Origin of the sequence: Shewanella sp. GD03713, assembly GCF_029843705.1 — a bacterium.
Classification (GTDB): Bacteria; Pseudomonadota; Gammaproteobacteria; order Enterobacterales; family Shewanellaceae; genus Shewanella.
This window is the reverse complement of record NZ_JAOCIW010000001.1, coordinates 3,169,255-3,284,597: the sequence shown is the minus strand read 5'-3', so window position 1 is coordinate 3,284,597 and position 115,343 is coordinate 3,169,255. Positions and strand designations below refer to the sequence as shown.

Annotated in this window: 90 protein-coding genes and 3 pseudogenes (2 of these 93 only partly in view); 61 read left to right on the top strand and 32 right to left on the bottom strand. The window is 49.2% G+C overall.

All coding sequences use genetic code 11. From position 1 onward, the window contains the following. The 4 genes in view from N5E87_RS14495 to N5E87_RS14480 are tightly spaced (at most 8 nt apart) and all read right to left on the bottom strand, a layout consistent with a single transcriptional unit that may run on beyond the window. A protein-coding gene (locus tag N5E87_RS14495; RefSeq protein ID WP_279775852.1) for a beta-ketoacyl synthase N-terminal-like domain-containing protein crosses the window boundary here: on the bottom strand, window positions 1–2,019 show its beginning. The gene continues 3,900 nt to the left of window position 1, outside the view; only the first 2,019 of its 5,919 coding nucleotides appear in the window; the start codon lies at window positions 2,017–2,019; its stop codon lies beyond the left edge, outside the window. 8 nt (window positions 2,020–2,027) lie between these two features. After that, the gene (locus tag N5E87_RS14490) at window positions 2,028–4,454 is read right to left on the bottom strand and encodes a PfaB family protein (protein WP_086902353.1); all 2,427 of its coding nucleotides are present in this window, start codon (window positions 4,452–4,454) and stop codon (window positions 2,028–2,030) included. Next, a complete protein-coding gene (locus N5E87_RS14485) occupies window positions 4,451–12,346 on the bottom strand; it encodes a type I polyketide synthase (RefSeq protein ID WP_086902354.1) in 7,896 nt (2,631 codons plus the stop codon). The genes N5E87_RS14490 and N5E87_RS14485 overlap by 4 nt, the downstream gene beginning before the upstream one ends. Then, entirely contained in the window at window positions 12,343–13,212 is an 870-nt protein-coding gene (locus tag N5E87_RS14480) for a transcriptional regulator (RefSeq protein ID WP_086902355.1), read from the bottom strand. Before N5E87_RS14480 ends, N5E87_RS14485 begins: the two co-directional genes overlap by 4 nt. A gap of 380 nt (window positions 13,213–13,592) precedes the next feature. Here N5E87_RS14480 and N5E87_RS14475 point away from each other — a divergent pair, with 380 nt between their 5' ends. The 3 genes from N5E87_RS14475 to N5E87_RS14465 all read left to right on the top strand — a co-directional run bounded on the left by N5E87_RS14475 (window position 13,593) and on the right by N5E87_RS14465 (window position 16,089). Then, window positions 13,593–14,597 (top strand): 4'-phosphopantetheinyl transferase superfamily protein, encoded by a 1,005-nt coding sequence (locus N5E87_RS14475; protein WP_086902356.1) that lies wholly within the window; start codon window positions 13,593–13,595, stop codon window positions 14,595–14,597. A gap of 168 nt (window positions 14,598–14,765) precedes the next feature. Beyond that, the gene (locus N5E87_RS14470) at window positions 14,766–15,287 is read left to right on the top strand and encodes a hypothetical protein (RefSeq protein ID WP_086902357.1); all 522 of its coding nucleotides are present in this window, start codon (window positions 14,766–14,768) and stop codon (window positions 15,285–15,287) included. Window positions 15,288–15,348: 61 nt separating this feature from the next. Beyond that, window positions 15,349–16,089 carry a sporulation protein gene (locus tag N5E87_RS14465; RefSeq protein ID WP_086902358.1) on the top strand — a complete coding sequence of 247 codons (741 nt, stop codon included), beginning with the start codon at window positions 15,349–15,351 and terminating at the stop codon, window positions 16,087–16,089. Between the two features lie 94 nt (window positions 16,090–16,183). Here the strand turns inward: N5E87_RS14465 and queF are convergent, their stop codons facing one another. Further along, complete coding sequence (queF, locus tag N5E87_RS14460; protein ID WP_086902359.1) at window positions 16,184–17,044, bottom strand: NADPH-dependent 7-cyano-7-deazaguanine reductase QueF; 861 nt, start codon at window positions 17,042–17,044, stop codon at window positions 16,184–16,186. Window positions 17,045–17,103: 59 nt separating this feature from the next. On the opposite strand from queF, the gene syd reads away from it, so the two are divergent. Beyond that, window positions 17,104–17,754: a SecY-interacting protein gene (gene syd, locus N5E87_RS14455; protein WP_086902360.1), complete on the top strand. Its 651-nt coding sequence runs from the start codon at window positions 17,104–17,106 to the stop codon at window positions 17,752–17,754. Window positions 17,755–17,856: 102 nt separating this feature from the next. On the opposite strand, the gene N5E87_RS14450 is transcribed toward syd, so the two are convergent. Beyond that, window positions 17,857–18,630, bottom strand: a complete 774-nt coding sequence (locus N5E87_RS14450; protein ID WP_086902361.1) for a Zn-ribbon-containing protein — start codon at window positions 18,628–18,630, stop codon at window positions 17,857–17,859. Continuing rightward, complete coding sequence (locus N5E87_RS14445) at window positions 18,630–19,013, bottom strand: hypothetical protein (protein WP_086902362.1); 384 nt, start codon at window positions 19,011–19,013, stop codon at window positions 18,630–18,632. The genes N5E87_RS14450 and N5E87_RS14445 overlap by 1 nt, the downstream gene beginning before the upstream one ends. Window positions 19,014–19,160: 147 nt before the next feature. On the opposite strand from N5E87_RS14445, the gene N5E87_RS14440 reads away from it, so the two are divergent. Continuing rightward, window positions 19,161–19,559, top strand: coding sequence for a DUF3192 domain-containing protein (locus N5E87_RS14440; RefSeq protein ID WP_011623408.1), 399 nt, complete (start codon window positions 19,161–19,163; stop codon window positions 19,557–19,559). Window positions 19,560–19,608: 49 nt separating this feature from the next. Here the strand turns inward: N5E87_RS14440 and N5E87_RS14435 are convergent, their stop codons facing one another. Then, the gene (locus N5E87_RS14435) at window positions 19,609–19,842 is read right to left on the bottom strand and encodes a DUF2789 domain-containing protein (RefSeq protein ID WP_011623407.1); all 234 of its coding nucleotides are present in this window, start codon (window positions 19,840–19,842) and stop codon (window positions 19,609–19,611) included. A gap of 144 nt (window positions 19,843–19,986) precedes the next feature. Here N5E87_RS14435 and N5E87_RS14430 point away from each other — a divergent pair. From N5E87_RS14430 to N5E87_RS14415, 4 genes and pseudogenes are all read left to right on the top strand, one after another. Then, a pseudogene (locus N5E87_RS14430) lies at window positions 19,987–20,199 on the top strand (GNAT family N-acetyltransferase); the annotation flags it as partial. A 92-nt stretch (window positions 20,200–20,291) separates the two neighbouring features. Next, window positions 20,292–21,623, top strand: a complete 1,332-nt coding sequence (locus N5E87_RS14425) for an IS4 family transposase (protein WP_043015601.1) — start codon at window positions 20,292–20,294, stop codon at window positions 21,621–21,623. Window positions 21,624–21,633: 10 nt separating this feature from the next. Beyond that, a pseudogene (locus tag N5E87_RS14420) lies at window positions 21,634–22,068 on the top strand (GNAT family N-acetyltransferase); the annotation flags it as partial. Beyond that, window positions 22,061–22,366 (top strand): DUF962 domain-containing protein, encoded by a 306-nt coding sequence (locus N5E87_RS14415; RefSeq protein ID WP_086902364.1) that lies wholly within the window; start codon window positions 22,061–22,063, stop codon window positions 22,364–22,366. The pseudogene N5E87_RS14420 and the gene N5E87_RS14415, both read left to right, overlap by 8 nt. A gap of 1,653 nt (window positions 22,367–24,019) precedes the next feature. On the opposite strand, the gene N5E87_RS14410 is transcribed toward N5E87_RS14415, so the two are convergent. Together N5E87_RS14410 and N5E87_RS14405 are read right to left on the bottom strand one after the other, a co-directional pair. Further along, a complete protein-coding gene (locus N5E87_RS14410) occupies window positions 24,020–24,406 on the bottom strand; it encodes a DUF3301 domain-containing protein (RefSeq protein ID WP_011623404.1) in 387 nt (128 codons plus the stop codon). Beyond that, window positions 24,403–25,416 (bottom strand): DUF3549 family protein, encoded by a 1,014-nt coding sequence (locus tag N5E87_RS14405; protein WP_086902366.1) that lies wholly within the window; start codon window positions 25,414–25,416, stop codon window positions 24,403–24,405. Before N5E87_RS14405 ends, N5E87_RS14410 begins: the two co-directional genes overlap by 4 nt. 146 nt (window positions 25,417–25,562) lie before the next feature. On the opposite strand from N5E87_RS14405, the gene N5E87_RS14400 reads away from it, so the two are divergent. Further along, window positions 25,563–25,883, top strand: coding sequence for a YqcC family protein (locus tag N5E87_RS14400; protein WP_086902367.1), 321 nt, complete (start codon window positions 25,563–25,565; stop codon window positions 25,881–25,883). Further along, window positions 25,870–26,724 (top strand): tRNA pseudouridine(65) synthase TruC, encoded by an 855-nt coding sequence (gene truC / locus N5E87_RS14395; protein ID WP_086902368.1) that lies wholly within the window; start codon window positions 25,870–25,872, stop codon window positions 26,722–26,724. The genes N5E87_RS14400 and truC overlap by 14 nt, the downstream gene beginning before the upstream one ends. Window positions 26,725–26,822: 98 nt before the next feature. Here the strand turns inward: truC and N5E87_RS14390 are convergent, their stop codons facing one another. Continuing rightward, entirely contained in the window at window positions 26,823–26,996 is a 174-nt protein-coding gene (locus tag N5E87_RS14390; protein ID WP_086902369.1) for a hypothetical protein, read from the bottom strand. A gap of 123 nt (window positions 26,997–27,119) precedes the next feature. Between N5E87_RS14390 and N5E87_RS14385 the strand changes: the two genes are divergently transcribed. From N5E87_RS14385 to N5E87_RS14370, 4 genes are all read left to right on the top strand, one after another. After that, the gene (locus N5E87_RS14385; RefSeq protein WP_011623400.1) at window positions 27,120–27,584 is read left to right on the top strand and encodes a flavodoxin; all 465 of its coding nucleotides are present in this window, start codon (window positions 27,120–27,122) and stop codon (window positions 27,582–27,584) included. Next, window positions 27,536–29,017, top strand: coding sequence for a PTS transporter subunit EIIC (locus N5E87_RS14380; RefSeq protein ID WP_086902370.1), 1,482 nt, complete (start codon window positions 27,536–27,538; stop codon window positions 29,015–29,017). The genes N5E87_RS14385 and N5E87_RS14380 overlap by 49 nt, the downstream gene beginning before the upstream one ends. A gap of 216 nt (window positions 29,018–29,233) precedes the next feature. Continuing rightward, the gene (purU, locus tag N5E87_RS14375; RefSeq protein WP_023267379.1) at window positions 29,234–30,049 is read left to right on the top strand and encodes a formyltetrahydrofolate deformylase; all 816 of its coding nucleotides are present in this window, start codon (window positions 29,234–29,236) and stop codon (window positions 30,047–30,049) included. 209 nt (window positions 30,050–30,258) lie between these two features. After that, entirely contained in the window at window positions 30,259–32,187 is a 1,929-nt protein-coding gene (locus N5E87_RS14370) for an HD domain-containing phosphohydrolase (protein ID WP_347881475.1), read from the top strand. Window positions 32,188–32,339: 152 nt separating this feature from the next. Here the strand turns inward: N5E87_RS14370 and N5E87_RS14365 are convergent, their stop codons facing one another. From N5E87_RS14365 to map, 4 genes are all read right to left on the bottom strand, one after another. Continuing rightward, window positions 32,340–32,693 (bottom strand): DUF3718 domain-containing protein, encoded by a 354-nt coding sequence (locus tag N5E87_RS14365; protein WP_011626710.1) that lies wholly within the window; start codon window positions 32,691–32,693, stop codon window positions 32,340–32,342. A gap of 222 nt (window positions 32,694–32,915) precedes the next feature. Next, a complete protein-coding gene (dapD, locus tag N5E87_RS14360; RefSeq protein WP_011623395.1) occupies window positions 32,916–33,740 on the bottom strand; it encodes a 2,3,4,5-tetrahydropyridine-2,6-dicarboxylate N-succinyltransferase in 825 nt (274 codons plus the stop codon). An 18-nt stretch (window positions 33,741–33,758) separates the two neighbouring features. Further along, entirely contained in the window at window positions 33,759–36,344 is a 2,586-nt protein-coding gene (gene glnD, locus N5E87_RS14355; protein ID WP_011626709.1) for a bifunctional uridylyltransferase/uridylyl-removing protein GlnD, read from the bottom strand. A gap of 68 nt (window positions 36,345–36,412) precedes the next feature. Further along, the gene (gene map, locus N5E87_RS14350; protein WP_041408815.1) at window positions 36,413–37,210 is read right to left on the bottom strand and encodes a type I methionyl aminopeptidase; all 798 of its coding nucleotides are present in this window, start codon (window positions 37,208–37,210) and stop codon (window positions 36,413–36,415) included. Between the two features lie 308 nt (window positions 37,211–37,518). Here map and rpsB point away from each other — a divergent pair, with 308 nt between their 5' ends. The 17 genes from rpsB to tilS all read left to right on the top strand — a co-directional run bounded on the left by rpsB (window position 37,519) and on the right by tilS (window position 57,348). Next, complete coding sequence (gene rpsB, locus N5E87_RS14345; protein WP_011071784.1) at window positions 37,519–38,247, top strand: 30S ribosomal protein S2; 729 nt, start codon at window positions 37,519–37,521, stop codon at window positions 38,245–38,247. A gap of 119 nt (window positions 38,248–38,366) precedes the next feature. Beyond that, complete coding sequence (tsf, locus tag N5E87_RS14340; RefSeq protein ID WP_011623392.1) at window positions 38,367–39,218, top strand: translation elongation factor Ts; 852 nt, start codon at window positions 38,367–38,369, stop codon at window positions 39,216–39,218. A gap of 69 nt (window positions 39,219–39,287) precedes the next feature. Beyond that, complete coding sequence (gene pyrH, locus N5E87_RS14335; RefSeq protein WP_011717690.1) at window positions 39,288–40,016, top strand: UMP kinase; 729 nt, start codon at window positions 39,288–39,290, stop codon at window positions 40,014–40,016. Between the two features lie 29 nt (window positions 40,017–40,045). Beyond that, complete coding sequence (frr, locus tag N5E87_RS14330) at window positions 40,046–40,603, top strand: ribosome recycling factor (RefSeq protein WP_011717689.1); 558 nt, start codon at window positions 40,046–40,048, stop codon at window positions 40,601–40,603. 82 nt (window positions 40,604–40,685) lie between these two features. Next, window positions 40,686–41,513 (top strand): polyprenyl diphosphate synthase, encoded by an 828-nt coding sequence (gene uppS, locus N5E87_RS14325; RefSeq protein ID WP_011623389.1) that lies wholly within the window; start codon window positions 40,686–40,688, stop codon window positions 41,511–41,513. A 20-nt stretch (window positions 41,514–41,533) separates the two neighbouring features. Next, window positions 41,534–42,391, top strand: coding sequence for a phosphatidate cytidylyltransferase (locus N5E87_RS14320; protein ID WP_011623388.1), 858 nt, complete (start codon window positions 41,534–41,536; stop codon window positions 42,389–42,391). Window positions 42,392–42,395: 4 nt separating this feature from the next. Then, window positions 42,396–43,586, top strand: a complete 1,191-nt coding sequence (gene ispC / locus N5E87_RS14315) for a 1-deoxy-D-xylulose-5-phosphate reductoisomerase (RefSeq protein ID WP_086902373.1) — start codon at window positions 42,396–42,398, stop codon at window positions 43,584–43,586. Window positions 43,587–43,635: 49 nt separating this feature from the next. Further along, window positions 43,636–45,006, top strand: coding sequence for a sigma E protease regulator RseP (rseP, locus tag N5E87_RS14310; protein ID WP_086902374.1), 1,371 nt, complete (start codon window positions 43,636–43,638; stop codon window positions 45,004–45,006). A 31-nt stretch (window positions 45,007–45,037) separates the two neighbouring features. Beyond that, window positions 45,038–47,518 (top strand): outer membrane protein assembly factor BamA, encoded by a 2,481-nt coding sequence (bamA, locus tag N5E87_RS14305; protein WP_086902375.1) that lies wholly within the window; start codon window positions 45,038–45,040, stop codon window positions 47,516–47,518. 65 nt (window positions 47,519–47,583) lie between these two features. Beyond that, window positions 47,584–48,081 (top strand): OmpH family outer membrane protein, encoded by a 498-nt coding sequence (locus tag N5E87_RS14300; protein ID WP_011623384.1) that lies wholly within the window; start codon window positions 47,584–47,586, stop codon window positions 48,079–48,081. A gap of 3 nt (window positions 48,082–48,084) precedes the next feature. Continuing rightward, entirely contained in the window at window positions 48,085–49,110 is a 1,026-nt protein-coding gene (gene lpxD / locus N5E87_RS14295; protein WP_086902376.1) for a UDP-3-O-(3-hydroxymyristoyl)glucosamine N-acyltransferase, read from the top strand. A 32-nt stretch (window positions 49,111–49,142) separates the two neighbouring features. Beyond that, on the top strand, window positions 49,143–49,607 hold the full coding sequence (gene fabZ, locus N5E87_RS14290; RefSeq protein WP_041412686.1) for a 3-hydroxyacyl-ACP dehydratase FabZ: 465 nt from the start codon (window positions 49,143–49,145) through the stop codon (window positions 49,605–49,607). Then, complete coding sequence (lpxA, locus tag N5E87_RS14285; RefSeq protein WP_011623381.1) at window positions 49,604–50,374, top strand: acyl-ACP--UDP-N-acetylglucosamine O-acyltransferase; 771 nt, start codon at window positions 49,604–49,606, stop codon at window positions 50,372–50,374. The genes fabZ and lpxA overlap by 4 nt, the downstream gene beginning before the upstream one ends. A gap of 116 nt (window positions 50,375–50,490) precedes the next feature. Next, entirely contained in the window at window positions 50,491–51,648 is a 1,158-nt protein-coding gene (gene lpxB / locus N5E87_RS14280) for a lipid-A-disaccharide synthase (RefSeq protein ID WP_086902377.1), read from the top strand. Further along, window positions 51,648–52,277: a ribonuclease HII gene (rnhB, locus tag N5E87_RS14275; RefSeq protein WP_086902378.1), complete on the top strand. Its 630-nt coding sequence runs from the start codon at window positions 51,648–51,650 to the stop codon at window positions 52,275–52,277. Before lpxB ends, rnhB begins: the two co-directional genes overlap by 1 nt. Before the next feature lie 117 nt (window positions 52,278–52,394). Continuing rightward, window positions 52,395–55,871, top strand: coding sequence for a DNA polymerase III subunit alpha (gene dnaE, locus N5E87_RS14270; RefSeq protein ID WP_086902379.1), 3,477 nt, complete (start codon window positions 52,395–52,397; stop codon window positions 55,869–55,871). A 79-nt stretch (window positions 55,872–55,950) separates the two neighbouring features. Beyond that, the gene (gene tilS / locus N5E87_RS14265) at window positions 55,951–57,348 is read left to right on the top strand and encodes a tRNA lysidine(34) synthetase TilS (protein ID WP_126511620.1); all 1,398 of its coding nucleotides are present in this window, start codon (window positions 55,951–55,953) and stop codon (window positions 57,346–57,348) included. A 50-nt stretch (window positions 57,349–57,398) separates the two neighbouring features. Here tilS and N5E87_RS14260 read toward each other — a convergent pair whose 3' ends face one another. Next, window positions 57,399–58,289, bottom strand: a complete 891-nt coding sequence (locus N5E87_RS14260; RefSeq protein ID WP_086902381.1) for a GGDEF domain-containing protein — start codon at window positions 58,287–58,289, stop codon at window positions 57,399–57,401. Window positions 58,290–58,459: 170 nt separating this feature from the next. Here N5E87_RS14260 and N5E87_RS14255 point away from each other — a divergent pair, with 170 nt between their 5' ends. The 9 genes from N5E87_RS14255 (at window position 58,460) to N5E87_RS14215 (ending at window position 71,608) form a co-directional block, all read left to right on the top strand. Beyond that, window positions 58,460–60,406, top strand: coding sequence for a monovalent cation:proton antiporter-2 (CPA2) family protein (locus N5E87_RS14255; RefSeq protein ID WP_279775367.1), 1,947 nt, complete (start codon window positions 58,460–58,462; stop codon window positions 60,404–60,406). 268 nt (window positions 60,407–60,674) lie between these two features. Beyond that, window positions 60,675–62,498, top strand: a complete 1,824-nt coding sequence (locus N5E87_RS14250; protein ID WP_086902382.1) for a DUF885 domain-containing protein — start codon at window positions 60,675–60,677, stop codon at window positions 62,496–62,498. 184 nt (window positions 62,499–62,682) lie between these two features. Continuing rightward, window positions 62,683–65,922 (top strand): DEAD/DEAH box helicase, encoded by a 3,240-nt coding sequence (locus tag N5E87_RS14245; RefSeq protein ID WP_086902383.1) that lies wholly within the window; start codon window positions 62,683–62,685, stop codon window positions 65,920–65,922. 87 nt (window positions 65,923–66,009) lie between these two features. Then, complete coding sequence (locus N5E87_RS14240) at window positions 66,010–66,768, top strand: phosphatase (RefSeq protein WP_011623371.1); 759 nt, start codon at window positions 66,010–66,012, stop codon at window positions 66,766–66,768. Between the two features lie 37 nt (window positions 66,769–66,805). Continuing rightward, entirely contained in the window at window positions 66,806–67,930 is a 1,125-nt protein-coding gene (locus tag N5E87_RS14235; protein ID WP_086902384.1) for a sugar nucleotide-binding protein, read from the top strand. Between the two features lie 346 nt (window positions 67,931–68,276). Continuing rightward, window positions 68,277–69,083 carry a 3'(2'),5'-bisphosphate nucleotidase CysQ gene (gene cysQ / locus N5E87_RS14230; protein ID WP_086902385.1) on the top strand — a complete coding sequence of 269 codons (807 nt, stop codon included), beginning with the start codon at window positions 68,277–68,279 and terminating at the stop codon, window positions 69,081–69,083. A gap of 62 nt (window positions 69,084–69,145) precedes the next feature. Then, entirely contained in the window at window positions 69,146–70,066 is a 921-nt protein-coding gene (gene mak / locus N5E87_RS14225; protein WP_086902386.1) for a fructokinase, read from the top strand. Between the two features lie 143 nt (window positions 70,067–70,209). Further along, window positions 70,210–70,908, top strand: coding sequence for a YdcF family protein (locus N5E87_RS14220; protein ID WP_164717872.1), 699 nt, complete (start codon window positions 70,210–70,212; stop codon window positions 70,906–70,908). A 4-nt stretch (window positions 70,909–70,912) separates the two neighbouring features. Further along, entirely contained in the window at window positions 70,913–71,608 is a 696-nt protein-coding gene (locus N5E87_RS14215) for a DUF2982 domain-containing protein (protein WP_086902388.1), read from the top strand. A 92-nt stretch (window positions 71,609–71,700) separates the two neighbouring features. On the opposite strand, the gene N5E87_RS14210 is transcribed toward N5E87_RS14215, so the two are convergent. The 6 genes from N5E87_RS14210 to galU form a co-directional block, all read right to left on the bottom strand. Continuing rightward, entirely contained in the window at window positions 71,701–73,962 is a 2,262-nt protein-coding gene (locus N5E87_RS14210; RefSeq protein WP_086902389.1) for an OmcA/MtrC family decaheme c-type cytochrome, read from the bottom strand. Between the two features lie 490 nt (window positions 73,963–74,452). Beyond that, a complete protein-coding gene (locus N5E87_RS14205; protein ID WP_086902390.1) occupies window positions 74,453–75,457 on the bottom strand; it encodes a LysR family transcriptional regulator in 1,005 nt (334 codons plus the stop codon). A 304-nt stretch (window positions 75,458–75,761) separates the two neighbouring features. Continuing rightward, on the bottom strand, window positions 75,762–76,202 hold the full coding sequence (locus N5E87_RS14200) for a polymer-forming cytoskeletal protein (RefSeq protein WP_086902391.1): 441 nt from the start codon (window positions 76,200–76,202) through the stop codon (window positions 75,762–75,764). Between the two features lie 93 nt (window positions 76,203–76,295). Continuing rightward, window positions 76,296–76,781, bottom strand: a complete 486-nt coding sequence (napF, locus tag N5E87_RS14195; protein WP_086902392.1) for a ferredoxin-type protein NapF — start codon at window positions 76,779–76,781, stop codon at window positions 76,296–76,298. Between the two features lie 73 nt (window positions 76,782–76,854). Further along, window positions 76,855–77,868, bottom strand: a complete 1,014-nt coding sequence (galE, locus tag N5E87_RS14190; RefSeq protein ID WP_086902393.1) for a UDP-glucose 4-epimerase GalE — start codon at window positions 77,866–77,868, stop codon at window positions 76,855–76,857. Beyond that, a complete protein-coding gene (gene galU / locus N5E87_RS14185; protein ID WP_011717661.1) occupies window positions 77,868–78,776 on the bottom strand; it encodes a UTP--glucose-1-phosphate uridylyltransferase GalU in 909 nt (302 codons plus the stop codon). The genes galE and galU overlap by 1 nt, the downstream gene beginning before the upstream one ends. A 322-nt stretch (window positions 78,777–79,098) precedes the next feature. Between galU and phhA the strand changes: the two genes are divergently transcribed. The 7 genes from phhA (at window position 79,099) to ompW (ending at window position 86,210) form a co-directional block, all read left to right on the top strand. Beyond that, a complete protein-coding gene (phhA, locus tag N5E87_RS14180) occupies window positions 79,099–79,914 on the top strand; it encodes a phenylalanine 4-monooxygenase (protein WP_126511617.1) in 816 nt (271 codons plus the stop codon). Between the two features lie 81 nt (window positions 79,915–79,995). Then, a complete protein-coding gene (locus N5E87_RS14175) occupies window positions 79,996–80,334 on the top strand; it encodes a 4a-hydroxytetrahydrobiopterin dehydratase (protein ID WP_069454624.1) in 339 nt (112 codons plus the stop codon). Window positions 80,335–80,609: 275 nt separating this feature from the next. Then, entirely contained in the window at window positions 80,610–82,148 is a 1,539-nt protein-coding gene (gene tyrR / locus N5E87_RS14170) for a transcriptional regulator TyrR (protein ID WP_011717658.1), read from the top strand. Between the two features lie 337 nt (window positions 82,149–82,485). Next, window positions 82,486–83,472 (top strand): fumarylacetoacetate hydrolase family protein, encoded by a 987-nt coding sequence (locus N5E87_RS14165; protein ID WP_126511615.1) that lies wholly within the window; start codon window positions 82,486–82,488, stop codon window positions 83,470–83,472. 84 nt (window positions 83,473–83,556) lie between these two features. Continuing rightward, complete coding sequence (maiA, locus tag N5E87_RS14160) at window positions 83,557–84,207, top strand: maleylacetoacetate isomerase (protein ID WP_086902396.1); 651 nt, start codon at window positions 83,557–83,559, stop codon at window positions 84,205–84,207. A 300-nt stretch (window positions 84,208–84,507) separates the two neighbouring features. Beyond that, entirely contained in the window at window positions 84,508–85,095 is a 588-nt protein-coding gene (locus N5E87_RS14155; RefSeq protein WP_126511614.1) for a nucleotidyltransferase family protein, read from the top strand. A gap of 458 nt (window positions 85,096–85,553) precedes the next feature. After that, window positions 85,554–86,210, top strand: a complete 657-nt coding sequence (gene ompW, locus N5E87_RS14150; RefSeq protein WP_164717871.1) for an outer membrane protein OmpW — start codon at window positions 85,554–85,556, stop codon at window positions 86,208–86,210. 84 nt (window positions 86,211–86,294) lie between these two features. On the opposite strand, the gene N5E87_RS14145 is transcribed toward ompW, so the two are convergent. Beyond that, the gene (locus N5E87_RS14145) at window positions 86,295–87,038 is read right to left on the bottom strand and encodes an SDR family NAD(P)-dependent oxidoreductase (protein ID WP_086902424.1); all 744 of its coding nucleotides are present in this window, start codon (window positions 87,036–87,038) and stop codon (window positions 86,295–86,297) included. Window positions 87,039–87,155: 117 nt separating this feature from the next. On the opposite strand from N5E87_RS14145, the gene N5E87_RS14140 reads away from it, so the two are divergent. The 11 genes from N5E87_RS14140 to N5E87_RS14090 all read left to right on the top strand — a co-directional run bounded on the left by N5E87_RS14140 (window position 87,156) and on the right by N5E87_RS14090 (window position 99,399). After that, window positions 87,156–87,590, top strand: a complete 435-nt coding sequence (locus tag N5E87_RS14140; protein WP_086902399.1) for a YbaY family lipoprotein — start codon at window positions 87,156–87,158, stop codon at window positions 87,588–87,590. Between the two features lie 69 nt (window positions 87,591–87,659). Further along, a complete protein-coding gene (gene metA / locus N5E87_RS14135; protein ID WP_086902400.1) occupies window positions 87,660–88,601 on the top strand; it encodes a homoserine O-succinyltransferase in 942 nt (313 codons plus the stop codon). 391 nt (window positions 88,602–88,992) lie between these two features. After that, window positions 88,993–90,183: an acetyl-CoA C-acyltransferase gene (locus tag N5E87_RS14130; protein ID WP_086902401.1), complete on the top strand. Its 1,191-nt coding sequence runs from the start codon at window positions 88,993–88,995 to the stop codon at window positions 90,181–90,183. Window positions 90,184–90,318: 135 nt separating this feature from the next. Further along, complete coding sequence (locus N5E87_RS14125; protein WP_086902402.1) at window positions 90,319–91,818, top strand: CoA-acylating methylmalonate-semialdehyde dehydrogenase; 1,500 nt, start codon at window positions 90,319–90,321, stop codon at window positions 91,816–91,818. A 163-nt stretch (window positions 91,819–91,981) separates the two neighbouring features. Then, entirely contained in the window at window positions 91,982–93,139 is a 1,158-nt protein-coding gene (locus N5E87_RS14120) for an acyl-CoA dehydrogenase family protein (RefSeq protein WP_086902403.1), read from the top strand. Between the two features lie 64 nt (window positions 93,140–93,203). Beyond that, window positions 93,204–93,977, top strand: coding sequence for an enoyl-CoA hydratase (locus N5E87_RS14115; RefSeq protein ID WP_011623346.1), 774 nt, complete (start codon window positions 93,204–93,206; stop codon window positions 93,975–93,977). Further along, entirely contained in the window at window positions 93,977–95,128 is a 1,152-nt protein-coding gene (locus tag N5E87_RS14110; RefSeq protein WP_086902404.1) for an enoyl-CoA hydratase/isomerase family protein, read from the top strand. Before N5E87_RS14115 ends, N5E87_RS14110 begins: the two co-directional genes overlap by 1 nt. 100 nt (window positions 95,129–95,228) lie before the next feature. After that, window positions 95,229–96,131: a 3-hydroxyisobutyrate dehydrogenase gene (gene mmsB / locus N5E87_RS14105; protein WP_086902405.1), complete on the top strand. Its 903-nt coding sequence runs from the start codon at window positions 95,229–95,231 to the stop codon at window positions 96,129–96,131. A 19-nt stretch (window positions 96,132–96,150) separates the two neighbouring features. Beyond that, on the top strand, window positions 96,151–96,909 hold the full coding sequence (locus tag N5E87_RS14100) for an SDR family oxidoreductase (protein ID WP_011717645.1): 759 nt from the start codon (window positions 96,151–96,153) through the stop codon (window positions 96,907–96,909). A 207-nt stretch (window positions 96,910–97,116) separates the two neighbouring features. Next, window positions 97,117–97,359 (top strand): hypothetical protein, encoded by a 243-nt coding sequence (locus N5E87_RS14095; RefSeq protein WP_086902407.1) that lies wholly within the window; start codon window positions 97,117–97,119, stop codon window positions 97,357–97,359. A 57-nt stretch (window positions 97,360–97,416) separates the two neighbouring features. Beyond that, window positions 97,417–99,399 (top strand): prolyl oligopeptidase family serine peptidase, encoded by a 1,983-nt coding sequence (locus tag N5E87_RS14090; RefSeq protein WP_086902408.1) that lies wholly within the window; start codon window positions 97,417–97,419, stop codon window positions 99,397–99,399. A 124-nt stretch (window positions 99,400–99,523) separates the two neighbouring features. Here N5E87_RS14090 and N5E87_RS14085 read toward each other — a convergent pair whose 3' ends face one another. Next, complete coding sequence (locus tag N5E87_RS14085) at window positions 99,524–99,913, bottom strand: Cu(I)-responsive transcriptional regulator (RefSeq protein ID WP_086902409.1); 390 nt, start codon at window positions 99,911–99,913, stop codon at window positions 99,524–99,526. A gap of 137 nt (window positions 99,914–100,050) precedes the next feature. On the opposite strand from N5E87_RS14085, the gene N5E87_RS14080 reads away from it, so the two are divergent. Next, entirely contained in the window at window positions 100,051–102,327 is a 2,277-nt protein-coding gene (locus N5E87_RS14080; RefSeq protein WP_086902410.1) for a heavy metal translocating P-type ATPase, read from the top strand. A 487-nt stretch (window positions 102,328–102,814) separates the two neighbouring features. Then, window positions 102,815–104,407, top strand: coding sequence for an ABC-F family ATPase (locus N5E87_RS14075; protein WP_083757913.1), 1,593 nt, complete (start codon window positions 102,815–102,817; stop codon window positions 104,405–104,407). Window positions 104,408–104,543: 136 nt separating this feature from the next. Here the strand turns inward: N5E87_RS14075 and N5E87_RS14070 are convergent, their stop codons facing one another. The 8 genes and pseudogenes from N5E87_RS14070 to N5E87_RS14035 all read right to left on the bottom strand — a co-directional run. After that, a complete protein-coding gene (locus N5E87_RS14070) occupies window positions 104,544–105,074 on the bottom strand; it encodes a lipocalin family protein (protein WP_086902411.1) in 531 nt (176 codons plus the stop codon). 68 nt (window positions 105,075–105,142) lie between these two features. Beyond that, window positions 105,143–106,039, bottom strand: coding sequence for a DMT family transporter (locus N5E87_RS14065; protein ID WP_086902412.1), 897 nt, complete (start codon window positions 106,037–106,039; stop codon window positions 105,143–105,145). Window positions 106,040–106,214: 175 nt separating this feature from the next. Next, entirely contained in the window at window positions 106,215–108,905 is a 2,691-nt protein-coding gene (locus tag N5E87_RS14060) for an FAD-binding protein (protein WP_126511611.1), read from the bottom strand. 59 nt (window positions 108,906–108,964) lie between these two features. Continuing rightward, entirely contained in the window at window positions 108,965–109,984 is a 1,020-nt protein-coding gene (locus tag N5E87_RS14055; RefSeq protein WP_086902413.1) for a diguanylate cyclase, read from the bottom strand. A 331-nt stretch (window positions 109,985–110,315) separates the two neighbouring features. Continuing rightward, window positions 110,316–111,059, bottom strand: coding sequence for a DP-EP family protein (locus N5E87_RS14050; protein ID WP_086902414.1), 744 nt, complete (start codon window positions 111,057–111,059; stop codon window positions 110,316–110,318). A 95-nt stretch (window positions 111,060–111,154) separates the two neighbouring features. Further along, window positions 111,155–111,529 (bottom strand): DP-EP family protein, encoded by a 375-nt coding sequence (locus N5E87_RS14045; protein WP_086902415.1) that lies wholly within the window; start codon window positions 111,527–111,529, stop codon window positions 111,155–111,157. A gap of 20 nt (window positions 111,530–111,549) precedes the next feature. Then, window positions 111,550–114,815, bottom strand: a pseudogene (locus N5E87_RS14040) (winged helix-turn-helix domain-containing protein). A 403-nt stretch (window positions 114,816–115,218) separates the two neighbouring features. Beyond that, on the bottom strand, window positions 115,219–115,343 hold the final stretch of the coding sequence (locus N5E87_RS14035) for a DUF4785 domain-containing protein (protein WP_086902417.1). 1,204 nt of this gene lie beyond the right edge of the window; the window shows 125 of its 1,329 coding nt (coding positions 1,205–1,329); the start codon falls outside the window, past its right edge — the gene reads right to left on this strand; the stop codon is at window positions 115,219–115,221.

Sequence of the window (115,343 nt, the reverse complement as noted above, 5' to 3'; positions counted from 1 at the left end):
AATAAAGCTGGTGTATTGATTGAGCTTGGCGGCATCGAGCACGCTGTCCATAGCGATGGCTTCAAGGGCGAGGTATTCATCATTGGAGAGGTGAACGCCTTGTTTCTTTAAGCTATCCGCCAGTTGAGTGTGCAAATTCACGCGGCCACGGAATTGGTGCAGTTCAAGCTCGGTTTCCATCGCCACTAACACCGCGACCTTGCTGCCAGCGGTTAACTTGGCATCGCGAATCGCTTCGTCGGCGACTTTGATCAGCAACAATTGCTGGGAGATCAGCCTGTCATCCTCATTGGGCGGCACTTTAAAGCGCAAAAAGTCGAAATCAAACTGCTCGATATAGGCGCCTTTGGGTGCGCGATTTAGGCCATATTGGCTAAGGATGTCGGGGTGTTTATCTAAGCCTTTCCAGCGGTTAGGTGGCAGCGGGATAAAGGCATCCGTGTGAGCTAATAGCGCCTTATCCAGCGCATTGATGGAGGCCAAAGGCCCAAAGTGCGACGCCATGCCGATAACGGTTAATGCTTGCTGCTGATAAACAGGTTTGTTGGCTTGCCTCTCGGCGCTGTGAGTTGTTGGTTGATAGGATTCCAACAACAGATGGGCATTACAGCCACCAAAACCAAATACAGATACCCCCGCATGGCGACGATCATTGCCTGTTTTATCGGGCCAAGTCTGCAACTGAGTGGGGATATTATTACCGCTAAACAATCCCTTAGGCGATGAAATCGGCGCCTTGAGGTTGATACTCGCCGGTAGATGGCCTGAGCGCATGGCGAAGATCATTTTCATGATCCCAGGCATGCCGGCAGCTGTGAGCAAATGTCCAAGGTTGGATTTAGCCGAACCTATCAGCGGCGCCATAGTGCCGCCGAGTTTATCTTCGAAAAAACGCTCCATCGAGGTGAGTTCAACCTTATCCCCCAGCGGCGTGCCGGTAGCATGGCATTCAATCACTTCGATATTGCTCGGATGCGTGTTAGCGGCGGCATAGGCACGCTCGAAGGCTTGCACTTGGCCCTTACTGTTGGGGCTTAAGACAAATTGGCCCTTGCCATCGTTCGATAAGCCAATACCACTGACCACGGCATAAATATTATCGCCATCGCGCTCGGCATCCTCTAAGCGCTTAAGCACTAATACGCCAGCGCCTTCACCTGCGAATAAGCCTTTGCTATTGCTATCGAAAGGCGCCGAAATCCCATGGTCTGGATAGGCGTGGAAAATCGAGAATCCCATGTTGATAAAGAAGGGATCTGCGCCCGATACGGCGCCCGCGAGCATCATATCGGCCTTGCCCGTGGTTAAATAATCACAGGCCAATTTGAGGGCATAGACTGAGCTGGCACAGGCGGCATCGAGGCTGAGCTGTGCGCCGCCAAGGCCGAGGGCATCACTTAACAATTTAGAGGCCGTGTGGGCAATGGCGCCATTGGCGGCCTGTTGCGAGCCCGCAATCGACGCATTGGCGAAGGGCGCTAGGGCAAATTCGGGTTGATTAAGCTTAGTTTTTAATGCCTTTTCAACTGCTTGATGATAAATCGGTAAAAACAGCTCATTAGAGCTTGCGGTCGGGAACGACAGGGTACCCATTACAATCCCTGTGCGCTCAAGTAATGGTGCCGTTAGATCCACACCCGCATCCAGCAGGGCTTTTTTACTGCAATCTAATGCCCATAAAAAACTTTCATCGAGCCCGTCAAAGGCCGTCGGCGGCAACTGATAACCCTGCGGGTCAAAACGAAAGTTGCGGATATAGCCGCCCTTATCGCAATAAAAACGGTCGGCTTGGCCTTGAACACCTTGGTAATTTGCTGGATTGGCATTGAGTTTGGCCGCATCGATTTGGCTGCGAGAATCTTTTTTATCCAGCAGATTTTGCCAAAACTGCTCAGGTGTGTCGGCATCGGGATACTGAACGGCAAGGCCGACGATGGCAATCTTTGGCATCGCCTTTGAGCTTTGGCTCTGGTCGTTTGGCACTGCTGTGCTGTTTTGCTGAGTCGGGTGAGCATGCATTTGAGAACTCAAAGGGGTTCTCCTTCTTGGAATACGTTTGAATAATGGCCTAATGCACTGGCTGAATGTGGCGCTATCGTTTTCGCTGTAGCCTTCTCTGCCGATTGAAGCACAAGCGGCGCAAGGGAAAGTGGCACTCTATGGCTGATAAGTTGAGCTAAGCATTTGAGTAAACTGGTGATCGTATCGCTGCCCTTGGCATTACATGCCATGGCTAATATCGGTTGTTCCTGTGTTTGAACGCCATCGGCGCCCAACTCTAGTTGGCGGCCGATTTTATCGATAAGTGTGCTGGTTTGCCGATCGGCGCCCACCTCAACAAATAAGCGCGCACCTTGGTGATACGCGGTGTTAATCAGCGCGGTAAAATTCAGCGGCGCGCAAAAGGTGTCGGCAATACTCTTGGCAATGCTTTGGCTATCGATACTGACGGCGCTTTGCTGCGCCGCGCTAATAAAACGCACCTGAGTCTCGCAGGCATTCGCCTTTAAGCCCAAGGTATAAAACCTTTGAATAGCACTGTGCTGTGACTGCGAGGGCGGGGTATGCATGGCGGTGACTTTATTGCTGGCAATGCCACGCTTATTCAGCCTTTTAAGGAGTTGTAAGCAGCTTGCTTCGCAGCCCGCGAGAATACAGGTATCGCCCTGTTCGATGGCCAGATAAACCCGTGGAAAATCATTCAGCAGGGCATTAATTTCGGCGCGAGAGGCTCGCACTAAAAAGCTGTTCCACGCCAGCGGTGCATCTTCATTCAACTGCCAATCGCGGCGCACCGCAAGCAGTGGGCCTGAAATCTCCTGATTGAAGATGGCGCTGTTTTGGGTGGCGTTAATCAGGGCATGTGGCGTTTGCCAAATATCCAAACTTGCCCACATGGCCGCTTCACCCATGGAATAGCCCAGAGCGAGTTGCGGTTGGATATTAAAGACTCGAGTCAACAGCCGACTAAATAGGTAACTGGCGCCAACACCGCTAATCGCAAGTTGGCTTAAGCTCATGTTTGCCGCATCTTTTAAATCAACAGCACTTTTTACATCAACTGCACTTTTGGCAGCGCCTTGGTAAATCGCCTCGGCCTGCAACATGGCGGCTAAATCCCCTTCACGTTCAAGCTCGCGATAAAGCTCAGGGAAATAGCGATGTAAGTCGCTAAACATATTCGGGTAAACCGTGCCGACGCCGGGGTAGACAAAGGTTAAGCCCGTATCGCCGAGGGGCGTTGGCGTAAAATAACTGCCCGCAGGGGTCTTAAAGGCTAGATTGGCCGATGGCGTTTGGGCTGGTACTGGCGCAGGAGTCTGTTGCGTCTTTTCAATATAAGCACGCATCGCCTTGGCTTCTTGCATAAGCTCTTCAAGGGAGCCAGCCATCAGCACTAAGGTTAATTTATCCTTTGCTTGATAGCGCTTAAACCAATTATTGCCTTGGCTGCTGAGCCAGTCCGTATCGGGAAAGTTTGCCGATAAATCTAATGAATCAATTAGTTGTGATAACTGTACCGTTAAAGACTCATGTGTGTTGCCGCTAATGGGAATAAAAAGCCTGTTGGCATTGAGCAACGGCTGAGCGATAAGCCGAGTGCCTTGGGTCAAGATAAGGCTTTGGGTTGTGCTCGCTTGAGGGGCCTTATCCAAGAGATTACCCAAGGGCTTATTCAAGAGCTTATCCAAGAGATTACCCAAGAGATTTAGGCTTAATACCCTTGCCTGATGGGGCTTGGTAAACCAATAGCCGTTTTGTGCGGTTTTTACGGGCTTTTCAGCGCGCTGTTCAGCGTGTTGTTCAGCGAGTAGTTCAGCAAGTTGTGCTGCATCAGTCGCATCAAGCATTGGTTGAATGCCTTTGAGACTGCGATGACTTAACGCCTCAACCGCTTGAGATAATACATTCAACTGACTGGCAAGATTGCCTGCCTGCGCGTAGCCATTAACCGCCTGAGCACAATCGCGTTTCGCCAAGCTAAAAGCGCTGTTTAAGCAGCGCTCGACGGTATTTGTATTGATAGCATTTGTTTCTTCGGCTGTTTCAGCTTGGATTTGCGCTAATGCTGAAATATAAGCCTCGGCATGCAGGTGTAACTGCGCTGCCATCAGCCCATCGAGCAGATACAAGCTACGGGCTTGCTGCTGATATTCAAAGCGAATTTCAACGAGCTGTTTTTGCGCAATATGGTCGAGTTGCTCAGTGAGCAAGGCGACCAGTGTTGGCTCATCAGCTGGCTCATTAATCAGTGGCTTATCTTCAACATTGAGCTGAATTCGACAAGCGATCAACTGCTGCAGCTTGCTAACATCGGTTTGTGCATGGCTAAGTACACTCAGCATCCACCCATCACCAAGCCATACGGCTATTCGCAGTGGCTTGGCATTGGGATGCGGACTGTTTAATGCCGCATTGCTTAATGCGGCATGTACGCTTGGGGCGAGTGTCACTTAACACTTACCTCGGCCGTGCTTTGGCCTGCTGCCTGCACATGCGTTTGTTGCTGAGGTTTATTGGCCAAAAACGCTTGGTTGAGCGTCTTACTGACCGTAACCTTGGCCCGTTTCATCTCGCAGCTTAATCGGCCATCTTGATGATAAAGCGCAATATTGGCTTCAAGTGTTCGGGACGAATGCTTGATAACATCCAGCACTAATACTGCCTTCTCGCCAAAACCTAAGGGCGAATAGGACACAAACTCGCCAATGGCACTGGGTAAGCTTGCCGCTTGATATTTAAGGCGCGCCCACACGAGCATGGCCTGCAATAACAGATCTTCGGCAAAGGGTTGTGTGCCTTTATCCTCAAGATTTGGCGCAAACTCGCCGCAGTCATCTAAGGCCACGGCTGGCAGTGCTACCTTAGCGATAAGCTGCTGATCATCAAAGGCGAGCACTTCGCTTATGCCTTGCAGTCTTGGGCCATGGAACAGTGTGCCATCGCTGTAGAGCGACTCACGGTTCGCGATAGCGGGTTGCTGTGCCATCTCCTGCATCAGAGAATGCAACTCACCAACCTCCAAACCCTGTGCGTCTGGCGTATCATCCGTCTGCGCCACTAACACCGCCTGATACTGCGGACGACCTTCAAAGCTTATCAGCGCGGTTAACGCCTCAGTCGATTGCTGTGTCGCGTCGGCAAGCGGCGTGAGCATCAATTCGAGCTCAATAGGCGCATCGCGGGCAAGCAGCGCCTCATCGAAGATAATTCCCTTGAGCAGTCGATAATCGCTGACACTCACCGCCTTTCCTAAATGGGCCTTGGCGGCCTCACGCATCCAATCGATGGCGCACACCGTTGGCAACACTGCATGACCATTGATGCAATGATCCTCAATAAAGCTCATGCGTTTAGGGTCGAGGCTGCGCATGACGCGAATACTTTGCGGCACCGTTTGGGCCATAGGCTGCGGATCTAACGCCGTGGTTAGATCCGCTTCAGGCTTTTTTGCTGATGCAGCTTCAACAGTATTGGCGGTATTGCCCTGCATATCGGTTCCGACCAACAGCTGCGCTCCCGTATCACTTAATAATTGGCTGGCAAATAACTCGGCACCGGCTTTGAGTGGAATGACATAGACCCCGCGGTCGATAAACATCTTTTTCAGTGCAGGATTAACCATGCCGCCATCCCAAGGACCCCAGTCAAAGCTCATCACCTTGGCTTGTGGCAATTGCTGCGCGAGTTGCAGCGCAGCCTTGTTGAGAATGTCGTTAGACATGGCGTAGTCGCTCTGGCCGGTATTGCCGTAAAAACCCGCCGCCGAAGAGAACAGGGCGATGAGCGTTAACTGGCTAAGATCCAGTGCAGACAGCAGATTGTTAAGTCCGGTCACCTTAGTGCCATAAACGCGTTCAAGTTCGCTTAAGGTTTTGTCTTGAATATGTTTATCGGCAAGTACGCCCGCGCCGTGGATAATCCCCGTGATGGGCGATAGGGCGCTGATAGGCGCAATAGTGCTGGCAATGGCGGCAGGATCGTTAACATCCAGGCTTAAGTATTCGGCGCTGGCGCCAACCGCTTCAAAGGCCTGCAAGGCATGGCTGATTTCAAGGCTGCTTTGTACTGGCCAAACTAAGGCATCCACTTGTTTTGGTGTGGGTTTATCACCCAGGCTTTGCAGATGTGCAATGGCAGCAGCTTTCAGCTCGTTGCGATTTTTACCCTGAGCCCAAGCGGGGATCCCTTGATGGGCGCTGCGACCCGCGAGGATAAAATGTGCCTTGCAGCGTTTCGCTAAACTTAAGGCGCACTCGAAGGTGACGCCCTTAGCGCCGCCTGTGACGAGGATTTTGTCCGCAGACGAGAGAGACGCGCCACTGCGGCGAAGCACGGCATTGCCAGCGACTAAGGTGGTGCGCTCAAGCTCGCTATCAATACCGACTTCGACTGGCGCATCTTGGAGGTAGTATTCCTGCACTACCGCATTGGCGACCGTTTTAGCGTCCAAGTTTGGCGCGATATCCAGCGCGCGGCAAACCACTCCCGGCCATTCGTGATTTAAGGTTTTCGTGAGTCCAGAGAGCGCCGCTTGGTTGAGTTCACTCTGGCTAATAACAGCGCCTGCCGACTCGTCCATGCCGATATAGCCAAAGCCACCGTCGATACGGCTGACGGTGACAAAGCGGCAGTGGTCGCGCTCAGTTAACAGCGGTTGTAAGTGTTTGGCGAACAAGAAGGCTTGCTCGACCGAGGCTTTGGCGTCGTCAGCCAGCACTAAGCCAGCACCTTTATCCACATCGGACTTATGTTGTGGCTGCAGATGAATAAAACCGGCGATTTGGCCAAGCGCTTCAATCTGATTGATGACCGCACAAATGCTTTCATCATCAATCGCCTCCAGCGTGAAGCTGGCGATATGGCTATCGAGTGGCGATGCGCTGGTCACAACCGTTTTCGGTGAGCGTACAACCGCGACCTTAACGCCTTGGGCGTGAAGCTTTTCGGCAATCACCCCCGCGTTGTGGCCATCGTCGCCGATAACGACGTAACTGTTTGCCGTCAGTTGAACATCACTAGTCGCTATGATGCGCGCTAACTCAGCCGCCGCTGGCAACTTTTTTAGCATCACCTCACTATGGGGCGGCAGGTCGATGGTTTCCTCGACGGTTTCTGCAGTTGCCTCTTGAATCTCTTGAATTGGCGCAGCATGGTTTTGCTGTAGTGCCTCACTTGATGCTTGCGAACCCGCATAGAGGGCGACAATCTCACCCAAGGTGCGACACTCGGCTAAATCCTCTGGGCTCAGTTCTGGCAGGTTTGGCAGTTGATCTTGTACTGTGCCTAAAATTTCCACGCGCTTAATGGAATCGATACCAAGGTCGGCTTCCATATCCATACTCAGTTCCAGCATTTCCACGGGATAGCCCGTCTTTTCGGCCACGACCGCCATCATAGTGCATTCAATCGCGTCATTAGAAAGCGCCGCACTTGCTGCTACTGCACTTGCGAGCACTGCATTTTGTGTCGCATGGCTCACTGTGGCAGCAGCTGTTACAGGAGCCGCTTGGCTAAATAGCGCAACGATTTCCCCTAGGGTGCGACACTCGGCTAAATCCTCTGGGCTGAGTTCTGGCAGGTCGGGTAACTCGTCCTGTACCGTGCCTAAAATTTCCACGCGTTTGATAGAATCGATACCAAGGTCGGCTTCCATATCCATACTGAGTTCGAGCATTTCCACGGGATAGCCGGTCTTGTCGGCCACGACCGCCATCATAGTGCGCTCAATTTCATCATTAGATAGCGCCGCGCTTGCAGCGACTGCACTTGCGACTACTGCATTTTGTGTCGCATGGCTAACTGTGGCAGCAGCGGGTACAGGAGTCGCTTGGCTAAAGAGCGCGACAATTTCCCCAAGGGTGCGACACTCGGCGAGATCTTCTGGGCTCAGTTCTGGCAGGTTCGGTAACTCGTCCTGTACTGTGCCTAGAATTTCCACGCGCTTGATGGAATCGATACCAAGGTCGGCTTCCATATCCATGCTCAGTTCCAGCATTTCCACGGGATAGCCTGTTTTGTCGGCCACGACCGCCATCATAGTGCGTTCAATTTCATCATTAGAAACCGCCGCGCTTGCTGCTACTGCACTTGCGAGTACAGCATTTTGTGTCGCATGGCTAACTGAGGCAGTAGCTGTTACGGCTGTCGATACTACAGGAGTCGCTTGGCTAAAGAGCGCCACGATTTCCCCTAGGGTGCGACACTCGGCTAAATCTTCAGGGCTGAGTTCTGGCAGGTTGGGTAACTCGTCCTGTACCGTGCCTAGAATTTCCACGCGCTTAATAGAATCGATACCAAGGTCGGCTTCCATATCCATGCTAAGTTCCAGCATTTCCACGGGATAGCCAGTCTTATCGGCTACCACCGCCATCATAGTGCGCTCAATTTCATCATGAGAAACCGCCGCACTTGCAGCTACTGCGGTTTGTGTTATTGACTGCGGGCTTGCTGTAACGGCTGTTACAGAAGTCGCTTGGCTAAAGAGCGCAACGATTTCCCCTAGGGTGCGACACTCGGCTAAATCTTCAGGGCTCAGTTCTGGCAGGTTAGGTAATTCGTCCTGTACTGCGCCTAGAATTTCCACGCGCTTAATAGAATCGATACCAAGGTCGGCTTCCATATCCATGCCAAGTTCTAACATTTCAACGGGGTAACCCGTTTTATCGGCAACCACTGCCAGCATGGCTGTCTCGATTTGCTGCACGACTGACTTCTCGGAAAGCGCGCGAGTTGCTGTCGCCACAGTTTGCACTTGTGGTTGCTGAACTTTGGGCTCACTCACAGGCGCAACAGTCGCTTTTGGCTCTGCGGCTAACGCTTGAACCACGGGCGACTGTGCTGGAGCGACTGGCTTTGCCGCTGTAACTGCCACTGGTGCCGCTTGAATGGGGACTTGAACCTGAGGCGCTGGCATTTGGCCGAGTAGGGCTAATGCCGCTTGGCTGCTGCTGGTCTGCAATTGCATAAATTCAGCATGGCTCTTTAGAGTTTGTGCCTGATGCTGGTGGAACAGCTCCATAGAGCGTTGCAGGCTCTCTGGAATGGCGATGCCAAGGCTTGCCATTTTGGCTTGCTCTGCCATCAGGGCACTGACGGTATCGCTGTATTGCTGCGGGATCGCTAAAAATTGTTGATGTAATTGCGCGGCCTGGGTTTGGGCGGCAAAAAAGGCGCTCAGGGCATCTTGATTCGCCTGTCCAGTGGTAAAGCTGGTTGGCTGTGCAGGCGTTTGCTGTTGAATATTATTGCTATTTTGTGCCACTGGCTTTTCCACTTCGACAACCTTCTCTAGAATTTTTTCGACAATCACTGGTTTTTCAACGACTTTCTCAACCACTTTCTCAACGAGGCGATCCACATACTGCACTTGGCTGGTAATTTTGCCCGATTGCAGCGAATCGACCATTTTGTTGCGGGTCGCTGGGCTGATGTAGTTGGTCGCGTTGAGCTTGATATTCATGGCCGAAGGCGTTGCGGGCGCAATCAGCTCGGCTTGATAAGGGTCGATTTCCCCCAGTGTTACCCCCGCAACCGCCAGTTGCACCGCAGCGCTGCGCAGTTGGCTGTCGGAGTCGGCTTTAGGATTCGGGTTAATGCTGATAAGGCAAAGCTCTTGTAACTGCTCGGCTAAGGTATTTTCTGTCAACTTTTGCAGAATGTTTTTCGGGCCAAACTCGACAAACACCCGTGCACCAGCGGCATACATGGCTTCTAGTTGCTCGCTAAAGTGCACCGATTGCAGCATATGATCTTTAAAGGCGGCTTTGATGGCGTTGGCATCGGTAGGGTGTAGTTGACCAGTGCCATTGGCATACAGGGCAATCTTTGGCGTGTTGAATTGAGCCTTATCGATGGCTTCGCTAAAGGGCTTTTGCGCATGGGCAACCAATGGCGTGTGGAAGGCGCCGGAAACGGGCAGGGCAATTGCCTTAAAGCCTAACTCGCCAATGGCCTTAGCGGCCTGTTGTGTCGCTGTGGTAGCGCCAGCAATCACCAGCTGAGTCGGTGAGTTGTAGTTGGCAATCTTGACGTCGTCAAACTGCGCTAGGCAATCGTTGATAGCCTCAATATCTTGTTTTTGCTTAAGAATGACGGCATACATGACGCCAGCATCACGACTGGAGTCGGCATCCTGAGGTGACTGCGCCATTGCCTGTCCACGTTCAAAGGCCAGCTTGATGTAGTCATCCATTGAGATAACGCCTGCGGCGCACAGGGCCGAAAGCTCACCAAAGCTATGACCTGCGAGCATATCTGGGGCGAAACCCGCCTGAGTCAACAGGGTGTACTGCGCCATAGAGATCGCGCCGATGGCGCTTTGGGCATAAAGGGTATTGGTTAATGCACTTTCCTGCGCTTTTCTCGATTCGTCATCGAAGGCGGGGATCGGGTACAGCACGCTTGAAAGCGAAGCCTCACCACGGTCGCTAAACACTTTATCGCTGGCGTGGATATGGCGGCGAAGCTCGGGGAAGTTGTTGGCAATTTCCAGTCCCATATTCAGGTATTGCGAGCCTTGGCCGGCAAATAAGGCCGCAACCTTATTGTTATCCTTGACCAGAGCTTGGGCGCGGAAACTTATCCCTGAGGGGAGTTGCCAGCTCTCGGCGCTATTGGATTCTAACTGTGCTATCGCTTGGGTTAACAGAGTCTGTAACTGGGCATAGTCCTTGGCAATAAAGCCAAGACGGGCCGATTGCGGGGGGAGTTCACGCAGGGCGTAGGCTTTCGCAAAGGCAACAAAATGCGCCTGAGAAAGTTCTGCTTTGGCCGCAGTTGCTTGCTGTAGCGCGGTTTTTAACTCGCTCAGCAGTGCGGTTTTGTCGGCGGCGGCAAACAGCCAGCTTTGCGCTACGCAGCGTTGACGATAGGCGTCATCGCGCGCGTGTTCGGGGTGATATTCTTCGAGCACTAAATGGAAGTTAGTGCCCCCAAAACCGAAGGAGCTGATCCCGGCGCGGCGCGGCGTATCGTCACTGCGTTGGATCCAAGGGCGCGCCTCGGTATTGAGATAAAAGGGCGAGCGGGTGATGTTTAATTTAGGGTTGGGCTGACTGACGTTAATTGTTGGTGGCAAGACTTTATGGTGCAGTGCCAATGCTGCCTTAATCACACCCGCTGTGCCCGCGGTGGACTTAGTATGACCGACCTGAGATTTAACTGAGCCTAAGGCGATATGCTGTAACTGCTCATTATCCTTCGAGAATACTGAGGTTAAGCCATTGAATTCGGCCACATCGCCTGCTGCTGTGCCTGTACCGTGGGCTTCAATCAAGCCAACGGTGTGCGGCGCAAAGCCTGCGTCATCATAGGCGCGCTCTAATGCCTTGGCTTGGCCTTCGGGGCGCGGTGCATAAATGCTCTTAAATTTACCGTCCGATGATGCGCCAACGCCTTTGATTACCGCATAGATACGGTCGCCATCGCGCTCGGCATCGTCGAGGCGTTTTAAGGCGACCATGCCGATCCCTTCGCCAATCATCATGCCCTTAGAATCGATATCAAAGGGTTGAATCTGTTCGTTGGTGGTAAAGGCTGGCGTCTTTGAGAAACTCATATACATGTAGGGCGAGTTGTCAGTACAGACACCGCCGGTAATCATCATGTCGCTGCGACCCTCGGTCAGTTCGGTCAGCGCCATACGCATGGCGGCAAGCGAACCTGCGCAGGCGGCATCGACGACGCAGTTCATCCCCCCTAAATCGAAACGGTTGGCGATGCGTCCGGCAATCACGTTGCCAAGGGAGCCGGGGAAGGAGTTCTCTTCCCAGTGAACATATTGATCTTGGAATTTTTTGATCAGCAGTTCACTATCTTCATCGCTCAGGCCACTGCTTTTAAATACTTTTTTCAGCACGGGATATTGCAGGCGCGCGTTGAGGCTATGGCTTAGCTTTTGACCGCCGCCAATCCCGAGGGTGATGCCGATACGGTCACGGTCGTAATCGTCTGGCAGATTGGCATCCTGTAGGACTTCCTTGGCGACGACCAATGAGAGTAACTGTGAGCTGTCGGTGAGTTCCAAAATATTGGGCGGCAGACCAAACTCCATCGGATTGAAGTCGACCTCTGGCATAAAACCACCGCGTTTGCAGTAGCTCTTATCGGCCTTGGACTTATCCGCATCGTAATAGTCATCAATAGACCAGTGGGACTCGGGTACGTCGGTAATGGCATCAATCTTGTCGCAAATTAAATCCCAAAACTTATTCAAATAGCGGGAGTTAGCAAAGATACTCGCCATGCCAACGATGGCAATCGGCATATCTTTTAAGCGTTTATTCAGTCTCTTATCGGCTTTTTCATCGGTTGATAATTGAGGCTGTGATGGGGTATGGCTCATAACGAGTCTCCACTGGCAAAGCGTTTGGTCGTTGCCTTATTAAGGGATTTAGCGATGGCTTTTGGGGTTTGCACGCCAGGAAAGCGGGCTAAAAAAGTGTGGTAGTTGCGTACCAGCAATTTACGCAGATGAAACGGCCCATCCTTCAGCACATAGGCGATGTAGCGATTGGCCGCTTGGGTGTTACTGTCTTGATAAATATCGATATAAATCCAATCCGCCTTGCTATCTATGCCAAGGAGTACCGATTTAGGTTCGGCCTCGGTTAATTGCGGCGGCAGGGTGAGGGACACCACTTGTACTACGGTATCGCCATCTGTGCTTGGCAGGGCAAGCGCCTTGGCCAAGGTTTCGGAGTTGACCGTGTAGGTCTGAACATCGCTGCCTTGGCTGATAGGTAATTGATTAAAATATTGTTTAGGCACGAGCTCTTGATCAAACTCATCGAGGCGCGAAACCCCATAACGCTTAAGGCAGCGGGCTAACCCCGAGCGGGACACATTGGGGTTAATAAAGGTTTGAGTGGCCTTGAGCAGCCTGTCTAACGGCAGCTTGAGCTGATATCTCAGTCCCACCACGACGTATTCTTCCATCGGAGTGAGGGTGGTATTGAGGTGATGCGGCGTATTCGGACTGTCGTTCACTGACTCGCGCTTACGCCATTTACGCACTGTGGCTTCGGTAATATTTAAAATTTTGGCGAGCTGACTCACACTCAATTCAGATTGCTGAATAAAGTGTCGCATCTCCGGCGTAGTCGTGGCATTGCGGTGCCTTGCCGTTTTGGGGGCGGACTTGTGCTCCGGGCTTGGCTTATCAGCCTGAGCATGATCCGCGGCTTGAGTACCCACTTTTCGATAACTCATGTTGTTAGTGCTGTCCCATCTTTATTATTTTCATCCAACATAATCTATCGGGACTGCTTAAACTTGCCTGCCAAAGCGGAGTGTGGACTCATGCTTAATCTAGGCTTAAAACCCGTGAGCTATGTGTTTTGTTACGCACAATGGTGATGCAGATTACCTGAGGTTTCGGCTCGATACAATCATATGGGACTTGAAATGATTTTTTAATGTTCAAATGACTCTGCTCAAAGGAGCCAAACTCCTGTTTAGTACAGGGTCTATGTTAAAATAATCATTTAAATTCATAAGATTAGAAACAAAATTGAGATACTGCTCGTCAGGCGAGTAGAACTGAGTAGAATAGGGCTGCGGTTAAACTCAAGGGTTGTTGGGATAAATTAATGAATATTGAGCTTTTTTTTATACCATTAACCGAAATGGATACGGCCAGTACGAATGCGTGTATGGCGCTCTTGAGTGAGGACGAGCGCGCTAAAGTGGCGCGTTACCGGGCGCCCAAGGCGCAAATGAACGGCTTATTGGTGCGATCGGCGCTGCGCTGCGTCTTATCTCAAGGGCTGCAATCTCGCGGTGGAACCTCACCTTGCTCCTCCCAACGACAGATTGCGCCCCAAGATTGGTGTTTTGAGTATGGGGCAAAGGGCAAACCCAGTCTTAACCATGAGCAGTTTTTGAGTACTGGCATTGAGTTTAACTTGAGCCACAGTGGCGACTGGTTATTGATTGCCTTAGCGCAAGACGATGACAAGGGAGAAACTGCTAACACAGCGCAGCCCCGTTTAGGTTTGGGTGTAGATATAGAGCGTGCCCGCGCCAGCACTCATATTTACCCGATCCTTAATCATTATTTCTCCCCGATTGAAGCCGAAGGCTTATTAGCCCTTGAGGGCGAGGATGCGCAGCGGCAGCGCTTTTTTGATCTTTGGGCACTCAAGGAATCCTACATCAAGGCAACGGGTTTGGGCTTAGCGCAGTCGCTGAAATCCTTTGCCTTTGACTTAGCACCAAACAGTTTGCTGGCGGTTGATGATGGCGTGCTGCAAACTGTCGACACCCCGAACAGGGTTGAACTCAAGCTCAAGCTGCAAGATAACTTTGCTTCACCAAGCCAAGCTAAGCCCTGTTCTTATCTTCAACTCCCATCGCGTATTCCACTTTATTCCAATATTAAGCTACTGATTGAACCTGAAACTGCACAGGATGCCACAAGCTCCCATGCCCAACATTGGCGGAGTTATTTTGGCCGACTTGATGAGGAATATCGTTTTGGGCTCAGCTTGGTTGATGGTGACAGCTTAGTGCAGGATGACAGGTTGGCGAGGGTCACTATTTCGATGCAGCTGACCAGTATCACTGCATTACTGGCGGCATGCTCTGCCATCTAGTGCGGCCTTCGCACTAAGGCTTAGGTCGCCTTCGTTCTTGAATTACTGCTTTTAATTCAGTTTCTTGTCCCTTCACTGACTTTGTTATTCCTCCATTCATATTTCATTTTGGATTAAACCTAGCTCGCTATAGTCACGCCAGAGAACTCACTGACAAGGTTGTTAATCATGAAATTCAAATGCCTTTTATCGACCACCACTTTGCTACTGCTTGGTGGCTGTGGCTACTTTGGTGGCGATGAAAAACAGCAATTAGAGCAGGCATGGCTTGCTCAAGATCCCCAACTACAACAAGTGGTTGAGCAAATCCGCAGCCGCGGGCTCGATGTGGTCGCCCAAAGTGCGGCGGCGGGCACTGTGTCGGCCTGTGTGGCCGAAAAACTCAGCCAAGATCCCCTCGGTAAATTAGTGAGTGTCGAAGGCGCCTTAGTAGAGTCAGCTAAGGTGGCGGAATTACTCGGCGATTTACAGCAGGTGATGGAGCAAGAGGTGAGTTTTGATCAAGTCGCAAGCCTGTTACAAAAGGGCGCAGATGCGGCGGCCTATGCCAAAAGTTTGATCGAACAACAGGGCATCGAGCAAGCCATGCAAAGCCTTAAGCAAATGGTACTCGCCAGTGAACAATTTGCTCAGCAGGATTTAGGCGCGCATTTCCAGCAATTATTGCTTGAGTGCAAATCTGCTCATTAATTGAATAACCGCTGTATTAGGGCTGCTTATCCGTGCAGCCTTAGCAACATAAGGAAATCCCATGTTTAAAAAATTGCTGGCCTCTGTCGGTATCGGTGGTGCGACGGTCGATACCCAATTAATTGATAATCGACTGCTGCCAGGACAAATCTTTAATGCCACTATCGTCGTTAAAGGCGGTAATGTGCCGCAGCAGATCTCCGGCCTCGACTTAGCCCTAATGACTAAGGTGAAAGTGAGTAGCGATAACGGCGACTATTTTAAGAACCATCGCTTGGCGAGCTGGCGCTTAACTGAGTCCTTTGAAATTCAAGCGGGTGAAATTCGCGAGATCCCGTTTTCAGGTAAATTGCACCCCGAAACCCCCTTTACTCAGCTCCCAGTGCGCAATAATCAATCCCAGGTATGGTTACAAACGGGAGTGGACATAGATACCGCGCTCGACCCTAGCGATATAGATGCGCTGGTCATTATGCCAACGGCGATTGCCGAGCATGTGTTAAAGGCGATGGATGGCCTTGGTTTTGTGTTGGTGAAAGCCGATGTGGAGCAAGGTTTCCTCAATACGCGTGCCTTTCGTTCCACTTCGGGTTGTTACCAAGAGCTAGAGTTTAAACCACGCAATATGGGCTTTAATCGTTTGCGTGAGATAGAGGTTTCTCTGGTGTGCGATGCCGAGCAAACCCATGTATTGCTTGAGCTTGACCGCGCATTCCGTGGCGATGGTTACTTGTATTTCAGCCTGCCAAACAATGCCACCTTGAGCCAAGTGCAAGAGATTTTTAGGGCGAATTTGGGCTAAGTGTAGGTACAGTTTAAGTTGTGAGCTTGGTTGAATAGTTTACAACAGACAATAAAAAAGCCCTGATTACTCAGGGCTTTTTGCTGCAAGTTGATTACTGTCTTGCTAAGCGGTGGCTCTCGCCTGGGTGCTCAAAATCACTGCGGTAAGGGTTAATGTCTAGGCCGCCGCGACGGGTATAGCGGGCGTAAACGGTTAACTTAGTGCAGTGGCAGTAATGTTTTAAATCGACAAAAATCCGCTCGACACACTGCTCATGGAACTCGTTATGCTGACGGAACGAAATCAAATAGCGCAGTAACTTTTCGCGATCGATTTTAGGCCCTTGATAACGGATCATCACACTGCCCCAGTCCGGCTGAGAGGTGATTAAGCAGTTTGATTTCAACAGATTAGAATTGAGTGTCTCGGCAACAATCTGTTTGTCATCTGTGCTGTTTTCAAGATAATCCGGGTTAAAGTCATAGTCGCTGACTTCGATGTCCAGATCGTCAATGCAAGTGCCTGGCAGCTCGACGACGCGTTGAATACCAAAACTCTTAGGCTCAATAATCTTCACTGTGACTTGGCCTTGGGCGCATTCACCGAGATCCTGCACTAAGGTTTTTTGCACGGCTTCGATATTGTCGAACTTGGTTTGGTTAAAACTGTTTAAATACAGTTTGAAGGATTTTGACTCGATCAGATTTTGGCTTTCATGGCTTAGCTGAATGTCGGCAATAGCCACCATAGGTTTGCCCTTGGCGTTTAGCCATGACAACTCATAGGCCGTCCAGATATCGGCTCCGTGGAAAGGCAAACTTTCCGCCGTGAGGTTGATAGCGTTACGGTTAAGTGAGCGAGGAACCCCTTGCAGCAGCGACGCATCATACTCGGCTTGGTAATCCGTGGCTTTACCTAAGGTTAGGCCGGCAAGCTCTTTTGCATCACTATAGGGATCGTGATTGTGTGTCATCAATACTGTTTCCATGTCAAAATAGGCGCACATTATACCCGAAATTGGATTGTGCTTAAGTGTCTTGTCTGCCTGCTCTCGATAAATTTTTGCAAAACTATCATCAGTCTTACCTATCAACTTTAGGCGAATTACCGCGATATTACCCGCAGGGCGAGCCATCTTTGTGTATTCAAGGTGAGTTTGATGAATCATCCGATGAGGCGGTGTCTTGGCTCCCCGTTAAGCGTGAACAGCTCGGCAGTTTTGCGAATGTTGAGCATGCGCTTGAGTTAACATTGTGGCCAGATATCAATCACTTTTATGGGGAATATTTTGCGGCGCCCGTGTTGTTTGATTCACGGTGGGGCACGGGCGAATTGTTGCAGGTATGGAACGAGGCGGATTTTGATGCCCTGCAACAAAATATCATCGGCCACTTAATGATGAAGCAAAAGCTCAAGCAACCGGCAACTTGGTTTATTGGTTTGCTCGATGAGGGCGATAAGATGCTAACCGTTGATAATGCCGATGGAAGTGTGTGGGTTGAAATCCCTGGCGAGCTTCCTTCTGCCCAATTGGCGCCGAGTGTAGCTGAATTTATTGAGGCTTTATCGCCACGTATCGCGCCGCCCGTCAAACATGAAGAATTGCCCATGCCAGCGCTCGAACATCCGGGGATTTTTGCCAGCTTTAAACGTATGTGGCACAACCTGATAGGTAAGCGTTAAGCGCGGGGAAATGTTGCAAAGGTCTCTTGAAAAAGCCTCTTGCAAACCTGTTTCGCAAACTCGGCTATTTTGCCTGCCGAGTTTGCGCTTCAGTACAGGATGTTATTGATGATCCCAAGACAAATTAGACACTATGCGGCAAGGTTCGCAGCGAAAGTGGAACATATCTAATAGCGGCTCGTCGAGTTTCCAGTCGTGACTGCCACAGCGTGGGCAGGGGCGAGCTAACTCTGATTGCAGATCCTGTCCCCCGACGCGATACAAATAATAGTAAGTGGGGATTTTGGTCAGGTATTCAATTCGGCCGCGTAAGTCCCAACCTCTCCTAAATAAATCACTGTTTGGGCTGGATAATTCTTCCAGCGCAGCAAATTCTGCCTTAGTGGCAGCCGCCATTTGTAACTCATCACAGGCTTGCCACTCGGTTTGCCAGCGGATAACCCGTTTATGATCACCATTAAAGGTGGCTGGGATTTGGTACAGCGGAATGGGCAATAGGTTATCGCCACTTCGCAGGGGCGAGCACATATGCACATAGCTAGTGTAGAGCAGTTGCCAGCTGGGTGGCTCAGTATTACTCACCTCAGAATTGATATCCTGACCGATAAATTTTTCGCGTGGCGCCAGTAGCTTAGCCTCGGTTAATTCCGCCAGTGCTTTTTTCACCCACGGGCTGTGATAACGATGATTCAAACTGTTTTTTTCAGGCGTGAGTAGGCGTACTCGAAATTCGCCCTCATTATAGGCCACGGCAAATTCGCGGCCAAGGATTTGGCCATTAGCACGGTAAGCTTCGAGTAATTGATTGATGGCACGTTCTGCCGCACTGATGGTGGTATCGGCAAAGCATTCAAAGCGCAATTCGGTGACAAACATTAAGCGGATTTTCCTTGGGATTCGAGTTGAGTGACACGTTGTTTCAGCTCGATAAGTTCATTTTTGAGTTGCATGATCTCGTTGTTTTTTAACGCGAGAGCTTGCTCAATGCCCTGTTGTAACTGGGCTAACTGTTGCGCCAGTGTGGCGACTGTGAGTGGCGAAGCTTCGGCGGTATGAGTCTCTTCAACCACGGGCTGTGATTGGGCCGCTAAACGCTCACGCTCGGCTTTGGGTATCGATTTAAACTGCTGTAATCCTTGGATTAACAGCGGCATGGGGATTTTGTTACCGACGCGGCTTTTTATCAAGGCAAGGCTTGGGGTTTTACCGCTGGCTTCGAGTGCGCACGCTGCTGCTAACACTTGGTCAATCGGACTCATAATAAGTGAAATTCCTTAATGTATATCGTGTTTTTCACTAACTTACTGTGATGTGGTTGTTTTAGTTCTTATAAATCAATGTATTGCCGTTTGGCATTGATTTTGCTTTTTAAGCATTTTTATAACAAGTACACAGGAAGTCATAATATGAACGCAAATATTAATCGCAAACTCATCGCGGTCACGTTTTTAGGGTTAGCAAGCTTAGGTCTTAGCGGTTGTGTGGTCAATGTCGGCGACAGTGAATCTAAGTGGGATAGCAACGAATCTTGGGAAAAAACACAGGACAAAAACCGCAATAATCTGACTAAGCTCAGCCTTGGTATGAGCAAAGACCAAGTGATGACCCTGATGGGCGCCTCGGACTTTAGCGAATCTTATCTGCAGCAGAAAGACGGCCAAGCCGATAAAGAAGTGTTGGTACTCTTTTATCGCACCCAGCATACCCACAGTGACGGTAAAACCACTAAGGATGAATGCACGCCAATCGTCTTAAGTAATAGTGTGTTAGTTGGTTGGGGCGACACCGCCTACAGCAAAATTTAACGACTCAACGCAACTCGCCATGAAGTGATTCAGTGTCAGCCCTAAGCCATTAGGGCTTTCTTAATTGCACATCGAGCTGCTCGATAAGTTCGGTCCACTGGGCATCGGCCTCTAATGCTTCGGTCAGAAAACTCTTTTGCGCCTGCGTCCAAAATGGCGCTTCAGTTAAGTGTGTCTCAGGGGGAAGTTGATGGGTCGCAATAAACTGCCCTATGGCTTGAGCTTGATTGGCTAATCCCAACTGTTCAAATAGATGACTCAAATCGACTGGCGTTGTATCCATGCTCGCATCCTCTCTGTGTGCCTTTATTTAGGGTATGCAACTCACTGAAAAATGCAATCTATGATTAAAATTTGCACTTTTTTGTTTCCTTGATACAGTGATAATTACTCCTAAGAGTGTGATCTAAATCAAGGAATTCTAATAATGGACAATAATACCTTGGATGAGTGCCGTGCAGTTTATCTCACCGCCGAAGATTTACGCCTCGCCGCTTCGATTCTCTACAACGCCTATCATGACGACCCTTTCTTTGTGGATGCCTTATCCACTTCAGACAAATTCGCCTACGAACAAAAATTACGCGCCGCAATCCGTGAAGAGTTGAATGCGCTCTGGCAGGAGAAGCAAGCCTTAATCGTAACACCGATCAGTTAAGGCATTGATCAGTTGAACGATCCTACGGATGGTTAACAATACCCTCAGTACACTAATTGCTGAGGGTATTTTTTATGTTGGCTCACTGGCTGATTGATGTCGATACGTTTGCTGCACCAGAATCACTGGCTCTCTTCCAAAAAGAACTCCCGCTCGAATGGATAGAGCAAGCCCTTGATTCTACCAATAAAGCCAGCATGAGACGGCGTAAGTTACCCGCCGAACTTGTCGTTTGGCTAATTGTCGGTATTGGCTTGTATCGGGATAAACCCATCACGGAAGTTTTAGATAAACTAGACCTCAAGCTTTCCAACCACTTAGGGGATTCTGTTGCACCAAGTGCTATTCCTCAAGCGAGAAAGCGCCTCACCGCCCAACCTTTGGAAGCGCTTTTTAAACTGACAGCAGCCCATTGGACCCAGCAGGAAGATAGCGATGACAAATGGTTTGGACTGAGTTTACTTTCTGTCGACGGCACTCAGTTCCGCACCCATGATACCGCCTGTCTTGCAGAGCACTTCCAATACATCAAGTACAATGAAAACCACCATACTGAATACCCGATTGTTCGATTATGTGCCCTCACATCGCTGCGAAGTCGTTTATTACATGATGTTGTCTTTGGGCCCAGCTCGACAGGAGAGGTCTCTTATGCCAAACAGCTGGCCGCTTCAGCCCCCGCTCACTCCCTGACGATTTTTGACCGCTGTTACCTCAGTGCCGAGTTGATGATTAATTGGCAACGGCAACATACGACGAGTCACTGGATGACGCCGATAAAATCCAACACGCAATATGAAGTGGTTGAGCAACTGGATAAGGAAGGGCGAGACCTTTTAGTGGAAATGAAAGTGTCAGCCCATGCTCGGAAACAAGACCCAAGCTTGCCGGAGAAATGGCAAGCCCGCCTTGTCCTGTACCCTAAGCCAGAACAACCTAATCACGTCATAGGTGTTCTCACCTCCTTAACGAGTCTGGAATATGGTACGCAGTCATTACTGGATGTGTATTTTGAACGATGGGAAATAGAGAACAGCTACGGAGAGATAAAGCACAATATGCTCGAAGATGAAGTGCTGCTACGAAGTCAGTCTGTGGAGGGGGTAATACAAGAAATCTGGGGAATATTGATAGCTTACAATTTGGTTCGCCTGGAAATCAGTCGTATTGCGAGAGAGGCGCAGGTATCGCCATTGCGTATAAGTTTTATGATGGCATTGAGAGATATTCAGGATGAGCTGATGTGGTGTGCGATAGCCTCCCCCGGCTCCATCCCGAGAAAGCTAAGGGCCATGCGGGAGAGAGTTAAACGCTACATACTGCCCCAAAAAAGAAAACGGCCCAAAGCAAGGACCGTTCGTATCAATAAAACTCGCTACCCTGTTCGCTCTAAACACCTTAAGTGATAGGTGTTAAGCCTTAATCGGGCTGTTTGACCAAACACGCTTAGTCGGTGTTGCCTGTGTGGTCACTCAGGAAGTGCCCCTCGGGGAGGGCCGTTATTGGCACTGGCGACTCAAGATGTTACTCGGCACGGGCTGGCAATCGACTCAGGCGATGATGAAGAAAGAATCGAGCATTGTCGAGCTGCTACCGAGCGAGCACTGCGGGATCCTACAATTTATTGCCCTTGCGCCTAATGAGCAGGGAAAGGGGTTAGGCCATCAACTCGTGCAAGCCGTAGTAAGTTGGTGCGATGAGCAGCCCGAACTTGAGGGGATTGGAGTCTTTACCACCCAAGAAGTCCATAGCCAGTTATTTATGCAACATGATTTTGTCTCCCTCGGAGAATTGAGCATAGGCAATGTGGCCGGACAATTACTCTTTTACACGGGCCAACAAGATGAATGAACCTTACCACTCCTTCGCTGAGTTTTACCCTTTTTACCTCTCACAGCACCAGGACTTAAGCTGCAGGCGATTGCACTTTATTGGCAGTATTTTAGTGCTCCTGTTATTCGTCGCTGCGCTGCTTTTCGCAAATGGTTGGCTTTTACTGTTTATCCCCCTAGTGGGATATGGTTTTGCTTGGGTGGGACACTTTGTGTTTGAGCATAATCGCCCCGCGACATTCCAATATCCCTTGTACAGTTTGATGGGTGATTGGGTGATGTTTGCACAAATTCTCACCGGTAAGTTGAAGTGCTAAATGTTCCTGACCAGTGAGAAGCTGACACCCGTGTGAGAGATCGCTTACAAAGCCTGTAGGATAAAATGTTTTCTTACTGACTGTTTTGTAATCACAGCTTTTAAACTGCATTTAAAATCATAGTGTTATGTTTTAATAAAGCTTGGTTGTATGAAAAGTGCGCTAGTGTGTGTTCTTTAACCGAAACAAAAATAGCGAGAACCACGTAGAATTAACTCATCGCCAAAGCAAATGGACAGCAGGGATTGCAATACAGACGAGAGGGACGCAAGAAGCGACGAATTCAGGTTCTTGGATTTGAACCACTGACAGTAGGAAAACTGTCATCTGCCTAGGATAGGTTAAGGAAAAGCAAGGCTGCTTTCTCATGGATGATAGAGGACGTTGTATCTGCTGGGATAGCAGGTTTCAGGATGAAAAGGACAAGCTTAAGGATTAAGCGTTACTGGATGCAGGAAGTATCGAGTAAAAGGATAAGTATAAGGGTGAACAGCTTGTACTAAGGTGAGGAAAGGATTCAGCAGGACGCGATTGGGATGAGTCACTGGATGTGACAGGAGCCGAAATAGGATATTCGGGTCAAAGGATTGAGTGTGGTGGAGACTTCACTGCACAGGAAAATAAAGGGATTAAAGGACGCTTGCAGGGAGCAAACGGTCGCAAGGAAGGTGCAGGGAGCACAATCAAGCAGGATGGCTTGCAGAGGATAAATGGGGTGCACATAGTGCGCCCCTTTCTTTTTTCTATTCTCCTACGTCTTTTTTACGGTACGTCATAATGTCCACTTTTACGTGCGGTATATCTGAAAATAAAATCTAGCGGACGATTTTTACTCTTTTATGCAGTCGCTATTTCCTTTGCAGTGTTTAAGCGTCTCGGGATAAATCAATGTTTGTGTTTTAAAATGGCATAAATTGCCCGACTTCTTGTGAGATATATCTCACAAGGCTGTAAGTGATTTGTAAGTTTTTTGACTGACAATGACTACCTAGTTTTAGGTAAGTCACATCCAATCAATATGTTAAGAAAATTTTTCCATTATGAACTTAATATGGCGGCTTACATTTTTATCTTTTGCGAAAGCCGCCCTGCCATGGCTGTCGTAGAATTCATTTGTAGACGGAACTACAGCGAACAGGAAGTTAGCAGTCAGGATGACTGGACAGTGTTTAAGGAATAAACACTGATGGAGTGGTAAGGAGAGACTTTCAGGATGAAAGCGATGCGAACCACGGAAGGAAAGACTATCAGGGATAGATAGCCTAATTGCACAGGATTGCAATGGCACATGGAGTGCAATAGAAAGGATGCTACTGAACCTATTTCACGGATGATACTGGAACCGCTCAGGAAAGAGCAAGCTTGGTAAAAGGAACGCCAAGAGATAGGGAAGTACGTTAAGTACAGGGAAATATCACGGATTGAACAGGGATGATGCAGGACGCAAGTTGACGCATGGATGGTGCAGGGAGCACGAAAATAGCGGGATAGCTTAACAAAGAACAGAAGGGCGTGGTCACAAGACCACGCCCTTTCTTTTTTGGTATTAACACAGATGAAGCTGATTGAGTGCGGATGTAGAGCCGAACTATGGCTTAGTGTTATCCATACAGCTCGGCGTTATCTATTCAGTCAAAGGTTCACTGTAGTGGCTTAATGGCATTTGCCCGAGCTACAGCTACTTTGGCTGCCGCAACCACCAAACTTGCCTTTGGCCATTGGTGCTTCTTGCCATTCTGGCTCTGGGAAAATAGGCCATTCAATCTTTTGCACTTTTTTCCCTAGCATCCAAATATGGCCGCGGTATTGATTGATGCCATCGGTGCTGAATTCGAATAGATATTTTGCCTTCCAACAGATCCCTGTCGTGCCGCCAAGGCTGGGGCGAGCTGTTTCCATTGCGATGGCTAAGAGCTGTACTTTTTGTCGGCAACATTCTTTTTCAGCAAAAATACGGCTCAATTCTGCCATTTGACGTAATTGCCAAAAGAAGGCCGCAACCACAACTAGCGCAATAATTAACAGCAGATCTGACATCATTTACTCGTAGCCTTAAACAAGCCGCCAATGGCCTGTGATAGTTGAACACTCCGATTGGGGTTTCTTAGCTCCCCCAATAAGTGGTTACGCAAACTGGGAATCGCCACAATATCAGCAAAGATCTGATTAAAAAAGGCTTGGGGTTGTCGTGCCAGTGTTTCCAGGTAAATACTGCGACTCAGCTCTTGCTTTAATACGGTCCAGTTTCGGCCCGCGATGCTGATGAGTTCATTGGCCTCTAAGCGCTCGGTTTGTTGAAGATGGGCGAGGGCTTGCTGACTCAATTCGGTATGAGAGGCGAGTGCGCGCAAGTAATAGGCTTGGTACTCGGGAGGAGCCGCCACAAACTTAGCGTAAAGCTTATTGGCGAGCGCTTCTGTTAAATGCAGGTGTTCGAGACATTGGCACAGGGCAATTTGTACTTCAATCGCACTATTGTCAAAACTGGCAAGGAGTTGCTGCTCGTGATCTAACTCGCCAAGGCGAACACACACGTCGCTCAAACCTTGCAGGCCAATATGCTGCCATTCACTCGTTGCAATTTGTCCCGAGAGATATTGCACTGCAAATTCATATTGAATAGAAGCGCTTAACCCTAACTGTTTACGCACTAAGGCGTTAAATACCGCCAGTTTTTCTTGGCTGGGCTTAAAGCTAAACGGATTGTTAGCGAGGCGATCCTGCTGTTCATCGGTTAATGGCTGAGTCGGATCTTGCCCCAGTGCCGTTAATACCATTTCAATAAACTGTGAGCGCGGCGCAGGCGAGAGCAGTCCTTGTTCGTCTAACGGTAGCTTTAGGAACCAAATAAAGTGCTGTTGGCTCTCATTCCAAAACACGATGGCAAATTGGGCATGCCCCTGAATGGGATAAGGGTAGGGCGTGACTAATGATTCGATTTGATGGAAGGCCAGCATATCGATGTGCTGCACTCTTCGTCCTAATTCATAGACTTGGAATTGGGTTTTGGCTGTCGTTAAAAATTGGCTAAGCGTGGTAATTTCAGTCATTTGGCTGCCATATCAATCAAAAAGGCTCAATAAATTGGCGACATTATAGGGGGAAGTTGTGCGCGATGGTATGATTGCCACAATTTTATCGCCTCAGTCGCAGTGCTTAATTGTCGAATGACTGTGGCTTAATGGACCTTATATCGATGCTTTACAGCCAAACTAAAACCAAACTAGCCCAAATTGCCCACGAGCTACAAAGTGCCGGACTTTGGTCTACTCGTACGCCCAGTGATGAAGCCATGGCCAGTACGGCGCCTTTTGCCTGCGATCTGATGTCGTTAGAGCAATGGTTGCAGTTTATCTTTATTCCACGCATGCAAGCCCTTATCGATGCGGGGCAACCTTTGCCAAGCAAAATTGCAATAGCCCCGATGGCGGAACATGTGTGGTCCGAACAAGCGGCGTTAGCGCCTTTAATCGGTGTCTTGAATGAATTGGATATGTTGTTAAATGAACCTAGATGATGATTGGCTGGATATGCCAGAGGATAAATATAACCCAAGCGAGAGCGACGAACACTCAGAACCTGCGCCTGAACTGCGTGTTTTGTATCAAGACGAGCACTTGGTGGCTATCCACAAACCCGCGGGATTATTGGTTCATCGCAGCTACTTAGCGCGGCGTGAGCGCTTTTTTGCGATGCAACTGACTCGTGACTTGGTCGGTTGCCATGTGTTTCCGGTACACCGTTTAGATAGACCCACCTCGGGCGTGTTGTTATTTGCCAAAAGCAGTGAGGTGGCCAACGCCCTTTGCGAGCAATTTGCCAACCACAGTATTGAAAAACAATATTTGGCACTGGTGCGTGGCAATATGCACGAGAGTGGTATTTTGGATTATGCGCTTAAAGTCGAATTGGATGAAGTGGCTGACAAATTTGCCAATCAAGATAAGGCCGCGCAGGATGCTGTGACTCAATATGAGCCGCTATTAAATACCGAAATTCCTTATCCGTCGGGGCGTTATGCAACCAGCCGCTTCGCGTTAGTGAAACTGAGTCCCAAAACGGGGCGTAAGCACCAACTGAGACGCCATATGGCGCATTTACGCCATCCAATTATTGGCGATACCACCCATGGCGATGGGAAGCAAAATGCGTTTTTCCGCGCACATTTCGATATCAATCGACTGTGGCTGATTGCGAAAAAGTTAACCTTTACTCACCCGGTGACACTTGAGCGCTTAAGTATCGAAACCGAGCTTGAACCCGAATGGGAAACCGTGTTTTCAGGACTGGGTTGGGACGATGCCGCGCTTTGTCGCGAGCCAAGTGTGTTGATTGCAGAGCAAACGACGACAGTTTAAAACAATACTTGTTTGGGCGTTTAAGGCGTGTGCTCACTTAAGCTTGCATCGTGGCTATCTGCTAAGTGGCATGCAATTCGTTGCAACATCCGGCGGTCTTAACTACTGGTTGGTTTGAGACTGGATATCAAGCTGGCTAAGTTGGCGTATTCCGCCGGAACGGTTAGCGGGAATTGCAGATTTTGCTGGGCGGCGTGAAAGTAATGTTTGCGTCTAATTTGGGTGGTTTTATGTTGGTGCTTGAGGTGTTTTTGCCTATTGCTCTGTCGCATCAGTTCGCTTCCTCATGCTCAATAACTTGATTTATAAAATTTTTACCTTGTTGCTTGCCCTAAAGCCTCACAATAAAGTAACTTCAGCTAAGTTGCGTTTACGCATGTGGCACGGAGTATATCATGAAAAAAGTTAATCTGGTGTTTGGCACTGTGTATGGTAGCGCACAATTTACCGCCGAAACCTTAGAAAAAGCGCTGACAGAACTCGGTTATGACGCCAAATTGTGGCAACCGAATGAAATTAGTCAATTTACGCCGCCACAGGATGAGTTGTTAGTGGTAGTGACCTCGACCACAGGGCAAGGGGATTTACCCGACGATATTCAGCCTTGGTACTATCATCTTAAGGAGACAGCGCCTTATCTGCCTGAGCTGAAATACAGTGTGATAGCACTCGGCGATTCGAGTTACGATACCTTTTGTGGTGCGGGTAAATCGGTAGATGAATTGCTCAGCGAGCTAGGCGCCAAACCCGTTGTGGCGCGTCTTGAAATTGATGCCTGTGAAACCATGGAACCCGAGGTCGAAGCGATAAAATGGCTGGAAAGCTGGAATCAAATCGTCAAATCCGAACGCGCCGCTTAGGTCATTTCGTTACTCAGCAGTGGTTTAAATTTGCCCAGCGCTTAAGTCAGGCACTGTTAATTCCTATTGCGATTTTGCCCGCAGCGGGTGTGATGCTGGGCTTAACTGTGAGTCCAATCCCTTTTATGCCCGAGGTGCTAACCGTATTAATGCTGGCGGTTGGCAAGCTGATTTTCGCCATCATGCCCATTTTGTTCGCGGTGGCGGTGGCGATAGGGTTTTGCCGCGATCAAGGCATCGCCGCTTTTACTGCTGTATTTGGTTATGGGGTGATGACGGCCACCTTAGCCGCCTTAGCGGATCTTTACCAATTGCCGACCCAATTACTACTCGGCATGGAAACCTTAGACACAGGCATTGCCGGCGGCATGTTAATAGGTGGCGTGACTTGCTTTGCCGTGCGCTGGAGCCAATATATTCGCCTGCCCGCGATTTTCTCCTTTTTTGAGGGGCGACGTAGCGCTTCTTTATTGATCATTCCGTTGGCGATGGGTTTAGGTTATATCCTTGCCCATGTGTGGCCGCCGTTATCTCTGCTCATCGAGCGTGTGTCCGACTGGGCGGTTTACCAAAAACCGGCCATCGCCTTTGGTGTTTATGGCGCGCTCGAACGTTTACTCATTCCCCTCGGTTTGCATCATATCTGGAATGCGCCTTTCTATTTAGAAGTTGGCCAATACCAGTTACAGAACGCTGAAGTGGTTCGGGGTGAAGTGGCGCGCTATTTAGCCGGCGATCCACAGGCGGGGAATTTAGCGGGCGGTTATTTGATAAAAATGTGGGGACTTCCTGCTGCGGCACTGGCTATTTGGCGCTGCGCCGATCCCTCAGAGCGTAATCGGGTCGCGGGTATTATGCTTTCCGCGGCGGCCGCCAGTTGGCTGACCGGAGTCACAGAACCGATTGAGTTCGCCTTTATGTTTGTGGCACCTATCCTGTTTCTTATCCATGTGTTGCTGTCGGGGCTGGCATATTTTGTCTGCATCATGCTCGATATTCACCACAGTATTGTGTTTTCCCATGGGCTGGTGGATTTCACGCTGCTGTTTTCCCTCTCGCGCAATACGGGTTGGTTTGCATTCTTAGGGCCGCTGACGGCGGTGATTTATTACCTGCTGTTTAGGGGCAGTATTCTGGCATTTAATTTAAAGACGCCAGGACGACTCGAACCCGATGAACCCCATGGCGCCAAAGAGAGTTTAAGAGCCATCATTGCGGCATTGGGTGGTCGCGAGAATATTGTTGAGCTCAATGCTTGTCTTACCCGGTTACGCTTGAGTGTGCACAGCCCTGAGCTTGTCAATAAAGTGCGGCTCAGCCAGCTCGGTGCTAAGGGCGTGATTGTGATGGGCAAGGGCGTGCAAGTGGTGTATGGCACTAAGGCCGAAACCCTACGCAAAGTCTTACAGCGCTACTTAGATACCCGGCGTTAATATTACATCTTCTTGAAATTAATCGCTGATTTATTGTGTTTAATAAAGTCAACTCACAATAAATTCACTTTTTATCACAAAAAATAAGCTTTTCATGCTGTATGAGTGGATTGGCTATGGCACACTCGAATGAGGGACCATAGAGGAGATCAGATTTTGCAGTCACAGCATGAAGTACTATCGAACGCGCAACCCGCCTTAGCACGTAAAATCCTGATGACAGATTGCGCCGATGCCCAAGGGCTTATCGCCAAAATCACCAGTGTTTGTTTTAATCATCAGCTTAACATCATTAAAAACAGTGAGTTTGTGGATAATGCTCAGGGGCGATTTTTTATGCGTACTGAGCTTGAGGGGCACTTTAACAGCGAGCAATTACTGCAGGATCTGCGTGAGGTATTACCCGCCCAAAATCATATGACCTTGGTGAGCGCAGGGAAGAAGCGCATCGTCGTATTAGTCACCAAAGAGGCCCATTGTTTGGGCGATCTGCTGATGAAGGCCTACTATGGCGGCTTGAATGTTGAGATAGCTGCTGTGGTGGGTAACCATGACGTGTTAAGGGAATTGGTTGAAAAATTTGATATTCCTTTTCACCTTGTCAGTCACGAAGGGCTCGACAGAATTCAGCATGAGCAGGCGTTATTGGCCGCCGTGTCGCAATATGCGCCCGATTACCTGGTGCTCGCCAAATATATGCGGGTGCTGACACCGGATTTTGTCGCCGAATATCCAAACCGTATCATCAATATCCATCACTCTTTCTTGCCTGCCTTTATTGGGGCCGCCCCTTACCGCCAAGCCTGGGAGCGAGGGGTAAAGATCATCGGCGCGACTGCGCATTTTGTGAATAATTGCCTCGATGAAGGACCAATCATTAAGCAGGACGTGATCCCCGTCGATCACAGTTACAGCGCGCTTGAAATGGCCAAAGCGGGGCGCGATGTCGAAAAAAGTGTCCTCAGCAAAGCGTTACAGCTAGTACTGAATGAGCAAGTGGTGGTTTACGGTAATAAAACCATTGTTTTTTAAGGCTAACTTGCTTGTATTAACTTGAAATATAGCTGCTGACTGGCCGATTAAGACTTTAGGATTAACAGGCGGCTTTGGGCTTGCTATCAGTAAGGTTACTTGCAATATTTAAGACGTTATCACCTAGTTGCTGCACCTTGAGCCGAACCTCAAGCACTTGATTTGGGATTGTTGTTCGGCCAGTGCATTCATCATGGAAGGGGTGTTTGATGTCTATGAGCCGTAGCCTCATTATAGGAATAAAAGACCTGCCCGAGGATTTACCTTTGTCTTGGGCACGGCTAGATAGTCAATTTCGGGTGCAGTGCATGAGCCGGGCATTTTATCAGCGTTGCCAGCGTTCGGCGGCACAGATCATCAATCAGCCGATTTGTCAGTTATTCACTGAATTTAATGCCGAACTTTGCCGCGATATTCTTCAACGTACCGATAACTACATCGGGCTGGTACTGCGGGATAATCAGGGCATGCGGGTGCATTTTGCCCTGTACGCTATTCCTGAGCTGGGCTGGCAACTCATCCTCTCAGAAATCAATTTCGAAGAATGGCCACTCAAAGGACTGCATGCCGATTATCGCCAAGCGATTCAAGCGAGCGATGCTTGGCTGCAACATATTGATGATGTGATCCAATCTCCACAGGAACAAGTGTTTAAGGTCGCCGTCGCAAAGGCGATTGCGTTGATGAACAGCCGCTACGGCTTCATTTTGCTGCATAACGATAAATCCAAGTCACTCACCCTCGCGGCCCGTTCGGACTATCCAGCGCCTAAGGTAAATCAGGCCGAATTTGTCGAAAAAAATACTCAAGCCTCAGAGCTGGAAAGTCAGCTATGGCAAGAGTGTGTTAAAGATTACAAACCCATTATTGAGAATACGTTAGCGGATAATCGGCCGGATAATTTGTTGTTTGACCGCTTACTGCTGGGGGAGCGCTACCTTGCTGTGCCTATGGTGTTACATCACCGTTTAGCCGGGATAGTGTGTGTCGTGGGGCGAGACGAGCCCTATAGCCGCAATGATGCCCGTTCGCTCCTGACCTTCGCGAGTATTTTATGGCATTCGATTGAGCTTCCCCGCAGTTTGCGGGCGGTGTCGCGCCAATCAAAAATCATCAAGGCGCAAAAAGAGCAGTTATCCCAATCCTTGACCCAGCTTATCAGTGCGATTTCGGAGGCGCTTGAATTAAAGGACGCTTATACCGCAGGGCACCAAAAATCGGTTGCCCAGTTAAGCTACTTGATTGGTGAAAAACTCGGACTTGAACCGCAGCGATTAGAAGGGCTTAAAATCGGTGCGCTGGTACACGATATTGGTAAGCTTGCGATCCCGTCGCAGATTTTGACTAAACCCTCTAAATTATCCAAAGAAGAGTACGCATTAATTCAAACCCATCCGTTGCATGGAGCTGAAATTGTTGCCGATGTGGAATTCCCTTGGCCGATTAAGCAGATGATTTTGCAGCACCACGAGCGGCTCGATGGCTCGGGTTATCCCTTAGGCTTGAAGGATAAAGCGATCCTTTATGAGGCTAAGATCATTGCCGTGGCCGATGTGGCCGACTCCATCTTATCCCATCGCCCTTATCGTCCTTCTATGGGGTTGGCTAAAATGACTGAGGTATTAAAAGCAGGTCGAGGCAGCTTGTTTGACGCGAAAATTGTCGATACTTGCTTGGAGATTTTAATCAATCGCGAGCTGAGTATCAGTGACCATGTCGGCGCTGCGGTATTGGATCCTGTGGTGTCTGTGACACTCGACCATGAGCTTGCCTATATCAAACGTTTATTAACCGCGGCCCATGCCAAGGTGGCGGTGGTGCTCGATGAGAACCATAAAATCATCGGTGTGATCACTCAGCGCCTTGTCTATTATTGGCTTAGCCCCTTGATTGGCACTGCGGCGGAGCGGGAACACGACAGGGCATTCCTGCGTAAAAAAGCCCATCAAATTATGGAGCACTCAGTGCCTTTGATTAGCGATGTCGCCACCTCTGAAGATGCCTTGCAGCTGCTTAACCAAATGGATACTGAGTTTTTAGTCGTGGTGAATAAAGCTCAGCATGCGATAGGTGTGATTGGTTGGCGAACCATCGCCATGGCAAACAAGGATCGCCAAGAGGCGGAGCGGTTGATTTGACAACTTTGTTTGGATTTATCTGCGTTGGCTACATGAACTGAACCCAAGGTGTCTGCCGCATGTGCTCCAAATCGTCATTAATCGTTCATCCATTAAATCGATAGCAGTAAAAAGGCGTCAAATTGACGCCTAATCTTACCGTGACGTTCAAATTAAAAATTAACGGCATACACCTCATCCATTGAATTTTGGGCGATATCTTTGATGGTGACAGTACCTTGTACATAACGGCCAATACGTTTGGCGGTTTTGTCGGCGCCTTGGCTGAGGGCGAACTGATGGAAGCTTTCGCCGTTACAGACCAAACGAGGGAATATCCGAGCTTGGTTGATGCGGTATTCCTGCATAGTGTTGCTAAATGAGATCAGATTATTACTGGCTCCAGCCTTACAAACCGCCACTAAAGTATTTTCTAACTGTGGATCCATGGCGGCAAAAGCGTTTGAGCCTATTCCTATAGTGCAGAGTAGGGCGGCACCGCCCAATTTTACCAATGTTGCTTTCATCTTTAGCTCCTTGACGGGTGAGTAGACCCTTTGAGTAAAGTCTGTTTTTACCGGCCTTGCAGAGGGATTTGGCCGCAGAAGTGTATCTAAATGTGGGGTTGGGAACAGAGTGTGTCTCGGTGTAACTTGATGTGTCTTTGAGCCCTTTGGAGTGTGTTTTTACCATAAAAAATGCCAAGCATTAGCTTGGCATTTTGGCATGGTGTACAGCATGAATATGGCTTAATCGACGATACGTAACAGTTCGTTGATACCCACTTTACCGCGGGTTTTCGCATCCACTTTTTTAACGATAATCGCAGCGTATAGGCTGTATTTACCGCAAGCCGATGGCAGGTTACCCGATACTACGACAGAGCCAGCTGGTACGCGGCCATAGTGGATTTCGCCCGTTTCACGGTCATAGATACGGGTGCTTTGGCCGATATAAACGCCCATTGAAATCACAGAGCCTTCTTCAACGACAACGCCTTCGACAATCTCAGAGCGTGCGCCGATAAAGCAGTTGTCTTCAATAATGGTCGGACCCGCTTGCAGCGGCTCGAGTACGCCACCGATGCCCACACCACCGGATAAGTGCACGTTCTTACCGATTTGTGCACATGAGCCAACAGTTGCCCAAGTGTCAACCATAGTGCCTTCGTCAACGTAGGCGCCAAGGTTCACGTAAGAAGGCATTAACACAGTGTTTTTACCGATAAAAGAGCCTTTACGTACGGTTGCCGATGGCACCACACGGATAGCTTCGGCTTTAAAGCGGGCTTCGTCATACTCGGCGAACTTTAACGGTACTTTATCGAAATATTTGGTTTCGGCACCATCGATAACCGCGTTATCGAAAATACGGAATGACAGTAATACCGCCTTCTTCAACCATTGATGTACATGCCATTGGCCATCGATTTTCTCGGCGACGCGCAGTTCACCTTTATCGAGCATATTGATGACATTTTGCACATCGTTACGCACGCTTGCGTCAACAGTGCTTGGTGTGATGTCGGCACGCGCTTCAAATGCGGCCTCAATACGTTGGCGTAAAGCCTCCATTTACTTCTCCCGTTCTGGTTAATTGGTTGACTCTGTGTTGATGGCGCTCAACGCGCTAATCAAGGCTTCCTTGAGCGTATTCTCTTGGGTTTCATTGAGTTGCAAGCCATCATTGGTTTGCAAAATAAAAAAGTCTTCGGCTCGCTCGCCAATGGTGGTGATTTTGGCGGCTAGCAAGGTCGTGTTGCAGCGATAAAAAATATCGCCCACTTTAGCTAATAATCCCGGCGTATCCAAGGCGATGAGTTCCATCATACTTGTACCATGACGGTTACTCTCAAGGAAACTCACCTGAGTGGGAACATTAAAAGGTTTCATCTTGCGTGACAGCTTTCTAAAGCGCGGCAGCTTAGGGTTATCGCTTGCAAGTGCTTTTTCAAGGGCCTTACGGATACTCTGAATGCGTGAGAGTTGGCTCACGGGGGCGCCGTCTTGCTCGAGGATAACGAAGGTGTCAAGGGCGTAATTATCCTTCGATGTCATAATGTTAGCATCGTGGACGTTGATGTTTTTATTGTCGAGCACCGCCATCACGGTGGCGAACAGCTTAGGTCTGTCCTGACAGTAGACAAAGAGCTCTGTGCCACCGCGTGTCGTGTGTTTTGACACCAGCACCAGCGGCTCATCTAGCTGTTTATGCTTAAGGATAGCTTCGGCATGCCAAGCAACTTGATTCGGCTGGTGGCGCAAAAAGTAGTCGGCCTTAAAGCGTTGCCAGAGGGTATCTAAATCTTTTTCTTTCACGCCACGGCGAAGCAGGTCTTTTTTGGCCTTGGCTTGATATTCCCGTACTCGCGCGCGGATATCGACGGGTTTTTCTTTCCCCCGCGCCAGCACCCTTTGGGTAGAGAAATATAAGTCACGCAGCAGTGAGCCTTTCCAGTTGTTCCAGGTCTTCTCATTGGTGGCGCAGATATCGGCGACGGTTAAGCAATATAAATAACTTAAATGCACCGCATCGCGCACCTTGCTGGCAAAGTCGGCCACCACATCGGGATCGGAAATATCGCGGCGCTGAGCGGTTACCGACATCACTAAGTGATTTTCGACCAGCCAAGCGACTAAGCGGCCATCGTGGTCGTTTAAGCCATGGAGCTTACAGAAGGCGAGGGCATCGCTTGAGCCAAGCTTGCTGTGATCGCCGCCGCGTCCCTTGGCGATATCATGGAAAATTGCGCCGAGTACCAACAAACCTTTTTTCGGTAACTGATTGATCAGCACTGAGCCTAAAGGAAACTCTTCCTTCTGCTCCGGCTGTGAGAAGCGCTCGATGTTGAGCAGCAATCTGTGGGTGTGTTCATCCACCGTGTAGGCATGGAACAGGTCAAACTGCATTTGGCCTTCGATATTGCGCCATGCGGGCAAATAGGCCGACAGCACCCCGTGTTTATGCATCAGCGATAAGGCCGCGATGCCACGAGGATGCTTTAAGATTTCCATAAAGGCTTGTCGGCACTGCGGATTTTCCTGCAAGGGTTGCAGCTGTGCTCGGCGTGCGCGTCTTAGGGATCTCAGCGTCGGCGCATAAATGCCTTTAATATTGGAGTTTTTAGCGACATGGACAAAGAGGCGTACAATTTCTTCGCCGCTATCGAATAAATCGTCTCTTAGGGCCTCGATAAAGGCACCGCGACGTTGATAGTTATTGTCAATCGCTTGAATTTCTAAGGCCTTGGTTTGGCCAAGAGTCGCCCGCTTAAACAGTTGCAGCAGCATTTCGTTCAGCTCCATCACCCGGCGCACCGTGCGATAGTAGCGTTTCATCATCTGCTCAACGGCGAGTTGAGTGGCGTCTTCATAACCCATCAGCTCGGCCACTTGGCGCTGGACATCGAACAGCAGGCGATTTTCATCGCGACCGACCGCCATATGCAGGGCAAAGCGCAGCTTCCACAGAAAATGCTGACACTCGAGCAGCTCTTCTAACTCGGCGGGTTCTAAAAATTCGTATTGAACCAGTTCTTCTAGGCGTGAGGCGCCAAAGTGGCGCATGGCAACCCAGGCGATAGTTTGAATGTCCCGCAGGCCGCCGGGGCAACTCTTAATATTTGGCTCAAGATCGAAGGCGCTTGCCTTGGCATGGCGGGCCGTTTGTTCATCACGTTTGGCGATAAAGAACTGGCTCGACGTCCAAAAATCACTCTGGCGGATGGCGTCATAGAGTTGATCAAACAGGGATTCTGGGCCTGAGAGTAACCGTGCCTCGAGCAGGTTAGTGGCGATAGTAATGTCTTCTCGACCTAGATTTAGAGTGTCGCTGAGAGTGCGAACACTGTGACCAATCTCAAGGCTGGCGTCCCATAAAAAGGCGATAAATTCGCTCAGTGCTGTTTCAGCCGCCTGCGATAACTCGCCTTCGAACAGGAATAATAAATCGACATCCGAGTGCGGATGTAACTCGCCGCGACCGTAGCCGCCAACGGCAATCAGGGCGATAGGATATTGGTCCAGACCGTGCTGTTGCCAGGCCTGCTTGACGAGGGAATCGACGAACTGACAGCGCTGCGTCACTAGCTCTTCAATCGGGGTTTTGGCCTTGAATCTTGCTAAAAGCGTTTGATTCTGTTCGATTAATGATTGTTTAGCTAGCAGAGCTGTATTCATCGAGTCCCTTGTTTGGATGAGTTAGGTGTTCAGTAATCCTCTGAGTCCTAACGTACTAAGTATGTCGCTTAGTGATTAATGATACGCGGGAAGTCTTCCTCATCACGTAGAGTCAGGACTTCTACACCGGTTTCGGTCACTAATAATGTATGTTCCCATTGGGCAGAGTTTTTACCATCGGAGGTGGTGACAGTCCACTTATCGTCACGGTCTAACACTGTGGTGTGGCGACCGGCGTTGATCATTGGCTCAATGGTAAAACACATGCCAGGGCGTAAAATGGTGTTATCGCCATTACGGTAGTGCATGACTTGCGGCTCTTCATGGAAACCGGCACCAATACCGTGACCACAATAATCTTGCACGATGGAATATTTCTCAAGACCTGTTTTGCTGGCTTTGATGAATTTTTCGATAGTATTACCGATTTCACCCAGTTTTAACCCCGGGCGAACCTTACGAATGGCGAGGTATAAACTCTCTTGCGCGATACGGCACAGGCGCTTGTCCTTAGGGCTGACTTCACCGATTAAGAACATTTTAGAGGTATCACCGTGGTAACCGTCTTTGATGACTGTGATATCGATATTGAGAATATCGCCATCCTTGAGAACGCGGTCACTCGGAATACCATGGCAAATAACGTTGTTTAACGAAGTACAAATCGACTTAGGAAAACCATGGTAATTGAGCGGGGCAGAAATCGCGCCTTGCTCTTCGGTATATTTGGCGCAGATATCGTTTAGTTCATTAGTGCTCACGCCAGCCTTAACATAAGGGGCGATCATTTCTAATACTTGTGCGGCCAGCTTACCCGCTGCGCGCATTTTCTCGATTTCTTCTGCTGTCTTAATGACTATACTCATTGCGTTTTCTCTTGTGTCTTCGATGTCTATTGGCGGCATCTACCCGATGCAAAAATTTGTGCTTTAGGGCTATTTATGGTATAAAGCGCGCCGTTATGTTTAAGTCTTGCAGGATGTATAAGGTCAGCTTTTGCTTATCTTAACCCAAGGCAAGACTAAAGATGGCGGCCATTATACATGGCAATTTATCTAAATACTAAATCACACACGTGTCGACACATTCTTCGGGGTGCCCTCAGCTGTTAACTGCGGGGTCGAAGACATGGGATACGTGGAGGTCTAACCCCCTAAATTTTAAGGTAATAGAAATGACTACAGTTTCAATGCGCGATATGCTCCAGGCCGGTGTCCACTTCGGTCACCAAACCCGTTACTGGAACCCAAAAATGAAGCCATTCATTTTCGGTGCTCGCAACGGCGTTCACATCATCAACCTAGAGCATACTGTGCCAATGTTCAATGAAGCACTGGCTTTCATCAGCAACGTTGCTTCAAAGAAAGGTAAAGTATTATTCGTTGGTACTAAACGTGCTGCTGGCGAAGCGATCAAAGAAGCTGCTATTTCTTGCGATCAGTACTACGTTGATCACCGTTGGTTAGGCGGTATGCTGACTAACTGGAAAACCGTTCGTCAGTCAATCAAGCGTCTGAAAGAACTGGAAAGCCAATCAGTAGACGGTACTTTCGACAAGCTGACCAAGAAAGAAGCGCTGATGCGTACTCGTGAGCTTGAAAAGCTGGAAAAATCTTTAGGCGGTATTAAGAACATGGGCGGCCTGCCAGACGTATTATTCGTTATCGGCGCTGACCACGAGCATATCGCTATTAAAGAAGCTAACAACCTGGGTATCCCTGTTGTTGCAGTTGTTGATACTAACTCTGCTCCAGACGGTGTTAACTACATCGTTCCTGGTAACGACGACGCAATGCGCGCTATTCGCCTGTACACTACTTCTGTTGCTGCAGCTGCTAACGCTGGCCGTGGTCAAGATTTAGCTGTTCAAGCTGAGCAAGACGGTTTCGTAGAAGCCGAATAATAATAAGGCGGGATGAGTTTCATCACCCTTATTAACCAAGATTTTGATTGGTTAACAGGGGCCATTCGGCCCCTGTTTTATATCTGCAAATTAGTCGAATTTTTAGAGAGGATTTAACAATGGCAATTTCTGCTGCCCAAGTTAAAGAACTGCGCGAGCGTACTGGCGCAGGCATGATGGATTGTAAAAAAGCGTTAGAAGAAACCAACGGCGACATGGAGTTAGCAATTGACAACATGCGTAAGTCTGGTGCTGCTAAAGCTGCTAAGAAAGCAGGTAACATCGCTGCTGACGGTACTATCCTGATCAAAAACGGTGAAGGTTTCGCAGTACTGTTAGAAGTAAACTGCCAAACTGACTTCGTTGCTAAAGATGCGAACTTCTTAGGTTTTGCTAACGCTGTTTTAGACGTTGCTGCAGCGTCTAAAGTGTCTTTAGAAGACTTAAAAGCCCAATTCGAAGAAGCCCGTGTTGCTCTGGTTGCTAAAATCGGTGAAAACATCAACGTTCGTCGCGTTGAGTACATCGACGGCACTCAATTAGCTTCATACCGTCACGGTGAGCGTATTGGTGTTGTAGTAACTGGTGAAGCGGATGAGGAAACTCTGAAGCACTTAGCAATGCACGTTGCAGCTTCTAAGCCAGAATACGTTAACCCAGAAGACGTTCCAGCAGACGTAGTTGCTCGTGAACAAGCTCTGCAAATCGAAATCTCTATGAATGAAGGCAAGCCTGCTGAAATCGCAGAGAAAATGGTTGTTGGTCGTATGAAGAAGTTCACCGGTGAGATCTCTCTGACTGGTCAAGCTTACATCATGGAACCAAAGAAAACTGTTGGCGAATTCTTGAAAGAGAAAGGCGCTAAAGTCACTAACTTCATTCGTTTAGAAGTGGGTGAAGGTATTGAGAAGAAAGAAGAAGATTTCGCAGCTGAAGTTGCTGCTCAAATCGCTGCTTCTAAAAAGGCTTAATCGCCAACGCTAAATACCCCCAAGACCGCAGCAATGGCTGCGGTCTTGTTATGACCAGGACAAAAAAATATGAGCACCAATCCAAAACCTGCATTTAGACGCATTCTTCTAAAATTAAGTGGCGAGGCACTGATGGGCGACGAAGGCTTCGGCATCGACCCTAAAGTGTTAGATCGCATGGCTCAAGAAGTGAAAGAGCTGGTAGAGTTAGGCATTCAGGTGGGTGTGGTCATTGGTGGTGGTAATCTATTTCGCGGTGAAGGCCTAGCAAAAGCGGGCATGAACCGTGTGGTGGGCGATCACATGGGTATGCTGGCAACGGTTATGAACGGCTTGGCCATGCGTGATGCCCTGCACCGTGCCTATGTTAATGCTCGTCTGATGTCGGCAATCCCGTTAAAAGGGGTATGCGACGACTACAATTGGGCTGAGGCTATCAGCTTATTAAAATCAGGCCGTGTAGTGATTTTTGCTGCGGGTACTGGTAACCCATTCTGCACTACCGATTCTGCTGCTTGCTTACGCGGCATTGAAATCGAAGCAGAAGTCGTGCTAAAAGGCACTAAAGTTGACGGCGTTTATTCTGACGACCCGATGAAAAATCCAGAAGCAGTGAAGTACGATGAATTATCGTACACTGAAGTACTGGACAAAGAATTAAAAGTAATGGACTTAGCAGCCTTTACGATGGCGCGTGATCATGACATGCCAATCCTAGTATTCAACATGAACAAACCTGGTGCACTGCGCCGCGTGGTCATGGGTGAAGAAGAAGGCACATTGATCAAAGCGAAATAAGTTTTTAATGACCAAGAAGGACATTTAACGTGATTGCAGATATTAAAAAAGATGCTCAAGAGCGCATGGGTAAATGCGTAGAAGCGACTAAGAACCAAATGGCGAAAGTACGTACTGGTCGTGCACACCCAAGCTTACTGGACTCTATCCAAGTGTCTTACTACGGCACTATGACCCCGCTGAACCAAGTGGCGAACGTGGGTATTGAAGATGCGCGTACCCTGTCTGTGACTGTATTCGACCGTAGTGCAATCCAAGCGGTTGAGAAAGCGATTATGAGCTCAGACCTTGGCTTAAACCCAATGTCAGCGGGCGCAACCTTACGTATTCCATTACCCGCACTGACTGAAGAACGTCGTAAAGACTTCATCAAAGTGGTTCGTGCAGAAGCCGAAGGCGGCCGTGTGGCGATTCGTAACGTACGTCGTGACGCGATTTCTGAAGTGAAGAAACTCGAAAAAGCCAAAGAATGTACTGAAGATGATGTTCGCCGCTTTGAAGACGAAGTGCAAAAGTTCACCGATGCTCACATTAAGAAGGTCGATGAGATTTTAGCGGCCAAAGAAATTGAGTTGATGGAAGTCTAATCTCAGGCGCTATAAGCTAGAGTTGCTACGCCGTGTAGGGGTATACTACACGGCGTTTGTCTATTTTAAAGGGTTGTAATAGATGTCATCCACAGTGGAATTTGATCCGCAATCTAGGTCAACTGAGCAGGATGCTTGTGCTCAGACAAGCTTACCGGAGGTATTACCCGAACTCGTTAAACAGTCATTACCTAAACATGTTGCGATTATTATGGATGGTAATGGACGTTGGGCCCAAACCCAGGGCAAACCACGAGTGATGGGGCATAAAGCCGGCGTAAAGGCGGTGAGACGTGCGGTGAGTGCGGCCAGTCAGTTAGGGATACAATCGCTGACGCTATTTGCGTTTTCCAGCGAGAATTGGCGTAGACCCGATAAAGAAGTCAGCTTGCTGATGGAATTGTTTTTTACCGTGTTACAACGGGAAATTAAGTTACTCGATAAAAACCAAGTCCGATTGAATATCATCGGCGATATCAGCCGTTTTTCTGCGCGTTTACAAAAACAAATTCGTGCCGCAGAAGAAAAAACCGCAGGCAATAGTGGATTGATATTGAATGTAGCGGCCAATTACGGTGGCCGTTGGGACATACTGCAAGCCGCGCAAAAGTTAGCTGAAAAGGTGGAAAATGGCGAAATGACCAGCAGTCAGTTCACCGAAGAAGCCTTGAGTGAACATTTGTGCATGCAAAATCAGAGTGAAGTTGATTTAATGATCCGTACGGGTGGGGATTACCGGATCAGCAATTTTGTGCTCTGGCAGGCTGCCTATGCTGAATTGGTGTTTATGGACACCCTTTGGCCTGATTTCGATGAACAGGCTTTTCATGAAGCGATTGCTACTTTTGCCAGTCGCCAGCGCCGTTTTGGTTTGACCGGAAGTCAAATTGATGAGATGCGCGCATTGTAAAACGTCATGAGGGATTTTTTTTGCTAAAACAACGTATAATAACAGCAATTTGGTTAATTCCATTAGTTTTGGGAGCGATCTTTTTACTCCCCGTAGAGTACTTTGCTTGGGCCTTAGTGGCCGTGTTTCTGATCGCCGCTAAGGAGTGGGGCAGGATCATCGATAGTCAATGTGATGTGACTCAATGGAGTTTTACTTGCACCGTCGGTATTTTACTAATCGCGTTGAATTTAATTGTTCCCGCCGACACAATTTGGCTTAGGGGACAAATTCATCCTATCTATCTTGCCGTGATTGCCATCGGTGCATTCTGGTGGATAGTGTCACTGCTGTTGGTGGTGACTTACCCTAAAAGCGCCAAACTCTGGCAAAAGAACCCGATGTTGAAGTCCATGTTTGGGCAACTCACCTTAGTGCCGTGTTTTGTGGCACTGATTGCACTCAAATCCATTAGTTCGCAAATATCGCCTTACTATGGCGCGTCATTGGTGTTACTGGTGATGCTGATTGTCTGGGCAGCCGATTCGGGCGCGTATTTTGTCGGTAAAGCTGTCGGCAAGACCAAGCTGATGCCTGCGGTGAGCCCTGCTAAAACTCTAGAGGGTTTATTGGGCGGCCTGATGACAACACTGATTGTTGTCGCTGGCGTGATGTATATTTCACCTGAGCAGGAATTAGGGTTAGTGGTTGCTGTGACCATTTTCGTGGCACTGATTTCGGCGCTTGGCGATTTATCCGAGAGTATGTTTAAGCGTGCCGCCTGCATCAAAGACTCTGGCACGATTCTGCCTGGGCATGGTGGCGTGCTCGATCGCATCGACAGCCTCACTGCGGCCTTGCCGGTGTTTACCTTAATCTACATTGCATTTTGGATGTAACGCTATGCAAAATATGGTGATTTTGGGCGCAACTGGGTCGATTGGTGCCAGCACTTTAAGTGTGATTTCGGCTAATCGCGATGCCTATCGTGTTTACGCTTTAGTGGCGAATGCTAGTGTCGATAAGATGCTCGCCCTGTGTGTAACTCATCGCCCCCAAGTCGCCCATATGGTCGATAGCCAGGCCGCATTAGCGCTACAAGCCAAGCTTCCCCCTGAGCTTAATATCCAAGTCAGTAGCGGTGAGGATGAACTCATCGCCTTAGTCACAGCCGCTGAAGTGGATACTGTGATGGCCGCTATCGTCGGCGCAGCGGGGCTAGTGCCAACCTTAGCTGCCGTCAAGGCGGGTAAGCGAGTATTGCTTGCCAATAAAGAAGCCTTGGTGATGTCAGGTGAACTCTTTATTGAGGCCACTAAAGCCTCTGGCGCGACTCTATTGCCAGTTGATAGTGAGCACAATGCGATTTTCCAATGCTTACCCGAAGAGGTGCAGGCCAATTTAGGCCACTGTGATTTAGCCGCATCGGGAATTTCTCATATTTTGCTGACTGGCTCGGGCGGCCCCTTCTTGACCGCTGAGCTTGCCAGCCTTGCGTCGATGACGCCAGCACAGGCCTGTAAACATCCAAACTGGTCGATGGGGCCGAAAATTTCAGTCGACTCTGCCACTATGATGAATAAGGGCTTGGAGTTTATTGAAGCGCGCTGGTTGTTTAATACCCAGAAAGACCAATTAAAGGTGGTTATCCATCCGCAGAGCGTTATCCATTCGATGGTGCAATACCGCGATGGCAGCGTGATCGCGCAAATGGGGAACCCGGATATGCGTACACCGATTGCACATTGTATGTCCTATCCACAAAGAATTAGCTCTGGTGTTGAACCTTTGGATTTTTTCAAAGTCGGACAGTTAAGCTTTTGTGAGCCGGACTTTAATCGCTTCCCTTGTTTGGCATTAGCGATCGCCGCTTGTGCCCAAGGCCAAGAAGCGACTACGGTACTCAATGCCGCCAATGAAATTGCCGTTGAGGCATTTTTACAGGGGCAGATTGGTTTTACCCATATCGCTAAGGTGAATGAAGCCTGTTTATCATCAGTGCCTAAACGGGCGATGACCAGCATCGATGATATTATTGCTCTCGATGCGCAAACGCGGATATATGCCCGCGAACAGTTAGCGAAATTTGCTTAATTCCCATTGATGAGGAATAAGCGAATTTGACGATGACATAAGGAGTGGAATGTTAGATTTTTTGTGGAACTTAGGTTCGTTTATCGTTGCGCTTGGGCTGCTGATCACCGCCCACGAATACGGCCATTTCTATGTTGCACGCCGCTGTGGCGTGAAGGTTGAACGTTTCTCGATTGGTTTTGGTAAGGCGATTTGGCGCAAAGTGGGTAAAGATGGCACTGAGTACGTCATCGCCATGATCCCGTTAGGCGGTTATGTCAAAATGCTCGATGAACGAGTAGAAGACGTACCCGATGAATTAAAGGACCAAGCCTTTAACCGTAAAAGTGTATGGCAACGGATTGCGATTGTAGCCGCAGGTCCGATTGCAAACTTTATCTTTGCGATTATTGCACTGTATTTAATGTATTTAATTGGCGTGCCATCGCTCAAGCCTGTGATTACCTCAACCACACCTGGCACTGCGGCAGCGCAAATCCAAGTGAATGAGCCGATGCAAGTGACGGCAATTTCAGGCCAGCCTGTACGCAATTGGGAAGAAGTGAATTTAGCACTAGTGGGCCATATCGGCGATGACAGCTTAACCGTCTCCCTCGCGCCGCTAAATGGCTTGCAAGGTTTAGATACCACGGCTCGCACTTATACCCTTGATACCCGCGAATGGCGTTTCGACCCAGAAAAAGAGTCGCCGATTACGGCGTTGGGTTTGGGTGTGTATCGCCCTGCGATTGAGCCACAAATAGCGCTTATCAGCGAAGGTAGTGCGGCGGCTAAGAGTGACCTGAAAGTCGGCGATACTTTGGTTGCCATCAATGGGCAAAATTACACGGATTGGCAAGCTTTTGTTGACATTATTCAACATTCTGCCAATGTGCCTGTTGAGTTAACTGTGCGCCGTAATGGCGAGCAGTTTGCCATCTCTGTGACACCTGAGAGTGTTAAAAATAGCGATGGCAAAGATATAGGCGTGCTTGGGGTGAGCCCCGCTCAGGCGCAATGGCCCGAGAATATGCGCCTACAACTCGAATATGGCCCAATCGATTCTTTCGCTATCGCAGTGGATAAAACATGGCAACTTGTTGCTGTGAGCTTTAAGATGATTGGCAAATTATTTACTGGCGATGTGTCAGTGAAAAACTTAAGTGGACCTATCTCAATCGCACAGGGTGCGGGCAATAGTGCAAACTATGGCTTGGTTTACTTTCTCGGTTTCCTCGCGCTTATCAGTGTCAATTTAGGCATCATTAACCTGCTGCCATTGCCTGTGCTCGATGGGGGACACCTGCTGTATTACTTCGTTGAGGTAATCACTGGTAAACCTGTGTCTGAAAAGGTACAGGAAATAGGATTCAGATTTGGGGCAGCATTGCTGCTGATGTTGATGAGCATCGCGCTCTTCAATGACTTTGCCCGACTCTGAGCAAGGACAGACTAATAATTAGAAGTGCTCTATGAGATTGAATAAACTTTTTGCCTCGATGTTATTCGTCGGTGCGTCGTTTTCAGGGACTGTGTTGGCGGATACTTTCCAACCCTTTGAAGTGACCGACATCCAAGTTGAAGGTTTGCAGCGAGTCGCACTGGGTGCTGCCTTGTTAAGCTTACCAGTGAAAGTGGGTGACACTGTTGACCAGTTAAAAATTCAACAAGCCATTAAAAGCCTGTATGCATCGACTAACTTTGAGAACATCTCAGTCAGTCATGATGGCGGCGTATTGATTGTCAAAGTCACTGAGCGACCAACGATCAGCGCCGTGACCTTTGAAGGCAACAAAGACATTAAAGATGAGCAGTTACAGGAAAGTCTGGACGGCTCAGGCGTGAAAGTCGGTGAGTCCTTAGACCGTACTATGCTGACGGGCATCGAGAAGGGATTACAAGACTTCTACTATGGTGTGGGTAAATACGGCGCGAAAGTCGAAGCGCAGGTGATTAACTTACCCCGTAATCGTGTCGAACTAAAATTCAAGTTCACCGAAGGTTTAGCGGCTGAAATTCGCCAAATTAACGTGGTTGGCAACAAAGAGTTCACCGATGCTGAGCTTATCGGCATGTTAGAACTCAAAGACTACGTGGCTTGGTGGGATCTGTTCGGTGAGCGTCGCTATCAGAAGCAAAAGCTGCAAGCCGACCTTGAAACCATTAAAACCTATTACCACAACAAGGGTTATATCCGCTTTGAAGTCACCTCGACTCAAGTGGCGATGACGCCTGACCGTAAAGGTTTGTATATCACCATCAACGTCAACGAAGGTGAGAAGTACAAGGTTAAAGACGTTAACCTCACCGGCGACTTAATGGGCCGTGAAGAGTTAATGAAATCGATTCTGCCAATTAAGGCTGGCGATATGTACAACGGCGGTGATGTGACCTTCACCGAAGAGATGTACAGCAAATACTTAGGCCGTTTCGGTTACGCTTACCCTGAAGTGAAAACCTACCCTGAAATTGATGATAAAACTAAGGAAGTGACCTTAAACATCAATATCAAACCGGGTAAACGTGTGTATGTGCGTTCGGTTAACTTCACTGGTAACACAGTTACTAAAGATGAAGTGATGCGCCGCGAACTGCGTCAGATGGAAGGTGCTTGGTTAAACTCGGCGCAGGTTGAGCAATCTAAAGCCCGTCTAAACCGTTTAGGCTTCTTCGAGACCGTTGATACCGAAACCATTCAAGTTCCGGGCACCGATGATTTAGTCGATGTGGCCGTGAAAGTTAAAGAGCAGCCATCGGGCTCATTTAACGCCGGTGTGGGTTATGGTACTGAATCGGGCTTAAGTCTGCAGTTTGGTGTGCAGCAAAATAACTTCCTCGGCACGGGTAACCAAGCGGGCGTGAGTTTAAGCACCAACAAGTATTCTAAGAACGTTAACTTATCTTACACCGATCCATACTGGACCAAAGATGGTGTGAGCTTAGGTGGCAGCGTTTACTGGAACGAGTTCGATGCGAACGAGGCTAACCTTGAACGTTATAAGAACAGCTCCTATGGCGTGGCATTAAACTCAGGCTTCCCTATTAACGAATACAACCGTATCAACGGTGGTATTGGCTATCGTCATAACACGATTTCAGAAATCTCCGCCTACGAACAGGCGCTGCGTTTCTACAATATCTACCGTGACGATGATCCAAATGCTGATTTAAGTTTCGATAACTTTGAGCTGAGCTTAGGCTGGTACCGCAGTACCTTAAACCGTGGCACCTTCCCAACGGACGGTTCGTCACAGCGTTTAAGCGGTAAGATGACAGTACCAGGCTCGGATCTGCAGTACTTTAAGACTGACTTCGATACTAACTATTATTTCCCCATCAACCGTAGCCACAGCTTTGTGCTGTTAGCGCGTGGTCGTTTAGGTTATGGCAACGGTTATGGTCAATTTAATGATAATGACCAGATCCTGCCATTCTGGGAAAACTATTACTCGGGCGGTAGTACCTCACTGCGTGGCTTTAAGTCTAACTCGGTCGGTCCACGTTCATTCTACCTCTTCCGTGGTAGCGAGCCTTGTGCGCCGGATCCATCGGGTGACGGTTGTAGCTTACCGGGTGATCCAAACAGTATTCAGGTCAGTTCAGGTCGTTCAATTGGTGGTAACGCGATTGCAACTGCGAGCATGGAGTTAATTGTGCCAACACCATTCTTGGATGAGGCCTACACTAATTCTGTTCGTACCAGCTTCTTCGTCGATGCGGGTAACGTATGGGATACTGAGTTCGATTTCGCTAAGTATCAAACGCTACCAGCGGAAGAATTTGATAAGTTACAGGACTACAGTGATCCAGGTCGTATCAGGGCATCTTGGGGGTTAAGCTTACAGTGGCTATCTCCTATGGGCCCAATGGTATTCAGCTTGGCATGGCCGATTAAAGAATACGAAGGCGATCAAACAGAGATCTTCTCGTTCAATATTGGCAAAACTTTTTAAAAGGCATACACTCGGCAGGTTTTGCTGAATATAACAAAGGTAACAAGGAGTCTATTTTGAACAAGATGGTAAACCGTGCCCTGGTGACGTTGGCTTTATTAGGTGCACCTTTAGCGGCGCAGGCAGAAAATATTGCTGTTGTTGATATGGGCGCTGTGTTTGAACAGTTACCTCAACGTGAGCAAATCTCCCAATCTCTGAAATCAGAGTTTGGTGATCGCATGGCTGAAGTTCAGAAAATGCAGGAAGAAATGCGCTCTCTGATGGAGAAGCAGCAACGTGACGGCGCGTTAATGAATGACACGCAAAAAACTGAGCTGGTTCGTAAAATGGAAGCGTTAAAATCTGAATATCAGCTAAAAGGTAAAGCTTTGGATGAAGACTTACGTCGTCGCCAAGGTGAAGAGCAAAACAAACTGTTAGTTAAGGTTCAAAAAGCCATTAACACTATCGCTGAAAAAGAAAAATACGATTTAGTTTTACAGCGAGGTGCCGTCATTTATGTTAAGCCAAATGCTGACATCAGTGGCAAAGTGGTTGAAGCCTTAAGCAAAGGCAAGTAATTAATGAAAAGTGTGACTTTAAAAGAGCTAAGCCTGTTATTAGACGGCGTTGTCCAAGGCGATGAAACGTTAGTGATCAACAGCGTTGCGACACTTGAACATGCCCAATCGGGTCAAATCTCTTTTTTAGCCAACAGCAAATACCGTGCTCAGCTTGAGTCAACTCAAGCGAGTGCGGTGTTATTGTCGGCTAAAGACGCGCAGGACTATTCAGGCACTGCGTTAGTCGTTAAAGACCCTTATGTGGGGTTTGCCCGTGTGGCTCAGTTTTTAGATACCACGCCCAAGGCGGCCGTGGGTATCCATCCATCGGCACAAATCGACTCTTCTGCCCAGTTAGGCGAAGGCGTAGCAATTGGTGCCAATGTGGTGATTGGCGCGAATGTGATCCTCGGCGAAAACGTGCAGATTGGTGCGGGCTCTGTGATTGGTCAAGACTCCATCGTCGGCTCTAACACTCGTCTGTGGGCTAATGTGACCCTCTATCATAATGTCCATTTAGGCCAAGATTGTATTATCCATTCTGGCGCAATTATTGGCTCCGACGGTTTCGGTTACGCCAACGAACGTGGTCAATGGATTAAAATTCCCCAAACCGGTGGTGTACGCATTGGCGATCGCGTTGAAATCGGTGCGAATTCAACTATCGACCGTGGCGCCTTAGGTCATACCGAGATCCACAACGGTGTGATCATCGACAACCAAGTACAGGTTGCCCACAACGATATTATTGGTGAAAATACCGCGATTGCTGGCAGCACGACCATTGCTGGCAGTGTGACCATTGGTAAATATTGTATTATTGGTGGTAACTGCGCGATTGCAGGCCACTTGACCATTGCCGACGGTGTCCATCTTTCTGGCGCGACAAACGTTACAGGTAACATGCGTGAGCCTGGTTTGTATTCTTCTGCGACAGTGGCAATGGAAAACAAAGTGTGGCGTAAAAATACAGTTCGCTTCCGTCAATTGGATGAACTGTTCCAACGTGTGAAAACGTTGGAAAAGAATTCAAATACACCAGAGTAATTGCCCCAAGGCAATTTTGAGGAACTAGGTTCGTGTCTAATCAAATGAACACTATGGATATTACGGAGATCCTTAAGTATCTACCCCATAGATATCCATTTTTATTAATCGATCGCGTTTTGGATTACACCCCAGGTGAGAGTCTCCATGCGATTAAAAACGTGACGATTAATGAACCCTTTTTCCAGGGACATTTCCCTGTTCAGCCTGTGATGCCCGGCGTGCTGATTTTAGAAGCTATGGCACAGGCCACGGGTCTGCTCGCGTTTAAGACCATGAGTGACGATGTACCGCCTCCTGGTGTGTTGTACTATTTTGCTGGTATCGATAACGCCCGTTTTAGACGTGTGGTTGAGCCCGGCGATCAAATCCATTTTGAAGTCAAAATGATTAAAGAGCGCCGCGGGATTGGCGTTTTCTATGGTGAGGCCAAAGTGGATGGTGAAGTGGTTTGTTCCGCTGAAATCATGTGTGCCCGCAGAGAGATTAATCAGTGATAGATACATTAGCGTTTGTGCATCCCGATGCAAAAATTGGTAAAAACGTCACCATAGGCCCATGGAGTTATGTGGGCGCGGGTGTCGAGATTGGCGACGATTGTTGGTTAAGCTCCCACGTAGTGGTGAAGGGCCCAACCATTATCGGTAAAGGCAACCGTATTTTCCAATTCGCCTCCGTGGGTGAAGAATGCCAAGATAAGAAATACGCTGGCGAGCCGACTCGACTCATTATTGGCGATAACAATATTATCCGTGAACATGTAACCATTCACCGTGGTACGGTTCAAGATAATAGCGAAACCCGTATCGGCTCTAACAACCTGTTTATGAACTACGTGCATATCGCCCATGACTGTGTGGTCGGTAATAACGTGATTATGGCTAACAATGCGTCTATCGCAGGCCATGTGCATGTGGGTGACTGGGCGATTCTCGGTGGTATGACTGGCGTTCACCAGTTTGTGCATATCGGTGCCCACGCCTTTACCGCCGGTTGCTCGTTATTGCTACAGGATGTACCACCCTTTGTGATGGCGGCGGGACAACCTGCCATTCCTCGTGGCTTAAACAGCGAAGGTATGAAGCGCCGAGGTTTCTCGAAGGAGAGCCAATTAGCGGTGCGCCGAGCCTATAAAACCTTATATCGCAGCAGTTTAACTGTTGATGAAGCGATTGAAGCGCTTGCCGAAGATGCGCAGAACGATGAGCAAGTTAAGTCGTTCATTGAGTTTGTTAAATCATCGGGTCGCGGCATTATTCGTTAAGAGTCCTAGACTCTACACTATGCCATTCATAGGCACTGCTCGTAATATTCTGCTTTAGACAATGCCATGGCAGAGATGCGCTGCGGTGCCATTCACTTGTCAGATATGATTGGTTTATGAGCAAAAAATCTCAATTAGTGTTTGCAATGGTCGCCGGAGAACTCTCCGGCGATATTTTAGGTGCAGGTTTAATGGCCGCACTGCAAAAAACACACCCCAATGCCCGTTTTGTCGGTATTGGTGGACCTCGAATGGAAGCCCTTGGCTTCGAATCCCTGTTCGCAATGGAAGAATTAGCCGTGATGGGGATAGTCGAAGTGCTATCACGCTTGCCACGCTTACTCCATGTGCGCTCATCCCTGATAAAATCCATCACCGAACTTAAACCCGATTGTTTTATCGGTATCGATGCTCCGGATTTTAATATCGGTCTTGAGCTTAAGTTAAAGGCGCAGGGGATTAAAACCGTTCACTACGTGAGCCCTTCGGTATGGGCATGGCGCCCTAAGCGTATTTTTAAAATCGCTAAAGCCACCAATATGGTGCTGTCGTTATTACCCTTTGAGAAAGCTTTTTACGACAAGCATCAAGTGCCTTGTACCTTTGTCGGCCATACCTTGGCAGACGATATTCCGTTAGAGAGTGATAAGGCGAGCGCCCGTCAGTTGCTTGAGCTCGATCCTGAGGCCGAATACCTCGCGATTTTACCCGGCTCGCGCGGCGGCGAATTAAAGCAATTGGCCGAGCCCTTCGTGAAGGCGGCGCTACTTATCAAGCAGCAATTTCCCGATATCCGCTTTGTGACGCCCTTAGTGAATCAAAAGCGCCGTGAGCAGTTTGAGCAAGCGTTAACAGCGTATGCGCCGGATCTGGAAATCCACATGGTAGAAGGTAAGTCCCGTGAGGTGATGGCCGCTGCCGATGGTATTTTACTGGCGTCGGGCACGGCAACACTTGAGGCCATGCTGATCAAACGTCCTATGGTGGTCGCCTATCGCGTGAGTCCGCTGACCTATCAGATAGCGAAAACCATGATGCAAGTGAATCGTTTCTCCCTGCCGAATTTGTTAGCGGGGCGAGATGTGGTGCCAGAGCTTATCCAGCACGATTGCACGCCGGAGAAGATTGCCGCTGCGGTTGGTGTTGAGCTGAACCGCGACTTTGCACCAATCAAAGCCGAGTTTGAGCGTTTGCATCAAATGCTACGCTGCGATGCCAGCCAAAAAGCGGCTGAGGCGGTGTTAGCACTGGTCGATGCTAAGGATGTGAACTAATGGCGGTATTTAAGACGTTGACCGACGCCGATATGGCTATCTTCTCAACAGGTTTAGTGGCGGGCGTGGATGAAGTCGGTCGTGGCCCTCTGGTGGGTGATGTGGTCACCGCTGCGGTTATCCTCGATCCCAATCGCCCCATTGCTGGCTTAAATGACTCTAAAAAGCTTACCGAGAAGCGCCGCGAGGCATTGTTCGATGAGATTTGTGAAAAAGCTTTAAGCTATCATGTGGGGCGGGCAACACCTTCGGAAATCGATGAGCTGAATATTCTCCATGCAACAATGCTTGCTATGCAGCGCGCGGTTGCAGGGCTTGCTCGTACGCCCGAGTTAGTTTTAGTCGATGGTAATCGCAGTCCGGCGTTTACGCATCAGGGGCTGTCTTTGACCAGTCATAGCATAGTCAAAGGTGATGGCCTGATTGCCAGTATCAGTGCGGCGTCGATTATTGCCAAAGTGACCCGCGATCGGGAGATGGATGCCCTCGATGCCGCTTATCCCCAGTATGGGTTTGCTAAGCATAAGGGGTATCCGACTAAGGCGCATTTTGACGCCATCGCCGAGCACGGCGTGTTCGACCAATATCGTAAAAGTTTCAAACCCGTCAAGGCATTACTGGAGCGATAACATCGATTGGGTGTTTTCACTTCAGCTTGAGAGCAAAGTCACTAGCCCAAGGGCTGTGACTTTGTTAGTCTGCTTTTTTAGTGATTGTTAACCTGCTATTCAAAGATAATTCTAATTATGTCCGATCCTCGTTTTGTGCATCTTCGTGTCCACAGTGACTTCTCTATGTCCGATGGTGTGGCTAAGGTCAAACCCATCCTCGCCCAAGTTGAGGCGAAGGGCATGGCTGCGGTGGCCTTAACGGATCAAAACAACCTCTGTGGTCTGGTCAAGTTTTATGGTGGCTGCCATGGGGCGGGGATCAAGCCGATTATCGGTGCGGACTTTTGGATGCAAGTGCCGGGTTTTGATGGCGAGTTTTGCGCCTTAACCATTATTGCGATGAATAATGATGGCTATCAAAATCTCACTCAAATCATCAGCCAAGCCTATTTACGTGGCCATGTTCAAGGGCGAGTGGTGATTGACCAAGAATGGCTTGTCACCTACAACGAAGGCATTTTGCTGCTGTCTGGCGGTCGGGAAGGAGACGTGGGTAAGGCACTGCTTAAGGGCAACAATACCCAAGTCGAGTCCTTATGCGAGTTTTATCAGCAGCATTTTGAAGGGCGTTATTACCTCGAGTTATTGCGCACTGGGCGCACCGATGAGGAGCGTTACCTACACATGGCGGTAGGACTGGCGCAGGAAAAGGGCATCCCCGTAGTCGCCACCAATCAGGTGGTGTTTTTAAAACCCGAAGACTTTGAATCCCATGAGATCCGCGTTGCGATTCACGATGGTTTTACGCTCGCCGATCCTCGCCGTCCTAAAAAATACAGCGAGCAGCAATATCTTCGCAGCGAAGAGGAAATGTGCGAGCTGTTTGCTGACATTCCTGCCGCGCTCGAAAATACCGTTGAAATTGCCAAGCGCTGCAACGTTACCATTCGCTTATACGAATACTTCTTACCGAACTTCCCCACTGGCGATATGTCGATTGAGGATTATCTGGTTGATTGCTCTAAGAAGGGGCTTGAAGAGCGTTTAGAGTTCTTATTCCCCGATCCACAAGTGCGCGCCGAGCGCCGCGGTGAATATGACGATCGTCTCGATGTGGAGCTTAAGGTTATCAACCAGATGGGCTTCCCCGGTTACTTCCTTATTGTAATGGAGTTTATCCAGTGGGGTAAGGATAACGGCATCCCCGTGGGGCCGGGCCGTGGTTCGGGCGCGGGCTCGCTTGTGGCCTATGCCCTTAAGATTACCGACTTAGACCCCCTCGAATTCGACCTGCTGTTCGAACGTTTCTTGAACCCAGAACGGGTATCTATGCCCGACTTCGACGTCGACTTCTGTATGGATAGACGCGATGAGGTGATTGACCACGTGGCCGAACTCTACGGCCGTGAGGCGGTATCGCAGATCATTACCTTCGGTACCATGGCGGCCAAGGCGGTTATCCGCGACGTGGGTCGTGTGCTCGGCCATCCCTATGGCTTTGTGGATCGCATTTCTAAGCTTATTCCGCCAGAGCCAGGCATGACACTTGCCAAGGCCTTTGAGGTCGAGCCTGCGCTGCAGGAGTCCTACGATGCCGATGAGGATGTGAAAGATCTTATCGACATGTGCCGTAAACTCGAGGGGGTGACTCGTAACGCTGGTAAACATGCGGGGGGCGTGGTGATTGCGCCCACCAAGATCACCGACTTCTCGCCGCTTTACTGCGACGCCGAAGGTAAAAACCCGGTAACCCAGTTCGATAAGAACGACGTGGAAACCGCCGGCTTAGTCAAATTCGACTTCTTAGGGTTAAGAACCCTGACCATCGTCGACTGGGCGCTGGAGATGATCAACAAGGTGGAGGTTAAAAACGGCCGTCCACCAGTGCGGATTGAGGCGATTCCGCTAGACGATCCCGCTTCGTTCCGTTTGCTGCAACGCTACGAAACCACCGCGGTATTCCAGCTCGAATCCCGTGGTATGAAGGATTTGATTAAGCGTCTGCAACCCGACTGCTTCGAAGATATGATCGCACTCGTTGCACTGTTCCGCCCGGGGCCTCTGCAATCGGGCATGGTGGATAACTTTATCGAGCGTAAGCATGGTCGTGAAGAGGTCTCTTACCCCGATTCTCAATATCAGCATGAATCTTTGAAGGAGCTGTTGTCGCCCACCTACGGTATTATTTTGTACCAAGAGCAGGTAATGCAGATTGCGCAGGTGCTATCGGGTTATACCTTAGGCGGCGCGGACATGCTGCGCCGCGCTATGGGTAAGAAAAAGCCCGAGGAGATGGCCAAACAGCGCGGTACCTTTAAAGAAGGGGCGATTAAGAACGGCGTCGACGGCGAGTTGGCGATGAAAATCTTCGACTTAGTGGAAAAGTTTGCGGGCTACGGCTTTAACAAATCCCACTCCGCTGCGTACGCGCTCGTGTCCTATCAAACCCTGTGGCTCAAGACTCACTTCCCGTCGCAGTTTATGGCGGCGGTAATGTCCGCCGATATGGACAACACAGACAAAATCGTCACCCTAGTGGATGAATGTGAGCGCATGGGACTCACCATTATCCCGCCGGATGTGAACAAAGGTCTGTTTAAGTTTACCGTCGATGATGATCTGCGCATTGTTTATGGTATCGGCGCCATCAAAGGTGTGGGTGAGGGGCCGGTTGAGTCGATTCTTGAGGCGCGTAAGGACGGCCCCTTTAAAGATTTATTCGACTTTTGCGCCCGTATCGATCTTAAAAAACTTAACAAACGGGTGATTGAAAAGCTTATCTGCGCGGGTGCCTTAGATGCGCTTGGGCCACACCGCGCCTCTATGATGGCCACCTTGCCTGAGGCGATAAGCGCCGCCGATCAGCATGCGAAGGCCGAGGCCATTGGTCAGCATGATATGTTTGGTCTGCTTAACAGTGACCCTGAGGACAGCAAGCAACAGTTTGTCGAATGCACTCCGTGGCCCGATAAAATTTGGCTCGAAGGGGAGCGTGAGACCTTAGGTCTATATTTAACTGGTCACCCGATTAATCAATACCTTAAAGAGCTTAAGCATTACACTTCTGGACGCTTAAAGGACGTGCATCCAACCGATCGCGGCAAAACCGTGAAGGCGGCAGGCCTTGTGGTGGCAACCCGGGTGATGCTCACTAAGCGTGGTTCAAAAATGGGCCTGCTGACGCTAGATGACAAGAGTGCGCGCCTCGAGGTGATGCTCTTTACCGAAGCCTTTGAGAAGTTTAACCATCTGCTCGAGAAGGACAGGATCCTGATCTGTGAAGGTGAAGTCAGCTTCGATGATTTTGCCGGTGGCAACCGCATGACGGCGCGCAACATTATCGATATCAGCGAGGCGCGCAGTCACTTTGCCAGCGCCTTAGAAATCGATCTAGACGACTCGCAGTTAAATCCAAGCGTGCTCGAAAGTATTGAGCAGTCAATAAGCCCGTGGCGCAACGGTGCCGTGCCCGTGGTGATTAACTACAGTCAAGCGCAGGCCAAAGGCCAATTTAGGTTGGCGGAACATTGGCGAGTCAATCCCAGTGATGAATTGGTGTTTGCCCTTGAGAGCCTGCTTGGGCCAAATAAGGTGCGGATCCTGTTCCCCTAATCGATAAGCTGACAAAGACTTGGGGTCGGCTGGGGATAATTGAGCATCAGCGAGTGATGGATTTTATAGGGTGAGTCGAATGGCGGCGGTGGAACTGAGTGCCCATATAGCGCGATTTTTAGCGAGCTTACCGCTGCAAGCGGGGAGCAAGTTGGTCCTCGCTTACAGCGGCGGTGTCGATTCCGAAGTGCTCGCCTACGGTTTGAGTGAATTCGCCAAACATCACCCCGAGTTACATTATCAACTGATTTATGTGCACCATGGCTTGAGCCCTAATGCCGATGCTTGGGCTGAGCACTGCCAAACTCGCGCCGCCAACTATGGTTTGCCTATCACAGTCGAGCGGGTGCAACTGACCCTAGGGCCGAGAGTGAGTGTTGAAGCCGAGGCGCGAAAAATGCGTTATCAGGCGATATTACAGCACCTTAAGCCTCTGGATGTGCTGCTGACCGCCCACCATGAAGATGACCAACTCGAGACGATTCTACTCGCCCTCAAACGCGGTCAGGGCCCCAAAGGATTAGCCGCCATGGGGCAAATCCAAATGCTCTCACTCGGCGAGAAGGGGGCTTGTCTGCAAGCGCGTCCCTTACTCGATATAAGCCGTGAGCAGATTGAAGCTTTTGCCCAAACGCAGCAGTTAGTGCATATCGAAGATGAAAGTAATCAAGACGATAAATACGATCGTAACTTTTTACGCCTTGAGATTATCCCACGCCTAAAAGCACGTTGGCCCAGTATCGCCACCACCGCAAGTCGCAGCGCCCAGCTTTGCGCCGAGCAGCAGGCCATAGTGGATGACGAGGTGAGTGAGCGTTTACCTAAGCTGTTAACCGAGGCGCCCTTTACCCAGCAAACCGTGCTTAAGCTTGATGCGCTCTCTACGCAAACCAGCGAATGGCAAGGATTACTGCTGCGGGGCTTTATCGAATCCCAAGGTTTTGCATTGCCTTCCTATGTGCAGCTACAGCAAATTTTGCAGCAGTTAATGGGGGCAAAAGAGGATGCCAAAGTGCAGCTCCAGATTGGTGATTGTCTGCTGCGCCGCTTTGCCGGCATGCTTTATCTGGATACGCTAAGCACTGCATCCACCGCGCCGCGAATCACAGCGCGCGAACTGCATCAAGATATTCTGGCTTTACTGACTCAAGCATCAACAATGGTTGAAGATAAAATTGCGCCATTTACCTTAGCGACCATGGGCCCTCGGCTGCGTTTACCCAAGGCGGATGAGGTGGTGAGCCTGCGTTATCAGCTGCCGGGACAATTTCGCTGTCAGCCGCATTTTCGCGATAAGGGACGAGAGCTAAAAAAACTCTGGCAAGAATGCGCTGTGCCGCCATGGTTACGTGCTGAGGTGGGATTCTTGTTCTATAACGAGCGTTTAGTAATGGCGCTAGGACTCTGGGTCGAAAAGGCATTTTGTGCCCAAGGGGATGATGTCGGGCTTAAGTTTGATGGGCAGGCAATCGGATAGCAAAGTCTATTTGCCATGCTTTATCGCCAGTGAGCAGCATCCATGCTCGATTAAGACAGTTGGGTAGGGCTTAACTTGTAGCAATTACGGCCCGAAGCTTTGGCTTGATACAAGGTTTTATCCGCTTGCTCATAGAGTTGTTCAGCTTCCATGGTGTCGCTCGCCTCTGCCGCCCCGAGGCTACTACTCACGCCAAATTGATGGAAACTCGCATGGGCATTGGTCGCAGTGACGATACGTTCGCACAATAAGCCCGCCGCATGAATATTACCTTGCACTATCACCACAAACTCGTCGCCCCCAATACGGAAGGCCTGATCGGTACTGCGGATACTGCTGCGGATAATGTCTCCAAACTCCTTCAAAATATAATCACCGCATTTGTGACCATATCTATCGTTAAGCTGCTTAAAATTATCCAAATCCAATACGATAAGTGACACAGCGCCCTGCTTTCTGTGGGCTCTGGCTACCGCATTTTTTAAACTTTGAGTGTAATAATGACGATTGCCAAGGCCTGTTAGGGAATCGAACATCGCCTGCATCGACATCTCTTGATACTGCATGGCATTTAATAATGGTTGCAGCAGCAAGGGCTCAATCTCTTGCAGGATTATGGTTTGCGAAGGCGTAAGCGGCGTCAGCAGTTGATACTGCAGTGTCAGTGGGGTGCCGCCACAGATGATCTGTCGTTTTAGACTGATCCCATAACGTTTGCCCCAACTTAATTTTTGTTGTTCGGCTTGCAGGCGAACACCTTGGACGGGCAGATGTTGTCCTAGCACTTTGCCGTAGCAGGCAAAGACTGTCCGCGGATCTAAACTCGCGTGCAGCTGCTGGATCACTTGCACTAAATCCAGTGGCGTAGATGCAGGACTGTATGCCTCTGTTTGATAGTTATATTCATCAGGATATAAGGTTGTCGCTAAGCCAAAGTCCATTATGATTACCCCAGCAAATGAAATGGCGATTGGAACTCTTCCCCCTATTAAGCAATATGTGTGCCGTGTCGTTTGCGAATAAAATTTGTCTTTGTATGTCACTGAGTTAAGCTTAAAGTGCACTCCCATATTTTTGACACGCCAGTTATTTGACAGGAGTTATCTCGCCTATGGAGCATGGTATCTTAATCCAGATACTGCTGATGCTAGTGATTGCTATCGTCGCGATTGCCTTGCTGCGGCGTATCGGCTTGCCGGCGATTTTGGCGTATTTATTAACCGGTGTGGTGAGTGGCCCCAGTGGTTTCCATTGGTTTACCCAGCAGCAAATGCAGTCCGTCGCCGAGCTTGGGGTCGTGCTCTTGATGTTTACACTGGGACTCGAGTTTTCGGTCCCTCGGCTGTGGGCCATGCGCAGAACCGTATTTGGATTAGGTAGCGCGCAGGTGGTGGTGACCACAGTGTTGACTATGTTGATTGCGTTAGCTTGCGGCTTGAATGGCGTAGAATCCCTAGTCATCGGCGCGGCGATTGCACTTTCTTCCACCGCGATTGTACTCAAGCTGCTTAACGAGCAGGGCTGGCTAAGGCGCCGCCATGGTGAGCTGTCGGTCAGTGTGTTGTTATTTCAGGATTTAGCCGTCGTTCCTCTGCTTATTTTGCTGCCATTGCTCGGGCAGAATGATGAGCCCTTGATGTTAGCGGCAATCGCCTTGGCGCTGCTAAAGGGGATTCTTGCTTTCTTCTTGCTGATGGCCTTAGGCAAATGGGCCTTACCTCGATTGTTTGATGAGGTGGCAAGATCCCGCTCCAATGAACTCTTTGTACTCTCTACGCTCGTTGTGGCCTTAGTCACGGGGGCTTTTACCCAGTGGTTAGGCTTGTCTATGGCGCTAGGGGCCTTTATGGCGGGAATGCTACTTGGCGAGAGCCAGTACCGCCGCCAGCTTGAGGCGGATATCCGGCCGTTTCGCGATTTACTCATGGGGCTGTTTTTTATCTCCATCGGCATGATGCTGGATTTCGCACTCGTTATTCAATTTTGGTGGCAGATTTTACTTATTCTGCTTGCGGTAGTCGTTGGCAAGGCACTGATTATCCATGGCTTATTGCGGCTGGTTGGAGAGCCTTTTCGGATTGCCATCAGCACGGCCTTGAGTCTGGCGCAGGTCGGTGAATTCAGTTTTGTGGTGTTAGCCCTTGCGGTAAGTTATGGGTTATTGAGTAACGAGACCAGCACTATGTTGGTGATGGTCGCGGTATTGTCTATGAGTATTGCCCCTTGGTTGGTGCGCCATAGCGTGGATATTGCCAAGTGGCTGTTGGGGATCCGCCAGTCTGGGCATGTGGATGAAGTGGTGCCGATTATTACCGAGGATCACGATCTGGTGCTGATTTTAGGTTACGGCCGTGTTGGCCAAACCATAGCCCGGTTTTTAAAGACAGAAGCGGTGCCCTATTTAGTGCTCGATCTTGACCCCACGCGAGTGTCTGAGGCGCGCCGCGCGGGGGAGCCGATTTACTTTGGCGATGTGTGCAAACGGGCGATCCTTAAGCAGGTAGGGATTAAACACGCCAAAATGATCGTCATCACCTTCTGTGAGACCCGCAGTTTAGAAGAAGCCTTACCCCTGTGTAAGCAGTTGGCGCCAGACGCTAAAATCCTGGTCAGAACCCGCGACGACAGTGAGTTAGATATGCTGCAAAAGGCGGGGGCAAATCAGGTGATCCCCGAATCCCTCGAGGGCAGTTTGATGTTGGTCTCGCAGGTGCTGCATCAATGTGGTGTACCGTTGGCGCGGATCCTTAAGCGACAGGAGTCGGAGCGGCGCAACCATTATCAATTTTTACACGGTTTCTTCTCGGGTACCGAAACTGACTTTACCTTAGAGTCGCTCCATGCCGTGCTATTACACCGCGGCGCGGATGCAGTGGGTAAGCAAGTGGCGGATATTGACTGGGAGCTGCTACGGATAGAGTTAAGGGCCATCCGTCGCAGCGGCGCCGAAGTTGAACATCCTGCGCAGGATTGGGTCTTTCGCGCGGGTGATATTTTACTGATTGTGGGTAAGCCCAGAAGGCTTGAAAAAGCCGAGGCTAAGCTATTGCATGGATAGCTGTATGCTTGCTTAGGTAGTGACATAACGGCTTGCAAAAGTAGCCGCAATCTTAACTTATCAATGTGTTCGTCGCGTGCATTGGGTTAACCGTTCGCTATCCGCTTATTCTTCTGGGAGTTTTTTGCCGGGCTGAGGCGCTAAGCTGGCAAACACCAATTGCAACGATTCGTTACGTTATAAAATTGTTACTTAACTGTGATGGTGATATTCTCGCTGCCAAATTATCTTGGGCGTATGGTCCCGACAATGGCAAGGAGCGTGAATATTGAAAACGGTATTAAAACGAATTGGACTGGGCACTCTCGCCTTAGTGCTGTTGCTCGGGGCGCTCGCCGCCCATGAATGGTTTGCGAAAAAGCCTTTTTTCTTCCGTGCATTTTTAGATAGAAGCATGGTCAAAATGGCATTCGAAAGCCCCGAGACTTTAACCTCCTTGGGATTTTTAGAATCCGTTGGTATCACTGGCCACAATGCCTTGCTCGACGATGATAGCCCTGCGGCCATGGATAAAACCTTTACCCAAGTCCGTGCCCTAAGGGATACCTTACTCAGCTACCAAGATACCGATCTGGATGATAATCAGCGCATTTCCAAGGACATCGCACTGTATTTGGCAGATTTTGCCTTGGCATCTGAACCCTATCGTTACCACAATTATCCTGTCAATCAGCTGTTTGGTGTGCAAAATGGTTATCCAAGCTTTATGCAGGCGCAGCACCAAGTGCACTCGGTTGAAGATGCCGAAAACTACCTATCACGCTTAATTGCGGTGAAGACTAAATTTGGCCAAACCTTAGAAGGATTAAAGCTTCGAGAGGCTAAGGGCATTATTCCGCCTAAGTTTGTGATTGAGCGGGTGCTAACCGAGATGAATGACTTCATCAATGCACCCGTCGAAGACAATATTCTCTACAGCTCCTTTAAAACTAAGCTTGCCGACACGCAAATCAGTGCCGATGAGCAGGCGCGTTTACTCGTGCAGGCAAAAGCCTATATCGAGTCCGACGTTAAACCGGCATATCGACTCTTTATCGATTACTTCACGGCGTTACAGGCCAAAGCGGGCACGGATGATGGTTATTGGGCCTTGCCGAATGGCGATGTGGCCTACGAGCAGTTGCTGAAGTTTTTTACCACCACAAATTACAGTGCTGATGAAATCCATGCCAAGGGATTAGCCGAGGTGAGCCGTATTCAGGACGAAATCATGACGATTTTGGCCGCGCAGGGATACGACACCAGCCAAGGATTCTCGGTGGCAATCGAAGCGCTGGCCGCCGATCCTAAGTTCTATTATGAAGACTCAGATGCGGGCCGGGCGCAGATCTTAGTGGATTACCAAAAAATCCTCGACGAGGTGAATGCGGGCTTAGATAACGCCTTCCGTATTCGTCCTAAAGCGGGGATGGAAGTGGTGCGCATTCCTGAATTTAAAGAGAAAACTGCACCGGGCGCTTATTACCAGCAGCCGGCAATTGATGGTAGTCGTCCGGGGCGTTTCTACGCCAACCTGTTCGATATCAAAGCGACACCTAAATATGGCATGCGTACCTTGGCTTACCATGAGGGCATTCCTGGGCATCACTTCCAAATCGCGGTGGCGATGGAGCTTGAAGGGCAACCACTGATCCGCAAGATGGCACCTTTTACGGCCTATATCGAAGGTTGGGCACTCTATTCTGAACGTTTAGCCTGGGAACTCGGTTTTCAGCAAGATCCCTTCGACAATATCGGTCGCTTACAGGCGGAGCTGTTTAGGGCCGTGCGCCTGGTTGTCGATACGGGTATTCACCATAGTCGTTGGACCCGTGAGCAAGCCATTGACTATATGAAACAAAACACTGGTATGTCCGATCGCGACGTGACCGCCGAAATCGAGCGTTATATCGTTATGCCCGGCCAAGCGACGGCCTATAAGGTGGGCATGATGAAAATTCTCGAACTGCGGGAAAAAGCCAAGCAAGCCCTAGGTGATAAATTCGATTTACGGGATTTTCACGATGTAGTGCTGAAAAATGGTGCGGTTCCCTTAGATATTCTAGAAAAATTAGTTGACCGTTATATCGCCGAAAAACGCAGCCAAGCCTAAGCTTGCGTAAGCTAACAACCCGCAGGCGAGCCCTGCGGGTATGTTATCCGGCTCTCGTATGTGAGTCCTATTCTGGCTTTCCCCATTCGGTTTCAATACAATTCTCCCTTACACGTTGATAAATGCCTTAGACAATCATGGGTTATTGTCCGTCGAGGTATTTTTGAGTTTCAAGGTTTTGCAGATGAATCGCTTGTCCCCCCAAGAGCCAATCCAATTGACTCAAACGGCTATTGAGTCCTTATTCACGCCGCCGACACTGATGCGCGCCCGTGATTATGTGATGCAGGGGAGGGTGTTAAGCGCGAAGGCCAATGCCGATTTTCGCCATATCGAAGGCACAGTCACGGGCACGGAAACCACGCCATATCGTCAGGATATTCGTCTGGTCAGTGTCAATCATAAGCTAGTGATGAACGGCTTTTGTTCCTGCCCCGCCAGCGGCAACTGCAAGCATATGGCCGCGGTGCTCTACAGTCTGCTTACGGACAAAGCCGTTGAAGATCAACGTATCGCCCAGTGGTTACACCTACTCGATGAAGCCGATGACCCCAATGTGAATGATGTCGAATCCCTCTACGATGACAGGGTGCTGTATATCCTTTCAAAGGACGATAACGGGGTGTTTATCGAGCTTAGGCGCGGCAAGCTTGGCAAGAAGGGCGGTTACAACAAGGGCACTAAGATTGCGCTCTCGGACGTGCAATATTATATGCCCGCTTGGATTGGCGCCGAGGATGTGCTGATCTTAAATCTTATTATGTCGACCAGACGCCACGGCGCATCGCGCCTGTATCTTAAGGCGCAGCTAGGGGCGGTAGCCATCGAGAAAATGCTCGCCACCGAGCGCTGTTTCTGGGAGGAGAGTCGCCTCGCATTAACCGCGGGCGATGCCATTACACCGCAATTTCTCTGGCAAGATATCGACAGCGAACACAAGCAAATGCGCCTCGTATTACCCGACCGGGATAACTGGGAACTCGTGCCGACAGAGCCGCCTTACTATATCGAGCTGGATTATTTTCATATTGGCGCTATCGATACCGACATTAGCGTCGATAAGCTGCGGCTACTCAGCCAAATGCCGCCCGTGCCGAGCACTCAGGTTGAACTGGTGAGCCATAGACTGATCAAGCATTTTTCGGCGCGTACTGTGCCGCCGCCAAGTGCGATTGATTTTGTCGAGCTAAGAGAGCAGTTACAGCTTCGTTTGACGCTTAAGGTCGTCCCCGCAGCCACAATGCTACCTGGAAGTACTCAATCATCTGCAACGGAGAGCAGCATCGCCCAGCCGTATCTGGCGCTGGAGTTTGTCTACGGGGATCTCGTCTTAAGTGGCAATGCTGCCAAAGAAGCATTAACCCTAGTGACTCAAGGCGGCACCACCTATCAAATTAACCGCGCGCTTGAAGAAGAGCTGCAAGCCGTGTCCAAGCTGCAAACCCTTGGCTTTAGCCGTTTCTCCTTGGAGGGCGGGGCTTCCCTCTGGAGCTTAGGTCACTTGCCCGATGCGATTCGGGAATGGCTAGCGTTTATCGATGAAGAAGTCCCAAGATTACAAACTCAAGGCATAGAGGTGCGATTTGCCCCAGAGTTTAGCCTTAAGGTGGTCGATACGCCGTTAACGGTTGAGCTGGATGACAGCCAAGAGGGTTGGTTCTCCCTGTCGTTGCATGCCGATATCAATGGTCAACGCTTGCCTATGTTGCCGCTGGTGGCCACTTGGTTAAAACAACATGGTGAGCCAGCCGATGATGCCGAGTTATTGCTACCTAGTCCCTCCGGCGAATGGCTTAAAATTAAAGCCAGTGTTATCAAGCCGTTAATGAGCATTATTCAAGAGTTGTTTGAGCAGCATCGCGGCCACAGTATCGCCTTACCTAAGTACCGTGCGCATTTACTCAATGAGTTAGCCGAAAGCGAGATTAGCCTGCTCAATGGTGAAAGGGTGCGTCAGCTAGCGACAAAATTAGCCGAATTTAATGGTGTGGTTGCGGTCAGCGCGCCGACAGGACTGAATGCACAGCTGCGGGCTTATCAGCAGCAAGGCCTAAATTGGCTTTGTTTTTTAAAGGAATATCAACTTGGCGGCATATTAGCCGACGACATGGGGCTTGGAAAAACCATTCAAACCTTGGCGTTTCTGTTAAAGCAGCAGGAGGCTAAATTAGCTGGGCAGCCAAAATTGCCGAGCCTGATTATTTGCCCAACCAGTTTAGTGGGGAACTGGGCGAAGGAGGCGACCAAGTTTGCGCCATCGTTAACCTTGGCGGTGATCCATGGTGCTCAGCGTGGGCCGCTGTTATCGCGATTAAGCGAGTTTGATGTTGTCGTCACTACCTATCCCCTTATGGTGCGGGATTACGATTATTACCAAGCTCAGCCATTTGAGCATATTGTACTCGATGAGGCGCAGCAGATTAAAAACGCCCAAGCCAAAGTGAGCCAGCAAATTAAGGCGTTGCAAGCGCCGTTTAGACTCTGCCTGACTGGCACCCCCCTTGAGAATCATTTAGGTGAACTTAAGTCATTGATGGATTTTTGTTTACCGGGACTCTTGGGAACAACGGCCTATTTCAATAAGGCGTTTCGTTATCGGATTGAGCGTTATGGCGATGGCGAGCAGGCGAAAGTGTTGAGCCAACGTATCGCTCCCTTTGTGTTAAGGCGAACCAAAGCCGAGGTGGTGACTGAGCTGCCGCCTAAAACCGAGATCCATCAAACCCTCGAGCTTGAAAAAGACCAGCGTAATCTATACGAAAGTATTCGCCTGAGTATGGAGAAAAAAATTCGAGAATTGTTTGCAACCCAAGGCGTGGCGGGCAGCCATATCGAGTTTTTAGATGCCTTGCTCAAATTGCGCCAAGCCTGCTGCGATCCGCGATTAGTTAAACTCGAGCAGGCACAAAAGGTTAAAAATAATGCCAAGTTAAACTGGCTGAGCCAAAACCTGCCAGAAATGGTGCAGGAAGGTCGCAAGATTTTAATCTTCAGCCAATTTACCAGTATGTTGATATTAATTGAGGAATTGCTGCAATCCCTCGACATCGACTACAGCAAACTGACGGGGCAAACTCGGCTGCGTCAGGGGCAAATTGATAAGTTCCAAGAAGGCGATACGCCGGTATTTTTAATCAGCTTAAAGGCGGGGGGCACAGGGCTTAATCTCACCGCGGCGGATACGGTTATCCATTACGATCCTTGGTGGAATCCGGCCGCAGAAAAGCAAGCGACGGACAGGGCGCACCGCATTGGCCAAGAAAATCCCGTGTTCGTCTACAAGCTGATTGCCGAAGGCACGGTAGAAGAGAAAATCCAAGAAATGCAGCAGCATAAGCAAGGTTTAGCGGATAGTATTCTCGAAGGAAAAGGCAAAGGCGCGTGGCAGGGCAGTGCCGATGAATTGCTCTCGCTATTCCACTAGCTGAGCCTAAGGAACGTTAACTGACTAATGGTTAACGCATACAGATCACAATAGTCAGAACACAATAGAACAAGACAGAGGTGACCCATGCAGTACCCAGTCGATACCCATACCCATACCGTGGCATCAACCCATGCCTATAGCACAATCCACGATTATTTGGCGGTGGCGAAGCAAAAGGGGATCCGTCTGTTTGCCACAACCGACCATGGTCCGGCGATGGCGGATGCACCGCATTTTTGGCATTTTGTGAATTTACGTGTGCTCCCGCGTATGGTCGATGGCGTGGGAATTTTACGCGGCATCGAAGCCAATATTAAAAACCGCGAGGGTGAAATCGATTACTTTGGCGATTATTTGTCGCAGCTTGATATTGTGTTGGCAGGGTTTCATGAACCAGTATTTCCGCCTTCGGATAAGGCCACCCATACCGAGGCGATGATTAACGCCATTAAAAGCGGCAAAGTCGATATTATTACCCATCCGGGTAATCCTGCTTATCCCATTGATATTGAGGCAGTAGCCGCAGCTGCCGCCGAATATGGGGTGGCGCTTGAAATCAATAATTCCTCCTTTGAAGTCTCTCGCAAGGGCAGCGAAGCTAACTGCACCGCTATTGCTAAAGCGGCAAAAGAATTGGGGGCCACCTTAGTGATGGGCTCGGATTCCCATGTGGCTTTTAGTCTCGGCGGGTTTGACCGTGCCTTAAGTATTATTGAAGCGGTTGATTATCCAAAGGATAAGCTGCTCAATCGCTCGCCGATGGCGCTGCTTAACTTCTTAGCTCAGCGGGGTCATAAAAGCGTTGCCGATTTAATGCCGCTGTTTAGCGACGATATCGCTTGAGGCGCCGACGTTAAGAATGCAAAAGGATATCAAGGAGATGCACGCGCCTAATGGCGAGCCAAAATCAACAGTAACAGTATTGTTAACTGCCGCAGATAGCCAACTTGCTAAGGCTCTATTACGAACGCTTGCCAAGGCGGCATATAGATTAGATGGCCGCGTCTTTCGTGTGCACGCGCTAAGCCATGCCCAGTTAGATATCGGTGATAAACAAAGTGTTGCCGCTGCCTTTGCCCACTTTAACCCTGAGTGGGTGATCAACTGCGCCGCCTACAATGCGGTCGATAGGGCGGAAACGGCGGCCGATGAGGCTTATCGTGTCAATAGCCTAGGGCCTGAGTTATTGGCAAGCGAATGTGCGCTTACGGGCGCGCGTTTGGTGCATATCTCCAGCGATTACGTATTTAGTGGCGAGCCTGCGAAGGCTTCTGAACTGGCGTTAAATCAGAACGGGATAACCCGCAGTGGCTTAATTGAAAGTGGCTTAACTGAAAGTGGCTTAATTGAAAGTGGCTTAACTGAAAGTGGCTTAATTGAAGGCGGGTTAACTGAAAACGCCACGCCTGCGCCTTTATCTGTCTATGGCCAGAGTAAACTCGCGGGAGAGCAAGCGGTGCTGCGGATCTTGGCTGAGCGCGCGATTGTTATTCGCACCGCATGGCTCTACGGTGTCGATGGACATAATTTTGTGAAAACGATGCTGAGGTTGATGGCTACTATACCTGATGGTCAGCCACTTACCGTGATAAACGACCAAATAGGTTCGCCAACATGGGTAGATGCACTTGCGCATCTTATTTGGCAGTTGATCGCGAGTCCGTTAAACGTCGGTTGCGGTTCTGGATTATTCCATTATGCCGGGCAGGGGCAATGCAGTTGGTATGAATTTGCCCTCGAAATCCAGCGCCAAGCCTTGGCACTGAAGTTATTAGATAAAGCCGTGCCGATTAGCGCCATAGATAGCCTAAGTTATGCGGCAAAAGCGCTTGAGAAAGGCAATAAACTGGCAGCAAGACCCAGTTACAGCGCGCTAAATAGCGGTAGAGTACGCCAGTGCTTAACTGGGCAAAATTCGACATCAACCCATAGCCCCGAGCTGTGGCGTGACTGGCGATGGCAGCTTAAGGTCATGCTTGAGGATTATGCCGCGCAAGTTTATTAAGCGTTATCTCTCGTAATAAATGGTTGCAGATGAAGCCCTTAGTCTTGGTCTAAGGCAAGTGGTAGCTTCAAGTGGCCTCATCTTACTCCGTCGTTTTCTTTCTCATCTTTGCAGTGTTTTCAAGGCTGTGAATACGAATGCAGCCTAGGCAATGACTCTTTTCAGCGTATTCAGCTTGGCTTAGACTCGACTTATTTAGCGTTTATGCCCGTGGCGTAAGCCTTGCGCCTGACAGAATTTGTCAGTGCCTTAGTCGATTTTGCTCGATATATGATGAATTTGTTCTTAATTATCAATTGCTGCCAGTGGCATAATGCCGAAAAGCAAATCGAATACAGGTGGCTAAGTGACAGATAATACAGCGATGGCAGCGCATTTTTCGAAGGCTGATTTACTGCGGGTGGTAAAGATTGCCAATGCGGCAGGCGACGCCATCATGGCGATTTATGCCCAAGAGGATTTTGCCGTTACGCAAAAGCGTGATGAGAGCCCTGTGACGGCGGCCGATTTGGCGGCTCACAAAGTTATTTTAGCCCAGCTTACCGAGCAATTTGCGGGCATTCCCGTGATGTCGGAAGAAGCGGCTGATATTGACTGGGATGAACGTCAACACTGGCAGACCTATTGGCTGATTGACCCTTTGGATGGCACTAAGGAATTTATTAAGCGAAATGGTGAGTTTACCGTCAACATTGCGCTTATCCATCAAGGTGTTGCTATTGCGGGTGTGGTTTATGCGCCCGTGCTCAATACTGTCTATTTTGGCGCCAGACACTTAGGCGCTTGGCGACAGGATGGGCAACAAGAGCGAGAGCTTCAGGGCTGTAACCCGCCAAGACAAGTACCAATTGTTGTCGGCAGTCGTTCGCATCTAAGCCCTGATGTGGCGGAATATTTAAAGGATTTCGGTCAACACGAGATGTTAAGCGTAGGAAGCTCGCTGAAGTTTTGTATGTTGGCAGAGGGCAAGGCCGATCTCTACCCCAGATTAGGGCCTACGAGCGAATGGGACACGGCAGCCGCGCAGGCTGTGCTGGAAAGCGCAGGCGGCAAAGTTGTGTGTTATGACTCAGGTTTACCCTTAACCTACAATCAAAAACCTGACATATTAAACCCTTATTTTATTGCCACGGCGCCAGGCTGGGCAGAATAACGAACAATGCCAAGGACGTCTGTACTGACGCCTTGGTCGAATAACAGTGGAGTAAGTCATTCATGATACGCATGGGCATCGATTTAGGTGGCACAAAAATAGAACTCGTCGCCTTAAGTGAGGAAGGTAATGAACTTTTTCGTAAGCGTATCAATACCCCTCGGGATTATCAGGGCACCCTGAATGCCATCGTCGATTTAGTGAATGAGGCCGAAGCGACCTTAGGTGAAAAGGGCACGGTTGGTGTGGGGATCCCGGGAGTCATTTCTCCCTATTCAGGATTAGTCAAAAATGCCAACTCGACCTGGATCAACGGTCATCCCCTCGATGTGAATTTAGGGGAACTGCTCGGCCGCGAAGTGCGGGTAGCTAATGATGCCAACTGTTTTGCGGTATCCGAGGCCGTCGATGGCGCTGCTGCGGGAAAATCTGTGGTGTTTGGGGTGATCATTGGCACGGGCTGCGGCGCGGGTGTGGCCATTAACGGCAAAGTCCACGCGGGTGGTAATGGCATTGGCGGTGAGTGGGGCCATAATCCGCTGCCTTGGATGACCAAGGAGGAGTTTAATACTACCCGTTGTTTTTGTGGGAACCCCGATTGTATCGAAACCTTTATTTCGGGCACTGGCTTTGTTCGCGATTACAACGAGGCAATAAGCCGTGCGGTGAATGCCCAAGCTGCGCCTGCGAAATCTGGCACTGAGATCATGGCCTTAGTCGATGCGGGGGATGAAATGGCGATCGCGGCCTTTGATCGTTATATGGACAGACTCGCGCGCTCACTCGCCCATGTGATTAATATGCTCGACCCGGATGCGATTGTCCTCGGCGGCGGCATGTCTAATATTGAGGCGATTTATCCAAGATTACCTGCATTATTAACTCGTTATGTTGTGGGAAGAGAGTGTCGAACGCCTGTCGTACAGAACCTTTATGGCTGCTCTTCGGGTGTGCGCGGCGCCGCGTGGTTATGGGAAAAATAACCCAGTAACGTTATGTTTTCCCTCGTGACAACGCATCGCCTTGGCGATGCGTTTTGCTTTCTTTTGATGTTATGATTGCGCTCCTTTGAATAATTGGGCACTAACGCATGTTTTGGGTTAAGAAAGTTGTCTCTCAGGCAATCATGCCAATTCCATTTATCCTGTTGTTATTACTGCTGTCTTTGTTGATTTGGCGCAAACCTAGGTTAGCAAAATGGGCGATTGGCGGTGCGTTTTCGCTGCTCTTAGTGCTCAGCAGTCAATTGAGTGTCGACTATCTCGTTAAACCGCTCGAGGCTCAATATCCCATTAATTCCACGCCTATTGCGGGTACCTGTGTGGTAATGGTGTTGGGCTCTGGGCATGCCGATATCCAAGGAGCAACGGCGGTACAATCTTTATCGACGGTCGCCTTAGCGCGGCTAACGGAAGGGCTAAGGCAACTCCAATTAGGTCAAGACTGCACCTTAGTGGTCAGTGGTTGGGAGGGTGAGCTAACGCAGCATCCCCATGCCGAAGTGATGGCAAAGGCGGCGGTTGAACTCGGTGTCGATGCATCACGTATCGTTCAATTGCCTCTGCCGCGCGACACGATTGAAGAGGCGCACTATTTTAAAGAACACTTTAGTAATCAAGCTGTACGGTTAGTGACCTCGGCTTCCCATATGCCAAGGTCGATGGCGATTTTTAGCGGTCAAGGATTAACGGCGAGCGCCGCACCGACGGATTTTAGGGCCAGAGATGGTTTCTACTGGCGCTTGACTGCGGATAACTTGCTCGCTTCGCAACGGGCGATACATGAATACATAGGCCGTTTATGGCTCTGGATTAAACAGGAATAAAAATATGACGCTAGAGTCCGATGTTGTCTCGGTTCGCCCGCTCTCAAAACGTAATGGTGTAACCTTAACGATTGTGGGCGCCAGTGCCTTTGTCTTAGGCTTTGGTCTATTTGTACTATTTCCCGAGCTATTTGCCGTGGGCTTAGTGTTTTTCAGCTTAGGTGCGATTGCGTTGATATTGGGCTTGGCGAAGGTCTATGAACCTGAGACCACCTTGAGCATGGATGAACAGGGACTGACCTATTTTCATCGCCGCGGCAAAGTCGCAATAAACTGGAGCAACATTCAACGGGTAGATATTCCTCGAGTCACTCAGGGTGTTGATACTATTGAGCTTTCCTATATTGGCATTAAGCTCAAACAGCTAAACCCGATCCTCGATAATATTTCATTGCGCCTTGCGGCGGGTTTATTGACTGAGCAGCGGCCGTTATTGGTGACTGCAGCCTCACAGCAGGAAGATTTGGCGACCTTAGAAACCTATCTTGGCGCCGAATTTAGCCCGCTCGTCATTGAGGGAGACCGTTACCGCGGCGTGTTGGCGATGTTTGGTCATCGCTGCGTGATGCTCAATACTCATCTTGGTTATCATCTCTATATTCCCCACGACAGTTTAGACCGTGACCCGAGAGAATTTATTAAGCTCTTAAGGCAACGTATCGCACAAAGTGCGACTCAAGTTGATACCACCATTCATTAAAAGTACCGATAAAAAAGGGGCTCCGAAGGAGCCCCAATAAGTTGCAGAGAGGAAGTTCGGGTTGTGCAGGGGGCAACCCGGAGGTACTAGTACTAGTGTGCTACCTCTGCGTGTACCTTATCTATGCCATAGGTTTTACCTTCAGCATGGCAGGTCGCGCATGATTCTACTGGTAGGATGGCAGAACTGTCTGGTGTATCTGCTGCAGTAGTTGAGCCTTGTGACTTGAAGTGAGCCAGAGCAGCCTCGCTGGTGTGACAACTACGGCATGATTCAGCAACAGGGCTAATGTAACCGCCATTAACTGCAATGGAGCGTTTACCCGAAGTTAAACCACCGTCGGCCGCAAACAGAGTCGCACCATCTTTGTGACATGCGGTACAGTCGCCTTGCACGCCTGGGTAACCAACAACTTCTTGCTCATTTGTGCGGCTGTTAGTTGCGGTATGGACACCTTCAACTGTATCAAAGTTACCAGAGTGATAACGGTGAACTACAGTAACCAAGTCGCGGTTAGCAAATGGAGTGATATTTTTAACCGCTTGATTACCATTGGCATCTTTGTACCAAGCATTTGGATGGTAAGAGCCTGCGTAGTCGTTGTTGTGGCAATCCATACATTGGTCGAAGGTATAAACACCATGGCCAGCACCTTTAGTAACGTCTAAAGAGTTGTGGCAAGCTTCACACTTCGCTTCCGCTACAGTGATGCGGCTTGGGACAGCAAAGCGAGCAGGGGTCACTGTTGAGCCGTCTAAGCTGAAGAACTTAGTCGCAGCGGTTACACCAATAGCTGTTGAGAAAACGGGACTACCGTGAACCACTTCTACTGGGTTACCGTACGCACGAGCGGCAGTTGCGTCACAAGATGCAGCCTTTAAGTTGGTGTCTACACAGAAGGTAGCTTCTGTACCAACATATATTGAACCCGTCGCTTCAGCAGTTGTTACAGCACGGGTCAGCACCAGTTTACCGGTACCAGTGAAAGTCCCCGCAGTCAGTGCTGGACGTGAACCCCAACGATGAACAACACCGTTTGCATCCACATTACCCATCAGAGTAGATTTAACCCCTAGTACAGAAAGGTCAGAAGACAATGCACCATTGACCATAACATCTGCTGTTACTGTCAGTGTACCGCTATCTACGCTTGCTCCGGTGAAATTAATCTGTACCAAGCTTGCCAGTTCTTTACGCTCGCCAACACGGTGGGCGTTATCAGGTGCTAGGCCTCCTGTGCCGTGGCAGCTGGCACACTGAGAGTCGTCAGCTTGAGCCAGATTGAAGTCAGCGTGACCTTGGCCAGTAGTAAAGTCGATATTGGAGTGACAACCAGTACAAGCTGCGCGCGTTGGTTCATCTTTCCAAGTGGTTTTACCTTCTTCAGTACTATGGCACACTGTACATTCATTTAAGGGGGCTGGGTAACCAATTTCAGCCCATTCTTCAGCTTGCTTAAAGCCATAGATAGATAAAGCAGCTAAATGTTCACCACCATGGATACGATGGATCATTGCTGGCATGTCAAATACATAGCCTTCTTCTGCTTGGGTTGCATTTGGTTGTCTAGCAGGGTTGTGGCACTGGATACAGTTCTCGACACTTTCATAGTTGCTATGGGCACTAATGTTAGCGATTTTTCCAGTAGCGGCGCTTTCGCCATGACAGTTCTGACAAACAGCGTCAGGCACAGTATCTTTACCAGAGGCAATGTCAACTGTACCAGTTGATGGTTGATAAGTTAGAGTTTCTAAAATCTTATCTGAAATGGCATTACCAGTAGCATCGGTGACGTTGTACGCGCGTACCATAATGCGATGAGGCGCAGCCAAATCATCCGAAGCGTTCATGATTGATGGTGCGCCATCATAAGTCCAAGAACCTGTGTAAGTGCCTGGATTATTTGCATCCTCTACGAGTGTACAAGCATTTGATGTGCCACTTAGGCCTGTCAGAGTACAGTATAGAGAACCGTTGCTCTGCCAATAAATGGCAGGACCATCTGCAGTGGTGTTCGTCATTGCTGTTGCTGAGTAGAGACGAATTTGGTTTAGGCCTGTAAGGGGTTTATCTGCCCCAGCTTGGTTTTTAGCGGTAGCGGTAAATTTCAAAGCAAAAGTACCGTTACCGGCCAAAATGCTGCCGTTAGTGTCAATATTGATATTTACGTCGCCGGCTTTATAGGCAGTGGTTACCACATCACCTGCATTTAGACCGTCTTGACCGTCTTGACCGTTTTGGCCATTGGTTCCGTCAGCGCCATCTACGCCGTCTTTACCGTCCCCGCAGGCTGTTAAACATAAGGCACTAGTGAGTGCTAGTGCCAGTAGAGATTTATTGTAGTTTTTCATCATCGCGTCCCTTTTTCTTTCTATAAGACTGCGTGTGCAGTGACTCTACTATAGGTCTATTCACCTACTTATAAAGTGGTATTTATAAGTTTGTATCCGATATGTGAACGATGATTTAACACAGCAAAACGGTAATTCTAGATTGTGAAATTGAATATTTCGCAATTTAGAATTCGATACTAAAAACATGAGCTGCGCAGCAAAATTTTGTTTTTATTTTGAGTGGTTTAATCGGATTAATTTTCGATTAATTTTCATGGAGGAGACTGTTGAAACTTGTTTATATAGCTTTTTATGACTTTCGGTAAGAGGTACAAAAGAGTCAAGAACACCGCGTTTTTCGAGCAGGGCGATTAGGGCATGTGGGGTAAAATCCGGCTCGAAATGCCGTTAGTTAACAGTCGATGCATTTGGTTAACATCGAATGGTTTACAGTCAAAAGCGTCCATGCTTTAGGGTGTTGAGTTTTATCTTAATTGCTAGTTTGTAAGCGCTATTGAGCGGCGCGTAGGCTGGCAGCTTGTGGTGCCTGTGCTGTCAGTGCGGTTAATAATGAACTGACCACTAATTCACATTGATTTTGACTATAGCGCCTGTGGCTGCGGGGCTTTTCGATGAGAAAATACTGCGGCGGCATAAGAGTGTCATGCAGGCGCTGCTGCTCAGAAACGGGCAGCGGCGCCAACTTCAATCCAGGCATATGTTTGGCGGTATGCATATCGATACTCGAGCAGAAGGCGACGCTCTGCATGGTGAGTAAATGGGCGTACCATTCTTCCCGATCGATCACCCTTTCAATCGATGGCAACAGCAGCCCTTGGCGTTGGCAAAACAGTTCGAGTGGGTCAATTCGGCTATTGAATCCTTTAAGTTCGAGGCACAAAAAGGCATAGCGGCAGATTTGTTCTAAGCTGATTTCCAGTTGGCTTTCCCACAGGGGATGCTGCTTTGAGGCCACCACATAGACATTGGAAATACAGCCTAAGCGGGAGACGCTGAGCTCCTTAGTGTCGGTCTGCTCTATGGTGATGCCAAAGTCTAATTCTCCTGCGTGGATTAACTCAGGACTGTTTTCCTGCCATTTATGTAACCTAACTTGGCCTAGTTCACTTATCGCCTCGGGTGTACTGAGCTGCGGCGCTAAAAAGCTTAATAATCCATTACTTGCGGCGATATGTAGCGGCCGCTCAACATGATTAGCCGCATTTTGAATTTGTAGTGCCGATTGCTCTAGGTAGTACACCGAATCAGTAAATTGGCAAATGGCGACATACAAACTTTCGGCGAGGGGCGTCGGTTTCAAGCCCTGTTGACGGCGATAAAACAGCTCATCGTTAAAGGTGAGACGAAGCGCATTCAGGCAGCGGCTAATTTTAGGCGCCGACACATTGAGCGCCTTGGCGGCACTATTTGCGTGTCCGTTATAAAAAATGCTTTTAAATACCAATAAGGTGAAGACATCCAGTTCGCAGATTTGTTTTAGTAATGGGTTGCTCATTTGGTCTCGCCTTGTATGAGTCTTAGTCTGCAATGGCCCTGTGCTCCTATTCGCAAGACACATGGGGACACTTTGTTAAGCGGCAGAAATCATGCACGAAATGCATTGCTGGTAGGCTAGGTTAGCAGTTGCCGTACGGCGTAACTGTGATCTTACTCGTTAAATTAACAATTACTTAACGATTGTTTGCTCAAGTGGACAATGATGGCGGTGCTGACCGCGCTGACTTGCCAGTAAAAGTCTTTACTTGGTTAAAGGGTCATCATCTCGATTGGCTGTGAGCACTCATTAGCGAAGGAGAGCGTTATTCCTGCTCGGGCGACAATGTCGGCACAGGGGTGATTCGCGTGCTGCTTGAGGCTGCAGACGGCAGGCTATGGGCATGGATAGTCTGATGGTCTTCTTTAATCCTTAATCCAATAAACTGACCCCCTTCACTGATCTGCATCGAGGTGCAAGCCACATCGCCATCGACAATACCATGGGCTTGGATGACTAAGCGCTCGCAAATCAGGCGACCTTTAAAATAGCCATCGATAATCAGCTCGCGGCATTTGACCTCGCAGTGGAGGTTTCCTGTGCGCTCAACAATGACATTGGCCTGCGATAAGATTTGCCCTTGTACGTCACCGCCTATCAATACATCTCCGGCAAATTCGATATTGCCCGTAAGCTTAGTCCCTTCGGCGATAAAACTCAGTGCTGGGGAAGCGCTTCGGGTAAAGGTAAATTTTTTGCCAAACATGGTAATAGGAAACCTAGGTAATTGGAGAAGGGTTAGAGCGCGAGATAGTAACCTAAATACGCCGTGAAGCCCAGTAACACTCACGGCATAAGGTTATTCTACAGGCTTAATACTGATGGCTTGGCTCGGGCAGGGGGCGACACAGGCTCCACAGCCCGTGCAGAGTGCTGTATCAATTTTCGGCATTGGGGCATTACCCACGCTTAAGGTAAAACCAATGGCGCGAGGCTCACAGGCATCTTTACAACTTTGGCACCAAATACCCTGATATGTTAAGCAGTTATCTTGTACTACGGCTTTGTGTTGCCATGGGGATTGGTTCAGATCAAAGAGCTGTTCTTCCGGACAGACGCTGGCACATTGGCGACAAAAAGTGCACTCATTGTCCTTAAAGGAGACTTCGGGAAAGCCGCCATCTCCCTTGAAGATAATCTTAGTTTCACAGGCGTTGATACAGGCTGAGCATCGGGTACAGATGTCAGTAAACTCAATGCCTTCACGTACCCAAGGCGGTCGAATTGCCGAGGATTTACGGCGGCTAAAGAGATTACGGCGGCTGTGATTGATGCTTTCTGTCATAGGTATTACTGAGTTTAATTGTGATAAGGGATAATAAAAATGGCTTGGGAGTTACCACAAGCCATTTAGATGATTAGCCTTTATAACCATTTGGATTGGTAGATTGCCAATGCCAACTGCTGTTCGCCATATCCTCTAGGCTGTGAGTCGCCTGCCAGCCCAGATCGGTTTTAGCATGATCTGGGTTTGCATAACAGGCGGCAATGTCACCCGGACGGCGCGGAGCAATTTGATAGGCAATCGACTTACCACAAGCCTTTTCAAAGGCCTTGACCATATCGAGCACACTGTAGCCTTGGCCTGTGCCTAGGTTATAGGTGACAAGTCCTGGTTTGGTGGCCAGTTTTTCAAGGGCCTTGAGGTGTCCAAGGGCTAAATCCACCACATGGATATAGTCGCGAACGCCTGTACCATCGTGGGTTGGGTAATCATTACCAAACACACTTAACGCTTCGCGTTTACCGACCGCAACCTGCGCGATAAATGGCATCAAGTTATTTGGAATATCGTTAGGATCTTCGCCAATCAAGCCGCTGGCATGGGCGCCAACAGGGTTGAAGTAACGTAAACGGGCGATATTCCAACTCGGATCGCTATGGTGTAAATCCGCCAGTATATGCTCCACCATCAATTTAGACTGACCGTATGGGTTAGTGGCACCCGTTGGAAAATCTTCGGTAATCGGCAGGCTGGCAGGGTCGCCATACACAGTAGCAGAAGAACTAAAGACGAGATTTTTCACCTTAAACTCTGCCATCACTTGGCAAAGAATTAAGGTGCCAGTCACGTTATTCTCATAGTATTTCAGCGGTTTAGTAACTGACTCGCCAACGGCTTTTAATCCTGCAAAATGGATAACGGCATCGATGTTATGGTCGCTAAAGACTTTCTGCAGTAAGGCCTTATTGAGAATATCGCCTTGGTAAAAGGTGACCGATTTACCGGTAATGCGCTCGACACGGTTAAGGGCTTCGATGCTTGAATTAGACAGATTGTCTAAAACAATCACTTCGTTCCCCGCATTGAGTAATTCCACTACGGTATGAGTGCCGATATAACCGGCGCCTCCGGTCACTAAAATCGTCATTATTTAATTCCTTTTACTACTGTTTTTAAATATTGAGCAAAATCTTCACCGATTTCGCTGTGGCGCAGGGCGTATTCTACGTTAGCGCGCATATAGCCTTGCTTGTTACCGCAATCATGACTCTTACCTTGCATGTAGTAAGCGTTTACGGTTTCTTGCTTCATTAACATTGCAATGGCGTCAGTTAATTGGATTTCATCACCCGCGCCTGCTGGGGTTTTAGCGAGCAGTGGCCAAATGGCTGCGGGCAATACGTAACGACCCACTACGGCTAAGTTAGACGGTGCTTCGTCAACCGGTGGTTTTTCAACGAGTTCGACCAATGGCTCTGATTCGCCAGGCTGTAGATCGTGGCCATTCACATCCGCAATACCGTATTGGTTCACTAGATGATGTGGCACGCCTTCAACCATGATTTGGCCCACTTGGGTTTCATCAAACAGGCTCACCATGGCGGCCAAGTTGTCGGTTTTCAGGTTGCAGCTGGCATCATCGATAATCACATCCGGCAGTAACACGGCGAAAGGCGCATCACCGACGACGGATTTCGCACATAAAATCGCATGACCTAAGCCTTTGGCTTGGGATTGGCGCACGCTGATCACAGTCACGTCTTTCGGGCAAATGGATTGTACCGCTTCGAGTAATTGACGCTTCACGCGGCGCTCTAATTGCGCCTCTAATTCAAAACTGGTGTCGAAATGGTTTTCGATAGAGTTTTTACTGGCGTGGGTCACGAGGACAATTTCTTTGATCCCCGCATCAATGGCTTCACTAACCACATATTGGATCAATGGTTTATCAACAACAGGCAGCATTTCCTTAGGAATTGCTTTGGTCGCAGGAAGCATACGAGTGCCAAGTCCAGCGACGGGAATAACGGCTTTACGAATTTGATGTTGTTTCATTGCGAACCTTCAGATTAAGGAGAGGCGGTTATTGGGCAATATTGTAAATGACCCACGCAGAAAAGCCATTTGCAAACACCGAAATTTGTCGGTTTTTCTGCATATTATCAGTCTATCGTCGTCATTTTTGAGCGGCAGTGTCAAGGTTTGCTACCGGTCTAACTCAGATCCGGTTTGGAATGACCAAGGATTTAATCGCCTTGTAATATTTGCTTTACGTTTGCGTCACATTGTCGCATGAACAATAAACTGTGAGGGAGTTAACAAAAATCGAGGCTTAGATCACTATGGAGGCATTAGCGTCAGCCATGAAGTGAATTTTATGACTAAAGAGATAGCGCACACTGCGCCCTATGTTGCGCGAAGTGCAGATGATTCTGGGTTTATCCATTACCCGCAGGAAGAACATGATATTTGGAGCCAATTGTATGCTCGCCAAGCGGTAAACCTACCGGGGCGTGCCTGTAAGGAATATCTCCAAGGGCTCGATGCCTTGGCGATGCCGAAGGACCGCATTCCACAATTGGCTGAGATTGATAAAGTCTTGCAGGCCACGACTGGATGGAAAACCGCGGCCGTACCAGCTTTGATTTCCTTTGGCCGCTTCTTTGAGCTATTGGCCAACAAGGAATTTCCAGTTGCGACCTTTATTCGTCGCAAGGAAGAGTTTGATTATCTGCAAGAGCCGGATATTTTCCATGAGATCTTTGGCCATTGCCCCTTGCTGACCAATCCTTCTTTCGCCCATTTTTCCCATATCTATGGTCAATTGGGCTTAAATGCCAGCAAGGAAGACCGCGTCTTTTTGGCGCGCCTGTATTGGTTTACCGTCGAGTTTGGCTTGCTCAAACCTCAAGATGGCGCATTGTGTATCTACGGCGGCGGTATTTTAAGCTCTCCCGGCGAAACCTTGTATGCCATGGAAAGCCAAGTGCCGGAGCGTAAGCCCTTCGATCTCTTAGATGTGCTACGCACGCCTTACCGTATCGATATTATGCAGCCGATTTATTATGTGATTGAACATATTGATATGCTGGATGAAATAGCCAAGATGGACATCATGGCCTATGTGGCTAAGGCGCGTCAGTTAGGCTTATTTGCCCCTAAGTATCCGCCCAAGACCAAGAAAGCCAGCTAATGGCTGACCACTAAAAACGAATTGAATAAAGCGTAATAATTGCAACGGATTGATCCCCTAATGTTGCCAAGAGGAGTATGTATGACAGCGTTAACCCAAATGAAATGTGAAGCTTGCCAAGCCGATGCGCCGAAAGTGACCGATGCAGAATTGGCCGAACTTATCCGCATGATCCCCGATTGGGGCGTGCAAGTGCGTGATGGCATCATGCAACTGGAACGGGTTTACAAGTTTAAAAACTTTAAGTTAGCGATGGCGTTTACCAATAAGTTAGCGGATCTGGCCGAAGAAGAATTCCACCACCCAGGCATTTTAACCGAGTGGGGCAAGGTGACTGTGACTTGGTGGTCACACTCAATCAAGGGGCTGCATAAGAATGACTTCATCATGGCAGCCAAGACCGACCAGTTGTTAGATTAAAAAATTCAATTTTAAAATCAGCGCTTTAATTGTATTTAGGCGCTGATTTTTTCTTCCTGTTACAAATACGCTGTAAACTAGACTTGCCACTTTGAGCGTAACCTTCTAACGTATACACGCCCAGCTACTTATCCTGCCTTTTACGTTTGCGTAAACTATAGAGGCATCATCAAACGAATGTCTTACGAGGCCAAGCCTAAGGGCATTAACCTCGAGATAATAGCTCTGCACGGTTTATCCCAAAATTCGAATCAAAATAGGGAATATCAGTCATTATGCGCTTGGAAGTTAGCTGTCAAGATCGCGTGGGTTTAGCGAAAGACATCTTAGTCGTGTTAGAACGTTATGGCATTAATCTCATCGCCATCGATGCCAGTAACCAGGGCTTTCTCTACCTGCAATTTGCCGAGGTCAGTTTTGATACCTTAAGTGCCTTGATGCCGCAGATCCGCAAAGTGGAGAGTGTTCACGATGTGCGAACTGTGTCGTTTATGCCTTCGGAGCAGGAACACTACGCCTTAAAAACCCTACTCAAAACCCTCCCTGACTCAGTGTTCTCCATCGACGTGAAGGCGCGCATTCGTATCGTCAACGAGTCGGCGCTACTCAACATGGGCATGGGGGAGCACGAAGTGCTCGATGAGTCCTTAAACCATTGGGTGCAAGGGTTTAACTTCAGCCGTTGGCTCAGTGAGAGCCAAGTGTTGCCGCAGGCGGCGCGGGTCAATATCGGCCAAAACGAATATTTGGCCGAAATGTTACCGATTTACTTACCCGATGAGGATGATAAGACCATCCTTGTGGGCGCTGTGGTCTCGCTTAAATCGCCGGCGCGGGTCGGTAAACAATTCAATGCACTGCAAAATCAAACCGCGGGCTTTGAAAATGTGTTAGCCAGCAGTGACAAGATGAAAGAAGTGCTGAAACAAGCTCGCCGTATGGCGCAGCTCGACGCGCCGCTATTAATCACTGGCGAGACTGGCACGGGAAAAGAGCTGATGGCCAGAGCCAGCCATGATGCCAGCATGCGCCGCGAAAAACCCTTTATCGCCATTAACTGTGCGGCACTGCCCGATAGCGCCGCCGAAGAGGAACTCTTTGGTTACGTCAGCCAAGGCAAAGTGATTAAGCGCGGCTTTTTTGAAGAAGCGAAGGGCGGCACTGTGTTCCTCGATGAAGTGGCCGAAATGTCAAAGGCGGCACAGGTTAAACTGCTGCGGTTATTACAGGATGGCACCTTTAGACGCATTGGTGGCGACGAAGAAGTTCGCGCCGATGTGCGGATCATCTGCTCGACCCAGAAAAACTTAGCCGAGTTGTGTCAAACCGGTGAGTTTAGGGAAGATTTGTACTATCGCATCCATGTGCTGAGCTACCATATTCCATCACTGCGTGAGCGCAAAGTCGATATCATTCCGCTGACGGAGATGTTCCTCGAGCACTACAGTCAGCAACTCTCTAGTCCAGTGAGACGAATTTCGGCCCAATGCCGCGATCATCTCTTAACCTACGCTTGGCCGGGTAACGTGCGTCAGCTTAAGAATGCGGTCTTCAGGGCGGTATCTATGTGGGACGGTTCGGGCGAGTTGACCGTTGAGCAGCTTAAGTTGCCATCCTACGCCGAAGGTTTTGGCTATTTCGATAATGCTTTTGAAGGCAATCTCGATGACGCGATGAAACAATTTGAGGCCAGCTTGCTGCGCCGCTTATATCCAGCTTACCCCAGTACTCGCCAATTGGCGAAAAAATTAGGGGTGTCCCACACGGCCATCGCCAACAAACTCAGGGAATACAAGATAGCCAAGCCAAAGTAATCTTGCTTTAAGCTTAGGATGTAACAGTATCGTTCCACTTTGTTGCCGACTTTTTCACCATATCGTTCTGCGAAATAGTGACAAGCGGCAGCAGGGTATGAAACGTAATGATTAGTTTACAAAATGTGAAATGATAGGGTGAAATGTGATTTTGCTCACGCTATAGGAATCCGCCGTCGCTTCGGGTATTTCTACGCGCAGCAAACCCTAACGCCGAGTCAAAAAAGGCTAGATTGCCCGCACTCGTTGTCACCCATTCCCGTTAGCTGAGCGTATCGGCTAACCATAAATAGATAAAAAGCGCAGTACGCCGAGCCGTAGAAGCACAGGAGCAGATATGAAACTTGCCAGTTATAACAATGGTCGCCGTGATGGCCAGCTGATGTTAGTGAGCCGCGATCTTACTCAAACGGTTGCCGTACCCGCGATTGCCCACACGATGCAACAATTACTCGATGGTTGGGATCTGCTCAAGCCACAATTGCAAGAACTGTATGATGCGCTGAACGAAGGCAAATTACCAAACGCGCAAGCCTTCGATGAAGCCAAATGTTTATCACCTTTGCCACGTGCGTACCAGTGGGCCGATGGTAGCGCCTATGTCAACCATGTGGAATTAGTCCGTAAGGCGCGCGGCGCTGAAATGCCTGAAACCTTCTGGACCGATCCGCTGTTTTACCAAGGCGGCTCTGACAGCTTTATCGCGCCAAAGGCGGATATCCCGCTGGCGAGCGAAGACTGGGGCATCGATTTCGAATCGGAAATCGCCGTGATCACCGATGATGTGCCTATGGGGGTGAGCGTTGAAAATGCTACCGCGCACATTAAGCTGTTGATGTTAGTGAACGATGTGTCACTGCGTAACCTGATCCCCGCAGAGCTGGCCAAAGGGTTTGGTTTCTTCCAATCCAAACCTTCGAGCAGCTTCTCTCCTGTCGCCATCACGCCAGATGAATTAGGCCACCGCTGGGAAGATTCAAAGGTGCATTTACCGCTTATCACCCATTTAAATGGCGAACTATTCGGCCGCCCGAATGCGGGTGTGGATATGACCTTTAACTTCAGTCAGTTAGTTTCTCATGTTGCTAAAACCCGTCCATTAGGCGCGGGCGCGATTATCGGCTCGGGTACGATTTCTAACTATGACCGCAGTGCCGGCTCAAGCTGTTTGGCCGAGAAACGTATGCTCGAAGTGATCGCCGACGGCAAAGCTAGCACACCGTTTATGCGTTTTGGTGACACAGTGCGCATCGAAATGCTTGATGATAACGGAGTCTCAATTTTTGGTTCTATCGATCAAAAAGTGGTTGAGTACAAGGCGTAAGGCTTTTGTGTTTACACAGTGACAGATAATATTGACGGGGCTTTTAGCCCCGTTTTTTTCAGGATGACATAAGGACAGAGTGAGATGAAACTATACGGTTATTGGCGCTCTAGCGCCGCCTATCGTGTGCGTATTGCCCTCAATCTTAAAGGCGTGAGCGCCGAGCAGTTGTCGGTGCATTTAGTGCGTGATGGTGGCGAGCAGCACAAGGCGGATTATATCGCCCTAAACCCGCAGGAGCTGGTGCCGACCTTAGTGGTCGATGATGAGCAGGATGGTGATGCCTTATCCCAATCCCTCGCCATTATCGAGTATTTGGATGAGCTTTATCCAAAGACGCCGCTACTGCCTGCATCGGCACTTGAACGTGCCCATGTGCGCGCCATGGCGTTAACCATCGCCTGTGAAATTCATCCACTCAATAACCTGCGGGTATTGCAGTATTTAACTCAGAAGCTGAACGTCGACGAAGAAGCCAAAACCGCTTGGTATCACCATTGGGTGGCGAGTGGGTTCGCGGCGCTCGAAACTCAACTTGCGCGCCATAGTGGCCGTTATTGTTTTGGTGACAAAGTGACGCTGGCGGATCTGTGTTTAGTGCCACAGGTGTACAACGCCCAGCGTTTCAATGTGGATTTAACGCCGTACCCCAATATCATGCGGGTATGGGCTGAATGTAATCTGTTGCCAGCCTTTGCGGATGCGGCGCCAGAGCGCCAAGCCGACGCGGTTTAAGCCATTTTGTGGTGAGTATCGTTTGTCCAAGATAAGGTTAAGCTTATCGCCATACTAACCTAGATGATAAGACTCATTTTATGAGTCTTATCATAGCGATGGCGTTGATATGGTGGTTATTGGAAGATGATTTTCAATAAATGAATAGGTGATTGGCTTTTTTGTCATTAAGTGGTTAAGTGCAGTATTGCTAATAACGATCTCTAATAGCGATTTCAATAACGATGACAAATGGCATAAATCGACGGCCAGTGATCGTCCATTCTTATGTGCTAGCCAAGATAGCCGCGGATTTTAGGCATGACTGAAACGGAATTAGCTGCAGTATTACGCACATGGCTAAGCCAAGATAAGCATCGGATGAGAGTACTTGAATTGGCGCAGCAATGCGCCCAAGTGCATAGCTTGCCGCAGTGGTGCTTGGCGGCGGGGTTTGTCCGCAATTTGGTGTGGGACAAATTGCATGATATTCAGCAGCGTCCGTTAAACGATATCGATCTGATTTACTATTGCCCCTTGGATACTCGTCCCGAGCGGGATAGGGCGATAGAAGCATACCTGCAAACTCTGGCGCCAGAGTTACCTTGGTCGGTAAAAAATCAGGCGCGCATGCACCTTAAGAATCACGACAACCCCTATCAATCGACACAGGATGCGATGTCTTATTGGCCAGAACAGGAAACTGCCGTCGCCGTGTACCTTGCACCAATGCCTAGCCCATCCACTTCCGTCATCGATAGCTTACAGCTTATCGCTCCCTTCGGTTTAACCTCATTATTTGCCTTGCAGTTAACCCATAATCCCAAGCGCGCGTTGGCGGTGTTTGAGCAGCGCCTTGCCGCAAAGGGTTGGTTTTCGCAATATCCGCGGCTGACTTTGGCCGAGTAAGAGCATCAGTCGTTAACGTCAGACTCCTTCACCCGTTAGTGACTCAAACCTATATCAAGCTCACCAGATAAACGAGTTTGAGTGTGATGACTCCTGGCTTGATTGAAGTCTGTGTCGAGTTTTTTCCTCCCTATTTTTATGCCTGCTTGTACCTCAATAGGCTGAGTTTTTCTTAAAACCGATGTAAACATTTTGTAAGCGGCGCGATGACGCAATTACTCCTTGTGGAGGTATTTAGCTGTGGCTAATGAATGCGGTAAGTCACAAAAAATGAACTGGCATTATCAATAAATGTTTAGATAGCGTGACACGGATCCCATGGTTTATACCTCAAAATAAGTATCACCACTTAATCTTGATTTGGATCAATAAGGTAAACGAATTTATCTGGCAGTGTAGGCGTCAATTGTTAAGGATGTAATGTAAAACAAAAACCTATGTTGTACATATGGAGTATGATGATGAATAAAACTACTGTTTCTACACTGATCGCCGCCACCCTGTTAGCCGCTGGTTTCTCTGCTTCTGTTTCTGCTCATCAAGCGGGCGATATCATTGTTCGTGCTGGTGCTGTGACTGTTGCGCCAAATGAGTCAAGCGCTAACGTGTTAACTTTAGGTGAATTTTCAGTCGATAATGATACGCAGCTAGGCTTGAACTTCGGTTATATGTTGACCGACAACTTCGGTATCGAATTATTAGCGGCAACACCTTTTAGCCACTCTGTTTCATTACCTGCACCTGGCGTTGGTGAAATTGCGGAAACTAAGCAGTTACCACCGACCTTAGTGGCTCAATATTATTTTGGTGATGCTCAATCTAAATTGCGTCCATATGTAGGCGTTGGCGTAAACTACACTAACTTTTTCGACAATGATTTTAATGCACATGGTAAATCACTCGGTTTGAGTAATTTAAGTATGAGTACTTCTTGGGGCTTAGCGGCACAAGTGGGTTTAGATTACCAAGTGAATAAAAACTGGTTAGTTAACGCTTCAGTTTGGTATGCACAAATTAGTACCGACGTGAAATTCACCGCGGGCACTGATCAATACGTATTCGAAACCGATATTAACCCATGGGTTTATATGGTCAGTGTGGGTTACACTTTCTAATCATCTGATTTTAAAGTAACAAAAAAGGAGCCAGTGGCTCCTTTTTTGTTTTCGCAGTTTTATAAAGCTAAACGCGGCATTACACTACTTTTTAGCCTTTTTCGGCTTCCAGTGGCGCGTGTTGTAGATAAACTCTGGCAGCAATTTCGTGAGCCAAGCCACTAAGCGCCAACGCTTGGTCACATACACGCGGCGTTTACCCTGCTGCATGGCCTTAATGATCTGCGCCGCCACTTGCGGGAGTGGGGCAAGCCATAGCGTACTTTGCTGCATGGCGGCCTTATCCAGTAAACCGAGTTGGATGTCGGTAATGGTAATGGGCAACTTAAGCCGCTGGGCATGCATGCTTAAGCCTTCCAAATAGTTTTGCGCAAAGGCTTTAGAGGCATGGTAAGCCACACTTGGGCCGCCGCGCAGACCAGCAATCGAGTTGATGGCGGCAAGTTGGCCATAACCCTGCTCGCGAAATAATCTAAATGCCGTATTGCAGATAGCGGCAAAGCCCCGCACATTGACATCGATAATGTCCTGCTCTGGTAGCCATGGCAGCTCTGGATCGTAGCTATTGAGTCCGGTATTCACTAAGACTAAGTGGGCGCCACCTAAGTCGTGCCAAACGCTTTCGAGTTGCTTGATGATGGCGCTTGGCTGCTCAATTTGCAGTGAAAAGACCTGAACTTTAGTGGGCAGGGTCGAGGCAAATTCGCGGAGTGATTCGACATCTTGGGCAAAAAGGGCTAATTCAACCTGCTGATCGGCCAATTGTTTGGCAAGTTCGCGGCTTAAATGTGAGCTAGCGCCCACAATTATCGCAGTTGCTTGGGTCATAAATTTTTCGGCAACGAAATGGTGGCTTATCATAGGAAGATATGCCCAGCATGACAAGATTTATAGCTTGGGCGTATAGACATCCAGAAGTCTTTATGTATGATTAGGAGAAATGAAATGAGACAAGGGTTAAGGATTGGCGGACTGACATCTGCATGGCAAAAATTAGCGGCTATGGTGTTACTCGCCGTCACCACGGTGATTTCAGGTTGTGCCACACCTAATGCGATTGTCGAGATTAAAGGTGAGGCCATGTACCGCGAACGTATCGCATTGCCCGCCGATGCCAAGTTGATAGTGCAGTTGCTTGATGTCTCTAAGATGGATGTGCCCGCCGTAGTCATGGCAGAGCGCGTTTCCCAAGGGGCGAAAACCCCAACGCCGTTTAGTTTTTCGATGGGGCGTGATCAGTTTGAAGCGGGGCATACCTATGCCATTGGGGCAAGGATAATGCTCGGTGATAAGTTATTGTTTATTAATACTCAAGCCTATCATGTCGACCTCAATTCGACTGAGCCTATGACGATACTGCTTGAGAAAGTCGGTCGCTAATTTGTTTGCTCTTTGATGAGTGGCATACGCGCGCCGGAACCTTTGATTGTTGAATAGAAGAGGCGCGGTATGCCAGTTAAAATTCCAGATCATCTGCCTGCAGCAGGGATTTTAGAATCTGAAAATATTTTCGTCATGTCCGAAACCCGGGCAGCCAATCAGGATATCAGACCGATGAAGGTGCTGATCCTGAATCTGATGCCCAATAAAATCGAGACAGAAACCCAGCTTCTACGCCTATTAGGCAACACGCCATTGCAGGTGGATGTGGATTTACTGCGCATTCACGATAAAGAGTCAAAGCACACCTCAATCGATCATATGAACACCTTCTACCGTGACTTTGAGGATGTGCGCCATAAAAACTACGACGGTCTGATCATCACGGGCGCGCCCCTTGGGCAAATCGATTTCGAAGAGGTCACTTACTGGGATCATATCCGCGAGATTATCGATTGGTCACAGCAGCATGTGACCTCAGTGCTCTTCCTCTGCTGGGCAGCTCATGCGGGGCTTTACCATCTCTATGGTTTAAATCGGAAAATCCTGCAGCAAAAGCGTTCTGGGGTGTTTGTGCATCGCCGCACCTGCCAACATTTCCCATTGCTGCGCGGATTCGATGATGAGTTCTTTGCGCCGCATTCCCGCTTTGCCGAGATGGATATCGAGGAGCTTAAACAACACACTGAGCTACAAGTACTGGCGGAATCCGATGAGGCAGGGGCTTACTTAGTTCTTAGTCGTAACAATCGTAACCTGTTTGTGATGGGTCATCCCGAATACCAAAAATCTACCTTAAACGATGAATATCATCGGGATTTGGCGCAGGGATTAAATCCCAATGTGCCGCAAAACTATTATCGTAATGACGATCCTAAGGCCGATGCCATTGCTCGTTGGCACAGTCATGGCAGCCTGCTCGTCAGCAACTGGCTCAACTATTACGTTTACCAATTAACGCCCTATGACTTAAGCGATATGTCGGCCGTCACGCCGTGGGAATCGCAATAATTCCCTCTACGCATTCGGCTTAGCACTGTTTTAGCGTTTGTTTTGGCGTTTATTTTACTGCTCTCTTAAATCGAGTGGCTTTGGCTAACCTAAGGCCACTCTGCTTTTCAAACTGTGTTCGCTATATCGTTTTGTAAGCTTTTTTATCCCGCTACTTTTACCTCGGTTTAAATTGGTAATGGGCTTGGCAACTTCTGCCTCATAGCATTCACGCTGTATTTCACTCCCTTGACTGTAAATCCTGACTGACAATTTTTGTGGAATTTTCTCGACACATTAGACCAAGGAATACTTGCTTTACGTTCGCGTAAACGTCAGAGTGGTTTCATTGTCATTATTTATCCGCCGCTGGCGAGTGTTACCGCCAAGGCACATTTAGCTTGGAGTCCCCATGAGTACTGAACAATTTAACCAAGAGATCGTTATTGTTGCCGCTAAACGCACCCCAATGGGTGGCTTTCAAGGCAGTTTGTCTGGCGTAACGTCTCCGAGCTTAGCGGCCACAGCCATCAAAGCCCTGTTAGCTGACACCCAAGTAGCGCCTGATAAGGTCGATGAAGTGTTAATGGGCTGCGTATTGCCAGCGGGTCTGGGTCAAGCGCCAGCGCGTCAGGCGACCTTAGGGGCAGGTTTACCTCTGTCTGTGGGTGCTACGACCGTAAACAAAGTTTGTGGCTCTGGGATGAAAACCGTAATGCTTGCCCACGATTTACTCAAAGCGGGCAGTGCTAAGTTGGTGGTTGCTGGCGGTATGGAAAGCATGAGCCAAGCCCCTTACTTGCTAGATAAAGCGCGCTCAGGCATGCGTATGGGCCATGGCAAGGTCTTAGATCATATGTTCCTCGACGGTTTAGAAGATGCCTACACTGGCGGCGCCATGGGCACATTCGCCCAGAAAACCGCCGATGAATACGGCTTAACCCGCGAGCAAATGGATGCTTTTGCCCTAAGCTCACTGGAAAAAGCCAACGCGGCTATTAACTCTGGCGCCTTCAAGGCGGAGATTGTGCCCGTCACAGTAAGCGATCGCCGTGGTGATGTGACTATCGATACCGATGAGCAGCCAGGTAACGCTCGCCCTGAAAAAATCCCTGCACTGCGCCCAGCCTTTGCTAAAGACGGCACTATTACTGCGGCAAACTCAAGCTCAATTTCCGATGGTGCAGCGGCGCTGATGCTAACCACCCGCGCCAATGCCGAGCAGTTAGGCTTAACAGTGCTCGCCACCATCAAGGGCCACACCACCCATGCCCAGGAGCCATCACTCTTTACCACTGCGCCTGTTGGCGCTATGGCAAAACTGCTGAGCAATGTGGGCTGGTCTAAGGATGAGGTTGATCTGTTCGAAATCAACGAAGCCTTTGCCATGGTGACTATGCTGGCGGTTTCTGAATTAGGTTTAGACATGGCCAAAGTGAACGTGAATGGCGGCGCCTGCGCCTTAGGTCATCCTATCGGTTGCTCGGGCGCCCGTTTGCTGGTGACCTTAATTCATGCACTTAAAGCCCGTGGGCTTAAGCGCGGCGTAGCCTCACTCTGTATCGGTGGCGGTGAAGCGACCGCTATGGCAATCGAAGTCTAATCAAAGGCTTAATCGCGAATAACGGCAAAACAATCAACAAGACCAAGACTGAGCTGGCAAGGGCAAACATCCCGCTGAGGATAAACATAATATCGCACCGCCAGCTCGACCCTAAACAAGGAAAAGGATTGCAACATGACCACACAAGTTAAGCATTACATCGATGGCGAATTCACCACAGGCACAGGTACATCACAAATCGTGGTGACCAATCCCGCCAATAACGAGCCAATCGCCCTTATCAACAGCGCTACGGCCGATGAAGTGCACGCGGCCATTGCCAGTGCCAAGGCGGCTTTTAAGACGTGGAAAGAAGTGCCAGTATCTGAGCGTGCCCGTGTCATGTTGCGCTACCAACACTTACTTAAAGAACACCACGACGAACTGGCGACTATCCTTGCCAAAGAAACTGGCAAAACCTTTGAAGATGCCAAGGGCGATGTGTGGCGCGGAATTGAAGTGGCAGAACATGCCTGCAACATTGCCTCATTACTGATGGGCGAAACCGTTGAGAACGTCGCACGTTCAATCGATACCTACAGCTACACTCAGCCTCTGGGTGTGTGTGCGGGCATCACGCCATTTAACTTCCCAGCGATGATCCCGCTGTGGATGTTCCCTCTGGCGATTGCCTGCGGTAACACTTTTATCCTTAAGCCATCAGAGCAAGACCCAATGACGCCGCAGCGCTTAGTTGAGCTGTTTGTCGAAGCGGGCGCGCCAAAGGGCGTATTACAGCTGGTGCATGGCGATAAAACGGCGGTCGATATCCTGCTGGCAGACCCTGCGGTGAAAGCCATTTCCTTCGTCGGCTCTGTGGCTGTTGGTCAATATATCTACAAAACCGGTACCGATAACTTAAAACGCGTGCAAGCTTTTGCTGGGGCAAAAAACCACTGCGTGATCATGCCTGATGCGAATAAGCAGCAAGTCATCAACAACCTAGTGGGCGCATCGGTTGGCGCTGCGGGTCAACGCTGTATGGCGATTTCGGTCGCGGTATTTGTCGGCGCGGCTAAAGAGTGGATCCCTGAGCTTAAAGAAGCCTTAGCTAAGGTTCGCCCAGGTTTATGGGACGATAAAGAAGCCGGTTACGGCCCGCTGATCAGCCCTGCCGCTAAAGCGCGCGTGCTCAAACTTATCGCCCAAGGTAAGGAAGAAGGCGCAGAGTGTTTACTCGATGGCAGCCACTTTAGCGTGGCAGGTTTCGAGTCAGGTAACTGGGTAGGACCGACCATGTTCACTAAGGTCACGACCGATATGAGCATCTACAAAGAAGAAATCTTTGGCCCTGTGCTTTGCTGTATGGAGTCGGATTCATTAGAAGATGCTATCGAACTGGTTAACGCCAGCCCTTACGGTAATGGTACCTCTATCTTTACCGCAAGTGGCGCCGCCGCCCGTAAATATCAACACGAAATCGAAGTTGGCCAAGTCGGTATCAACGTGCCTATCCCTGTGCCATTACCTTTCTTCTCGTTCACGGGTTGGAAGGGCAGCTTCTACGGCGACCAACACGCTTATGGTAAGCAAGCGGTACGTTTCTACACTGAAACTAAGACCATTACCTCCCGCTGGTTCGAGTCGGACATTGCCGTGGCCGCAGGTCCAAATATGAGCATTAACTTGCGCTAAGCGGTTTAAAAGCAGTTTCAACGCATTGTGACACAGCAGGTTTTTCAATCTAAACGTGGCGTCAGTTGGCGCCCATTGATGATAAGCCTGCCGATAAATTCACTGTGTATTACGCAAAAGATATTGACGAAAAGAAATGGCCAAAGAGTCATAGGAGAGCCAAATGGATTTTAATTTCAACGAAGACCAACGCCAATTTGCCGATCTGGCTCGCCAGTTCGCGGCGGATGAACTTGCCCCCTTTGCCGCCAAATGGGACGAAGAACATCATTTCCCTAAGGATGTGATCCAAAAAGCCGGTGAGCTGGGTTTCTGCTCCCTCTATTCCCCCGAGTCTGAAGGTGGAATGGGGCTGTCACGTTTAGATGCCTCGATTATTTTCGAAGAGCTATCTAAAGGCTGTACAGCCACAACGGCTATGCTGACCATTCACAATATGGCCACTTGGATGGTCACCACTTGGGGCACAGAGACGCTGCGTCAAGCTTGGTCAGAGCCTTTGACCACGGGTCAAATGCTGGCGTCTTACTGCTTAACTGAACCCGGTGCGGGTTCGGATGCGGCATCACTGCAAACCAAAGCGGTGCGTGAAGGTGATGAATACGTGGTATCTGGCTCTAAGATGTTTATCTCGGGTGCAGGCTCAACGGAATTATTAGTTGTCATGTGCCGCACTGGGCAAGCTGGGCCAAAGGGGATTTCCGCCATTGCCATTCCTGCTGACAGTGAAGGCATTATCTATGGCAAGGCCGAAGATAAGATGGGCTGGAACGCGCAGCCGACACGCTTAGTTACCTTCGATAATGTGCGTGTGCCCGTTGCAAACCTGCTCGGCGAAGAAGGCCAAGGCTTTACCTTTGCGATGAAAGGCTTAGACGGTGGCCGTATCAATATCGCTACTTGCTCCGTCGGTACGGCGCAGGCGGCTTTAGAGCGTGCAACTCAGTACATGAATGAGCGTCAGCAATTTGGTAAACCGCTGGCAGCCTTCCAAGCACTGCAATTTAAGCTTGCCGATATGGCGACCGAATTAGTGGCCGCACGTCAAATGGTGCGTCTGGCTGCCTTTAAACTCGACAGTGGCGACCCAGAAGCCACCGCCTATTGCGCGATGGCGAAGCGTTTTGCCACCGATGTGGGCTTCCAAGTTTGTGATGCTGCGCTGCAAATTCATGGCGGATATGGTTATATCAGGGAGTACCCCTTAGAGCGTCATTTCCGTGACGTTCGTGTACACCAGATTTTAGAGGGCACTAACGAGATTATGCGCCTCATTATCGCCCGTCGTTTACTCGACGAAAATGCCGGACAAATCCTCTAAGCTGCCCAGATGGGACTGTAGGATTTGGCGATAACCGATTGGAAATATAAGGGAGCCGAAACAGATGGAATATTTAGTTGAGCGTATCGAAGGCCACACGGCGATTCTGACGATGAACAATCCGCCGGCCAACACTTGGACCGCCCAGAGTTTGCAGGCGCTCAAGGCCAAAGTGCTGGAGCTTAATGCCAACAAGGACATTTACGCGCTGGTGTTAACTGGCGAGGGCAACAAGTTTTTCTCCGCGGGTGCCGATTTAAAACTGTTTAGCGACGGTGATAAGGGCAATGCGGCGAGCATGGCAAAACACTTTGGCGAAGCATTTGAAACCTTAAGCCAGTTCCGCGGCGTGTCGATTGCCGCCATTAACGGTTATGCCATGGGCGGCGGCTTAGAAGTCGCGCTGGCCTGTGATATTCGTATCGCCGAAACCCAAGCCGTGATGGCATTGCCTGAGGCTACCGTTGGTCTGTTGCCCTGTGCGGGTGGCACTCAAAACCTGACCGCTTTAGTGGGCGAAGGTTGGGCAAAACGCATGATCCTCTGCGGTGAGCGGGTGAATGCCGCCCAAGCGCTGAATTTGCGTTTAGTCGAGGAAGTGGTTGAAACGGGTGAAGCCTTAAATGCGGCGATTGCACTGGCCGCCAAAGTGGCGAATCAGAGCCCAAGCAGTGTGACTGCCTGTAAGACACTTATCCAAGCTGGGCGTCAAATGCCGCGCAGCCAAGCCTTACCGATAGAGCGTGAACTGTTTGTCGGATTGTTCGATACTGAAGATCAGGCCGAAGGCGTGAACGCGTTTTTGGAAAAACGTAAAGCTGATTGGAAGAACCGCTAATGACAAATTTAGTAGATAAGGCTGCACACACGTCCACCACACAAAATGTGGTTTTTCAAACCTTAGCCACCGCCTCGGGTAAATTAGTTGGGGTGGTGACGCTCAATGTTGAAAAAGCCCTCAACGCCTTGGATCTCGATATGGTTCGAGCCATGACGGTGCAGCTCAATTTGTGGAAAAAAGATCCGTTAATCGCCTGTGTGGTACTCGATGGCAGCGGAGAAAAGGCGTTCTGTGCGGGTGGCGATGTGCGCGCGTTATATCACGCGTCTGTTGCTGCTAAGGGACAAGTGACTGAGGTCGCTAAAGTATTCTTCGAAGAAGAATATCGTCTCGATTATCTACTGCATACCTATGGCAAACCTGTGCTGGTATGGGGAGATGGCATAGTGATGGGCGGCGGTCTGGGCCTGATGGCGGGCGCGAGTCATAGAGTCGTGACTGAAACCTCCCGTATCGCCATGCCCGAAGTCACCATTGGGCTTTATCCCGATGTGGGCGGCAGCTATTTCCTCAACCGCATGCCGGGCAAAATGGGGCTGTTTTTAGGGCTAACGGCCTATCAAATGAACGCCGCCGATGCCTGTTACGTTGGCCTTGCCGATCATTATCTTAATCGTGACGACAAAGAGCTGATGTTCGATGCCATGGCGACCCTCGATTGGAGCGATACGCCAGCGCTGAACCATCAAAGACTCGACTCGATGATCAACGAACTGTCGAACCAAGTGGACATCCCTAAGGGCGATAGTTTACTGGCCGAGAGTCAAGAGATGATCGACCGACTGATGGCGGGCAGCTTGACGGATATCGTCAGCCGGATGTCAACCTTAAGCACCGAAGAAGCCTGGTTAAATAAAGCCTGTACGACCATGCTCGCGGGCAGCCCTATCAGTTGGCATTTGGCGTATATCCAAACCCAACTCGGCACCAAACTCAGCCTAGCGCAATGTTTTAAATGGGAATTAACCGTGAGCATTAACACCTGCGCTAAGGGCGATTTCTGTGAAGGCGTACGGGCACTGCTGATCGATAAAGACAGGCAACCCAAATGGCAATTTGCCGATGTGCAATCCGTGCCAAACAGCGTTATCGAGGGCATTTTGACCTCACCTTGGGGAGAAGAACATCCCTTAAGCCAATTAAGCTAAGCCAATCAATGGCAGGCAAAACGAGCGCTTTGCCTGCCATTTTTGTCTGGAATAACAACTATCTGGAATAATAAAGACACCAGAACACAGGAGTGATGGCATGAGTACAGTAGCATTTATCGGTTTAGGTAATATGGGCGGCCCAATGGCGGCCAATTTATTAAAAGCGGGCATGACGGTACGTGTCTTCGACTTAGTGCCAGCCGCCATGCAAGCCTTGGCCGACCAAGGCGCTTTAGTGTCGAGCACGGCATGCGGCGCAGCGGCGGGGGCCAATGTGGTGATCACTATGCTGCCTGCGGGTAAGCATGTTAGAAATTTATATTTAGGTAATGGCAGCGAGAAAGGCCTACTCGACGTAGTCGCTGGCGATACTTTGTTGATTGATTGCTCGACCATTGATGCCCAAAGCGCCCAATTGGTGGCGGCCGAAGCGGCTAAGAGTGGTATCGAATTTATCGATGCGCCAGTATCGGGCGGTACGGCGGGCGCGGCGGCAGGCACCTTGACCTTTATCTGTGGTGGCTCGGACATCGCCTTCGAACGCGCGCAGCCAGTGCTTAACGCTATGGGCAAGAATATCTTCCATGCGGGCGGCGCAGGAGCCGGTCAGGTCGCTAAAATCTGCAACAACATGCTGCTATCTGTGTTGATGGTGGGTACTTCCGAGGCGCTGCAAATGGGGGTTGACCATGGTCTCGACCCTAAAGTGCTATCGGACATTATGAAGGTCAGCAGCGGCGGTAACTGGACGTTAGAGAAGTACAATCCTTGCCCAGGCGTAATGGAGAATGTGCCTTCTTCTAAGGGCTATCAGGGCGGCTTTATGGTAGATTTGATGGTTAAAGATCTCGGCCTCTCTCAAGAAGCTGCATTATTGAGCAATTCGAGTACACCCATGGGCTCACTCGCACGCAGCTTGTATGTGAATCATGCAAGACAAGGCAATGGTCGCCGAGACTTCTCCAGTATTTTTGAACAATTTGCACCACTTAAAAAATAGATAAACAAGGGATAACCAGATGGATTTAAAAGATAAGGTTGTCGTCATCACTGGCGGCGCGGGTGGTTTAGGCTTAGCAATGGCGCACAATTTTGCGCAGGCGGGCGCTAAGTTGGCGCTGATCGATGTTGATCAAGAAAAACTCGAGCGCGCCTGCGCCGATTTAGGCTCAGCCACCGAAGTCCAAGGTTATGCGTTAGATATTACTGACGAAGAAGACGTGGTCGCAGGTTTTGCTTACATATTGGAAGATTTCGGCAAAATCAACGTATTAGTGAATAACGCCGGCATCCTGCGCGATGGCATGTTAGTTAAAGCTAAAGACGGCAAAGTGACTGACCGTATGTCATTCGACCAATTCCAATCGGTGATCAATGTTAACCTTACTGGCACCTTCCTCTGTGGCCGTGAGGCGGCTGCGGCGATGATTGAATCGGGTCAAGCTGGTGTGATTGTCAACATTTCTAGCCTCGCCAAAGCGGGTAACGTAGGTCAATCTAACTACGCAGCCTCTAAAGCGGGTGTGGCGGCCATGTCTGTGGGTTGGGCAAAAGAGTTAGCCCGTTACAATATCCGTAGCGCAGCGGTAGCACCAGGGGTGATTGCCACTGAAATGACCGCGGCGATGAAGCCAGAAGCGCTTGAGCGATTAGAGAAGCTTGTGCCCGTTGGCCGTTTAGGCCAAGCGGAGGAGATAGCTTCTACCGTACGCTTTATCATTGAAAACGATTATGTAAATGGTCGTGTCTTTGAAGTGGATGGCGGTATCCGTCTGTAATATGGTATCTTATTGATATTAAACAAAACCGAGCATTTGCTCGGTTTTTTATTGGGTAAAGATTTGTGTGTGGCAGACGATTTTAGCGCCGTGCAAAGGTGGATCGGAGTTGACATTTACTGGCTATCCTTCAACAATCGCACTCCACTTTTTTTACATAACTTTACAAATAGGGTTGACATTATAGTGATGGAGTTGATTATCTGAATGTCATGGCAGGATAAGGCCCTTTGGCTTGAAAAAATCACTAAGCGCATGATGCTGATAGTCGGTGTCTTGGGTGTGATAGTGATCTACGGCGGCTTCTTCTTTCTTCTTTTCACAGGTCGTTCGGTCGCGGTGATCCCGTGGTTTTTTCTGCTGTCACCTTGGATTTGTATTTATTTTGGTCTCACGCAAGTGCAGCAGGCCAATGTCATCAAGTGGTTTATCAGAAAAGTTAAAAAATAAGCCCAAAAGGGCAGTAGCATATTTCGGTTTGTTCAGTTGGCAAACTTGGGGAATACAATGGGGTTAGGACGCTATTTACCATATCTGCTGAGTGCAGTTTTGCTGCTGGGCGGGTGTGAGCGTACGGATACACACGATTCAAGTGCCAAGGAAAATGGCGATATTAAAGTTGCACCCTATGGCAGCTGGCAATCGCCCTTGTCTGCGGCTTCGGTGTTTGAGCAGGCCGATGATATTGCCGAGTTGCAAAGCGTGGGTGACGCGATTTATTTTGCCGAATCCAGTGGCAGCGCTCAGGGCAAAGTTGGCATTAAACGCCTCGATGACCTTGGCAAAGTGACCGAAGTGGTTCCCCCTGATTTTAATGTCAGATCTACCGTGCATGAGTATGGCGGCGCAGCATTCTTAGGAATAGGCCAGAGCTTGTTTGCCACCAAATTGCAGGATCAGCTGTTTTACCGTTTCGCCCCGAATCAACCGCCATTACCGTTAACCCCCAATGGCACCCGCCATGCCGATTGCGTGGCGTATCCCAAGGGCTCGCGGATTATTTGTGTGCGTGAAGACCACCGTCAGGGCGGCGAACCTAAAGCCAGCCTAGTGACCATCAATCTTAACTTTGCCGGTGAAGGCGATACCTTTGTCACTGGCCATGACTTTATTTCTTCCCCCACGATTTCCCCCGATAACACGCAATTGGCGTGGATCACTTGGGAACATCCCTATATGCCTTGGGATAACAGCGTGCTCTGGCTTGGGGACCTTGACCGTAAGGGCCAGTTAAAAAATATTCGTAAGGTGAATACGCCCAAGGATTCTTCGGTGACTCAGCCCTTATTCGGCCCCGACGGCAACTTATATGTGGTGTCCGATCTCAGTAACTGGTGGAACATCTACCGCGTGACGCCACAACAAACCTTAGTGCCAGTGCTGAGTAAAAATGCCGAGTTTGCCGTAGCCGATTGGCGTTTAGGTAACCATAACTACGCCTTCGAAAATGCCTCGACCTTGATTGCCAGCTATGTCGAAGGTAATCGAGCTGCATTGCTGCGAATGCACTTAGATTCCGGATTAACCGAATCCCTTGCCGTTGATTTTGCTGAGATTACTCAGGTGGTGAAGGGCGAAGATGGGGTTTACTTTGTCGGTGCTAAGGCGACACCAGAGAAGGGCATATATCGAGTTGTCGGCCGTGGCACAGAGTTAGTCTATGCGCCTGCACTGCCGAATCTTGACCCTAATTATGTGTCGCGGGCAAAAAATATCGCCTTCGCGACGGGTAAAAATCAGCAGGCCTATGGTTATTTTTATGGTCCGGTGAATCCCAATTACATTGCGCCCCACGACACCAGGCCGCCGCTTATTGTGATGTTACATGGCGGGCCGACGGCGCGCGCATCACTTGCCTATCGCAGTGAGATCCAATTCTGGACCAGCCGCGGCTTTGCCGTGTTAGATTTAAACTTCCGTGGCAGCAGTGGCTTTGGCCGCGCCTATCGCCAGAGCCTGTATGGCAAATGGGGTGAAAGCGATGTGGAAGATGCCGTCAATGCGGCCAAGTATTTAGTGGCTAAGGGCTGGGTCGATGCAAATAAGCTGGCAATTCGCGGGATCAGCGCCGGTGGCTTAACCGTGATGTCTTCCTTGGCGTTTTATGATGTGTTTCAAGCGGGCGTGAGCTACGAGGGCATCAGCGATTTTGAGCAGCTCGCCAAGGGCACACATAAGTTTGAATCTGGCTATTTAGATCAGCTTATCGGCCCCTATCCCGAGATGAAGCAACGTTATCGCGAGTTATCGCCACTCAATCACTTAGATGGCTTGAACGAACCCCTGCTGATTTTCCAAGGCTTGAGAAACAAGATTGTACCGACGGCTTACATCGACTATGGAGATGATTCCGATGAGGGGCGAACGCCTGAGCATAAAGCCGCTGGCTTAGAAACCGAGTTAGCCTTTTATGGCCAAGTATTTCACTTTACCCCTGCGGGTAAGTTGCCAGCCTTACAGTTGGATAATGTGGCCGCGCTAAAGCACTAAAACAAATGCGCTAAAACAAAAGCACTAACGCCTTGGCATTTAAGTCTTAGCGACAACCCCATCAAAAAGCCTGCATCCAAGCAGGCTTTTTTATGGCTGCGTGTTAATGCAGATGATTAAGCATTTAGTGCTGGTGATTAAGGCTATCAATAATCGCGCAGTGGGGCTGGTCGCCACCTTGGCACTCGCTGACCATTTGCTGTAACTGGCTACGAAGATTCTGCAATTTACCAATTTGCTCCTCAACATAGGCCAAATGGTTGCGGGTCAGTTGCTTTACCTCTTCGGCATTGCGGCTGTCGTTATTGCGAAGGCCAAGCAGGAGTTTGCAATCCTCGAGACTAAAACCTAAGTCGCGGCACTGATGGACAAATTTCAGCGATTCGATATCCCGATGGCGATACACCCTGTATCCCGCCTCGTTACGCTCACCGCAGACAAGGCCGATATCGTGGTAATAGCGTATGCTTTTGACGCTTAAGCCTGTGTGCTTCGCAACTTCACCAATTTTCATACTGACCTCGGTTCTTATCTGTTCTAAAGACTCGTGCAGACAAGTGTGATACTTGCCACAAAAACACCCTTGACTCTCCCGTGATGGGAGACTTTATCTTAATCCTATAGCGGTTAAGTTCAAGTGAGGGATCTTCCATGTCGCAGATAAAACTCTATGTCGCCACCATGAATTGTGCAGGCTGTGTGGCCAAAATTGAAAAGGCCTTTGCGGCCGAGCCGAATGTGAGTGCCCGTATCAATCTCGCCGATAAGCAAGTGACTGTGGATGGCAAGATGAGCAGCGATGCGGCGCTGGCTGTGATGGATAAGGCGGGTTATCCCGCCCAGTTGATTGTGGACGCAAAGGCGGCCGCTGAGGAAAAACGGGTAGAAGATGCGGCGGAGTATCGCCTGCGGATGCGTCAGGCCATCGCCGCGCTCGCTGTCGGTATCCCTATGATGTTATGGGGATTACTGGGCGGCGAAATGATGATTAATAGCCCTAACATGCAGCTTGGCTGGGGCATCATGGGCTTAGTCACCTTGGCACTTTTAATCGGTACCGGGCGCCATTTCTATCAGGGAATGTGGCGTGCGCTTAAAGCCAAAACCACCAATATGGATACTTTAATCGTGTTAGGTACGAGCACTGCATGGCTCTATTCCATGCTGGTGGTGCTTATCCCGAGTGCGTTTCCAATGGACACTCGCCATGTGTACTTCGAGGCGAGCGTGATGATCTTAGGCTTAATTAACTTAGGTCACGCTCTCGAACTCAAAGCTCGGGGCAAAACCAGCGAAGCGGTGCAGCGCTTACTCGGCCTGCAATCTTCTACCGCGATTCGTATTGGCGACAATGGCGATGAAGAGGTGGAAATCGATAAGCTTAAACTGGGGGATAAACTCAGACTTCGCCCCGGTGACAGGGTCGCACTCGATGGCATAGTAGAGTCCGGCCAGTCATTACTCGATGAGGCCATGCTGACGGGTGAACCGATTCCTGTGCCTAAGCATGTTGGGGATAATCTCAGTGCGGGAACTGTCAATGGTAACGGCAGTTTAGTCTACCGAGTGACCGCGGGGTCGCAGGATACGCGCCTTGCCAAAATCATTGCACTGGTGCAGGAGGCGCAAACCTCTAAGATGCCAATTGGTCGTCTGGCCGATAAAATTTCGGCGGTGTTTGTGCCAACGGTCGTGGTCATCGCCTTACTCGCGGCGGCGATTTGGTATCTTGTTGGGCCAGAACCCGCGCTCAGTCATGCGCTTGTGGTGCTTACTAGCGTGCTGATCATCGCCTGTCCCTGCGCCTTAGGGTTAGCGACACCTATGTCTATCATGGTGTCCGTTGGCCGCGCCGCTCAAATGGGCGTCTTGGTTAAAAATGGTGAAGCACTGCAAAGCGCCAGCAAGGTCGATTGTGTGGTGCTGGATAAAACCGGCACAGTGACTCAGGGGAAACCCCAAGTGACTGATATCCACTGGATTGAAGGTAATGACCAAGCTCCTAATGACCAAGCACTCAGTGATGAAGACAAGCGCGCACTGCTTGGCGCGATCGCCAGTCTTGAGCAGCATTCGGAGCATCCGCTGGCCAGCGCAATTGTCAGCCATGTTAAGCAAGCCTCGATTCCATTGCCTGTGACCGAGATTTTTACCAATCATCAAGGTAAGGGCATTGAAGGGCGAGTCGATGGCGCCGACTTTTTAGTGGGCAATCAAGCCTTAATGGCGGCATTTGATGTGCAGTCAGAGAAGGGCGTGACAGGCAGCCACTCAGGCTTTGCGGTAGAAGCCGCCGCGCAATTTGCTAAACAGGGCAAGACGGCGATTTATGTCGCCAAGGCGGGCAAGTTAGTGGCCACTATCGCGATTGCCGATCCGATCAAGGCCGATGCTAAAGACGCAATAAGCGCCATCCGCTCACAGGGGATTCGCGTAGTGCTGCTGACTGGAGATAATCTGCAAACGGCGCAGGCGGTGGCAGCACAGGTAGGCATAGAGGAAGTGATTGCGGGCGTGTTACCCGAGCAAAAGCAGCAGCATATTAAAGCCTTACAACAGCAAGGCCATGTGGTTGCCATGGTGGGGGACGGTATCAACGATGCGCCAGCCCTGATGAGCGCCGATGTGGGGATCGCCATGGGATCGGGCACTGAGGTGGCGATCGAAAGTGCGGATATGACTCTGCTGTCCCATCAGCTGATAGTGATTGCTAACTTATTGGCACTTTCCCGCGCGACTATTCGCAATATTAAACAGAACCTGTTTGGGGCCTTTATCTACAACAGTTTAGGGATTCCAGTGGCGGCGGGCGTCTTGTATCCGCTCACGGGTATGCTGTTAAGCCCTGTGATTGCCGGGGCGGCGATGGCGCTGTCTTCCTTAACTGTGGTCACCAATGCGAACCGGTTAAGACAGCAAAAGTTATAACGCTTGCGCTCGCATGAGTGATAACACTTTGCCTCGCTAAATCGAGAGGCAGTGAGTAAGCACTCCCAATCCAGCCCGCATTTTGCGGGCTGTATTGTTTGAACTTAAATATCAACCTCAGCCTAAATGCCTGCCCAAACTCAAGCACAAACCCCAGTCCAAACTTTACATCCAACTCGTGAATTATTTTGCGGATTCATCCTGCTGTCATCCCATTCGATTAACTTGAATCATCCGGTAAAAATGTTGCTGAAATAAGCCGTTAGCTTAGGTTAATGCCAGCACTAAAATAAGCGTTGTAGCCCGTTATTTTGCCTGACGATTCGCGGCTAAGTAGGCCTTTTTAGTTGATAATTTAGCCCAAACTGCTATAGTGCCACGTTTATTTTTACCCCCTCAGGTTAGACAGCTTGGCTTTCGCAAATAGGGTTATACTTAGTTGCCTTGCCAGACGTCCGGCCAACCTAACTCGATTTGGAAGTTCATTTTGATCACTACAGCGAATATCACCATGCAGTTTGGCTCTAAGCCACTGTTTGAAAACATCTCAGTTAAATTCGGCGGCGGTAACCGTTACGGTCTTATCGGTGCGAACGGCTGCGGTAAATCAACCTTCATGAAGATCCTTTGCGGTGATCTAGAGCCGAGCAGCGGTAACGTATCCTTAGACGTCAACGAGCGTCTGGGTAAGTTAAGCCAGAACCAATTCGGTTATGAGGAATTCACCCTCATCGATACAGTGATCATGGGCCACCGTGAACTGTGGAAGGTGAAGCAAGAGCGTGACCGTATTTATTCTCTGCCAGAAATGAGCGAAGAAGACGGCATTGCCGTGGCAAACCTTGAGATGGAATTTGCCGAAATGGACGGTTACACCGCCGAATCTCGCGCCGGTGAGCTGTTACTCGGTGTGGGTATTGGTATCGAAAGCCATTTCGGTCTGATGTCTGAAATCGCGCCAGGTTTAAAACTGCGGGTGTTATTGGCGCAGGCGCTGTTCTCCGATCCTGACGTCCTGCTGCTCGACGAGCCCACCAACAACTTGGACATCGACACCATCCGCTGGTTACAGGACGTACTGAACCAACGCGACAGCACCATGATCATCATTTCGCACGACCGTTACTTCTTAAACTCAGTCTGTACCCATATGGCAGACTTAGACTACGGTGAACTGCGCGTTTACCCAGGTAACTACGACGAATATATGCAAGCGGCCTCTCAAGCCCGTGAGCGTCTGCTGGCCGACAACGCCAAGAAGAAAGCGCAAATCTCTGAGCTGCAAACCTTCGTGGCGCGCTTCTCTGCGAACGCTTCTAAGGCAAAACAAGCGACTTCGCGCGCGCGTCAAATCGATAAGATCAAGCTGGAAGAAGTTAAAGCCTCTAGCCGTGTTAACCCATTCATTCGTTTCGATCAGGAAAAGAAACTGTTCCGTAACGCATTAGTGGTTGAAAACTTAGCCAAAGGTTACGACACGCCGCTGTTTAAAGACTTAAACCTTATCGTTGAAGTGGGTGAGCGTATCGCCATCCTCGGTGAGAACGGTGTGGGTAAAACGACCTTACTGCGTACCTTAATCCATGATATTCCTCAGGATGAAGGTCTGATCCAATGGTCTGAAAACAGCAACATCGGCTACTACGCGCAGGACCATGAGTCAGATTTCGAAAACGACATGACCCTCTTCGAGTGGATGAGCCAATGGCGTAAACCTGAAGACGACGACCAAGCGGTACGCGGTATTTTAGGCCGTATGCTGTTTAGCGCCGACGACATCAAAAAGTCAGTCAAAGTGCTGTCGGGTGGTGAAAAGGGTCGTATGTTATTTGGTAAGCTCATCATGCAAAAGCCAAATATCCTGATGCTCGACGAACCAACCAACCACATGGATATGGAATCGATCGAATCATTAAACAACGCGCTGGAAAAATACGAAGGCACCTTACTGTTTGTGAGTCACGACCGCGCATTCGTATCGTCACTGGCCAACCGTATCCTTGAAATCACTCCGAACGGCGTGAATGACTTCAAGGGCACCTACGATGAGTTCCTCGTGAGCAAGGGCATCGAAGGCTAATCACTTGGTTTAATGATTAACTCGCCTTAAGTATTCAGATAAAAACGCCGCTTATTAGCGGCGTTTTTGTTGCTGACTTTTAGCTTGAGTATTGGCCCTGAGTATTGGCCTTGAGTGTTTTAGCTTGGATGAGCGGTTATGGCTTAACTTCGGCTTTTTGTTCGACATAAATCAAACTGTTGGTATCAAAGCCGCGGGCGCTCGCCATCTCGACAAATTGCTTCATCACCTCTGGGGATACGGTCGGAGTTCTTGCCAATAGCCATAAATAATCCGTATCAGGCCCCGAGATAAAGGCGTATTGGTAATCTTGCTGGTCGAGCCCAAAGACCACATAGGAGCCATAAAATGGCCCGAAGAAGGAGACCTTTAAATAGGCTTCCCCATCACCGTTGACAAAATAGGCCTTACCTTCGGCCTCTTTCCATTGCTGGGTATCATTAGAATAACCCCGATTAATGACTTTAACGCCGCCATCGGCTTTAAGGCTGTATTCGGCGGTGACTTGGGTTAATCCGCGCTCGAAGGAATGGTCGAGCCTCGCAATTTCATACCATTTGCCTAAGTAACGCTCGAGCTCAAAATCCTTAACCGGTTCGACATTGCGTGGCATACCCAAACAACCCGATAACACTAATACACTGATAAGTAAGAGTAGTTTTTTCACTTAAGACTCCAGTTAAACCCGAGTGCCTATTATTAGTTATATGGCTAATTGTGCGTTTAACTGTACGCTTAAGTCGGGCAATCCTTCAAGGTTTTGCTGGCCGAGTGGCGCTGGCTTAAGTAACCCTGTGCCATACCCGCCAACATAATCAACGCCACCCCCAGCATTTGCTGCGTTGTGAGCGCCTCATCAAATAACCACCAAGCGAGTGCGACCACCACTACAGGTTCGACGTAGGAGAGGGTGCCATAGGTGACCGAAGGCAGCTGCGCGAGGGCTTTTACCGCAAACAGAATGGCTAAAAATCCCGGAAAGAAGCCAATCGCCAGCAGCCAAGCAAATTGATTCAGACTCGGCACTAAGGGCGTCGTTAACACTAAGGGCAGTAAGCAGAGGGCGCCGACACTGAGCTGGACTAAGGTGCTTTGATAGGGCGAAGCGGCGCTCGGTTTACGGTTGATTAAGATAAAGCCGCAATAGGTCAGCAATGCGAGCAGAGCATAAAAATATCCCATGATTTCATTGTCGTAGAGTGACTGACTCGAGGTTACGGGCAGCATCAGCATAAAGCCTAGCAAGGCGAGCACCACACTGGCGATGCTGGAGCGCTTAAGCCTCTCGTGAAACACAAAATGGGCAAAGAGTGACGCCAGCACAGGGGCGAGATAGATAATCATGATCACCGTTGCCATTTGGGTGTATTCAATGGCCTCGATATAAAAAGCCATAAATCCCGCCAACATAGCGCCATTTATCAAGGTGCGCTTGCTGGGTTTGTGGCGAATTTGCCGTCCCTTACCCGTGAACAACATATAGGCCATTAAAAACAGCGCGCCGAGTAGCAGGCGGTAAAAGGTAATATGTTCGGCGGGCAGGGCAGCAAAACGGGCGAATACGCCAATGGTGCCCATCAGGCTCGCGGCCAGTAGGGCAAGCACTATGGCCAGTGCGGGTGGCGGTGTCATGTATCACCTTTAATGCAAATAATTCAACGACGAAGGGAGCTGAGTTTGCCTTAAAAATGCCGCCTAGGCGAGTGCTATTGCGAACGCTGTGTTGGCGCGGTGTGATAAAGATGCAACCGCCCGACACAAGCCGAGATTGATGGGTTGACTGCGCTAGCAAGCCATCAATCCTCAGCTACACAATCGACTTACGCGAGCGAAAATGATTTAAGGGGTCTTGGCAATAACTGGCCTTAACCTGCTGCAACATTTGATAATTTTGCCCAAAGTAGCGTGCGGTCGGGATGGTATTGTCCTTAAAGCTGATAAAGGCGCCAGAGCTATTGGCAATGCTGGCATCGCGGCAGGTGTCTATCCAGTCGAGCGCCTTATTCACTCGGGGATACACTGAGTTCACCTGCATTAAGGCTTGCTCTTGGAGTTCACTATTCCACCATGCTTGATACTGAATAATGTAGGCCTGCTCCTTGTAGGGGAAGGCGCTCTGACTTTTTTGTACCTCACCAAGCGCGCGATAAAAATCACCGGCAATTGCGCTTAGGGTGACATAGGTAAACAAGCCTAATTGCCGATTGCCATCAATCAGTTGGGGTGAGGTGAGGCTGTCGATAAGCGCAATATGCCCCTGTTTTAGTCCCTGTGCATGGGCCAAGCGTGATGTCACCCTATGGGGCGCGGGTCTGAGTAGATCCTGTGAGTGATGGCGCTGATTTTTATAGAGTTGTATGTCCTTATCATTAAGCAGTTCAGCCAATCTATGGTTTAAGACGGGTTGTAAATCCTGAATCGCTTCGCGGTTCCAGCTCTCCATCAATTCATCGCCATAGGATTGGGTTAAGCCGCCCATGGCCGCCATTTGTACCCGGTTAGGTTTTAAACCGACCTCACTAAACTGGGCTTTAATAAAGTGCGCAAGGCTTGCGGGATTGCCCTCCCAATAGCCGTACATAATGCAGTTATGTTTAGCCTCTTGTGGCGCCTGCACCACAGTGTTTAATGGCGGTTTTACCCCTTGCAATAGGGCGGGTTTGGCTTGAATTTTAAGGTTAGTCCCCAGCAAACAAGGCAGATTATCGGCCAGAATAATCTGCTCCCAACGCTCCAATAATCTTAAGGTCGGGGTGGTTTCTCGTAGCTGTTGGCTGTCCTTCTGATACGGGTTCCACTCCAGCTCAAATTTCAGCAGGCTTGGGGGCAGGGCAAAGGTCTGCACAAAAAAACGGGTCACAATACCATAGCTTAGGCCCCCGCCGCCCTTGAGCGCCCAAAGGAGTTCGGGCTTATTGGCCGCCGAGACCACTTGGGTTTCACCTATGCCCAACACGATTTCCGCCTGCACTAAGCTTTCGCAGCACATGCCGTATTTGCGGCACCAAGGTCCCCAACCGCCGCCCATAATAAAGCCCGCCAAGGCATGGGAGGCACTGGTGCTGTGGGGCAGCATTAAGCCCTTTTGCGCCAGATAACTGGTTAACGCCTGCATGGTACAACCTGGCCCAATGGCGACAATGCCACTGATGGGATCGAGCTCTATGCTGTTCATCGAGGATAAGTCGATCACTATGCTATTGGTCTCGCCACTTTCCCCTTCGTGATCATGGCCGCTAGAGCGCACGCTAATGGCGAGGTGATAATCGACCGCCGTCTTATAGACCAGTTTTACCTCTTGGCTGCTGCGGCATTTGATGATGGCAAGAGGCTTTTTTTGCAAGCGGCGATTAAACAGTTGGCAGGCTTTTTCGTAGGCCAACATCTGTTGTCCCGTGCTCACCCAAAAATCCTGCTCTGCATAATACTGGCCATCGGTAATGATATGGTCGCTGGCAATATGGCTGCGCACTTCGTTAATAAAGCGCATAAAATGCTTAGCTTGTCGGGTGACCACATTTTCACTGATACGGATCTCGGCCGTTAATCGGCTCGAGGTCGACTGGCTGATAAAGCAATCAAATTCCAGTTCATTGCTCAGTTGTAAATCAATGTGCGAGCGATGGGGCGTGAGGGATTTTAAAATATCGAAGCTCAGTTTGATATCGGCACTCTCTTTCGCTTGATAATTCGCCTTATAAATAAAATGTGGCCAATTATCACTACTGGATTCAATCATATAAGCGCAGCGTTCATGGGCGGGAATAATACTGGGTAGCTGCTTGTTAAAGTGGTTGCTGTTTAAGTTCTGCTTATTAAAACTATATTCGGTGTCATTAAAAATAATGAGCATGACTTCCTGTCTTGCCAATTGATTTGGCATTAAGTGGAGTTCGTGCTTTGCATGTTTTTTAGGATAAATATATAAATTACTGTCAATCAGCGCCGCTTGTTGGTGTGGATGTAAATAACAATCTAAAATTTCGGCTTCGGTTAAACAGGTTTCAATCAAGTTGATATTAACTATCTCACCATCAAAAATCGTAGTGGTTTGCGTGGCGGCTTTTAATTTAGCCTCATCCGTTAAGGGGATTGAATGCTGTTGTAAATGGATTTCATCACCGTCGATAAAACAGCTTAATTCATGGTATTGGTAGGTAATGGATAATAAATGCCAATAACCATCATTTAAGCCGCCTAAGGTGGAAATAGTGTCAATCTGTAATAACTGGCTATTAACTCGAATCTCAATATGGCCAAGTGGCGTAACTTGTACGATAAAGCTGGGATAATTAGCTTGGTCGCAATACTGAAATACAGTCCCGCCCTGCAGGGTTTTCACCCACGCCTGAAAAGTAAATACATCGAGCGTGTGACTGAGGGGCAATGGCGTTAAGGAAAGTGAATTCATTGAGGCGGTTGTCTCTTGGCTCTGTGCTTGAGCCACAGTGTTGATTAACGTATCCGAAGCGCTATGGGGTGTTTTCGGCGGTTTCATCGGCAACATCCTTGTTTAATTTCTATCCCTGACAATTGCTTAAGCTCAATCGCGGCGACCTACAGTGAGGCGTTTATCCGGTCACGACCATCGGCCTTGGCGCGGTAAAGCGCGGTATCGGCGGCGCACACCATGGCGAGTGAGGTACGGAACTGGCCATTGACTTCACTGGCAATCCCTTGGCTGGCGCTTACTGAGACATAATCCCTGAGCCCTTGGTCAGTAAAACGAATGTTATTAATCCCTTGCTGAATTTTTTGCGCTATGGTCAGCGCCATTTTAGCATTGTGATTAGGTAGGATCAGCGCAAACTCTTCGCCGCCATAACGGGCAGCAAGACCGATGTCGATAGGCACAATAGCGGCGATCACTTTGGCAATTTTTCTAAGGCATTCATCACCTTGGATATGACCGAACTGATCATTAAACACCTTAAAATAATCCACATCGATAATGACTACGCTGATAGGGCGTAGTTTGGCGGTGCATTCTTCCCAGTGCTGTTGCAGCATTTCATCAAAATAGCGACGGTTCGCCAGTTGGGTGAGGGAGTCGGTGGCGGCCAACTTGCGCAGCTTTTGGTTTTCCGCCTTATGCTGAGTTAAATCGTGCATTACCATCACAAACACAGGTTCATGGCTGGGAATATAAGAGATAGACAACTCCACATCTTTGGCCTTGCCAGAGGCGCAGATCAGCGTAGTTTCCTGCGCTGGGTGCTGCACGGGGTGACCACAGTTGGTGCCTAATTGCACATCGTGGCTCAGAAGATTGTCATAGCGCGCTTGATGATGTTCGGTCAAAAAATTGCGCCAGTCTTGGCCCTTTAAAGTCGCCTGCGGGCAATCGAGCAGCTCGGCACTGCGCTGATTGCACGAACGGATAAAGCCATTGGCATTCACTAAGATCACGGCTTCGGTTAAATGTTGAATAAAGAGCTCAATGGTCTCGAGGGAAGAATGCTCGAAAAAGTTCAGCGGTAGCTCGGCACTCTTTGCAGGTTGAGTTGCGGGCAATGCAGCATCATCGACAATGGATAAGGCGGGTTGTTGGCGAGCCAGTTTCGGTGAGTTTGTCATTGTTATCTTTCTCCGTGAACTTTAATCATCTGCGCTAGGCGCTTTTCTGAGGATGACTTTATTCTGGCGGAAGAAAAGATACCTTCTGCTTACCTTCTGGTTTAACCTATTGTTTATAAATGAATAAAAAGTTTGCTTCCGAGTGGTTTGGGGTAGTGTTCACGTCGATTCGGCGCTATTAATGTCGTATGAAGGTGAAATAATGCGCAAATTTGCGAAGCAGAATTGGTTAAAAGGGGGGGGGAATTGACACTCAGGCGTTTGGCTGTGGCAAGCAGAGGGGGACTGGAAGGGGAAAAGGGGACTGCTAGGCAGTCCCTTTCAATGGAGATTAGATTTCAGGACGGTTAATAACTTGCGGATCTGGGCTTACCAACAGCAAATCATTTTCATCAGTCGCAAAAATAAATTGATACTTGCTGACACCGCTATGTTGAATATTGTTTTGCAGTTGGATAGTTTGCCCATCAGAGCTGACGGTCACTGTTTCAATATGTCCATCAAAGGGATTGGTAAAGCCCGCGCCAGTTAAGCGCAGTCCCTTAGGCGAGGTAGGCTGTGGGACTAACTGGTAAGTGATGGTGGCATTTTCAGTGAGTTCCACATTGCCATCACATTCAACTCCCGCCTGAGCATAATGGAACTGCGCCTGCTTTTGACTATCGAGGGTGACCATTAACTCAATCGGGGCGTTAGCGGCACACACTGGCAGGGTTGTATTGTTTAACAGTAATGTATCAGCCGCAGTCACTATGGCGGCGCCTTGATATTGGGCGATGTGTGTTTGCTGACCAAACAAGGCCAAAATGTGATAGACCTCGGTGGCGGTCAAGGGGGCAGAGAGTAACTGTTTATCAAAACTGATATTTTGGCCCTGTGCAAGCCCAGTGATGCTGTCGAGGAACAGCGGTAAGTTACCGGCTAAGGCGTCCAGTGGTGACGGTGCATTGAGTAGTTGCTGTAAATCGGCAGGGGTTTTCACTGGTGCAAGGGCTTGGTCGATTTCAACTTGAGTCGCGGCTTGGGCGGAGAAGGCGGCACCGATGAGTGCCAGTGTTATCAGCGTTTTTTTCATTATAATTCCATTTAAATTCAATTGGTTTTATGTATTTAAGTATGATTGTTGGGGCTAGTAAAAAAGGGACAGGGTTGGCTGTCCCCACTTATTGATTAATTTGGATCGTTGATAATTTCTGGATCTGGGCTTAATAGCATCAGAGTGTTAGTACTATTTGTTAACACAAATTGAAATTTGGTTGTACCTGGAGTGTGGTCTAGGTCAACCATTTGCAGGAGTTTGCCATCACTACTTAAGGTTATAGCATCAATAATTTGGTCGAATGGGGTTAAGAATCCTGCACCTACAAATTTAAGATCCTTTCCTGTTTGGTCATCAAGCAGGTATGTAATAGTACTTGCGGCTGTAACTGTAACATCGCCTGGGCATTCAGCACCTTCGGAGTCGGTGTAACTAAAAACAGGTTCACCATTTTCTAGTGCAACAGTTACTTTAATATAGTGAGCTTGACCATAAGTATTTTGCATTTTTCCTTCCTTATTGGTTATTAAAAAATAATTTCTCTGATATTTGCAGCTTTGAGTTTGGCTTGCAATTCAGTATTTTTATCTAGCTCCCCTAAACACTCCAAAGCAGAAGCATATGGGTATAGATATTGAGGGTCTTTATCTTTTTCTTGAATTGACTTTAAGTTTTCTTTTATATTGTTGCAAGTGGAAATCATTGCCTTGAAATCATTACTCTGTTTTAAAGTCTTGGCTTTTAATAAGTCAACTTCAGCTTTGCTAGCATAGTACTTATAATCATTAGGAGCCATTTTTATTAGTTCTGTGAATAATGACTCTGCATCATTTAAATAGCTTTCAGCTAGATTGTTTTGTTCTAACATTTGATAATAGCCAGCAGCATTTTTTAAAAATGTTGCTTTAAGTGGTAGATAGCGTTTGCTTTGTATAAAGCTATCATTTTCGTTAGCAAGTTCTAAGCCTAAAGAGTCAGGTGTGTATGATGTCTTAGGGTCTTTAATCGTCGCATTAAGTAACATTAGTTGAATCTTGAAATAGTATAATTTTATTCTCCATGGATTGTTTTGAGGATCTATATTAACGGCCTTTTGTATAATACGCTCACCTTTTAAAGCGTAATTATAAGCTAGGTTTAAGTTTCCCTGATATTCATATAAGAATGAGAGTCTTTGGTACCCAACAGAAAGCCTATCCAACAAATAACCATCAGAATCTTTTACTTTTCGTTGCGCTTCTAATTCTGATTGTAACTCAAGGTTAATTGTAATTGCCGAGTTTAAATCCCCCAAAGACACTGCCGCACTCGCTAACCAAGAACGAGCATTGGCCACATCCGCAATTAACTGGCTATCCTCTGGCGCTTTTGCTAAGGCGAGCAATTTAAGTCTTAGCGACTCCTCAAAATCTTGCTGTGCCTTGGCAAAGTCCTGTTGCTTCATCGACACTGAGCCCAAGGTGTTATGGGCATAGGATAGCTCCATCAACGCATCTTTATCCTCGGGCGCTAGGGCATACATGGTTTGGCTATAGGCTAAGTACTGCTCGAAGAACGGGCGTGATGCGGCCCAATCACTCACATCATATTTAAGCTGACCCAACCAAAAGGCATTGGCGCCCAAGGTTTTTAGCAGGGCTAAGTTGTCTGGCTGCAATTCGAGCAGCGGCAGCATTTTTTCCTGCGCGGCGAGTAGGGCGCTGCGGGCTTCATCGATTTTATTGCGTGAATAGGCGACTTCGCCCATGGCCTCTAAGGTCTGCCCATGCTGGAAGCGGGCGTCGAAGCTTAAGTACTTCTCATCGTCTTGGCTGGAGAAATCCGTGAAATATTCCAATGCCTTATTGCTGATGCCGTCGAGTAAGTCCATCCGGCCGATGCCGCGCATCTTATCGGCGAAGTCACCCACCATAAACCCGAGCAGATCTTCGGCGGCGAGGCGTTTTTGCTGGGCAAGCTTCTCGGCTTCGATACTGCGAACGCTCATAATGACCGAGGTTAAGGTGAGTACGCACAGCAGGGCTACTGTGATGCGCCTCGTCCAGCGCAGCATAGTGGCGCGTTTGCTGGAGGCGGCAATAAAGTCGGTTTCTCGCTCGTCTAAGTCAAATAAAGGATTTTGCCTAAGGCTTTGGGCCTCTTTTAAGGGTTTACCCTCGGCCAGCAAATAGGCGCTGTGTTTGGCTTCGCTGAGCCAGCGCTGGGATAAATGCTGTAGTCGGCTCTTAATGCTAAGGCTGTCGTTATGTTCGCTGATCCACGCCGTTGCCCTTGGCCAGCGGCGCAGCAGCGCTTCGTGGGCGATGCTAAAACAGGGTTCACCATTTTGCAGATGGGACACAAATAAGCGGCTATCGACCATGGCTTGCACTAGGGCGGTTTCGGCCGCGCTTTGCAACTGTGACCAGCGGGCGGTGCGGCTGGTGATGGATTTTTCATCCTCACGCAGGGTGACTAATAGGGACAAAATCCGCGGCAGACTGGCTTTTTCGGCCTCGGTTAAATGGGAGATGGCCTGCTCGGCATTTTTACCGATAGCGCCTTCGATACCGCCCAAGGTGCGATACACAGAGACCAATAGTTTGTCATCGTCGCTACGTTGTAAGTACAGCGCCTGCAAGGTGTATTGCAGCATAGGCAGCGCATCTGGGTTGCTGGCGGCATCGCTACAGAGCATTTCATCGAGCGGCATGGCGGTGTCGCTATCGATTTCCCAAGTTAAATTGGCGGCAACGGCTGGCAGGCGGATCATCTGCAGCAGCTCGGTGCGAGTGGGCGGCGCTAAGTCGAAATGGGCGCCGCGGGCTTTGCCTGCCATCAGGCTGGGGTAATTGACCAGCAACGGATAAAAGTCGTTGCGACAGGCACTTAAAATTAACACCGCATGGGAAGTGGCAAGACGCTCTAACAGCTCGATAAAGGTGCTGCGCTCGGCATCGCTAAACAGCGGCGATGATAATAAGACTTCTAATCGGTCGATAAATAAGGCAAAGCGTGGCGTAGCATAGGTCTGATTTTTAAGACTTTGTTTGCATATATCGACAATGCTCTGTGGATCTTGCTCAAGCTTGGTGGCAAGCGTATCGGCGCTCATTCCCTCAAAGACTGGGGTGTCGTTTAGCTCCCAGTCGAGCATGGCGCTGGCTAGATCGGTAAGCAGTTGTCCCTTGCTGACATCGGCAAAATCGAGGCTGCTATAGGCCACAACGCCGACGCCATTAAAGCCATTGGCGGCCATGAGGTTAGGCAATACACCAGCATTAATTAAGGAGGATTTACCGCTACCACTGGGGCCTAAAATTAAGCAGAAAGCGCGGCCAAACTGGATTTGTTGGCTAATGCGATTCAGCAGGGTGCTAATTTGCTCGCTGCGACCGAAGAACACGTCGGCATAGTTGGCGCTGTAGGCTTGCAAGCCCGGAAACGGTGAGCCACCTTGCCAGGTTTGTGGCGTGGCGCTGGCCTCATGGCCGACGGGAAAACGCACTTCGGCTAAGGTGCGATAACCGCGTTTGCGAATGGTCTCAATGTAACGGGATTCGGTGGCGCTATCGCCTAAGGCGCGACGTAACTGGTTGATAATTTTGTGCAGTGGATTATCACCTGTGTCGACTCCCGGCCAGCAATGGCTAACAATTTCGTCGCTGCTGACCACTTCACCGGCGTTTTGGCAGAGAAATAACAACACATCCATCGCCTTAGGCTCAAGCTGTTTAACTTGTTTACCCAGAAGCAGGCTGTTGGCGCTGGGATTGACTTGCCATTCACCCAAAAAAATGTGCTGTCACTCATAGGATTTCCATTGCTTGAGCATCGACTCAGGCGGGAAATAGGGAGCCGCGAGTCGCTGTTATTTTTATTGTTAGCGCGTTTTGTACATTGAGCGTCATCATTTCGCATGACGTCAAAACATTGACATTATGCCTAGACCCTTTGTTATTTAAAAGGAATAACCCTAGGTAATCAATGTAAATTTATATCGTCATTGTGACGATATTGCGTGGTTTAGCACTCTGTTTATCACAGAATTGTGAGTTTGAGCTATAGCGCGGCAACCTTTGTTATTACGTTTTGGGGCTTGTGGCTGGTTCGCGACAGTGTTAAAAAAAAGAGTGCCCAAGGTGGGCACTCAAAGCGGTTGCGAAGGGAGAAATGGGTGGGGTTGGGGGTGACGTTAGTGGATAAGCATCAGTAGTTAGCGAGTAAGCACCAGTGCGTTGGCCTGAAAACTTAACCGCGCCATTTGCCCTTGGTCTTGCAGCTCTAGCTCGTTGAGTTCAAAGGGCGGTTGCAGACCCGATGCTTGGATGAGCGTTGGGT

Coding starts and splice junctions, on each gene's coding strand:
- N5E87_RS14235 (WP_086902384.1), top strand. CDS start 66,806: ATGCACGCGCCTAATGGCGAGCCAAAATCAACAGTAACAGTATTGTTA.
- N5E87_RS14140 (WP_086902399.1), top strand. CDS start 87,156: ATGAGACAAGGGTTAAGGATTGGCGGACTGACATCTGCATGGCAAAAA.
- dnaE (WP_086902379.1), top strand. CDS start 52,395: ATGTCCGATCCTCGTTTTGTGCATCTTCGTGTCCACAGTGACTTCTCT.
- N5E87_RS14255 (WP_279775367.1), top strand. CDS start 58,460: ATGGAGCATGGTATCTTAATCCAGATACTGCTGATGCTAGTGATTGCT.
- map (WP_041408815.1), bottom strand. CDS start 37,210: ATGAGTATAGTCATTAAGACAGCAGAAGAAATCGAGAAAATGCGCGCA.
- galE (WP_086902393.1), bottom strand. CDS start 77,868: ATGACGATTTTAGTGACCGGAGGCGCCGGTTATATCGGCACTCATACC.
- N5E87_RS14110 (WP_086902404.1), top strand. CDS start 93,977: ATGACAAATTTAGTAGATAAGGCTGCACACACGTCCACCACACAAAAT.
- N5E87_RS14210 (WP_086902389.1), bottom strand. CDS start 73,962: ATGATGAAAAACTACAATAAATCTCTACTGGCACTAGCACTCACTAGT.
- N5E87_RS14100 (WP_011717645.1), top strand. CDS start 96,151: ATGGATTTAAAAGATAAGGTTGTCGTCATCACTGGCGGCGCGGGTGGT.
- napF (WP_086902392.1), bottom strand. CDS start 76,781: ATGACAGAAAGCATCAATCACAGCCGCCGTAATCTCTTTAGCCGCCGT.
- tilS (WP_126511620.1), top strand. CDS start 55,951: ATGGCGGCGGTGGAACTGAGTGCCCATATAGCGCGATTTTTAGCGAGC.
- N5E87_RS14205 (WP_086902390.1), bottom strand. CDS start 75,457: ATGAGCAACCCATTACTAAAACAAATCTGCGAACTGGATGTCTTCACC.
- N5E87_RS14060 (WP_126511611.1), bottom strand. CDS start 108,905: ATGAAACCGCCGAAAACACCCCATAGCGCTTCGGATACGTTAATCAAC.
- ompW (WP_164717871.1), top strand. CDS start 85,554: ATGATGAATAAAACTACTGTTTCTACACTGATCGCCGCCACCCTGTTA.
- mmsB (WP_086902405.1), top strand. CDS start 95,229: ATGAGTACAGTAGCATTTATCGGTTTAGGTAATATGGGCGGCCCAATG.
- uppS (WP_011623389.1), top strand. CDS start 40,686: ATGTCATCCACAGTGGAATTTGATCCGCAATCTAGGTCAACTGAGCAG.
- N5E87_RS14425 (WP_043015601.1), top strand. CDS start 20,292: ATGTTGGCTCACTGGCTGATTGATGTCGATACGTTTGCTGCACCAGAA.
- N5E87_RS14245 (WP_086902383.1), top strand. CDS start 62,683: ATGAATCGCTTGTCCCCCCAAGAGCCAATCCAATTGACTCAAACGGCT.
- metA (WP_086902400.1), top strand. CDS start 87,660: ATGCCAGTTAAAATTCCAGATCATCTGCCTGCAGCAGGGATTTTAGAA.
- purU (WP_023267379.1), top strand. CDS start 29,234: ATGACAGATTGCGCCGATGCCCAAGGGCTTATCGCCAAAATCACCAGT.
- N5E87_RS14085 (WP_086902409.1), bottom strand. CDS start 99,913: ATGAAAATTGGTGAAGTTGCGAAGCACACAGGCTTAAGCGTCAAAAGC.
- queF (WP_086902359.1), bottom strand. CDS start 17,044: ATGACACACAATCACGATCCCTATAGTGATGCAAAAGAGCTTGCCGGC.
- ispC (WP_086902373.1), top strand. CDS start 42,396: ATGCAAAATATGGTGATTTTGGGCGCAACTGGGTCGATTGGTGCCAGC.
- N5E87_RS14465 (WP_086902358.1), top strand. CDS start 15,349: ATGTTTAAAAAATTGCTGGCCTCTGTCGGTATCGGTGGTGCGACGGTC.
- N5E87_RS14435 (WP_011623407.1), bottom strand. CDS start 19,842: ATGGATACAACGCCAGTCGATTTGAGTCATCTATTTGAACAGTTGGGA.
- N5E87_RS14485 (WP_086902354.1), bottom strand. CDS start 12,346: ATGAGCCATACCCCATCACAGCCTCAATTATCAACCGATGAAAAAGCC.
- rseP (WP_086902374.1), top strand. CDS start 43,636: ATGTTAGATTTTTTGTGGAACTTAGGTTCGTTTATCGTTGCGCTTGGG.
- N5E87_RS14215 (WP_086902388.1), top strand. CDS start 70,913: ATGACGCTAGAGTCCGATGTTGTCTCGGTTCGCCCGCTCTCAAAACGT.
- pyrH (WP_011717690.1), top strand. CDS start 39,288: ATGAGCACCAATCCAAAACCTGCATTTAGACGCATTCTTCTAAAATTA.
- N5E87_RS14410 (WP_011623404.1), bottom strand. CDS start 24,406: ATGATGTCAGATCTGCTGTTAATTATTGCGCTAGTTGTGGTTGCGGCC.
- N5E87_RS14050 (WP_086902414.1), bottom strand. CDS start 111,059: ATGAAAAAAACGCTGATAACACTGGCACTCATCGGTGCCGCCTTCTCC.
- N5E87_RS14090 (WP_086902408.1), top strand. CDS start 97,417: ATGGGGTTAGGACGCTATTTACCATATCTGCTGAGTGCAGTTTTGCTG.
- N5E87_RS14300 (WP_011623384.1), top strand. CDS start 47,584: ATGGTAAACCGTGCCCTGGTGACGTTGGCTTTATTAGGTGCACCTTTA.
- mak (WP_086902386.1), top strand. CDS start 69,146: ATGATACGCATGGGCATCGATTTAGGTGGCACAAAAATAGAACTCGTC.
- N5E87_RS14125 (WP_086902402.1), top strand. CDS start 90,319: ATGACCACACAAGTTAAGCATTACATCGATGGCGAATTCACCACAGGC.
- N5E87_RS14095 (WP_086902407.1), top strand. CDS start 97,117: ATGTCATGGCAGGATAAGGCCCTTTGGCTTGAAAAAATCACTAAGCGC.
- N5E87_RS14370 (WP_347881475.1), top strand. CDS start 30,259: ATGTCTATGAGCCGTAGCCTCATTATAGGAATAAAAGACCTGCCCGAG.
- N5E87_RS14385 (WP_011623400.1), top strand. CDS start 27,120: ATGAAAAAAGTTAATCTGGTGTTTGGCACTGTGTATGGTAGCGCACAA.
- N5E87_RS14365 (WP_011626710.1), bottom strand. CDS start 32,693: ATGAAAGCAACATTGGTAAAATTGGGCGGTGCCGCCCTACTCTGCACT.
- N5E87_RS14155 (WP_126511614.1), top strand. CDS start 84,508: ATGACTGAAACGGAATTAGCTGCAGTATTACGCACATGGCTAAGCCAA.
- tsf (WP_011623392.1), top strand. CDS start 38,367: ATGGCAATTTCTGCTGCCCAAGTTAAAGAACTGCGCGAGCGTACTGGC.
- bamA (WP_086902375.1), top strand. CDS start 45,038: ATGAGATTGAATAAACTTTTTGCCTCGATGTTATTCGTCGGTGCGTCG.
- N5E87_RS14260 (WP_086902381.1), bottom strand. CDS start 58,289: ATGGACTTTGGCTTAGCGACAACCTTATATCCTGATGAATATAACTAT.
- N5E87_RS14380 (WP_086902370.1), top strand. CDS start 27,536: ATGGCTGGAAAGCTGGAATCAAATCGTCAAATCCGAACGCGCCGCTTA.
- N5E87_RS14415 (WP_086902364.1), top strand. CDS start 22,061: ATGAATGAACCTTACCACTCCTTCGCTGAGTTTTACCCTTTTTACCTC.
- rpsB (WP_011071784.1), top strand. CDS start 37,519: ATGACTACAGTTTCAATGCGCGATATGCTCCAGGCCGGTGTCCACTTC.
- N5E87_RS14115 (WP_011623346.1), top strand. CDS start 93,204: ATGGAATATTTAGTTGAGCGTATCGAAGGCCACACGGCGATTCTGACG.
- lpxD (WP_086902376.1), top strand. CDS start 48,085: ATGAAAAGTGTGACTTTAAAAGAGCTAAGCCTGTTATTAGACGGCGTT.
- phhA (WP_126511617.1), top strand. CDS start 79,099: ATGACTAAAGAGATAGCGCACACTGCGCCCTATGTTGCGCGAAGTGCA.
- N5E87_RS14400 (WP_086902367.1), top strand. CDS start 25,563: ATGCTTTACAGCCAAACTAAAACCAAACTAGCCCAAATTGCCCACGAG.
- N5E87_RS14080 (WP_086902410.1), top strand. CDS start 100,051: ATGTCGCAGATAAAACTCTATGTCGCCACCATGAATTGTGCAGGCTGT.
- N5E87_RS14145 (WP_086902424.1), bottom strand. CDS start 87,038: ATGACCCAAGCAACTGCGATAATTGTGGGCGCTAGCTCACATTTAAGC.
- N5E87_RS14055 (WP_086902413.1), bottom strand. CDS start 109,984: ATGACAAACTCACCGAAACTGGCTCGCCAACAACCCGCCTTATCCATT.
- N5E87_RS14450 (WP_086902361.1), bottom strand. CDS start 18,630: ATGTTTGTCACCGAATTGCGCTTTGAATGCTTTGCCGATACCACCATC.
- N5E87_RS14445 (WP_086902362.1), bottom strand. CDS start 19,013: ATGAGTCCGATTGACCAAGTGTTAGCAGCAGCGTGCGCACTCGAAGCC.
- N5E87_RS14480 (WP_086902355.1), bottom strand. CDS start 13,212: ATGAGTTATCGAAAAGTGGGTACTCAAGCCGCGGATCATGCTCAGGCT.
- rnhB (WP_086902378.1), top strand. CDS start 51,648: ATGGCGGTATTTAAGACGTTGACCGACGCCGATATGGCTATCTTCTCA.
- N5E87_RS14165 (WP_126511615.1), top strand. CDS start 82,486: ATGAAACTTGCCAGTTATAACAATGGTCGCCGTGATGGCCAGCTGATG.
- N5E87_RS14440 (WP_011623408.1), top strand. CDS start 19,161: ATGAACGCAAATATTAATCGCAAACTCATCGCGGTCACGTTTTTAGGG.
- lpxB (WP_086902377.1), top strand. CDS start 50,491: ATGAGCAAAAAATCTCAATTAGTGTTTGCAATGGTCGCCGGAGAACTC.
- glnD (WP_011626709.1), bottom strand. CDS start 36,344: ATGAATACAGCTCTGCTAGCTAAACAATCATTAATCGAACAGAATCAA.
- truC (WP_086902368.1), top strand. CDS start 25,870: ATGAACCTAGATGATGATTGGCTGGATATGCCAGAGGATAAATATAAC.
- N5E87_RS14405 (WP_086902366.1), bottom strand. CDS start 25,416: ATGACTGAAATTACCACGCTTAGCCAATTTTTAACGACAGCCAAAACC.
- maiA (WP_086902396.1), top strand. CDS start 83,557: ATGAAACTATACGGTTATTGGCGCTCTAGCGCCGCCTATCGTGTGCGT.
- N5E87_RS14240 (WP_011623371.1), top strand. CDS start 66,010: ATGCAGTACCCAGTCGATACCCATACCCATACCGTGGCATCAACCCAT.
- dapD (WP_011623395.1), bottom strand. CDS start 33,740: ATGGAGGCTTTACGCCAACGTATTGAGGCCGCATTTGAAGCGCGTGCC.
- N5E87_RS14200 (WP_086902391.1), bottom strand. CDS start 76,202: ATGTTTGGCAAAAAATTTACCTTTACCCGAAGCGCTTCCCCAGCACTG.
- N5E87_RS14130 (WP_086902401.1), top strand. CDS start 88,993: ATGAGTACTGAACAATTTAACCAAGAGATCGTTATTGTTGCCGCTAAA.
- N5E87_RS14120 (WP_086902403.1), top strand. CDS start 91,982: ATGGATTTTAATTTCAACGAAGACCAACGCCAATTTGCCGATCTGGCT.
- N5E87_RS14390 (WP_086902369.1), bottom strand. CDS start 26,996: ATGCGACAGAGCAATAGGCAAAAACACCTCAAGCACCAACATAAAACC.
- N5E87_RS14470 (WP_086902357.1), top strand. CDS start 14,766: ATGAAATTCAAATGCCTTTTATCGACCACCACTTTGCTACTGCTTGGT.
- galU (WP_011717661.1), bottom strand. CDS start 78,776: ATGAAACAACATCAAATTCGTAAAGCCGTTATTCCCGTCGCTGGACTT.
- N5E87_RS14475 (WP_086902356.1), top strand. CDS start 13,593: ATGAATATTGAGCTTTTTTTTATACCATTAACCGAAATGGATACGGCC.
- N5E87_RS14045 (WP_086902415.1), bottom strand. CDS start 111,529: ATGCAAAATACTTATGGTCAAGCTCACTATATTAAAGTAACTGTTGCA.
- N5E87_RS14175 (WP_069454624.1), top strand. CDS start 79,996: ATGACAGCGTTAACCCAAATGAAATGTGAAGCTTGCCAAGCCGATGCG.
- N5E87_RS14220 (WP_164717872.1), top strand. CDS start 70,210: ATGCCAATTCCATTTATCCTGTTGTTATTACTGCTGTCTTTGTTGATT.
- N5E87_RS14065 (WP_086902412.1), bottom strand. CDS start 106,039: ATGACACCGCCACCCGCACTGGCCATAGTGCTTGCCCTACTGGCCGCG.
- tyrR (WP_011717658.1), top strand. CDS start 80,610: ATGCGCTTGGAAGTTAGCTGTCAAGATCGCGTGGGTTTAGCGAAAGAC.